The organism is Kosakonia sp. H02, assembly GCA_030704225.1.
Lineage (GTDB): Bacteria > Pseudomonadota > Gammaproteobacteria > Enterobacterales > Enterobacteriaceae > Kosakonia.
In genome coordinates, this window is sequence record CP131915.1 from 4,203,513 (window position 1) to 4,318,855 (window position 115,343).

Consider the following 115,343-nt stretch of genomic DNA (forward strand, 5'->3'; position numbering starts at 1 on the left):
TGGCTTCTGATATCTCCGAACGCGGTATGGTTCTGACCGGTGGCGGTGCGCTGCTGCGTAACCTTGATCGCCTGTTGATGGAAGAGACGGGTATCCCTGTAGTAGTTGCAGAAGATCCACTGACTTGCGTAGCGCGTGGCGGCGGCAAGGCGCTGGAAATGATCGATATGCACGGCGGCGACTTGTTCAGCGAAGAGTAGTCCGCGCCAGATACGGAGCAGAGGTTGCTCCGTATCTGTCTGGCCTGAGAATACGCAAAGCCTATGAAGCCAATTTTTAGCCGTGGCCCGTCACTGCAAATTCGCCTTTTTCTGGCGGTTTTGGTGGCGCTTGGAGTCATTATTGCCGACAGCCGCCTCGGTACGTTCAGCCAAATCCGAACGTATATGGATACTGCCGTCAGCCCTTTCTATTTTATTTCCAATGGACCCCGCGAATTATTAGACAGCGTGTCGCAAACGCTGGCCTCGCGCGATCAGCTTGAGCTTGAAAACCGGGCGCTGCGTCAGGAACTGCTGCTAAAAAACAGCGAACTGTTGATGTTAGGACAGTACAAGCAGGAGAACGCGCGCCTGCGCGAACTGCTGGGTTCGCCGTTGCGTCAGGACGAGCAAAAAATGGTGACCCAGGTTATCTCAACGGTTAACGACCCTTACAGCGATCAGGTGGTTATCGACAAAGGCAGCGTCAACGGCGTCTATGAAGGCCAGCCGGTGATCAGCGATAAAGGCGTTGTCGGTCAGGTGATCGCCGTGGCGAAACTGACCAGCCGGGTGCTGCTGATTTGCGATGCTACCCACGCACTGCCGATTCAGGTGTTGCGTAACGATATCCGCGTGATTGCCGCCGGTAACGGCTGCACCGACGATCTGCAACTGGAACATCTGCCGGCGAATACCGATATTCGCGTGGGTGATGTGCTGGTCACTTCAGGCCTCGGCGGGCGTTTCCCGGAAGGGTATCCGGTGGCGGTGGTCTCTTCCGTGAAACTGGATACACAGCGTGCTTACACCGTGATTCAGGCGCGACCTACTGCCGGTTTGCAGCGTTTGCGTTATTTGCTGCTGCTGTGGGGCTCCGATCGTAATGGCACTAATCCGCGTACGCCGGAAGATGTGCACCGCGTTGCTAATGAACGTCTGTTACAAATGATGCCGCAGGTTTTACCGTCCCCGGATACGATGGGGCCGCCTGCGCCAATGCCTGCTCCGGCCACCGGTATTACACAGCCGCCGCCGCAACTCTCTCCGGGAGGGCAATAGTGGCAAGCTATCGCAGCCAGGGGCGCTGGGTCATCTGGCTCTCGTTTTTTATTGCGCTATTGCTTCAAATCATGCCCTGGCCGGATAGCATTCTTGTCTACCGGCCAAATTGGGTGCTGCTTATTCTTCTCTACTGGATCCTCGCCTTACCGCACCGCGTAAATGTTGGTACGGGTTTCGCGATGGGTGCCATACTGGATCTGATTAGCGGGTCTACACTTGGCGTACGGGCGCTGTCTCTGAGCATCGTTGCCTATCTGGTCGCACTGAAATTTCAGTTATTCCGTAATCTGGCGCTCTGGCAACAGGCGCTGGTGGTGATGTTGTTGTCGCTGGCAACAGAAGTGATCGTCTTTTGGGCCGAATTTCTGGTGATTAACGTCTCCTTTAAACCAGAAATTTTCTGGAGCAGCCTGGTCAATGGGGTGCTCTGGCCGTGGATTTTCCTGTTAATGCGTAAGATTCGTCAGCAGTTTGCGGTGCAATAAGGGTTATATGACAGATATCTGGCTTGCTTCTGGTTCTCCCCGCCGTCAGGAACTGCTGACGCAACTCGGCGTTTCGTTTGAGCGTATCGTCCCGGGAATTGAGGAACAGCGTCATGCCGGGGAAAGTGCCCGGCAGTACGTGTTGCGGCTGGCGCGTGAAAAGGCGCTGGCGGGCGTGAAAATGGCTTCGCGCGATTTGCCGGTGTTGGGCGCGGATACCATCGTCATATTAAATGGCGAAGTGCTTGAAAAACCGAAAGACTCCTCGCATGCTGCCAGTATGTTGCGTCAACTCTCCGGGCAAACTCACCAGGTAATGACCGCCGTGGCACTGGCCGACAGCCAGCAGGTGCTGGATTGTCTGGTGGAAACCGATGTGACCTTCAGAGTGTTATCGGAACAGGATATTGCCGGCTATGTCGCCAGTGGGGAGCCGCTGGATAAAGCCGGCGCGTATGGTATTCAGGGTCTGGGTGGCTGTTTCGTCAGGACAATTAACGGTAGTTATCATGCCGTTGTGGGGTTACCGCTGGTGGAAACCTTTGAATTGCTAAGCAATTTTAACGCACTGCGTGAAGGAAGAGATAATCATGACGGCTGAATTACTGGTCAACGTTACACCATCGGAAACGCGTGTCGCTTATATTGATGGCGGTATCCTGCAAGAGATTCACATTGAGCGCGAAGCACGGCGCGGGATAGTAGGCAATATCTACAAAGGTCGGGTCAGCCGGGTTCTGCCGGGCATGCAGGCGGCTTTTGTAGATATTGGTCTGGAAAAGGCGGCGTTCCTGCACGCTTCCGACATTATGCCGCACACCGAATGCGTCGCCGGGGAAGAGCAAAAAAACTTCACCGTCCGTGATATCTCCGAACTCGTCCGTCAGGGGCAAGATCTGATGGTACAGGTGGTGAAAGATCCACTGGGCACCAAAGGCGCGCGTCTGACCACGGATATCACGCTGCCCTCCCGTTACCTGGTCTTTATGCCGGGCGCTGCGCATGTTGGCGTTTCTCAACGCATTGAAAGCGAAGCCGAACGCGACCGCCTCAAGCAGGTTGTCGCCAGTTATTGCGATGAGCAGGGCGGGTTTATCATTCGTACCGCCGCAGAAGGGGTGTGCGAAGAGGATCTCGCCTCGGACGCCGCTTACCTTAAGCGCGTCTGGACCAAGGTCATGGAGCGCAAAAAACGCCAGCAGACCCGCTATAAACTCTATGGCGAGCTGGCGTTGGCCCAGCGCGTACTGCGCGATTTTGCTGATGCGCATCTGGATCGCATTCGCGTTGACTCACGCCTGACCTTTGAAATGCTGCTGGAGTTCACCGCCGAATACATTCCCGAGATGACCAGCAAACTGGAGCACTACAGCGGACGCCAGCCGATTTTCGATCTCTTTGATGTCGAAAACGAGATTCAGCGCGCGCTGGAGCGCAAAGTGGAGCTGAAATCTGGCGGCTATCTGATTATCGACCAGACTGAAGCGATGACTACCGTCGACATCAACACCGGCGCGTTTGTTGGCCATCGCAATCTCGACGACACCATTTTCAATACCAACATCGAAGCCACGCAGGCGATTGCCCGCCAACTGCGGTTACGTAATCTTGGCGGCATTATCATTATTGATTTCATCGATATGAATAATGAGGATCATCGCCGCCGCGTGCTGCACTCGCTCGAACAGGCCCTGAGCAAAGATCGGGTAAAAACCAGTATCAACGGTTTCTCCCAGCTTGGTCTGGTAGAGATGACCCGCAAGCGCACGCGGGAAAGCGTCGAGCATGTTCTGTGTAATGAATGCCCGACCTGTCATGGCCGCGGCACGGTGAAAACCGTCGAAACGGTGTGCTATGAGATCATGCGTGAGATCGTGCGCGTTCACCATGCTTACGATTCCGACCGCTTCCTGGTCTATGCTTCTCCGGCGGTAGCGGAAGCGTTAAAGAGCGAAGAGTCACACGCGCTGGCAGAAGTGGAAATCTTTGTCGGTAAGCAGGTCAAAGTACAAATCGAGCCGCTCTATAATCAGGAGCAGTTTGACGTAGTGATGATGTAATTCGCAGCCGTGGCTGCGACACGAGCGGGTCTGATTTGGTTGACAAGGAGAGAGGCGTGAGGCGATTGCCGGGGATATTGCTGCTTACAGGAGCGACGCTGATCGTTATCGCGGCGCTGTTGGCAAGCGGGCTGCGCCTGGTGTTGCCCCATCTGGATACCTGGCGTGAGCCGATTCTGGCGAAAATCTCCGCTGAAGCTGGTGTGCCGATTTCTGCCAGCAAGTTCGAGGCGCGCTGGCAAAACTTCGGTCTCGAGCTTGAAGTACGCGACATTAAAGCAAAGCTTAATGACGGCGGCGATCTTTCTGTTAAACGCCTGACGCTGGCGCTGGATGTCTGGCAAAGCCTGCTCCATCTGCGCTGGCAATTTCGCGATCTCACCTTTTATCAACTCGTCGCGCACAGCAATACGCCGCTGCAACGTAACGACGGTGAACCCCTTGGCACGGATCGCATCAGCGATCTCTTCTTACGCCAGTTCGATCACTTCGATCTGCGCGACAGCCGCATCAGTTTCTTAACCCTTTCCGGCCAGCGCGCCGAACTGGCGATCCCGCAATTAACCTGGCTTAACGGCCAGGAGCGCCACCGCGCCGAAGGGCAAGTAAGCCTCTCCAGCCTGACCGGGCAGCACGGTATTATGCAGGTGCGTATGGATCTGCGTGATGATAACGGGCTGTTGAATAATGGCCGCGTCTGGTTGCAGGCGGATGATATTGACGTCAAACCGTGGCTCAACAAATGGATGCAGGATAACGTCGCGCTGGAGTCGGCCCGCTTTAGCCTTGAAGGCTGGATGACGCTCAATAAAGGCGAAATTGAAAGCGGTGATGTGTGGCTGAAAAAGGGCGGCGCAAGCTGGCAGGGCAATAACAACGCCACGCACCGGATGACGGTGGATAACCTGACAACCCACATCTCCCGCCAGAAGCAGGGCTGGCAGTTTGACGTGCCGGTAACGAACATTGCGATTGATGATAAGCCCTGGCCGCAGGGGGCGCTGAGTTTTGCCTGGGTGCCAGCCCAGGAAGTGGGTGGCGCAGACAACCAGCGTAGCGATGAGTTACGCATTCGCGCCAGCAACCTTGAGCTGGGCGGGCTGGAAGGGCTCATGCCGATTGCGCAGAAAATCTCGCCGACCATGTATGACATCTGGAACACCATGCAGCCGGGCGGCAGGCTTGAACAACTGGCGCTGGATATTCCGCTGAAAACCCCGGAAAAAACGCGTTTCCAGGCGCACTGGCAAGATATCAGCTGGCGGCAGTGGAAACTGTTACCCGGCGTGGAACATCTCTCCGGTACGCTGGAAGGCAGTATTGAAGACGGGCGCTTAACCGCCGATATTGCGCAGGCGAAAATGCCCTATGAAACCGTCTTTCGTGCACCGCTCGAGATTGAAAAAGGCGTCGCCACGCTGAACTGGCAGAAGAACACCCACGGTTTTCAGTTAGACGGGCACAACATTGATGTGCAGGCCACCGGGCTGCGCGCGCGCGGGGATTTCCGCTATCTCCAGCCACAGGGCGCGGAACCCTGGCTCGGCATCCTGGCGGGGATTAATGTTTCCGATGCCGGCCAGGCGTGGCGTTACTTCCCGGAAAACTTAATGGGTAAAGCGCTGGTGGATTATCTCAGCGGGGCGATTCAAGGCGGGCAAACTGAAAATGCGACGCTGGTCTATTCCGGCAATCCGCATCTGTTCCCTTACAAACACAACGAAGGGCAGTTTGAAGTGCTGGTGCCGCTGCGTAACGCCACCTTTGCTTTCCAGCCGGACTGGCCCGCGCTGCAAAATCTCGACATCGAACTGGATTTTCTCAACGACGGGCTGTGGATGAAGAGCGATAAGGTCGCCCTCGGTGGTGTCACCGCCAGTAACCTTGCCGCCGCCATCCCCGATTACATTAAAGAGAAGCTGATTATCGATGCGGATATCAACGGCCCAGGCAAAGCCGTTGGCCCGTATTTCAAAGAGACGCCGCTGCATGACACTCTCGGCAGTGCGCTGGATGAGCTGCAAATTGATGGCGATGTGAGTGCTCGCTTACATCTTGATATCCCGCTGGATGGCGAAATGACGCTTGCCAAAGGCGACGTGACGCTGAACAACAACGCGCTGTTTATAAAGCCGCTTAACAGCACACTGAAAAACCTCAGCGGTAAGTTCAGTTTTGAAAACGGCAACCTGAAGAGCGAACCGTTGCAAGCCATCTGGTTTAACCAGCCGCTGAACGTCAATTTCTCCACCACCGAGGGGGAAAAAGAGTACCAGGTGGCGGTGAATCTGGACGGTAACTGGCAACCTTCGCGCACCGGCGTCCTGCCCGCTCAGCTTAACGATGCCCTGCGCGGCAGCGTGGCGTGGAAAGGGGATGTCGGCATTACCTTGCCGCACAACGGTGGTGCGGCCTATAAGGTCAACATTGACGGCGATCTGAATAATATCGCCAGTACGTTGCCGCCGCCGCTGGATAAACCGGCGGGCAAAGCGCTGCCGGTGAAAGTGAACGTGAGCGGCAATTTGCACAGCTTCGATCTGACGGGCAATGCGGGTGGCAATCACCACTTCAACAGCCGCTGGTTGCTGAGTCACAAACTGACACTCGACCGTGGCATCTGGGCTTCGGACAGCAAAACCACGCCGCCTCTGCCGGAACAGAGCGGGCTGGAGCTAAATCTACCGCCGATGAACGGTGCGCAATGGCTGGCGCTGTTCAAGCAAGGCGCGGCGAATGATGTCAGTAACGCCACGACGTTCCCGACGCGCGTCACGCTGCGTACACCAGCACTCACGCTGGCCGGTCAGCAGTGGAATAACCTGAGCATTGTGTCGCAGCCGCAGCTTTCGGGCACCACGATTGAGGCGCAGAGCCGTGAAATCAGCGGTACGCTGACGGTGCGTGATAACGCGCCGTGGCAGGCGGCCATTCGCTATCTCTATTACAACCCATCGAGCACCGCCCCGAACGATAACGACATCTCTTCGCCGACCACGCTGCTGCGCGGCCAGACCCGTATCGATTTTACCGGCTGGCCCGATCTGCAACTTCGCTGCCAGGAGTGCTGGCTGTGGGGGCAGAAATATGGCCGCATCGACGGGGATTTCGCCATCAATGGCGATACGCTGCGGCTTGACAATGGCCTTATCGATAGCGGCTTCGCACGGTTAACCGCCGATGGCGAATGGGTGAACCGCGAAGGCGCTGAACGCACCTCTATCAAAGGCGTGCTGCGCGGCGCAAAACTCGATTCGGCGATGAACTTCTTTGGTGTGCCAACGCCGGTGCGCGACTCGTCGTTCAATATTAATTACGATCTGCACTGGCGCAGCCCGCCGTGGCAGCCGCAGGAGGAGTCGCTAAACGGTATTCTGCGCACGCGCCTTGGCAAAGGGCAGATCACCGATATCAGCACCGGTCATGCCGGGCAGCTACTGCGCCTGTTCAGCGTCGATTCGCTACTGCGCAAACTGCGCTTTGATTTCAGCGATACCTTTAGTAGCGAAGGTTTCTGGTTTGATTCCATTCGCAGTACCGCGTGGATCAAAGATGGCGTGCTGCACAGCGACGATACGCTGGTGGACGGGCTGGAAGCGGATATTGCGATGAAAGGTTCCGTTAACCTGGTGCGCCGTGAGCTGGATGTCGAAGCGGTGGTCGCGCCGGAAATTTCCGCGACCGTCGGCGTGGCGGCAGCGTTTGCTGTCAACCCGATTGTCGGTGCGGCGGTGTTTGCGGCCAGTAAAGTGCTGGGGCCGCTGTGGAATAAAGTCTCCATTTTGCGCTACCGCATTACCGGTCCGGTAGACCAGCCGCAGATCAACGAAGTCCTGCGTCAGCCGCGTACGGACAAAAGGCAATGATTTGACGGCATCGGCGAATTGCCTCAAGCTCCTTGTATCGCACTTTTATATTGCCCAATGTGGCGGCAACGACGAGAAAAAATGATGAGTCTTAATCTGGTGAGTGAACAACTACTGGCAGCGAACGGCCTGAATCATCAGGATCTGTTTGCCATTCTGGGTCAACTGACCGCGCGTCGTCTTGATTACGGCGACCTCTATTTCCAGTCGAGCTATCACGAATCCTGGGTTTTAGAAGACAGCATCATTAAAGATGGTTCTTACAATATTGACCAGGGCGTGGGCGTACGCGCTATCAGCGGCGAGAAAACCGGTTTTGCCTATGCAGACCAAATCAGCCTGCTGGCGCTGGAGCAGAGCGCGCAGGCCGCGCGCACCATTGTGCGTGAAGAGGGTGACGGAAAAGTAAAAACCCTGGGCGCGGTTGAGCATCACAGCCTTTATACCAGCCTCGATCCGCTGCAAAGCATGAGCCGCGAAGAGAAGCTGGATATTCTGCGCCGCGTCGATAAAGCCGCGCGCGCGGCGGACAAACGCGTGCAGGAAGTGACTGCCAGCCTGACCGGTGTCTATGAACTGATTCTGGTGGCGGCCACCGACGGCACCCTGGCGGCGGACGTGCGCCCGCTGGTGCGCTTGTCGGTTAGCGTGCAGGTCGAAGACGACGGCAAACGCGAGCGCGGCTCCAGCGGTGGCGGCGGTCGTTTTGGTTATGACTGGTTCCTGCAAGAGGTCGATGGCGATGTGCGTGCCGATGCCTGGGCGAAAGAAGCGGTGCGCATGGCGCTGGTGAACCTTTCTGCTGTCGCCGCGCCTGCCGGTACGCTGCCGGTGGTACTGGGCGCAGGCTGGCCAGGCGTGCTGCTGCACGAAGCGGTCGGTCACGGCCTGGAAGGGGATTTTAACCGTCGCGGCACTTCGGTGTTCAGCGGTCAGATGGGCAAATTAGTGGCTTCTGAACTCTGTACCGTGGTGGATGACGGCACCATGGCCGATCGTCGCGGCTCCGTGGCGATCGACGATGAAGGCACGCCGGGCCAGTACAATGTGCTGATTGAAAACGGCGTGCTGAAAGGCTATATGCAGGACAAAATGAACGCGCGTCTGATGGGCATGAACCCGACCGGTAATGGGCGTCGTGAGTCTTATGCGCATCTGCCGATGCCGCGCATGACCAACACCTATATGCTGGCGGGCAAATCCACGCCGCAGGAGATTATCGAGTCGGTCGATTACGGCATTTATGCGCCGAACTTCGGCGGCGGCCAGGTCGATATCACCTCCGGAAAGTTTGTCTTCTCCACGTCAGAGGCTTACCTGATTGAAAAAGGCAAAGTCACCAAAGCGGTGAAAGGCGCAACGCTGATTGGTTCTGGTATTGAAGCCATGCAGCAGATCTCGATGGTTGGCAACGATCTGAAACTGGATAACGGCGTTGGCGTCTGCGGCAAAGAGGGGCAAAGTCTGCCGGTTGGCGTGGGCCAGCCTACTCTGAAAGTGGACAACCTGACCGTTGGCGGTACTGCGTAATCCGCGTTTCACCCTCTTCGCACGAAGAGGGTGAAGTCTTTCACACACTGCGCCCCTGCATGCTCTGATACACCTTCGCCACCTCAATAAAGTACTCCGTCAGATAATTAATACAGACCTGCACTTTGAGCGGCAGCTTATCTTTTTGGGTATAGAGCGCGTAAACCGGGCGCGGATCCGACTGGTAGCGCGGCAACAGGATCTCCAACTGGCCGCTGTTGATCTCCTCGATCACCCACATCAGCGGTACAAAAGCGATCCCTGCACCGGTGGTAAGCCAGCGCGTTAAGGTCATCGGATCGTTGGTCACAAAGCGCCCCTGCGGAATCAACCGCGTGGCAATCCCTTCCGGTGCGACCAGCTCAAACTCGTTATCCGGGCGCACGCTATATTCCAGCCAGGAGTGATTCACCATATCGGCGGGCTTTTCCGGCGTGCCGTATTGCGCAAGGTAGGTTTTTGCCGCGCAGACCACCATTGGCATCGTGCCAAGGCGGCGGGAGAAGAGGCTGGAATCCTGCAAGGCGCCGACGCGGATTACTACATCCAGCCCGTCGGCGATCAGATCCGGTGCGGGGATCCCGGTCACCAGATTGACCGACAAACCCGGATGCTCTTTCAGCATCTCGGCGGTCATTTTTGCCAGCACATTTTGCGCCATGGTTGAAGAACTGCCGATGCGCAGGGTGCCGATGGGCGTATTGTTAAAGGCGTAGAGTTGTTCATGGACGTCCTGCACTTCATGGAGCATCCGACGGCAGCCCTGGTAGTAGATCTTTCCCGCTTCCGTTAGCCCCAGGCTACGCGTACTGCGGTTCAGCAGCTTGACCTGTAACTCATTTTCGAGCTTCGCCACCGTCTGGCTGATGGACGAAACGCTCATTTGTAATTGCCGGGCGGCGGCGGTAAAAGAACCCAGTTCCACCACTCTGGCAAACACCGACATGCGCTTTAGTCGTTCCATTATTCACTCTGACTTAAAAGTGATTTAGATCACATAATATAGATAACAGCATAACAGTTACGCTAATATACTATCTATCAATAATATTCACGTCACTCTCGCCTGGCTCTCCTTGCCCTTTCCTGCGGTGACGTAAGAACGTTTGTCACCTGCTCGCTTAATAACCAAGGTCAACATGAGTCTGTTTCCCGTCATCGTGGTGTTCGGATTGTCGTTCCCACCGATTTTTTTCGAGTTGCTTTTGTCACTGGCGATCTTCTGGCTGGTGCGCCGGGTGCTGATCCCAACCGGGATCTATGATTTTGTCTGGCATCCGGCGTTGTTTAATACCGCGCTCTATTGCTGCCTGTTTTATCTGCTGTCGCGTTTATTTGTTTGAGGTAGAAGTGAAAACACTAACAAGAAATATCACCCGTACCGCAGTCACTATGGTGCTGGTTATCCTGGCCTTCATCGCGATTTTCCGGGCCTGGGTTTATTACACCGAATCACCGTGGACGCGCGATGCGCGCTTTAGCGCTGATGTCGTCGCTATCGCGCCCGATGTCACTGGCCTTGTGACTACCGTCAATGTTCATGACAACCAACTGGTGAAACAGGGCCAGGTGCTGTTCACCATCGACCAGCCGCGCTACCAGAAAGCGCTGGAGCAAGACGAAGCGGATGTCGCTTATTACCAGGCGCTGGTCAATGAGAAGCGCCGCGAAGCCGGTCGCCGCAACCAGTTAGGCGTGCAGGCCATGTCGCGGGAAGAAATCGACCAGGCCAACAACACGCTGCAAACCGAGCTGCATCAGTTAGCCAAAGCCCAGGCGACGCGCGACCTTGCCAGACTCGACCTTGAACGCACCATTATTCGCGCCCCGGCGGACGGCTGGGTGACCAACCTGAATGTCTATGCTGGTGAATTTATTACCCGTGGTTCCACCGCCGTGGCGCTGGTGAAGCAGAACAGCTTCTACATTCTGGCCTATATGGAAGAGACCAAGCTGGAGGGCGTTCGCCCCGGTTACCGTGCGGAAGTGACGCCGTTAGGCAGCAACATTGTATTGAAAGGTACGGTAGACAGCATCGCGGCGGGGGTCACCAACTCCAGCAGTAGCAATGACAGCAAAGGGATGGCGACCATCGATTCCAACCTTGAATGGGTGCGTCTGGCCCAGCGCGTTCCGGTGCGTATTCGTCTCGACCAACAGCAGGGCAACCTGTGGCCCGCCGGGACGACGGCTACCGTGGTAGTCACCGGCAAAACCGATCGCGATGCCAGCCAGGACTCATTTTTCCGCAAAATGGCGCATCGCTTGCGTGAACTGGGGTAATTGCTATGGGGCTGTTTTCCATCGCCAGCCAGCATCTGCGCTTTGCCGTCAAGCTGGCCTTCGCTATTGTGCTGGCGCTGTTTGTCGGTTTTCACTTTCAGCTTGAAACCCCGCGCTGGGCGGTGTTGACCGCGGCGATTGTCGCCGCCGGCCCGGCGTTTGCTGCCGGCGGCGAGCCCTATTCCGGGGCGATTCGCTATCGCGGGATGCTGCGTATTGTCGGCACATTCATCGGTTGTATTGCCGGGCTGACCATCATCATTATGCTGATCCGCACGCCGCTGTTGATGTTGCTTGTTTCCTGTATCTGGGCGGGCTTCTGTACCTGGGTTTCTTCGCTGGTGCGCGTTGAAAACTCCTACGCCTGGGGGCTGGCGGGTTACACCGCGTTAATTATCGTCATTACCATCCAGACGGAGCCGCTGCTGGCGCCGCAATTTGCCGTCGAGCGTTGCAGTGAAATTGTGATTGGTATTCTCTGCGCTATTGTCGCCGACCTGCTGTTCTCACCGCGTTCGATAAAACAGGAGATTGACCGCGAGCTGGACAGCTTGCTGGTGGCGCATTATCAACTGATGCAGTTATGCATCAAACATGGTGACGGCGAAGAGGTGGATAAAGCCTGGGCGGCGCTGGTTCGCCGCACCACTGCGCTGGAGGGGATGCGCAGCAACCTGAAGATTGAATCTTCCCGCTGGGGGCGCGCCAACCGCCGCCTGAAAGTGATCAATACCTTATCGCTGACCCTGATTACGCAGGCCTGTGAAACCTATCTGATTCAGAACACGCGCCCGGAGCTTATCACCAGCACATTTCGTGAGCTGTTCGATGAACCGGTCGAGACGGTACAGGAAGTACACAAGCAGTTGAAAAGAATGCGCCGGGCAGTCGCCTGGACCGGTGAGCGGGATACGCCGATCACGATTTATAGCTGGATAGGCGCGGCGACCCGCTACCTGCTGCTCAAACGCGGCGTGATCAGCAATACCAAAATCAGCGCCGTGGAAGAAGAGGTGTTGCAGGGCGAAGCGGTGGTGAAGGTGGAATCCGCTGAACGTCATCACGCGATGATTAATTTCTTGCGCACTACGCTGTCGTGCATGCTTGGCACGCTGTTCTGGTTGTGGACCGGCTGGACTTCCGGCAGCGGGGCGATGGTGATGATCGCGGTGGTGACGTCGCTGGCGATGCGTCTGCCTAACCCGGTCATGGTGGCGAAAGATTTTGTCTACGGCATGCTGTGGGCGCTGCCGATTGGCTCGCTCTACTTTCTGGTGATCCTGCCCTCGACCCAGCAAAGCATGTTGCTGCTGTGTATCAGCCTGGCGGTGCTGGCCTTTTTCATCGGCATCGAGGTACAAAAACGGCGCCTGGGTACGCTGGGCACGCTGGCGGGGACGATTAACGTGCTGGTGCTCGATAACCCCATGAATTTCCAGTTCGATCAGTTTCTTGATAATGCGCTGGGGCAGATAGTCGGTGTGGTACTGGCGATGGTGGTGATTTTGCTGGTGCGGGATAACTCCCAGGCGCGCACCGGGCGCACGCTGCTGAACCAGTTTGTGTCGGCGGCGGTTTCGGCAATGACCACCAACACCGCCCGGCGCAAAGAGAACCATCTGCCCGCGCTCTATCAACAATTGTTTTTATTGTTGAACAAATTCCCCGGCGATGTGGCGAAGTTCCGTCTGGCATTGACGCTGATTATTGCCCACCAGCGCCTGCGCGATGCGCCGGTGCCGATCAACGACGATCTTTCGGCGTTCCATCGTCAGTTGCGCCGTACCGCCTCGCAGGTGATTTCTGCGGGGTCTGACATGAAACGCCGCCGCTACTTCACGCAATTGCTGGGGGAGCTGGAGGTGTACCAGGAAAAATTGCGTTACTGGAACGCGCCGCCGCAGGTGACGGAGCCGGTAGGCAGGTTGACGGGCATGTTACATAAGTACCAACATGCGCTAACCAGCAGTTAATGACAAAGCCGACGCCAGAAGCGTCGGTTTTTTTATGACTATACTTTGGGGAAGAGTCAAAAAAACCGCAGATCAGGAGGACAAATGAGCTCGCAGGCATTGCAGGACAGTGCACTTTTTCAGACCGGCTATCTGGTCGATGGCGTCTGGAAATCGCTGGATACCACATTTGACGTTCTGAACCCGGCCACTGGCGAAATTGTTGCCAACGTCGCTAAAGCAGGGAAAAAAGAGACGGAAGAAGCCATTGCTGCCGCCACCCGGGCTTTTCCCGCCTGGCGGGCAAAAACCGCTAAAGAACGCTCAGCCATTCTGTATCGCTGGTATGAATTAATCATCGAAAACAAAAGTTGGCTGGGGCGCTTGATGACCACCGAGCAGGGCAAACCCTTGAAAGAAGCTGAAGGCGAAGTGGAATACGCCGCCAGCTTTATTCAGTGGTTTGCCGAGCAGGCAAAACGCGCCAACGGCGAAATCATTCCGCCCATCAAACCCGGCTCACGTATTCTGGCTACCCGCGAACCGATTGGCGTTGTCGCGGCCATTACGCCGTGGAACTTCCCGATGGCAATGCTCACCCGCAAACTGGGCCCGGCGCTGGCGGCAGGCTGTACCGGCGTGATTAAACCCGCCAACAATACGCCGCTCAGCGCCTTTGCCTTGCTGACGCTGGCAAAAAAAGCCGGTGTGCCGGATGGCGTGCTCAACGCAGTCGCCGGGAGTACATCCGAGATCAGCGATGCCATTATGGCCAGCCATGATGTGCGAAAAATTTCCTTTACCGGTTCGACCGCCGTCGGGAAAACGCTGGTGCGCAACGCCGCAGAAACGATGAAAAAAGTGTCAATGGAGCTGGGCGGCAACGCGCCTTACATCGTGTTTGAGGATGCCGACATCGATGCTGCGGTGCAGGGAGCCATCGCCAATAAATTCCGCAATGCCGGGCAAGTGTGCGTGAGCGTGAACCGTTTTTATATTCATGAATCGGTTTATGACGCCTTTACGCAGAAACTTACCGACGCGGTGAATGCGCTGAAAGTGGGCAATGGCCTGGAAGAGGGCGTCATCGTCGGCCCGCTGATTGAAAAGGCCGCCGTGGATAAAGTGCGCGAGCATGTGGAAGACGCTGTCGCCAAAGGGGCGAAAGTGCTGGCCGGCGGCAAACCGCACGCGCTTGGCGGTAACTTCTGGCTGCCGACGGTGCTGGGCGATTGTAGCGATGGTATGAAACTCGCTCAGGAAGAGACCTTCGGCCCGGTTGCTGCCTGCTTCCGCTTTACCAGCGAAGAGGAGGTGGTGAAACGGGCGAATGCAACACCGTTTGGCCTGGCAGCCTATTTCTATACGCAGAACTTGCAGCGGGTGTTCCGCGTTTCGCAGGCGATTGAAAGCGGCATGATTGGCATCAACGAGTGCGCAGTCTCTACCGAGCTTGGGCCGTTCGGCGGCGTGAAAGAGTCAGGTTTGGGCCGTGAAGGCTCGGTACTGGGGCTGGAAGAGTACCTCGAAGTGAAAACCCTGCATCTGGGCGGATTATAAATTATTGGGCGGCAGAAGCCGCCCCTTTGGGCAGGTGACGGAAACATGACGACCTACACGTTCGATTTTCAACATATTGCCGATCAAACGGCTTTCTACCGGGAATTTGCTCGCCAGTTCGCGCTTGAGCGCGAGAAAGTTCACGATCTGGATTCGCTGTGGGACAGCGTGATGGATGGTGTCTTGCCCTTGCCGCTGGAGATCGAGTTTATTCATCTGCCGGAAAAACAGCGTCGTCGTTTTGGGGCGCTGATCCTGCTGTTTGATGAGGCCGAGGAGGAACTGGAAGGTGAACTGCGCTTTAATGTGCGCTAAAAATTCTATTTTTCAGAAAATAGAGAAAAGGAGTTGTGCTAGAGTTAATTCTTAACAGGCAATAAAACCTGAGGCTTTTAATATAATTATTTATATTTGGCAATGACGGGCAATGAATAACTTCATCACTAAGCCATAGGATGGTTGGTATGAATAAGATATATTCTTGTGAATTAAAGGTATCGCTCCTCTTCTTTTCTTTATTACTCCCTTATGATTGTTTTGCGCATCAGCGATTAGCACGGTCATTAGTAAGTTATGAAATTCCCTATCAAACTTATCATGAATTCGCGACTAATCGGGGACCCTTTTATCCAGGTGCGAGGGATATTCATATTTATAACAAATATGGCTATCCGGCTGGCATTCTTAATAAAGCACCGATGCCAGATTTTAGTAGCGTTGATGACAGAAGCGGTATCTCTACTATTATTTACCCGCAATACGCAGTCAGCGTTCACCACAACCCCGCAACGCATTTTGCTAATCTCAGCTTTGGTAATGAGAATTATCATATGGTTAACAGGGGTAATATCCCTGGAAATGACTTTAGTATCATTAGGTTGAACAAGGTGGTGACGGAAGTCATTCCTGCTAATATTGCACCTGCTGATATGAAACCAGAAACTTTTGCCGACGTGGATCGATTTACCGCTTTTTATCGTATGGGGTCGGGTACTCAGAAAGTTGCTGATATATGGGGGCGGGGGATTGATATTCAATCGGCCTATCGTTTTTTAACGGGCGGTACAATGGGGCACCCTGAATGGGATCCCATAGGATTATTGGTAATGTCGTCCGGAGATGTGTTTAATCCTAAAAGTGGTCCTTTAAATAGCCATGGAACGCCGGGCGATAGTGGTTCCCCTTTATTCGCCTGGGATGCCCATCTCAATAAATGGATGGTTGCGGGCACATTAAGTCTGATTTATTTAGATAAGCCAGAGAAAAGTGCATATACGATTATACCGAATGATTTTGTTGATGAGACAATTCGGAAGTACAGAAGTGCGCTAATCACAAACACGAATAATAATGTCCTTTTTTTATGGCGATACAGTAATTCAACAGGGGCTGGCCACTTATATGAGGGACGTAATATATATGCGATGCAGGGCCAGCAAAAAGAAGAAGCACATAACGGTCGGGATTTAATCTTTAATGGAGCCGGTGGCGTCATCTTGCTTCAGGATAACGTCAATCAGGGCTCGGGGACGCTGACGTTTAATAACAACTATGTCGTGGCCCCGCTGCTGGCACAGACCTGGAGCGGGGGCGGAGTGGATGTGGGATCTGGCGCGACAGTTACCTGGAAGGTCAATGGCGTAAAGAACGATAACCTGCACAAAATTGGTAAAGGCACGCTGAAAGTGAACGGAACGGGCGTTAATCCGGGGGGATTAAAAGTCGGCGACGGAACGGTTCATTTGTCCCAGGTCCCGGATAACCTTGGCAAAGTACAGGCGTTTAGTTCGGTGAATCTTGCCAGCGGCAGGCCATTGGTTGTGCTGCATGGTAGAGGGCAGGTCGACCCGGATTCCATTTCATGGGGATTTCGCGGCGGCAGGCTGGACGTTAACGGGAACAGCCTGACCTTTCATCGCCTCAATGCGCAAGATTATGGCGCTGCATTAATCAATCGTGCCAAAAAACGCGCGGACATTACCCTGAGTTATCAACGAAAACCGGAGGATGTGGTTATCAATCAATGGTCATACTCCCGGCTTGGACAAATTGGGGAACTGTATGGGTACCAAAATAATGATGCCGGAACGACAGACTACTTCTTTCTTAAAACCTCACCCTACCTGTGGTTCCCAAGAAATCACCGCAGCAATAACGACTGGGAGTTTATCGGGCACGATCGTGGGCACGCTATACGCACCTGGTATGAGCGACACAAAGCCGCAGTATACATTTTTCATGGTCAACTGCGGGGAAACCTGAATTTTCAAAATCATGTCGATGCCGGAACTACAGGCGCGTTAATGCTGGATGGTTCTGTTGATATCTCCGGTAATTTCTCGCAGAAAAATGGTCGCCTGGTTTTTCAGGGCCATCCGGTTCTTCATGCGTACAATCTCCCGGAAACGATAGAGAAGCTCAGAAGGCTGGGCGATAACTCTTTAAGGACTGAACCGGTTTCTTTCTACCAAACGGATTGGCAGAAGCGCGTATTTAAGCTGAACAATTTGATGCTCGATAAAGCCCATTTTGACCTCGCCAGAAATGCCTCTCTCTACGGGAATATCAATGCCAAAAACTCCGTCATTACCTTAGGAAGCCCGACGCTTTACATTGATATCAATGATGGTAATGGGATAGCGACCGAGCCGCGGCAGGGGATCTCGATAGCCAGCCGCCAGGATGATCTGAGTCGCTATCAAGGGCGTGTCACCCTGTCGGGCAGGTCAGAACTGAATATTCGGGAAGTCTTCACCGGTATCATTACCGGGCGGAACAGTAGAGTCAGCGTCTCGTCACGCCACGCCATTTTGAATGGTTACAGCCAGTTCAACAGTACGCCGCTCACCCTTGAGCCAAATGCACAACTTACAGCAAAAGCCGGATGGTTCAGCAGCGCCACGGTGACTGTTGGACCTTCTGCCACGCTTTCTCTTACCGGGACGCCAGTGGGGACAAGCCAGGTGATCCCGACCATGTACGCCATGAAAGACGGGACAACGTATGCACTACAAGAGGGGAGTAGTGTTCGTGTCTTACCGTTTGCCCTTATGCAGGGAGATATATATTCCCAGAATCGTGCAGTGGTTCGTTTCAATATTGATGACGACCGCCATCTGGCAAATAACCTCTCTCCTGAACATAAGAAGATGGCGACGACGCTTGCCGGCTTTGAAAACGCCTGGCGCGGGGCTATTTCTGCTCCCCATACACAGCTCAGTTTGAAGTCCACGCGTTGGGAGATGCGTGAGGATTCTGAAGTGGGAAACCTGAACGCTTCACAATCGCTGGTGGTGGTTTCTGGCAGTAAGTTCCGTACGTTGAAAGCCATGGATTTGCGCACGGATAACACCGGCTTTGTGCTGCGAACGAACCTGAAGGAGAGTGACAAAATTGTCGTGCGTGACAGAGCATCCGGGCAGAGGAACACGCTCTTTCTTAATGTCCTTAAAAATCCGGGATCGCAGAAATTCAATATTCCTTTGATTCTTGCTCCTCGCAACACCAACGCCTCGCTGTTCACTGTTAGCGGGCCAGCGACCGGTTTTAGCCAATTGCAACCGGTGGTGCAGGTCGTGCGGGCCGCTGACAGAACGCAGTGGATCCTTCAGGGGTTCAAATATATGCCCAATCCTGCGGCGATGGCCTCTGCGAAGATGTTCTCCAGTGTGGGGTACAAGAACCTCATCGGTGAAGTTAACAACCTTAACAAACGGATGGAAGATCTGCGGGATACGAAGGGGCAGGACGGCGCATGGGGACACACTTTTAGCGGTAGCGGGGCGGGAATGGGCGGTTACGCCGACCGCTACACCTCTGTCCAGACGGGGTTTGATAAAAAACAGCGCTTGTCGGGAGCGAACCTGTTCACCGGTGTGCTGATGAGCCACACCAACAGCCAGGCCAGTGGAAGAGATTTGCGTGGCAATACACGCTCATTTGGTGGTGGTATTTACGCCTCAGCGCTAATGGATTCTGGCGCGTATATCGACGCAATCGGTAAGTACATTCACGCCTTTGATAACTACCAGGCGGGTCTTATCGGGCTACGGGCACGGGATTATACGACGCGGAGCTGGATAGGCGGCGTGCAAAGCGGCTATCGCTATCATCTGGCAGACGATCTCTACGTCGAGCCGCAGGTTGGCGTCGTTTTCAGTACGCTCTCCGCAACCCGCCTGAAATGGCATGACAAAGGCATCAATGTGTCGATGCGCCATCAAAACACCACCCCACTGATTGGCCGGACCGGTGTAACAACAGGCAAGAGCTTCAGTGGCCGCAATTGGGCCCTCACGGCACGGGCTGGCGTGGGGTATCAGTTCGATCTGCTGACGAATGGTGAAACGGTGCTGCACGATATCTCAGGGGAAAAACGCCTTGCCGGTCAGCGGGATAAAAGGATGCTCTACCACGCAACGGTCGATGGGCAGATGCGCGAGAACCTGCGTTTTGGGCTTGAAATGGAGCGCTCTGTGTTCGGTAACTACAACGTAAACCATGCCATCAACGCAAAGGTTAGCTATATGTTTTGAGGGCTTGAGACATAAAAAAGCCCCTGCAAGGCAGGGGCAAAAGTCGTCGGACAGACGACGAGGGTTTATTTGTACAGTTCCGCTGTCACGTGGGTGTGGTCGCCCGTACGTGCTTCTACGATGCGATAGCTGCTCGCACCCGCCTGGTCGGCTTTCGCAGAGAGTTCCTGACGAATATCCATCGGGACACCGGCAATCTGTGAAACAGAGACGCTGCCTATAGGTTGCAGGTTGCTGGCCTGTTCACTGTTTACCAGCGTGGCGGCACTTGCGCCAAAAGAGATAAGGGATGCAAGGCCAAGGGATGCGATGATCAGGTTACGTTTCATTGTCTTTCTCCTTTACAGAGACTCAACGGCAAGAAGGGTTGAACTGCTATTTTTATGCCTGGTGCCGTTAAGCGATGTTTTCATAGGGTTATCGGTAAAACTTATTTGTACAGTTCTGCGGTCGCGTGCCACTGGTCGCCGCTACGTGCTTCAATGATGCGGTACGCTGAAGCACCTTGTTCTTCCGCTTTTTTGTTCAGTTGCTCGTGCATATCCATCGGAGAAGAGGAAACTGCACCCACAGAAACGGTACCGATTGACTGGCGAGATTGCGCCTGGTCTGCGCTGATGGAATCCGCCGCGAACGCGCCGAATGACAGAGCTGAAAGGATACCCATTGTTGCGATAGTTGATTTGATATTCATGATTTTTACCTCGTCGTATTCTTTTCTTAATTTTCTTCGAGGGCCGCGTTTCGTGACCCTCATCACAAAATCAAGTATACACTAATCACGCGAATAATTAATACCAAGCTAATTATAACTACGGTGAATTCGCATAACGTTTGTATCTTTTTATTCCTTTCAGCGATAAAAGTTTTGCTTATGGCAGCGAATTAACTAACGATAGTTAAGAAAATCATATGGATAGTGGAATTTGATTTTTCGTGCGGTGGTATCGACTGGCGGGGCGGCATGAAACGGAAAATCGCACTAAGTGTTAAATAAAATGGGGTGGAAAGTCGGTCAAAAGAGAGAAAGCGCCGAACATTCCCCCTCAGCCTGAGCCGAGGGGAATGCGCGTTTACAGCTCTTGTTCGAACAGAACGAGGATCGCTTCGTAGAGATCTTTCACGGTAAATCCTCTGGCTGGCGTGGTGAAAATCGTGTCGTCACCAGCGATAGTCCCGAGGATCCCTTCCGCTTTACCCAGCGAGTCGAGCAGACGCGCGATCAACTGAGCGGCACCGGGGCTGGTATGAATAACGACAACTGCATCGTTGTAGTCGATGTCCAGCACCAGGTTCTTCAGCGGGCTGGAGGTGGTGGGAACGCCCAATTCAATTGGCAGGCAGTAAACCATTTCCATTTTTGCGTTACGCGTACGCACTGCGCCGAATTTGGTCAGCATGCGCGAGACTTTGGACTGGTTGATATTGTCAAAGCCTTCTTCTTGCAACGCCTGGACAATTTCGCCCTGAGAACTGAATTTCTCTTCTTTAAGTAGCGCTTTGAACGCTTTGATTAATTCTTCTTGTTTAGCCGAGCTTCGCATAAGTCACCCGTATATTGGCCGAGAAAACAACATTATTATGCATATATATGAATTTTTATGCAAACGATCTACAGAGAGATATTCTGAAAAGTTATCGTGAAAGGCGCGGAGTTTAGCAAATCCTGTGGCTAAGCACAGCCACATGTGGCTTACGTCGCAAATAAGATTAAAAAGTAAATTAAATGTTATAAAGTTGATGTTATTTTGGTGAATATTGCGGCTATATTATAAACTCTCTGTGTTAGATGCTTAGTTTGCCGATCTGACGGTCATATTCACCTTTATATAAAATCTTAACAGTGGGCTGCGCCGCACTATTTTTGCGCACTTATTGTCATAATTACCAGGGTGAATTAAGGTCGCCGCAACGGAGTTACAAATATTTCGCTAACCATAATAAGGAGTTTAGGATGAAAGTCGCAGTCCTCGGCGCGGCCGGCGGTATCGGCCAGGCGCTTGCCCTACTACTGAAAACGCAACTGCCCTCAGGTTCAGAACTCTCTCTCTATGATATTGCACCCGTCACCCCTGGTGTTGCTGTTGACCTCAGCCATATCCCTACCGATGTGAACATTAAAGGTTTCGCGGGCGATGATGCTACGCCTGCGCTGGAAGGCGCTGATGTCGTGCTGATTTCCGCAGGCGTGGCGCGTAAACCGGGTATGGATCGCTCCGATCTGTTTAACGTCAATGCCGGTATTGTGAAAAACCTGGTGGCGCAAGTTGCCAAAACGGCACCGAAAGCCTGTATCGGTATCATCACCAACCCGGTTAACACCACGGTTGCTATTGCCGCTGAAGTGCTGAAAAAAGCCGGTGTTTACGACAAGAACAAGCTGTTTGGCGTGACGACGCTGGACATTATCCGCTCCAATACCTTTGTCGCTGAGCTGAAAGGCAAAAAACCGACGGAAATTGACGTGCCGGTTATCGGCGGACACTCAGGCGTGACGATTCTGCCGCTGCTGTCGCAAATCCCGGGCGTCACGTTTACCGAGCAGGAAGTGGCCGATCTGACCAAACGTATTCAGAACGCGGGCACCGAAGTGGTGGAAGCGAAGGCGGGTGGCGGTTCAGCCACGCTGTCGATGGGCCAGGCCGCAGCGCGCTTTGGTTTATCGCTGGTGCGTGCCCTGCAAGGTGAACAAGGTGTGGTTGAGTGCGCCTATGTTGAAGGTGACGGTGAATATGCACGTTTCTTCTCGCAGCCGCTGTTGCTGGGGAAAAACGGTATTGAGGAGCGTCACGCTATCGGCAATCTCAGCGCGTTTGAACGCCAGTCGCTGGAAGGCATGCTGGATACGCTGAAAAAAGATATCCAGTTGGGTGTTGATTTCGTTAACCGTTAAGCGCGGGCGCAATGTAAAACCGGAGCCTATGCTCCGGTTTTTTTATGGCGTTTAGTTGGTCGCCGGGTATTCCTGGATCGTCACCTGCAAGGTGAGTTTTTTGTCGTCGCGCATCACGTCGACCGGGATTTCGGAACCCGGGCGGATCTCCGCCACCTGATCCATGGTTTCGAGGGCGGAAACGGCTGGTTTACCGTTTACGGAGGTGATCACATCGTTGACCTGAATACCGGCGCGCGCGGCCGGGCCATCCGGTGAAACTTCATTAACCACAATGCCCTGAATCGGATCGATGCCGGTGCCCTGAGCATGCAGAGGCGCAATTTCCCGTCCGCCAATCCCGATATAACCACGGATAACGCGGCCGTCGCGGATAAGCTTATCCATAATTTTGGTGGCAAGCTGGAAAGGGATCGCAAAGCCAATACCTTCCGGCGTTTCCCCGTCGTTGCTTTTATCAAACGACAGAGTATTGATGCCCATTAATTCCCCCAACGAATTGACCAGCGCACCGCCGGAGTTACCGTGGTTGATGGAGGCATCGGTCTGCAAAAAATTTTGCCGCCCGCTGGGGTTCAAACCAATACGCCCGGTGGCGCTGATGATCCCTTGCGTGATGGTTTGCCCGAGGTTGTAAGGGTTACCGATTGCCAGTACCACATCGCCAATGTGCGGCGTGCGTTTCGCGTTAATCGGGATGACCGGCAAACCGCCCGTGGCGTTGACTTTGAGCACCGCTAAATCCGTCAGCGAATCCGAGCCGACCAGCAAGGCTTCAAACACCCGCCCGTCCTGAAGTGCGACGATAATCTGGTCTGCATCGTTGATCACATGCTTGTTGGTAACGATGTAGCCGCGCTGATCCATGATCACGCCGGAACCGAGCGTGCGGATTTCGAGGCGATCGTGTGTGGAGCTATTCAGGCTACGGTTATAAACGTTGACCACCGCAGGTGCGGCGCGGCGCACGGCCTGGTTATAGCTGACAGGCGTTTCATCGGCGCTGTCGAACTGATGCGTCGTCAGCGGATTATTCTGGCGTAACGAAGGCATGGCGGCGATTATCAGACCACCGACCACAACACCGATTGCAACCGAGCGTAAAAGCTTCACATACATGATGGGATAGTCATTAAAAGAAGAGCGCCAAGCATAACATGAGTTATCCGGACATCACACGCGGCGGTGATGCCCGGAAGCGGGAAAACTTAACGCAGCAGTAAATAGATACTGTCGTTACCGCGCACAATGTGCAGTGCCATCACCGACGGTTTGGCTTCCAGCACTTTGCGCATTTCGGCAATCGACTGGACGCGCTCGCGGTTAACGCCAATGATCACATCATCTTTATGCAGACCCGCCTGTGCGGCCGCACTGCCTTTTTCGACTTCACCGACCGTGATGCCTTTGGTGCCATCTTTTAATTGGCCATCGCTCAGCTCAGCGCCCTGCAATGACGGTGAAATCAGTTCGGCGCTGGCAGAAGCAGACGTGCTTTTATCCAGCGTAACTTCAACCTCAAGGGGTTTTCCGTCACGCAGCAGGCCCAGCTTCACTTTCGAACCAGGTTCAGTGGTCGCGATACGCGAGCGCAGCTCAGCAAAGCTATTCAGCGCTTTGCCATTCAGGCTGACAATCACATCACCGGATTTAATGCCCGCTTTTGCCGAGCCGGAGTTCGGCAGCACTTCGCTGACAAAAGCACCGCGCTGCACATTAAGATTGAAGGCCTTGGCGATATCCGCGCTCATCTCCGTGCCTTTAATGCCCAGCAAGCCGCGCTTGATCTCACCAAACTGAATCAACTGCCTTGAGAGGGTTTGCGCCATATTACTCGGAATGGCAAAGCCAATCCCGACGCTGCCGCCGCCAGGGGCGAGGATCGCGGTGTTAATCCCGATAAGCTCGCCATTAAGATTAAGCAGTGCGCCGCCGGAATTGCCGCGGTTGATGGAAGCATCGGTCTGGATAAAGTTTTCCAGCCCTTCCAGATTCAGGCCGCTGCGACCGAGCGCGGAAACAATCCCCGAGGTCGCCGTTTGCCCGAGGCCGAACGGGTTGCCGACCGCGACGACAAAATCGCCGACGCGCAGTTTATCGGAGTCCGCAACGGCAATTTGTGTCAGGTTGGTGGCGTTTTGCAGTTGTAATAGCGCAATGTCGCTCTGGTCATCGCCGCCGATCAGTTTGGCGTCAAACTCGCGGCCATCATTAAGCTGCACGCTGATTTTTTGCGCCTGATTAATCACGTGATTATTGGTCAGGACATAGCCTTTGGCCGCATCAATAATCACCCCGGAGCCCAGGCCTTCAAACGGCTGTGGCTGCTGCGGTTGATCCGGCAACTCTTCACCGAAGTATTTCTTTAACTCATCCGGGATTTTCTGGCCTTGTACCGCCGTGCCTTCAACCTGCACGCTGACCACCGCGGGCAGAACCTTTTCCAGAACCGGCGCAAGACTGGGTAACGCCCCCTGGCCAGGCACCTGCGACGGCATGGCCGCCAACGCCTGGAACGGTGCCGAGAGAGTTAACCCGACACTTAACGCGAATGCACTCAACAGCTGGGTTTGTTTCTTCATCGATGCTGGCTCTCAGTAACCTAAAGTGAAAGGAATGACGCCCAAAACAGAGTGATGTTATTGAAATTTCAACCCGGTAACAATGCGGTGAATGACTAAATAATAGCTGCGATGCGTTCGAAGGGACGGGCGCAAGTGACGCGCCCGTAAAAATAGGGAAGGTTTAATGTATTATTTGCGGTGTTCGCGACCGCGTAACAGACCTGATGCGCCTTCTGAATAATCGCGCGGGATCTGCACCGGAGCCTGATCGTTGCTGGCTTCGGACTCTGCCAGACGGTTGCGGAATGGATTCTCTTCCGCCGACATTTCCGGCAGCAGGCTGGTCGAGCTTTTTGCCATATGCTGATACAACTGACGGTAATCGTCCGCCATGTTATCAAGCAGCTCGGCGCTACGGGCGAAATGGCTTACCAGCTCTTCGCGATACTCTTCCAGTTCTGCTTTGTTTTTTTCCAGTTCGTACTGCAAGGCCTGCTGTTGGCGCAATTTGCGGTTTCCGAAACGCATGCCCACGGCACCAATAATAATGCCGACAACTAACCCAATTAGCGCATATTCCCAGGTCATGAACTTCTCCCGTTGTTTTTTGATTCCGTAGGGTGTGGGCGGCAAGCTCCTGCCTGCGCCTGATAGTGCCACTATAACCGCTAAATGTGCAGAAGTGGAATCCTGACGCAGCATCGCGTAGTGTAGAGCGGCCTTTTTTTCGTCAACCCTGTGGGGGCGGATTGATTTTTAAGGAACAACAATAACACCATGCAAAGCCTTTCCCCGACATCGCGATACCGTAATGCCCTGAATGAGGGTAGCCATCAGCCTGATGATGTGCAAAAAGAAGCCGTCAACCGGCTGGAAACCATTTACCAACACCTGATCGCCGAACGCGAAACCGCCGAACAACAGAGCGGTGGCCTGATGGCGAAATTCAGCAAACTGCTGGGTAAACGTGAACCTGCATCGCACGCGCCAGTGCGCGGCCTCTATATGTGGGGCGGTGTCGGGCGCGGTAAAACCTGGCTGATGGATATGTTCTATCAAAGCCTGCCCGGCGAGCGTAAACAGCGCCTGCATTTTCACCGCTTTATGCTGCGCGTCCATGAGGAATTAACCACGCTGCAAGGGCAGAGCGACCCGCTGGATATTGTGGCCGACCGGTTTAAAGCCGAAACCGATGTGCTCTGCTTTGATGAGTTTTTCGTCTCAGATATTACCGATGCGATGCTGCTCGGCGGCCTGATGAAAGCGCTATTTGCGCGTGGCATTACGCTGGTGGCAACGTCGAATATTCCGCCAGATGAGCTCTATCGTAATGGGCTACAACGGGCGCGTTTTCTACCTGCTATCGAGGCGATTAAACAGTTTTGTGATGTGATGAACGTCGACGCGGGTGTTGATTATCGCTTGCGTACGCTGACGCAGGCGCATTTATGGCTGACGCCGCTCAATGCAGAGACGACGCAGCAGATGGATAAATTGTGGCTGGCGCTGGCGGGCGCTGCACGGCAACTCGCGCCGGAGCTGGAAATTAATCACCGTGCGCTGCCGACGCTGGGCGTTGAAAACCAAACGCTGGCGGTGTCATTTGCCACGTTATGTGTCGATGCGCGCAGCCAGCATGATTACATCGCGCTTTCCCGTCTGTTCCACACGGTAATGCTGTTTGATGTGCCGGTGATGACGCCGCTGATGGAGAGCGAAGCCCGGCGGTTTATTGCGCTGGTGGATGAGTTTTACGAGCGGCACGTGAAGCTGGTAGTGAGCGCGGCGGCACCGCTGCATGAAATCTATCAGGGTGAGCGGCTAAAATTTGAGTTTCAGCGCTGCTTGTCTCGCCTGCAAGAGATGCAGAGCGAGGAGTACCTGAAACGTGCACATATGCCGTGATGCGGGTAACAGGCCGCACAAATCCTTCTGCAAAACACGAAAAGGGGTCGATCTTTGACCCCGACTTCTCTATAATCCTGCGACCCCACGTTACGGGAAAGTTTTTTTCCCAAAACTTTCTATGCGCCGGCATTGGCTATTCGAAGGGGTAGGTTTGCCGGACTTTGTCGTGTGAACCTCAACTGACTAAACGTTTGGGTGTTCACCAACGTGAAACTAATTATTTGGGTAAGCTTTTAATGAAAACTTTTACAGCTAAACCAGAAACCGTAAAACGCGACTGGTATGTTGTTGACGCGACCGGTAAAACTCTGGGCCGTCTGGCTACCGAACTGGCTCGTCGCCTGCGCGGTAAGCACAAAGCGGAATACACTCCGCACGTTGATACCGGTGATTACATTATCGTTCTGAACGCAGAAAAAGTTGCTGTAACCGGCAACAAGCGTTCTGACAAAGTGTACTACCACCACACTGGCCACATCGGTGGTATCAAACAAGCGACCTTTGAAGAGATGATTGCCCGCCGTCCTGAGCGTGTGATTGAAATCGCGGTTAAAGGCATGCTGCCAAAAGGCCCGCTGGGTCGTGCTATGTACCGTAAACTGAAAGTTTACGCGGGTAACGAGCACAACCACGCGGCACAGCAACCGCAAGTTCTTGACATCTAACCGGGATTATAGGCAATGGCTGAAAATCAATACTACGGCACTGGTCGCCGCAAAAGTTCCGCCGCTCGTGTGTTTATCAAACCGGGCAACGGTAAAATCGTAATCAACCAGCGTTCGCTGGAACAGTACTTCGGTCGCGAAACTGCCCGCATGGTAGTTCGTCAGCCGCTGGAACTGGTCGACATGGTTGAGAAATTGGACCTGTACATCACCGTTAAAGGTGGTGGTATCTCCGGTCAGGCTGGTGCGATCCGTCACGGTATCACCCGCGCTCTGATGGAGTACGACGAGTCCCTGCGCGCTGAACTGCGTAAAGCTGGCTTCGTTACTCGTGACGCTCGTCAGGTTGAACGTAAAAAAGTCGGTCTGCGCAAAGCACGTCGTCGTCCGCAGTTCTCCAAACGTTAATTGGTTTCTGCTTCGGCAGAACGATTGGCGAAAAAACCCGGTGCGAGCCGGGTTTTTTTATGGATAAAAATTGTGTTATCCACAGCAATCAATCGTTTATCTTCTCTTTTTCAGCATTTACGGAATCCCCTCACCACAAAGCCCGCAAAATCTGGTAAACTATCATCCAATTTTCTGCCCAAATGGCTGGGATTGTTCATTTTTTGTTTGCTTTTTGAACGAGAGTGACAGTACGCGCGGGTAGTTAACTCAACATCTGACCGGTCGATTAAGTCCGGTAGCAGTAAAATCTGAATACACCTGGAGGTTTTCATGGCTGTCGCTGCCAACAAACGTTCGGTAATGACGCTGTTTTCTGGTCCTGTGGACATCTATAGCCATCAGGTCCGAATCGTGCTGGCCGAGAAAGGTGTCAGCTTCGAAATTGAGCACGTGGAAAAGGATAATCCTCCTCAGGATCTGATTGACCTCAACCCGAATCAAAGCGTACCGACACTTGTAGATCGTGAACTCACCCTGTGGGAATCACGCATCATTATGGAATATCTGGACGAGCGTTTCCCGCACCCGCCGTTAATGCCGGTTTATCCGGTAGCGCGTGGCGAGAGCCGTCTGTACATGCACCGCATTGAGAAAGACTGGTATACGCTGATGGATACCATCCAGAACAACAGCGGTGCGCAGGCTGATGCCGCCCGTAAGCAGCTACGTGAAGAGCTGTTGGCAATTGGCCCATTGTTTACTCAGAAGCCATACTTCCTGAATGATGAGTTCAGCCTCGTTGACTGCTACCTTGCGCCGCTGCTGTGGCGTCTGCCGGTACTGGGCATTGAGCTGAGCGGTGCAGGTGCCAAAGAGCTGAAAGGGTACATGACGCGCGTCTTCGAACGTGATTCCTTCCTTGCCTCTCTGACAGAAGCCGAGCGCGAAATGCGCCTGGGCCGGGGTTAATTGAATGGATTTGTCGCAACTGTCTCCACGCCGCCCGTATTTATTGCGGGCCTTTTACGAATGGCTGCTGGATAACCAGCTCACGCCGCATCTGGTTGTTGATGTGACGTTGCCGGGCGTACGCGTGCCGATGGAGTATGCGCGTGACGGGCAAATCGTGTTAAACATCGCACCGCGTGCGGTTGGCAACCTGGAACTGGCCAATGACGAAGTGCGCTTCAACGCGCGTTTCGGCGGCGTGCCGCGCCAGGTGGCTGTGCCGATGGCTGCCGTTCTGGCGGTTTATGCTCGTGAAAACGGCGCGGGAACCATGTTTGAACCGGAAGCTGCCTACGATGAAGAGATCGTCGGTCTGAACGATGATGGCGATATTCCCGCGCAGGAAAACGAGACGGTTATGTCGGTTATCGATGGCGATAAACCCGACCACGCAGACGATCAGGACAACGATCCCGATGACGATCCGCCGCCGCGCGGTGGGCGTCCGTCGCTGCGGGTCGTGAAGTAGTAATAAGATTAAGCAGGGCCAGCAGGCCCTGCTTTGTCATCTGGACACCCCGACACTAGTCCAATAAAAAAGGAGGCCGGAGCCTAATGCCGATCGTTTAAGGATCGGTTGACCGATCCGGTGGTCCTTGTAAGGGAGGTGCTCTCCCAGCTGAGCTAATCACCCCCGCTGTGTGGAGTCGCATTATAGGGAGAGTTGAAAATGAGTCAACGCATTTTCCAAATAAATTGTTCGTTCGTCGTAAAATTAGACAACCCGCTGTGTAATCGATCGCGAGGGCCTGATTTATAAACAAAATAGCCCGATAAGCCCGTCAATACGGCAACAACATTGAGGAATCAGCCCACAGTGATAGAATATCGCCCACTTTCATTTTAGGTATTGCCGACGGTCGGCATCTTTATCAACGTAAGGCCAATTCATGAAAATCAAAACTCGCTTCGCGCCAAGCCCCACCGGCTATCTGCACGTTGGCGGCGCGCGCACTGCTCTCTACTCCTGGCTGTTTGCCCGTAATCACGGCGGTGAGTTTGTGCTGCGTATCGAAGACACCGATCTCGAACGCTCCACACCAGAAGCAATCGAAGCCATCATGGATGGCATGAACTGGCTGAACCTGGAGTGGGACGAAGGCCCGTACTTCCAGACCAAACGCTTTGATCGCTATAACGCGGTAATCGATGAAATGCTGCAAGCCGGCACCGCTTATAAATGTTACTGCTCCAAAGAGCGTCTCGAACAACTGCGTGAAACGCAGATGGCGAACAATGAAAAACCGCGTTACGACGGCCGCTGCCGCCACGATCATTCTCACCATGCTGATGATGAACCGTGCGTAGTGCGTTTTGCCAACCCGCAGGACGGTTCCGTTATTTTTGACGATCAGATTCGTGGCCCGATCGAATTCAGCAACCTTGAACTTGATGACCTGATCATCCGCCGCACCGATGGTTCCCCGACGTACAACTTCTGCGTTGTTGTGGATGACTGGGACATGGAAATTACTCACGTGATCCGTGGCGAAGACCACATCAACAACACGCCGCGTCAGATCAACATCCTGAAAGCGCTGAATGCCCCGGTTCCGGTGTATGCGCACGTTTCCATGATCAACGGCGACGACGGCAAAAAGCTCTCCAAACGTCATGGCGCGGTGAGCGTGATGCAGTACCGCGACGACGGCTACCTGCCGGAAGCCCTGCTCAACTACCTGGTGCGTCTGGGCTGGTCCAGCGGCGATCAAGAGATCTTCACCCGCGAAGAGATGATCAAGCTCTTCTCCCTGAATGCGGTCAGCAAATCCGCGAGCGCGTTCAACACCGATAAATTGCTGTGGCTGAACCATCACTACATTAATACGCTGCCGCCGGAATATGTCGCGACCCACCTGCAATGGCATATCGAGCAGGAAAAAATCGACACCCACACCGGCCCGCAATTGTTTGAGCTGGTGAAACTGCTGGGTGAACGCTGCAAAACGCTGAAAGAGATGGCGGCAAGCTGCCGTTATTTCTACGAAGATTTTGATGAATTCGACGCCGATGCGGCGAAAAAACACCTGCGTCCGGTCGCGCGTCAGCCACTGGAAGTGGTACGCGACAAACTTGCCGCTATCACAGACTGGACCGCTGAAAACGTCCATCACGCGATTCAGGCGACGGCCGATGAGCTGGAAGTCGGCATGGGCAAAGTCGGTATGCCGCTGCGCGTGGCGGTGACCGGTGCAGGTCAGTCTCCGGCGCTGGATGTTACCGTTCACGCCATTGGCAAGTCCCGCAGCATTGAGCGCATTAACAAAGCGCTGGGCTTTATTGCTGAACGCGAAAGCCAGCAGTAAGGAATAAAAAAGCCGCTTCACTGAAAGCGGCTTTTTTCTGCTTTGTAGGCCAAACAGACGTTAACGCGCAATCACGAAGCGTTTTTCATCTTCCATAAAGGCTTTATCACCTGCCGGTGCGCCAATCGAACCAAAGTTCATATGAGCACGCAACTTCCAGCTTGGCGGAATATTCCACGTGCGCTGCACATCTGCATCCACCAGCGGGTTGTAGTGCTGCAAGTTCGCGCCAATACCTTTCTCAGCCAGCGCCAGCCATACGGCATACTGTGCAATACCGGAACTGTGTTCTGACCACACCGGGAAGTTATCTGCGTAAGCGGCAAACTGCTCCTGCAAGCGGGTAACCACATCCTGATCTTCAAAGAACAGCACGGAACCCGCAGCAGCGGCGAAACCGTCTACTTTCTGCGACGTTGCATGGAAATTCTCTTCCGGCACGATTTTCTTCAGCTGTGCACGGGTCAGTTCCCAGAACTGCTCATGCTCTTTACCCAGCAGGATCAGCGCGCGTGAACTTTGCGAGTTAAACGCCGACGGCGCCTGGCGAATCGCTTCTTTGATGGTCTCAATGACAATATCTTCCGCAACCGGCAGGTTTTTGCCGAGGGCATAAATGGTTCTGCGTTGTTTTGCTAAAGCGAGAAAGTTGTCTGACATGATTCCTCCTGAAGTCGTCTGCACTTCCGCTGTGCTGTTGCCAGCAGGCTGCGGAAAGAGAGCGCGAAATAGTTTCTGCAATGGGTTCATGATGTTCCGCATTATTGATGTTGCCGTCAAAAAGCATAGGCCGGGTCGGGAACAATGAAAAGACCAACAATTTGCCCGTAACATTCAAAAAATTAGAATGAACCTCGAACTCACTCTGCTTTCAGACCGCCAGCCAGCGTTTCCAGATAAAGCGCAGAACAAAAAACTCAAGGGTGCCGAGCAGCAAAAACCACAGGCAGTAGAGCAGGGTATAAAGCTGGTTTAAATCCAGCAGATGGAAGCGGTGGATCAGGTTTTGTGCCAGTTGCAGCCCAAGGCTGGGGGCAGGGAGCAGCAGTACAGAGATAAAAGCCAGCAGCAGGATGCCGGCAAGGGTGACCAGCGATTCGAGGGGATGTTTCATAAGCGTTAATCGATGATGAAAAAAATGCATTGTCGGGGAAAGCTGGCCTGAGCGCAACGTTCCCCGATCATCAATCAGGCCACCACAAACCGGTCAACCAGCGTGCTCATATTTTCGGATTGCCTGTCCAGCATCTGGCTGGCGCTGGCGGCGTTCGCCACCAGCCCGGCGTTTTGCTGGGTGACCTGCTCCAGTTGATTCAGCGCTTCATGCACTTGCGATACGCCAAGCGACTGCTCATTCGCAGCGTGGGCGATATCGCTGACAAAAGCCAGCATCTGCCCGGTGTTCTCGCGTGCCGCTTGCAATGTGCGGTCAGACGCCTGCGCCAGCGCTACACCTTGCTGGATCTGCTCCATGTTTTTACTCACCAGGTCACGAATCTGTTGCGCGTCATTGGCACAGCGCTGCGATAAATTACGCACCTCGGCGGCGACCACCGCAAAGCCTTTGCCCAGCTCACCGGCACGCGCTGCTTCCACGGCGGCATTAAGCGCCAACAGGTTGGTCTGGAACGAAATCTCATCAATAGAGCTGACAATGCTGGAAATCTGTTCGCTGGAGTGACGAATCGCCGTCATGCTGATACTGGTTTCGCCCGCCACGCGGCTGGCTTCCTGCACCTGTATCTCCACCTCCTGCGTAAGTCGTTTCGCTTCGTTGGCATTATCGGCGGTCAGGTTCACCGCCGTGGCGATCTCCTCCATGCTGGCTGCGGTTTCCACCAGCGAGGCCGCCTGTTGATCGGTACGCGACGCTAAATCCTGGTTACCGCTGGCGATCTCAGAACTTGCACCGCGCAGCACGCCCGCGCCCTGTTTAATCTCACTGACAATATGCTGAATGTTTTCAATCGCCTGGTTATAAGCGCGGTTGAGCATCGATAACTCATCGCTGCCGGGCACCTCCAGCCGCTGGGTGAGATCGCCATCCATGCCTTCAATCGTTGCCAGCGAATGGTGCAACTGACGGTGAATACTGCTGGCGACCAGTACGGCGAAGAAGAGTGCGACAACGAGTGCCAGTACACTTATCACCGCGAAAATGGTCACTTCGCGCCAGGCTTCATCTGCAAGCTGTTGCGCCGTGCTCAGCAGGCGGTCGGAAGCGGCATCTTCCACAGCCTTCAGCGTATTAATGCGCGCCGTCTGGGCGTTAAACCAGTCGGCTGGCGCAACGCCAAAACCGCCGGTGGTTGCATGGTCAATGGCCGTCTGGCGCAGGGTCAGCGCCTGAAGCGCCTGCGGGGCTTGCAGTTGCGCGTTCATTTTTTCGTTCACCTGAGCGGTGCTGAACGCGTGGGTTGCCGCCAGCCAGGAGACCTGTTTGCCAATTACTTCGTTAAGCTGGCGGAATTGCGCGTCGGTAAAGCGGTCAGCGGAAAAAACGTTCGATAATAATGCCCGCTCAATACCGCTCTGCTCTTTGGCATTCAGCACGCTGTAATAGGCCGCCAGTTGGTTAACAATCTCGCCGTTATCCGTCAACTGGCTGATACCACCCACCATATTCAGCAAATCATTAATAATGGCGCTATACCACATCAGCGATTGTGTGCCGGTCACGCTTTGCGTACGCACCTGCTGGCGAAAAGCGCTCATACCCTGCTGATGCTGTCGAAACTGTTCCAGCGCATGACGAATATCGTTATTCGCTTCCTGTACCGGAAATTGATTTAAAACGTCGGTTAATTGGGTGATGGTTTTTGTTGAGAGCGGATATTGCGCCGACAATTCATTGCTGAATTGCTGGCCTTTACTGCCTAAATATCCTGCGCTCAATCCGCGTTCTTTTTGTAGCTCATGAATAACGCTGCCCGCATTTTTCGCCAGTGTTGTTAAGGTCATAATGGTGCGCATTTGCTGGCCGGTCTCCACGCGCGAAGCAATGCCGCTTGTGGCTAACCATATGAGCGCAAACAATAAAGGCAGCAATGCCAGTAACAATTTTGATTTCATTGATAAACGGTAAATCCACTTCATAAAAATGCCTCTTGTTCGCGTGTTCTTATATTTGTTATCGGAGACGAAACGCGGAGGCTTTATTTCTAATGCAGGGCTTGTTGATATTTATCAATTCTGGCAGGTTGTTCTACCCCTTAAGGGTTATATTGCTGAGAAATATCTCTATATATCAGAAAATATATCCTGACTTCCCCGGCAGAAATAATGCCGGGGAAGCAATACATCAGCGTAAAAATAAAAGGATTAACCCGCAGCCCAAATTTCAGCGTGTTTTTTCATTAATCCGATTAACGATCCGCCATCGGCGACAAATTCGCGCATTAACTGAGCTTCGCTCTTACCGCGTTTCACACTGTTTGCCAGGTCATCCAGCGCGCTGGTGGCGTTGAGCTTATCAGCCCACGGCGCGATTTTCTCCAGCAGGCGGGAGAGATCCTCAGCAATGGTGCGCTGCTCGCCGGTGTGGACATCCGTTAAGATGCCGTTCAGGCCAAAGCGGCAGGCCTGGAAGCGGTTAAATTTATACAATAAATAATCGCGCTCCTGGTGCTTAAATGGCCGCTCCGCCAGCAGCCAGTGGGACAGCGCCTGAATAAAGCCCGCAACACTCACGGCATGGGAAAGCGTCAGCGGCGTATCCATCACCCGCACTTCAACGGTGCCAAAACTTGGGCTGGGGCGAATATCCCAGTGCAAATCTTTAATGCTTTCAATCATCGAGGTGTAGCTTAAGCGGCGAAATAACCCTTCAAACTCCTGCCAGTTCGCTACCCACGGCATCGGGCCGTTATCCGGGAACGAGGAGAAGATATTCAGGCGCGACGAGGCGAATTGCGTATCGGTGCCCTGGATATAGGGCGAACTGGCGCTAAGCGCGATAAAGTGCGGCACGAAACGCGACAGGCCATGCAATAAATAGATAGCGTCATCGCCGTTGGTGCAACCGACATGCACATGCTGGCCGAACACCGTCGCCTGCTGCATTAAATAGCCGAACATCTCCAGCGTGCGCGCGTAGCGCTCATCCTCGCAGATTTGCTGGCGCTGCCATTTCTGGAACGGGTGCGTCCCGCCGCCGCAAATTTGCACATGGTGCTCATCCGCTGCTTGCAGAATAACGTGCTGCATTGCCGTGAACTGATGCGCCGCCTGGCTGATATCGCGACAAACGCCGGTAGCAATTTCCAGCATGCTCTCGGTGATATCGTGCTTTACCTCCCCGGCGCTGACGCGGTGTTTTACCGCCTCAATCAACCGCGACGAGTCCTGGCTTAAGTCGTAACCCGGCGGATTGACAACCTGCAATTCCAGCTCAATGCCGAGGGTAAATGGGTCAGAAACGTGAAAATCAGGCAGTGGCATATTTATCCCTTACTCAGCTGTTTGTTTGAGTATGGAAGTGAATCGCCGATCCGTCCTGCGAGCCGGCAGCAACTGCGCAAATCTTCAACACAGCGGCGCCAGTTGACCGCGCAGCACTTCAACGCCGGGCGCAATCGCCTGCGGGTCGATGGCGTGAAAACCCATACGAAAGAAATTATCCGGCGGCGCGGCGTCCAGAAAATGGCGCGCGCCTGGCTCAATCAGCACGCCTGCATGGGCGGCACGCCAGGTCAATTGCTGGGTGCTGATATGCTCAGGTGTGCGCAACCAGAACGCATTAGCATGCTCGCTGCCCGCCATGCTCTGGCACTCCGGCAAAAAGATGCGTAACGCATTGTGCAGGCAATCCCAGCGGCGGGCAGAATCGTCGTGGTAGCGGCGTAAATGGGTTTCGTAATGGCCTTGCGCGAGGAAATGCGCCATCTGGTACTGAATGTTAGTCGGCGGATGGCGGTAAACCAGGCGGCGCAGGGCGCGCGCTTCATCAATAATTTCCGGCGCGGCGACCATAAAACCCAGCCGCAGCCCCGGTGACAGCGCTTTCGACAGGCTGCTGACATAAATCACCCGGTCACTGCGATCGCTGGCTTTCAACGCCGGAAGCGGGTTCTGCATAAAGTTGCTTTCCGAGTCGTAATCATCCTCAATCACCACCGCATCGTGGCGGGCGGCGTACTCCAGCAGCCGGGCGCGGCGGGCTTTGCTCATCGTCACCCCAGTCGGCACCTGGTGGCCCGGCGTGACGTAATAGTAGTCGCACGGCGTGTCATTCAGCACTAATCCTTCTTCATCTACCGCGTGCGGCACAATCTGCGTATCGCTTAATAAAAAAGTATTGATGGCTTCGCGAAAACCAGGGTTCTCAACCGCTACACGGGTAGTGCGCGACATCAACAGGCGCGTCAGCAAATAGAGCGCATTTTGCGAACCCAGCGTAATCAATATTTCATCGGGCGCGGCGACAATCCCGCGTTTAGGCAACACGCGGGTGCGGATCTGCTCAATCAACATCGGCACATCCTGATCGATATGATCGATAACCCACGCCGGGTCGCGCACGCCGCCGTGTAACCAGTTCGCCGCCGCACGCCAGCTGGCAAGGGGGAATTGCTGGGCATAAGGCTGGCCGTAAATAAACGGGTAGCGATAGTGCATCCAGCCTGCCGGTTTAAGAATCGACTCCTGCTGGCTGGGTGTGATTTTCAGACGATTGCTCCATAGTGGTGCATTGCGCTCGCATTCCGGTGCAGGCTGCGGTGGGTTTTGTCCGCAGGTGTAGTAATCCGGGTGCAGGTAATAACCGCTGCGCGGGCGGCTCAGCAGGTAACCTTCGTTCACCAGGCTTTCAAATACCAGCGCGGTGGTATTGCGCGAGACGTTGAGCTGGCCAGCGAGTTGGCGACACGAAGGCAGCGGAGTGTCAGCGGGGAAAATGCCGCTCAGAATGGCGTTTACCAGGGTTTCGCGCACTTGCTCCTGCAACCCGCGTTGACCATCAAAATTCACATTCAAGAGATGTCGAATCATGCTGCACTCCATCGGCTGTATCGCTCTTTTTAACGGAGCAAATTCCATACCAGCTTCCGGTTAACTGACACAAAGATTCGCCAGAACTGGCTCTATTCACCAACGCGCAAGCCTCCCTATTGTAAAAACGCAGTCATAAAAACCGAACGACGCACCGGTTCGGCATATAACTTGCAACGCTTCCAGCACACCTGGGACATTCCGGTCTGGCAGATTAAATAAAGGGTGGAGAGATGAAAAAATACTTCGGCAAATATTGTCTTGCAGCCATGATCGCTTTGGCATTTTCCTTACACGCAGTGGCAGCGGATTTACCTGAAATTGAAAAAAGCGGCACGATGAAAGTCGCGACCGAAGATGATTACGCGCCGTTTAACTTTATGAATAACGGCCAGACGGACGGTTTCAATAAGGACATGCTCGAAGAGTTGCGCAAATATGCGAAATTCAACATCAACCAAAGTATTTTGCCGTGGACCGGTTTACTCGCGGCGGTCTCGACCGGCCAATATGATATGGCGCTGACCGGCGCGGTCATTACCGATGAACGTCTCAACGTATTTAATTTCACGCCGCCCTGGGCTTCGGCGCAGCACTATTTTGTCAAACGTGCCGATGAGAAAGGCTTAAATACTATTGCCGATCTCAGCGGTAAAAAAGTGGGTGTCCAGGCGGGTAGTGCGTTATTGGCACGTTTGCCGGAACTGAAAGCGATGCTGGAAAAAGAGGGCGGCAAACTTGGCCCGGTGGTGGAATACCAATCCTACCCGGAAGCCTACGCGGATTTAGCCAACAAACGCGTCGATTACGTGATTAACGTGGTTATTTCGGTGAACGACCTGGTAAAAGCCAAACCGAAAGTGTTCGCCAAAGGGCTGGCGGTCTCCGGGCCGGGTTATATGGCGTGGCCAATTCCAAAAAACTCCCCGGAACTGCTGAAGTTTATGACCGGTTTTATGAACCATCTGACCGAAACCGGCAAGCTGGCGGAGTTGCAGAAAAAATGGTTTGGCGAAACCTATGACCTGCCGAAGGAGCCGATTACCAGCGCCGATCAGTTCCACAAATTAGCCGGTTTTTAAGGCAGGTTTGTCAGTCTATGCGGCGGGCATCCGCCGCCTGTTTTAGCAGGAGGGCACATGGACTTAATCTCATGGCAGTTACTGATTGAAGGCGCATGGACGACCCTCTGGATCTCTGGTATCGCCATCGCCTGCGGGGTGGTTATTGGTCTCGTCATCGCGTTTATCCGCATGATGAAGCTCCCGTTTATCGACCAGTTGCTGGTGGTTTATATCAGCCTTGCGCGAGCCACGCCGCTGGTGACGCTGGTGCTGTTTCTCTTTTTATCCCTGCCGACGCTCGGTATTAACCTGGATAAAACCCTGGCGGCGATTGTTGCCCTGACGCTCAATACCTCGGCGTTTAACGCCGAGATCTGGCGCAACGCCTTTCGCAATTTCCCCCGTGAGCAGCGGGAAGCGGCGGAGTCGGTCGGGATGCGGCGCTGGACCTATTTTCGCCAGATTATGCTGCCGCAAATGTGGATCGAAAGCCTGCCTGCGCTGGTCAACGAAATGTCATTTTTAATTAAAGGCAGCCCGGCCATTGCGGTGATTGGCGTGGTGGATTTAACCCGCGTCACCAACCGCATCTCCTCGGTGACCTATGAGCCGCTATCACCGATCCTCGCGGCGGCGCTGTTGTACGTGATTATTATCGGCCTGCTGTTGAAATTGCAGGGCGTGGCGGAACGTAAAGCGAAGCGCCTGGCGCGATAAACGACGGAGGAGTTATGAACCAGTGGGGCATTATTTGGGCGGCGCGCGAGAGTTTTTTCAATGGTTTTATCGCCACCCTTGAACTGTTTATTATCGCCGCCGTCGTCGGTTTATTAATTGGCGTGGTGTTGTGCTACGTCATGGAGTATCAAAACCGTTTTGTTAACCGGGTCATTATTGCTTTTGTCAGCCTGATGCGCGCGGTGCCGTTTTTGATTCTGGCGTATCTGCTTTATTACGGCTTGCCGCAATTGGGTATTAGCATGGAGGCGTGGACCGCCGGTTTGTTGTCATTGGTTATCTATCACGGCGCCTATTTCTTTGAGATTTTACGCAGCCAGCGGCGCATATTTTCCGCAGGCTATATTGAAGCGGCGGTATCACAAGGCTTCTCACGCTATAAAATCTTCTTGCGCATTATCCTGCCGAATATCGTTTCTTCGGCGCTGCCGCTCATGGGGAACCAGTTAATTATTTGTCTGAAGGACACCGCGTTTCTGTGCATTATTACCGTGCAGGAGATAACTGCCGCGGCCAATAGTGTGCAATCCACCTACTTTATTCCGTTTAATGCCTTTATTGTCGCCATTGCGCTCTACTGGGGCGTCAGCATTCTGCTGGAATTACTGATTAAGCAGTTAAGCCATTACGGAGCGAAAAGAGGAATGACCCATGCCTGAAACAAGCGCGGTAAGCATCAAAAACCTCTCCAAGCAGTTCGATAACATCGAAGTGCTGCGGGATATTAACCTGACGGTAGAAAAGGGCACGGTGGTTAGCATTCTCGGTTCATCCGGTTCCGGTAAGTCAACGCTGCTGCGCTGTATGAACTGGCTGGAGCAGCCGGATCGCGGCGAAGTGCGCATCAGCGGGCAGCGCATCGGCGTGGACGAGAAAACCGGCAAGGCGATGTCGCATAAAGATCTTTCGCACATCCGCGAGCGGGTAGGGATGGTATTCCAGAGTTTCAACCTGTGGCCGCATTTAACGGTGCAGCAAAACGTCACCGAAGCGCTGGTGCATGTAAAAGGACTGAAACGCGACAAGGCGAACGAGGTAGCTCGTCGCCAACTGGAAAAGGTCGGCATGAGCCATAAAGCCGATGTCTACCCGATTACGCTTTCCGGTGGGCAGAAACAGCGCGTGGCGATTGCCCGCTCGCTGGCGATGTCGCCGGAAGTGATCCTCTTTGATGAACCCACCTCAGCGCTCGATCCTGAACTGGTCAACGAAGTGCTCGGCGTGATGAAAGATCTGGCGGCGGAAGGCTACACCATGGTGGTGGTTACCCACGAAATGGAGTTTGCTCGCCAGGTCTCCGACCAGGTGGTGTTTCTCGAAAAAGGGCTGCTGATTGAGCAAGCGTCGCCGGAAAAATTCTTCAGCAACCCCGACTCAGACCGGGTACGTAAGTTTTTACAGACCAGCCGCTGAATGAAAAAGTCCGGCACGGTAACAAAGTTGCGTTCATGCTCGCATAACACAACGGTAATCAGGCTTTCGGATTGTGCTCACGGAAAGAGTTCTACAGATTAGATGTTATTGCTCATGTTAAAAATTGCCTTTTGATGCAATTTTTTTCGGGTGCTAACATTGAGTCATGGAGGAACGACGTGTTTAACGTTATTTTGCACGAGGATGTGCCTGAAGAAATCGCCCGGTTACCGTCCGCTGTCAGAGCCAGGATTATCCGTTTAATAGATAAGCTCACACTCAATGCAACAGCGCTGCGGGAACCTGACAGTAAGCCGCTGGGAGGCGGATTATTTGAAATCAGGACCATGGGAACTGACATAGCGCGAGGGCTTTATGTCTATCAAAAAGGGAAGAACATTCTTCTGCTCAGAGTGTTTATCAAACGAACGCAGAAAGTGCCGCCCGTTGAGATAAAGCTCGCCTTTGCAAGATTAGAGGAGATGCTAAATGAAAAAGATTAAAGGAGTGGCATGGGAAACCGTCCGGGCTGAATTGCTGTCCGACCCTGATGTACAGGCTGAATACGAGGCTCAGGAGCGCAAAGAGCGCTTGCAGGCAATGCTGGCAGAATGGCGTCGTCACGCCGGGTTAACCAGAGCGCAAGTGGCTGAACGTATGGGGGTCACACCGCCGACGGTTTCCCGCATGGAAGCCAATGTGGTTAAAGCCAGCCTGGAAACCCTGGCTCGTTATGCAAGAGCCTGCGGCATAAAACATCCGCAGATTACGCTATAAAATTTATTCAACTGGCTGGTGCCAAAGCAAAAAAAAGCCCGCACTAAACGGCGGGCAAATAATACTGGAAGCAATGTGAGCAATGTCGTACCGAATACCTGAGTTAACTACTCAACTATTCTGTAATGAGAAAGATAATCTTTATCATCTTTGCGGTCAACCCCAACTTTTATGCGACTTCACTGTTTTTATGTCTCCAGCGCGACAAACTCGCCCCAGGAGACTTCATCAATAAAGATGCCTTCCTGACCGTAGCGCAGCCAGTCCACCTGCGCTAACAATGCCTGCTAATAGCTTTCGTCCGCGCGCGGTGGGATTTGGTGGCTTTCCGTTTCTCGCCGGTCAATGCCGTGCCAGGCAGGCTACAAATCAGCGTCAACCCCGCGCCAGGAAACGCTTAAGTGAATTATTCACTAAGCATTGCAGATTAAATCATTTCCTTTTTTTAACCCCGCCAGCCAATCATTTTCGTTTGAAAAATTAAAAAACCGGGGATATGCATGAACAGATTAAACCGAACGCTTGCCGGTGTGCTGGCACTCTTTGCCTTAAATGGCATCACCCATTCAGCCTTTGCCGAAGGAAAAATTAGCATCGCACAGCAGTTTGGCATTGGTTATTTAATTCTCGATGTGGTGCGCGACCAGCAGCTGATTGAGAAAGAAGGGAAGAAAGAGGGGCTGGATATTACCGTCGACTGGCGCACCATTTCCGGGGCGACCGGGATGAATGAAGCGCTGCTCTCCGGCGCGCTGGATGTCGCTTCGGCTGGCGTGCCGCCGCTGCTGACGCTGTGGGATCGCACCAAAGGCCGCCAGAATGTGAAAGCCATCGCCTCGCTGGGGTCAATGCCCAACTATTTACTCAGCAATAACCCGGCGGTGAAAACCATAAAAGATTTGAGCGACAAAGACCGCATTGCGGTTCCGGCGGCGGGTGTCGGTTTTCAGTCGCGCACATTACAAATTGAAACCGCCAAATTATATGGCGATGCGGATTTCAAACGCTTCGATAATATCAGCGTCAGCCTGCCGCACCCGGATGCCAGTGCGGCATTAATTGCCGGTGGTTCAGAAATTACTACCCATTTTTCCAGCCCGCCATTTCAGTACCAGGCGCTGGAACACAGCAACGTGCATAAAATTCTTAGCTCTTATGACGTACTAGGCGGCCAGGCCACCTTTAATGTTCTCTACACCACACAGAAATTCCACGACGAAAACCCGAAAACTTACAAAGCCTTTTATCGCGCCCTGAGTGAAGCGACAAAAATTATTAACGCCAACAAAAATGCGGCGGCAGAAACCTATATTCGCGTCGAAAAATCCCGCCTGCCTTTACCGCTGGTGCAGAAAATCGTCAACGATCCGGAAATCAGCTTCACCGTCTCCCCGGAGCGCACCGGCGTGTATGCCGAAAAACTCCACGAACTGGGCGTACTGAAAAACAAAGCTAGCTCCTGGAAGGATTACTTCTTCAACGAAGCGTGGGAAAACCCAGGCAGCTAAGCCACGACACAGGAGGCAGAGATGGTCACTCACCACAATGACGGCCCGCTGTTGCAGGTCAGCCACGTTGACATTGAATACCGCACCCGCGAACGCCAGGTGCGCGCCACCCATGATGTCAGCTTTGATGTCTGGCCCGGCGATCGCTTTATTCTGCTCGGGCCTTCTGGCTGCGGGAAATCAAGCCTGCTGAAGGCGGCAGGCGGTTTTCTCGCCCCACGCAGCGGGCAGATTGCCTTACAAGGTGAGGTGATTACCGCACCAGGCCCGGAACGGATGATGGTGTTTCAGGAGTTCGATCAACTGCCACCGTGGAAAACAGTGCTGGAAAACGTCATGTTCCCGCTGCTGGCGAGCCGCAAAGCCAGCCGCGCAGAGGCGAAAGAGACAGCGCGGCATTTTCTCAACAAAGTGGGGCTGTCTGATTTCGCCGATGTGATGCCACATATGCTTTCCGGCGGCATGAAACAGCGTGTGGCGATTGCCCGGGCGCTGGCAATGAAGCCGCGCATTCTGTTGATGGATGAACCCTTCGCCGCGCTGGATGCCCTGACCCGGCGCACCATGCAGGAGGAGTTGCTGACGTTGTGGGAAGAAGAACGCTTTACGCTGCTCTTTGTCACGCACTCCATTGAGGAGGCGCTGGTGGTCGGCAGCCGCATTCTGGTGCTGTCACCGCATCCGGGCAGGGTGAGAGCAGAGTTAAATTGCCACCAGTTCACGCTGAATGATTTCGGCAGCGAAAGCTTCCAGCATGCCGCCCGGCATATTCATGAATTGTTGTTCCCGGCGAGCGGGAATGGCGCGTCTTCTGCCGCTGATAAGGAGCCTGCTTATGTCGCAGCCACCGTACATTCGTCCTGAGTTTGAACGCGAACTGCCGCCGCTGCGCGATGTGGCGGTGGAAACGCCGCTGCCGTGGGGCCAGCGTATATGGAACCTGGCCTGGCTGCGCAAATCGCTGATTGTGCTGCTGGTGCTGGCGCTGTGGGAAGTGGCGGCGCGGGTACAGCAAAATGATTTGATGTTACCCGGCGTGATGCAGACCTGGCATGTCTTCAGTGAAGATATGCGTAACGGCGAGTTACCCGAGAAAATCGTCAACTCCCTGAGTATTTTGCTGAAAGGCTATTTGATTGGCAGCGTGCTGGCGCTGGTTGCCAGTGCGCTGGCGGTCACCACGCAGTTTGGCCGCGATCTGCTCAGCACCCTGACGGCGATGCTCAACCCGCTGCCCGCCATTGCGCTGCTGCCGCTGGCGCTGCTGTGGTTTGGCTTAGGCAAGGTCAGCCTGATTTTTGTGCTGGTGCATTCGGTGATGTGGCCGATTGCGCTCAATACCTGGTCGGGGTTTAGCGGCGTACCGGAAACCCTGCGCATGACAGGGCGCAATTACGGCCTCAGCGGGCCGCGCTATGTGGTAACGATCCTGATCCCGGGGTCGTTACCGGCCATTCTTTCCGGGTTAAAAATTGGTTGGGCGTTTGCCTGGCGCACGCTGATTGCGGCGGAGCTGGTGTTCGGTGCGTCCAGCGGGCAGGGCGGGCTGGGGTGGTATATCTTCCAGAACCGCAATGAGCTGTTTACCGACCGGGTATTTGCCGGGCTGGTGACGGTGATCGCCATTGGTTTACTGGTCGAAGGCGTGGTGTTTGCAAGCCTTGAGAAAGTGACCATTAAGCGCTGGGGGATGCAGCGATAATTGATATCGCCGATGGCGGCTGCGCATCGGCGAAACCATCATCATTGATGTACCGGACGGCGGGCAAAACTGGCGGATAAACGGTCGAGCAAAATCGCCATCAGCACCACCACGATACCGCTTTGCAAACCGAGACCGATCTCCAGTTGCTGAATGCTGCTAAGAATATCGTTGCCCAGCCCACCGGCACCGACCATCGACGCAATAATCACCATCGACATCGCCATCATAATGGTCTGATTCACCCCGGCCATAATTGACGGCTGCGCCGCCGGAAGCTGCACTTTCCACAGCAACTGCCACGGCGTACAGCCAAAGGCGATGCCCGCTTCCAGCCGCGATTTATTCACCTGGCGAATCCCGAGGTCCGTCAAACGCACCACCGGCGGCATGGAGAACAAAATGGTGGCGAAAATCCCCGGCGGGCGACCGAGGCCAAACAAAATGGTGGCCGGGATCAGGTAAACAAACGCTGGCATGGTCTGCATAAAATCAAGCAAGGTGCGCACCACGCTGCCTACCGTCGCATGGCGCGCGCTCCAGATCCCAAGCGGAATGCCAAACAGCAGGCTAAAAAAGGTGGACGAAAGCGTCAGCGCCAGGGTGATCGCCGCATGTTCGCTATACCCGCTATAAATGATGTACAGCGTGGCGAGCAGGGCAAACAGCGCAAAACCTTTGCCGATCCGCCAGGCACCCAGCGCCACCGCCAGCACCACTAACCCCCACGGTGAAAGAGCATTGATCGCCAGCTCAAGGCCACCGGCAAACAGGTCAATTCCCTGCGCAATACCGTCAAAAAGGCCGCCCGCATGGGTCAACAGCGAGTGCACGGCATCATCAATCTGCCGACTAAAATCTAATGGATAAGCCATGGTGTTCCTTAACGAGTCGGCCAGATATCGGCGAAGTTTTCCGCCATTTGCCAGCGGGAAATATCCACCCCGGAGAAAAAGTGGCGGACATACGGCGTGGCGGGCGCATTGATGAGCGCTTCCGGTTTGCCCACCTGCACCAGTTTGCCCTTTTCCATAATGGCGATGCGTGAACCGAGGCGCAGCGCCTCTTCCATATCGTGGGTGACGAAAACAATGGTGCGCTGCGAATCGGCCTGCAACATCAGCAGTAACGACTGCATCTCGCGGCGAATAATCGGATCCAGCGCGGAAAAGGCTTCATCCATTAACAGCACGGAGGGGTCAACCACCAGCGCACGCGCCAATCCGACACGCTGCTGCATCCCGCCGGAAAGCTGGTGCGGATACTGCGTTGCCACATTCCCGAGACCGACCTTTTTCAGCATCGCTAACGCTCTGGCTTCCCGCGCTTCCCGCGGAATGCCCGCCACTTCCAGGCCAAAGGCGACGTTATCCAGCACTGTGCGTTCGTCGAACAGGGCAAACGACTGAAACACCATGCTCATATGCTCGCGGCGCAGGCCGATCAACTCTTTTTCAGAGAGTGAGGCAAGCGGACGACCCTGAAAAGTGACATCCCCGGAGCTGGCGGGGATCAGGTGGTTGAGCGTACGCAGCAAGGTGGATTTACCCGAACCGGATAACCCGACAATGACAAAAATCTCACCGGCAAAGATTTGCAAATGAATATCTTGCAGCGCCTGTATTGCGCTGCCGTTTTCCCGGCGGGAAAAAAAGCGTTTCTGGCCGCCGGAATAATAATGTTTATTCACCGCGCGTAATTCAAATAAGGGTTCCGACATAATCATGGCTTTATTTATAAAGGGCCATCACACACTAACGTAAAAGACGCGAGTGGAATAATGATTTTAAGTTGATGAATATGCTTTTTCTGCATTAGCTTATTTATATTCCGGCAATTAACGCCTCCTGTTTATGAAAGCCCCAGGCTTCGTCTAATAACCACGATTTAATTTTCTCCTGCTGGGCAGAAATCGGTTTATGGCTGGCGGAAATAAGGTAATAGCCCCGCTCGGTACGTACCGACGGGCCGCATTGCACCAGTTGCTGGCTGGCAATAAACGGCGCAATCAGCGGCTGCCAACCAATGGCAATGCCCTGGCCTTCCAGCGCCGCCTGAATCACTAAAGAGTAAGCATTAAAGGTGCGCGAGGCGCTGTGGCTCTGGCCGAAAACCTGGTGATGGCGAAACCAGTCCTCCCAGGTTATCCAGCGCTGCGGGCGGGTTTCTGGCAGTTTCAGTAACGGATAACTTAGCAGGGTTTCCGCACGGGCACTGGAGCCGATTTTCGCCTTTATTTCCTGATTACAGACCGGAAAAACAATCTCCGGGAACAGGCGCTGGGTCTGGGTTCCTGGCCAGTTTCCCTGACCAAAATAGATAGCCAGATCGGCGTTGCTGTCGCGAAAATTATAGTCGTTAGGCGAGGTGGTAACCTGCACTTCAACGCCTGGGATCAGCGCCTGTAAGTGCTCCATGCGCGGCAGCAGCCAGTAGCTGGCAAAGCCCATATCGGTGTCGATGCGCAGCACGTTGCGCTTGCGCCGGGTGCGCTCCAGTTGCTCGCTGATATCATTCAGGCTGCTGCGTACAATCAGGTACAGGCTGTGGCCGGATTCGGTCAATTGCACCCCGCGATGACGCCGCTCAAATAACGGGGCATCCAGCCGGCTTTCAAGAGATTGAATACGCTGGCTGACCGCCGGTTGCGAAAGCCCAAGCTCATTTCCGGCGGCGGTAAAATTACCTAAACGCGCCGCTGCTTCAAATACCACTAATGCCTGTAAAGGCGGAAGTTGTAATTTATCAGCCATAATTCCACCTTATTTCACGATAAAGAAATAACCCCTTCACAGGGATAAATAAGCGTGAGATAAACCTAACACGTTTTAATTAACTATTTTATTGTCGGGTGGCGCATGCTTAGAAATAAACCGAATATCGTTATTCTTATGGCCGATCAGTTAACCGCCAGCGCCTTAAAAACCTATGGTAATAAGGTTAGTCTGACACCGAATATCGATAAATTAGCCGATCAAGGTGTGGTATTTGAATCCGCCTATTGCAACAGCCCACTCTGTGCGCCGTCACGGGCCTCGCTGATGACCGGGCAGTTTATTTCCCATAACGCCGTTTATGATAATGCCGCCGAATTTCATGCCGATACGCCTACCTTCTGTCACTACCTGCGCGAGCAGGGTTACCGCACCTGGCTCTCCGGCAAAATGCATTTTTGCGGCCCGGATCAACTGCACGGTTTTGACGAGCGGCTGACCACCGATATCTACCCGGCGGATTTTGGCTGGACGCCGGACTGGGAACAGCCGGAGCGCCGTCTTGACTGGTATCACAATATGAGTTCGGTGCTTGATGCCGGGGAGTGCGTGCGGACCAACCAGCTTGATTTTGACGACGAAGCCCTGTTTCTGGCGCGCCAGCGCTTGTATGACGCCGCGCGTCGCCCGGCGGATCAGCCCTTTATGTTGCTGCTGTCGCTGACCCATCCCCACGATCCGTTTGCCATTCCGCGCCGCTACCTCGCGCGTTTTCGCGAAGAGGATATTGATTTGCCGCATACGCGGCGCGAAGAGGTGGATGATGACGCGCACTCGGCGCGATTGCGGGCGATGTACCAACTGGACGAGGCGAACATTACTGATGAGCACGTGCGCCGCGCCCGACACGCTTATTACGGCGCGCTGGCCTACGTCGATGACTGTTTTGGCGAGGTGGTTAACACCCTGGAAGAGACCGGGCTTGCGGAAAATACGGTGGTGCTGGTGATCGCCGATCACGGTGAAATGCTTGGCGAGCGCGGGCTGTGGTACAAAATGACCTTCTTCGAAAATGCGGTACGCATTCCTTTTATTGTGCATAACCCGGCGCGATTTGCGCCGAAGCGGGTTGCGCAGAGCGTTTCGCTGGTGGATTTGCTGCCAACGCTGGTGGAACTGGCGAGCGGCGAGGATCGCACCGCGCAGGCGATTTCCCCGCTTGATGGCAAAAGCCTGGTGCCGCATCTGCGCGGTGAAAGTGGGCCGGACGGCGCATTCAGCGAATACCTTGCCGAAGGCGCGCTCGGCCCGATGCTGATGATCCGCCGTGGCCCGTGGAAATACATCCACTCCTTTAGCGAAGCGCCGCAGTTGTTCAACCTGATAAGCGATCCCCATGAGCGTAAAAACCTTGCCGCCGATGATGATCATCGCCAGATTGCCGCGCAGTTTGCCGGTGACGTGGCCGCCCATTGGGATGTCTCGACGCTGCGTGAGCAGGTGCTGGCGAGCCAGAAGCGGCGCAGCTTTTTAACGCGCATTGCGGGGCGCGAGGCTATCCCGAAATGGGATTTCCAGCCGCATCAGGACGCGTCGCAGCGCTACATCCGTAACCATCAAACGCTGGATGAACAGGAAGCCTTTGCCCGTTATCCGCAACCTTCAAAACCAACCGCCGGGAAATAATGATGAAAATAACTGTGAGCAAATTATTGCTGCTGGCGTTGACCAGCGGGTTTTCACTGAGCAGCATCGCCGCCGACGATGTCCGCTGCACAACCGTTACGCAGTCCGATCCGGGCTGGACGGATATCGCCTCGACCAATGCGCTTTCCGGCGTGGTGCTGAACGCGCTGGGCTATCAGCAAAAAGTGCAGAACCTTTCCGTAGCGCTCGCCTTTCAGGGGCTGAAAACCGGGCAGGTGGATGTCTTCCTCGGCAACTGGATGCCTGCGCAGGAGCCGGTTATCAGCAAATTCACCGCCGACGGCTCTATTAACGTGATCGGCGCGAACCTGCCCGCCGCGCGCTTTACACTGGCGGTGCCGGATTATGTCGCGGCTGCGGGGGTGAAAGATTTCGCTGATTTGCAGAAATACGCTGCCAAATTCAACCATAAGATTTACGGCATTGCGCCGGGTGCGCCAGCTAACCAGAACCTGAAAAAGATGCTCAATAAACAGGATTTCGGCCTGCAAAACTGGCAGTTAGTGGAATCCAGCGAAAGCGGGATGCTGGCGCAGGTGACGCGCGCCGTCGAGCGCAAAGAGTGGATTGTTTTCCTCGGCTGGGAGCCGCACGCCATGAACACACGCTTTAAGCTGAGTTACCTCAGCGGCGGCGATGCGTACTTTGGCGCGAACTACGGCAGCGCAACGGTGAATACGGTTACACGCAAAGACTTTGCCCGCGATTGCCCGAACCTCAATCGCTTCTTCAGCCAGCTTAAATTTGATGTCCCGTTAGAAAATGCGGTGATTACCCGCGTGCTGGATAAACAGGAAGCGGTGCAGGCTGCGGCAAAAGCGGAGCTGGCTAAGCGCCCGGAGCTGCTAAAAACGTGGCTTGATGGCGTTACCACCCGCGAAGGCCAGCCGGCGCAACCGGCGGTTGAAAAGGCGCTCGGCCTGTAATTTTCCCTCCTTTTAACGCACCGGATACGCGACCGCTATTCGGTGCTGTTCCCGCTTTTTTCATCACGACAGCAGAATGAAGCAATAGTTCTTGCGCGAATAAGAAGAATGAGTATAGTTCTCATTCTCTTTAGTATTTGTGGGCGCGGCACGGAACATTTCCCGCATAAACAGTAGGCGTAAACGCTTACACGGAACACAGAGACATCGTGACGAGCTGCGCCGGGTCAAAACCCACATCACTATTCTTATGCGCTCGTCTGGCTTGATGACACTAACGGTAAAGGATCCTCCCGATGAAGATGAAAACGTCCGTGCTGGCGTTGTTGACGGCAATGACGCTGGCCGGTTGCAGCGCGCACAGCACCACAAAAGCACAGCCGACGGCTGAAATGGCGAAACCTGCCGCAGCACAATTGCCTGCGAATGTACAAAAACGCGAGCTGGCAAGCGGGCTGTATGAAATGGCGCTCAGCCCGCAGGGCAATGCGCTGTATGTCTCCAGCGCAGAAGGCTTCAAAGATGTGCAGGGTGGGGTGGTTTACAAGCTGGATCCGGCGACGCTGAAAACCCTCGGCGCGACGCATACCGATCTGAAAAACTTCGGCATGGCTATCTCCCCGGATGGCAAAACCGTCTATGTCACCAATTCGCTTGATGGCGGCGTCAGCGCTATCGACACCAGCAACGGCAAAGTCCTCTCCCGTACCTTATTCCCGGAGCGCAACGACAAAGACCTGCCATATGGCGCGCGTGAAATCCTGCTGCACAACGGCACGCTCTATATCGGCGCGGTCGCCGATCCGGCGCTGGTGTGGGTAGTGGATGCCAAAACCCTGAAGGTGAAAGCGCGTATCAAAAACGCTGGCAAATGGGTCACTGGCCTGCACTGGTCTGAGCAAACCCAGCGCCTGTACGTAGCAAACGGCGGCGGTGAAATCCTCGTGGTCAACCCGCGCAATAACCGTATCGAACAGCGCTGGAAACCGCTCGGCGACAAACCGGCGTTGCTGCTGAACATTGCAGAAGATGACGCCACCGGCCGCTTGTTCGTGACCGACAATTCCAAAGCCAAAACCACGCTGGTGCTGGATATCCACAGCGGCAAGGTGCTGAAACAGCTTGATGTCGGCGATTCTCTGGCGGTGAAATTCAACCCGAAACGCCACGAAATCTACATCACGCAGCGTGAATCCGGCAAAGTGCTGAGCCTCGACGCCACAAGCTATGCGGTCAAGCAGAGCTGGGATCTCTCGCCGAACCCGAACAGCCTGCTGCTTTCTGCCGACGGTCAGACGCTGTATGTCACGGTGAAACAGGCGTTCAAGAAAGATCACTCCACCAACGGGCCGGACAGCGTTGTCCGTATCGGTCTGAATGAGTGAGTAACCCGGCCCGGCAACGGGCCGTTTTTCCACATACTTCGATAAATTGAGTCGATGATGAATAACAGCAAAATAAACCATGCTCCTTTGCGCAAGACCTTGCTTGCGCTCGCCATTGGCGCTGCCGCTCACTCTGCATACGCAGCGACAACGGATAACAACACCAGTAAAACCAAAGAAGAGACCATCGTTGTTCAGTCGACAGTGGGCAGCGATTTTAAACCCGGCGGCGATGCGCTGGTGCCGGCTTACCTTGACGGCCAGGTGGCATATGGCGGGCGTCTGGGCATGCTGGGCGAACAAAAAGCGATGGATGTGCCGTTTAACGTCATCGGCTACACCTCGAAGCTGGTGCAGGATCAGCAGGCGAAAACCATCGCCGATGTGGTGAGCAATGATGCCGGTGTCCAGGTGGGACAGGGTTACGGCAACATGGCGGAAACCTACCGTATTCGCGGTTTCGAGCTGGATGGCGACGATATGTTAATGGGCGGCCTGGCGGGAATTGTGCCGCGCCAGGTCGTCGATACCCAGATGCTCGACCGCATTGAAATCTTCAAAGGCGCGAACGCCCTGATGAATGGCGCGGCGTCATCCGGCGTCGGCGGGATGATTAACCTCGAGCCGAAACACGCTGAAGACACGCCGCTGACCCGCGTTGGCGTGGATTACTCCTCGCGTTCACAAGTGGGCGGTTCGCTGGACGTGGGTCGTCGCTATGGTGATAACAACCAGTTCGGCGTACGCGTGAACCTGCTGCATCGCGAAGGTGAAGCGACGGTGGAAGACGATAAGCGTCGTACGTCGGCGGCCTCGATTGGTCTTGATTATCGCGGCGATCGCTTACGTAGCTCGCTGGATCTCGGCTATCAGAAAAAGACCTTCCATGGCGGCTCGATGGGCTTGAATATCAGCGGCGTTGATTTTGTCCCGGATGTGCCGAGCAACAGCAAAAATTACAGCCAGAAATGGGCTTACAGCAATATCGAAAACGAATTTGGCCTGGCGCGTGCCGAGTATGATTTGACCGATATCTGGACTGCTTATGCAGCCTTCGGCGGCCAGCACTCTCATGAAGAAGGGGTTTATGGCGCGCCGAAACTGATCAACGAAGCCGGTGATGCGACCATTGGCCGCCTCGATACCAATCGTCTCAGTGACTCCTGGAGCGGCATGGCCGGGCTGCGCGGCAACTTTGATACCGGTTTTGTCTCGCACAAAGTGAACGTTGGTTACTCTGCCAGTATCAAGCAGGACAAAATCGCCTGGCGTATGTCCTCGAATAACCCTACGGTCAATATCTACAATAACTCTGCGGTACCGATACCGGATTACACCTACGTTGGTGGCAATTACACCGATCCGCTCACCACCGGGCGCAACCGTGCGCAGGGCTGGCTGCTGAGCGATACGCTGGGCGTGCTGGACGATACGCTGCTGTTTACGGCGGGTGCGCGTTACCAGAAAGTGTGGGTTCACAGTTACAGCAACGCCACCGGCGAGGAAGACAGGACCGCGCGCTTTATCGAAGATCGCTGGATGCCGACCTACGGCGTGGTCTACAAACCGTGGGAAGTGGTGTCGTTTTACGCCAACCATACCGAAGCGTTGCAACCGGGCAGCACTGCACCGGAAGGGGCGGCTAACCAGTATCAAACCACCGGTATCGCGCACTCGAAACAAAACGAAGTGGGCGTGAAAACGGACTTTGGCCGCATCGGCGGCACACTGTCGCTGTTTGAAATTAAAAAACCGTCGGCCATTCAGAACAGCAGTACCAACATTTACGAACTGAGCGGCGAGCAGCGTAACCGCGGTGTCGAGCTGAGCGTGTTCGGCGAACCGATGCTGGGCCTGCGCCTGAACGGCAGCGCGACCTGGATCGATGCGGAAATGACCAAAACCCAGGACGGCGTCAACCAGGGCAAAAAACCGATTGGTGTGGCGAGCTTCTACTCGGTGCTCGGCGCGGAGTATGACATCAAGCCGATTGAGGGTCTGACCGCCACGGCGAGGGTTAATCACACCGGTTCGCAGTACGCCAATGCCGCCAATACCAAAAAACTCGACAGCTACACGACGCTTGATTTGGGCGTGCGTTACCGCACCCACCTGAATGCCGATCAAAACGAGATGGTATGGCGCGTCGGTGTGGATAACGTCACCAACGAGAAATATTGGGCCAGCGTCGAAGACAACGGCACGTATATTTACCAGGGTGACGGGCGCGAGCTGAAAGTGTCGATGAGTTACGATTTTTAAGGTTTGTGTTGTTTGATTGCCAGATGGCATTCGCTGCCATCTGGCAATCAATTATTAACAACAATTGCACAGCAGATCGGTTACACTCCCGGTACACAAAATCCACATAACAGGAGGTTTATATGCTGGAAAAACTGCGTACCCGCGAGGGGAAAAAGTTTATCTGCGCGGTGGTTATCGTGTTTCTGATTGCCGTAAGCGTGGTCTCGAAAGTGACCTTCGAGGGCGTTGAGGATCAATACAACCTGCCGATGGAATCCTGGACTACATCCATGTTCATTATGCAGGGTGCCTGGGTCGCCATTTACAGCCTGATGTTTACCATCATTGGCTCGCTGCCCTTCGGTTTTTACTTCCTCGGCCCGAAAGACGACCGCGGTTAATTCCCTGTCAGCCCCGCTTGCCAGCCCCCGGCGGAGATGTTAAAAGGTGCCCCTTTACGAAATCGACAAAGGGGAAGGACGTGAAAAACGCGTCACAGGCCGCGGGTAGCACCACCGGGGTCGCATCGGAAGCAGGGCCGACATTACAACGGGGATTAAAAAACCGTCATATTCAGCTTATCGCCCTTGGCGGGGCGATTGGCACCGGGCTTTTTCTTGGCATTGGGCCTGCGATTCAAATGGCCGGACCGGCAGTCTTGCTGGGCTACGGCATCGCCGGAATTATCGCTTTTCTGATCATGCGCCAGCTTGGCGAAATGGTGGTCGAAGAGCCGGTTTCCGGTTCATTTTCCCATTTTGCGTATAAATACTGGGGCCCGTTCGCCGGTTTCCTCTCCGGCTGGAACTACTGGGCGATGTTCGTGCTGGTTGGCATGGCGGAACTGACCGCCGCCGGGATCTATATGCAGTACTGGTTCCCGGATGTCCCGACCTGGATTTGGGCCGCCGCGTTCTTCATCATTATTAACGCCGTCAACCTGGTCAACGTGCGCCTGTACGGCGAAACCGAGTTCTGGTTTGCGCTGATTAAAGTGCTGGCGATTATCGGCATGATTGGCTTCGGCCTGTGGATGCTGTTCACCGATCACGGCGGCGAACGCGCCAGCTTCGATAACCTCTGGCGCTACAACGGCTTTTTCGCCACCGGCTGGCACGGGCTGATCCTTTCGCTGGCGGTAATTATGTTCTCTTTCGGCGGCCTTGAACTGATTGGTATCACCGCCGCAGAAGCCAGTGAGCCGCATACCACCATCCCAAAAGCGGTAAACCAGGTCGTGTATCGCATTTTGCTGTTTTACATCGGTTCGCTGGTGGTGCTGTTAGCGCTCTATCCGTGGATTGATGTAAAAGCCAACAGCAGCCCGTTTGTTATGATTTTCCACGAACTGGACAGCAACCTGGTGGCTTCGGCGCTGAACTTCGTCATTCTGGTGGCCTCGCTGTCGGTCTATAACAGCGGCGTCTACTCTAACAGCCGCATGCTGTTTGGCCTGTCGGTGCAGGGCAATGCGCCCGCGTTTTTGACGCGCGTCAGCCGCCGCGGAGTGCCGGTCAACTCGTTAATTCTCTCGGGCGCAATCACCTCGCTGGTGGTGCTGGTGAATTATCTTCTGCCGCAGAAAGCCTTTGGTATGCTGATGGCGTTAGTGGTTGCGACCTTGCTGCTTAACTGGATCATGATTTCGCTCGCGCACCTGAAATTCCGCGCAGCGATGCGCCGTAAAGGGCGCGATCCGCAGTTTAAGGCGCTGATTTTCCCGGCGGGCAACTACCTGTGCATCGGCTTTATGATGTTCATTCTGGTATTGATGTACTCAATGGACGATATGCGTCTGTCGGCGCTGCTGTTACCGGTGTGGATTGTGTTCCTGTTTGTCGCCTTTAAGCTGCTGCGCCGCGCGCCGAAACGCGCGTAAAAGCACCATTATGCCAGCCCCTCGGGGCTGGCTCTGTTATCAGGCGTTCTGTGAGCAGCAGGGCGCTAACTGCTGGCGGGCGCAAATGGCCGCGGCGGCAAGCGCCAGCATCATCACCACTTCTGTTACCAGAAACCCACTGAGCGCCACGCTGTAGTTGCCTTGCGATCGCGCCACCAGATGCATAAAAAACCCGCCAAGCACTGCCGGGCCAAGGCCGAGCGTCGCCTGTTGCAATGTGCTGAGCAGCGCACTGCCAGCGCCTGCATCCTGGGGCGTGATATCGCGCATGCCGATGCGGTAGAAACTGTTGACGATCAGCGCCTGGCCGTAGCCAATTAACGCCGTTGATGGTGCCAGTGCCAGTGCGCCGATGCTGCGCCCGGAGAGTTGCAGCGTCACAATCAAAGCCAGCAAACCCGCCACCTGAATTGCCAGCCCGGCCAGCAAAATGGTGCGCATGTTGTAGCGGGCAATCAGTTTTGGCGCATACCACGCCGAGACAAAATAGGCGACGCCAAGGGCAATAAAACTGTTGCCGGACTGGTACGGCGTCATGCCCATTCCCGCCTGTAACGTGAGCGCCATGCAGAACATAAAGCCGGACCAGGCGCTGAAAAAGAGCAGGGCAATCAGCAAACCAAAGCGGATACTGTGCAGCCTGAGCAGGCGCGGCGGCAGCAATGGCATCAACCCGTTGCGCTGTTGCTTAAGGGCGCTGGAGCGCATCCATAATGCCAGCGGGAACAGCGCCAGCAACGCCGCTTTTGTTTCCCACGGCCAGTGCAAATCCGGGCCAAGCGCCAGCGGGAACAGCAGGCAGCAGAGGATCAGCGCCAGCGCCGTGGTGCCCTGCCAGTCAATACGCGTGCGCTTTTCGCTGCGGGTTTCCGGCACATAGCGGCGGCTCAGTACCAGCACCAGCAGACAAATGGGGACATTGATAAAAAAGGCGTTCCGCCAGCCTAAACCTGCGATATCTGCCGACACCAGCCAGCCTCCGCCCATCTGACCGATAATAAACGCCACGCCGCCAACGCCGCCGTACAGGCTGATGGCGCGCGCATGCGCCGTGCCTTTTAACGTGACATGTAAGGTGGCTAAGATTTGCGGCACAATCAGCGCCGCGCCCATGCCCTGCAAGGTTCGCGCGGCAAGCAGGGCGGAAATGGAGTTGGCCAGGCCGCAGAGCAGCGAGGCAAACCCAAACAGCACCACACCCCATAAGAACACGCGCCTGCGCCCGAAGTTATCGCCCAGCTTGCTGCCCATCGCCAGACAGACGGCAAACGCGACACCGTAGAGCGCGACAATCAACGCTAACTGGGTGGCAGAGGTGTGGAGCGACAGGGTGATGGAATCGAGTGCGACATTGGTGATTGAGGTGTCAATAAGCGGCAGCATCTGCCCGGTAAGCAGCAAAATCAGGCCCGCCCGGCCCGGAGAAACAGCAGACGTATTCATGGTAACTCCATTGCGTCATTCATCGGATGGACGTAGCATCGCCTAAGGGAAAAACGGGTACCAGTTCTTACGTATACTGGTACTGGCACTACCATGCTGGGGGTTTTATGACGTTGATGGTCGAAAAGCAGGCAGAACTGGTGATCCTGGATGAGAACCGCAAACAGCTTGGCGCCTTTTTGCGCGCGAGGCGGGAAAGCCTTGATCCACAGCGCTTAGGGTTGCCGCGCAGCGGGCGTCGGCGCACGCCGGGTTTGCGCCGCGAAGAAGTAGCGCTGCTGGCGGATGTTGGCGTGACCTGGTACACCTGGCTGGAGCAGGGAAGGGATGTGAACCCCTCTGCTAACGTGTTACAGGCGATTGCCAGCGCCTTGCAGTGCTCGCCGACCGAAACGCGTCACCTGTTTTTACTTGCCGGTTTGACACCCGCCGAGGCGTTAAATCTTCCGCAGTGTGAAGGGATCAGCGAAGGAACGCGCCGCCTGCTGGACAGCCTGCTGCCGCACCCGGCCAGTATCCAGAAGCCCAATTTCGATATTGTGGCGTGGAACGTAGCATTTGAACGCCTGATGGGTGTGAAATTTGGCGAAATCCCCGAAGAAGAGCGCAACTGCATCTATCTGTATCTGACGCATCCGCAATGGCGCAGCCGTCTTGGTTACGATGATTGCGTGCTGCATACGTTTGTGGCCTATTTCCGCGCGGCCATGGCCGAGCACCGGGGCGATGCGAAGTGGGAAGCGAAGCTGGCGCGGTTTTGTGCTGCATCAGCCGAATTTGAAGCCCTGTGGCATAAACACTATGACGTGCGCGGCGTGGAAAATAAGGTGAAATGCTTTACCCATCCGCAACTTGGTGAGTTTTCATTACAGCAGATGTACTGGTTTTCCGCGCCGCGCAACGGCTCGCGGCTGCTGGTCTATATGCCGGTGGATGCGCAGGGCGAGCAGGCGCTGAAGTGGCTTGCGGATAACGCTTAAGGGCGCAGGCGTTTTTGATCTTTGCGTGCCAGGCCGTCCACCACGCGATCCCAGGAGTGCTGGATAAGCGATACAAGCAGCGATTCATCAATCTCGTCGCCGGCAAAAACCGAAATCCAGTGCTTTTTATTCATGTGATACCCCGGCTCAATGCTGGGGTAAATTTGCTGGTCAAGCAGAGATTTTTGCGGCTCGGCTTTTAGCGTCACCATTGGCCTGCCGTGCGCGGTGGTCGTCATCATGAAAATCTTGCCGCACACTTTGAAAACGTCGTGCTCCGGGCCAAACGGCCAGCAATGTTCGGTAAAGGGTAGCGTCAGCGCAATGCGATGGGCGCTTTCTTGCAAGGTTTTACTGTCCATTATTTTCTTTACCAGCCAGCGCACGCCACATTGCTTCAAAACCCAGGCGCTTGATCTCTTTGGTGCGCGCGGGATCGCGACCGGCAAAGGTAATGGTGGTATCGGCCATCGACAGGAAGATAGCATCGCCAAAGGGCGAGAATTCATCGGAAAGAAAAATCGGCAGCACCGAGCGGTGGCACAGCTCATGCAGCTCGGGAAAAATATCGGTTACTCGCTGTTTGGTTTCTGCGGTCAGTTTTTCGCTGACGGCAATCTGGCGCACCGCGTGGTGGCCGTTGGGGTGGCGGATCCCCCAGTCAATGTAGCTGTCCCAAATAGAGTGAGTATGCTCTTTCGGATCGGTAGTCGAACGATCGAGATTCTCCAGCATGGTGCCGCAGAGATCGGTTTTCAAATGCAGATACAGGGCGTTCAGCAGATCGTCTTTGGTGGCGAAGTAACGAAACAGCGTCCCTTCCGCAACCCCCGCATTGCGGGCGATGACCGCGGTTGAGGCGGCGATCCCCGCCTGGGCGATGGCTTTGGTTGCCGCTTCCAGTAACGCCAGTTTTTTATCTTCACTCTTTGGACGAGCCACTACGTTGTTCCCCCTTTTACAAAAACCACGATTGAACCATGCCCTCTGAGGCGCTGCAACGTCGAATGTCAAAGATTGAAAATTCGTCTTGACGGTTTGACGCTGGTTTCTATAATGTGTGCTTACTCACTCATAATCAAGATCAATGAGTATCATCTCAACGGAAGGGATCGATTTAATCGGGTCAGGATATGAAACCTCTTATTATCAGCGTGGTTCTTGTTATGCTCGTTGTGTCTGCTGCAAGTTTACCCTTTGTTCTGAATGCTGGTTTCGGCCAGGCCCCGCAGGGCGAACAGCTCAGCGAAGTCGAAAAATCACCCAACTACCGTGACGGCAAGTTTCATAACGCATTACCCACGCCGGGCTTTACCGGCAAGAAAAATATGCTGGCGGCATGGTGGGAATTCCTGGTCACGAAACGTGAAAATGCCCGCCCGCAACAGCCGCTGCCGCAGATAGCAACCGACCTTGCCAGTTTGCCGCTCGGCGAGGATGCGCTGGTGTGGATGGGACACTCATCCTGGTATCTGCAACTGGCGGGCAAACGTATTCTTATCGATCCGGTGCTGAGTAACTACGCCGCGCCGTTCTCCTTTCTCAATAAAGCCTTTGCCGGAAATGATGTCTGGACGGCAGAAAGCATGCCGGAGATCGATCTGCTGATTATCTCCCACGATCATTACGACCACCTGGACTACGCCACCATCAGGGCGCTGATGCCGAAGGTAAAACAAGTGATTACGCCGCTTGGCGTGGGTTCACATTTGCGCTACTGGGGGATGGATCCGGCGATTGTTCACGAAGCGGACTGGCAGCAAAAAGTGCCGGTTAGCGAAAGCCTGGCGGTGCATGTGCTGCCCGCACGCCACTTTTCCGGGCGCGGTTTGAAACGTAACCAGACGCTGTGGGCGAGTTTTATGTTTGTCACCGGCCAGCGCAAGGTTTACTACAGCGGGGACAGCGGCTATGGCCCGCATTTCAGGGCTATCGGCGAGCAATTTGGCCCGGTCGATCTCGCCATTATGGAAAACGGACAGTACGACGAGGACTGGAAATACATTCATATGATGCCAGAGCAGACCGCGCTGGCGGCGCAGGAACTTAACGCACGCGCGGTGCTGCCGGGCCACGCGGGGCGTTTTGTGTTGGCAAAACACACCTGGGACGATCCGTACAAACGGCTGGCGGCAGCAAGCCGGGATAAAGATTTTCGCTTACTGACACCGAAACTGGGCGAACCGGTTTTTGCGGCTGACATTGCGCAAGAATTCAGCGCCTGGTGGGAATAAACCCGTTTAACAATCGAAGAGCAGAGGGAGATCGCAGTATGAATATTTCCGCTCAGGTTATCGACACCATCGTCGAGTGGATCGACGACAATCTCCATCAACCATTACGTATTGATGATATTGCAGCGCATGCGGGCTATTCCAAATGGCACCTGCAACGGCTTTTCTTGCAATACAAAGGTGAAAGCCTTGGCCGCTATATTCGCACGCGGAAGTTGTCGCTCGCCGCGCAGGATTTACGCACCACGAATCAGAAGGTTTACGATATCTGCCTGAAGTATGGCTTTGATTCGCAACAAACTTTCACTCGCATCTTTACCCGCACATTTAATCAGCCGCCGGGAGCCTATCGGCGAGAAAATTATCAACACACACATTGATAGATACAATGTGAGAAACCGGCGCAACGCCGGTTTTTTATGCTTTGGGCGTTTGCTGCGCAGTGATAAACGTAAAAAGCCCGTTAAGACCGACACGTAGCAGAAAAAGATCAAACTCTTTTAACTGTTCCGCCGTCATTAAATCCAGCGTCCGGTTGATTCTCTGCCTTGCGCCACTGTCGCTCAGATAGGGCGCAGCGGGATCTGCAAGCGACGTTAATGTGGCACGCTGACGCATGGCGGGCATTTTCATCACCACGCCTGTGACCTCTTTCGTCATCAGAATATTTCTGGCGCGACCGCCTTTAACGCCGGGCATACTCTCGGTTTTCCACTTCAATTTTTTGACCCAGCGGTTAATGGTCTGCCGGGTCACGCCGAGAAGCTCTGCTAACTCACCGGTGGTCATTTTTTCTGGTAATTTCATCATGTTATTTTTGGCCACGGATCCCCAGACGTTGCAACAGGCCGGATATGCCGTCGCGTAATAATAACGAGGAAAGCTCTCTTTGCTCAGCCTCTGTCATCTCTTTTGCCAACCTGACGAGCAGCGCCTCAAGCGAGGTGTCATTACTGGAAAAGGTGGGGGTAGAGATATCCTCTGTGCGCTGGGCGCTGCGGATAAAAGCACGAACCTGCTCATTCACATGAACCAGGCGGGCTTTTCCACCCTGTACGCCAGGCTTTGGTGACGTCACCCAACCCTCTTTGCGCACCCATTTATTGATAGTTTGCCGACTATATCCCGTAAGAGTGGCTAACTCTTCTGGCGTCATTCGTTCCTTGAGCATGTAATTTCCCGAATTGTTGTAAGGGTAATTAGTGGCGTATGTTATAGCACCAATTTACAGGAAAATGTGACACGTTTAACTCATGGCTGCGAGGATGTTCGCAAGCTGATTCAATTGCCTGCTTTTTCAGCGGTTGGCTAATGCCGGGCGATTTTGCCGTTGACACCTGGCAAGGGGTTTCATATTATGCCGCCCGTCAACACGACACGCTTTACGCAATGGGGCTATAGCTCAGCTGGGAGAGCGCTTGCATGGCATGCAAGAGGTCAGCGGTTCGATCCCGCTTAGCTCCACCAAATTCCGAACCCAACGGAGTTGGTGCGTAAAGTAAAATTGTGGGGCTATAGCTCAGCTGGGAGAGCGCTTGCATGGCATGCAAGAGGTCAGCGGTTCGATCCCGCTTAGCTCCACCAAATTCCGAACCCAACGGAGTTGGTGCGTAAAGTAAAATTGTGGGGCTATAGCTCAGCTGGGAGAGCGCTTGCATGGCATGCAAGAGGTCAGCGGTTCGATCCCGCTTAGCTCCACCAAATTCCGAACCCAACGGAGTTGGTGCGTAAAGTAAAATTGTGGGGCTATAGCTCAGCTGGGAGAGCGCTTGCATGGCATGCAAGAGGTCAGCGGTTCGATCCCGCTTAGCTCCACCAAATTCCAGACCCTCGCGTTTTACGCGGGGTTTTTTTGTTTATACGTCCTTTATTTTTTTCTGTCAGAACGTTTGAATTTTTCATTATGAAGCCGTTGCGAAGTAAGGGCTCAGTAATGACGGATGTTCTCCGTTCTGATAACTTGATTCACCTCGTGAATAAACCTATTATTCATAGTACTTATTATTGACCTTCCCTGATCCTGTAACTATTTGATGAAACACAATTACGTGAGGAAGTTTCTGCTTGCGTTAATACTGTGCGTGGTGGCTATTCCGGTTTCACGTTTTATTTCACCGCGAACTATTGTTGACGCCAGCAGTGTTTACCTCGCCTGGTTACCTTTAAGTGTAACGCTGGCAATTATTTTATTATTTGGCCGACATGGGATCCTGCCGGTTATCATTGGTTTTGCCCTGATAAACGAGAGTTTTTTACACCTTCCTTATGGCGAAGCGGCAGTGCTTCTATTCTGTCAGTTGTTCTCAGTGTTGCTGGTATGCGCCATTGTACGCTGGCAGCTTGGCACCCGCTGGCGGCACGGTATTCCTAATAAAAATATGGGGGTACGCATTTTTTGGATGGGGTTTATGGCGCCGATTGGCATAAAAACCTCTATGTACATCGCCGGTGCCTGGCTTAACTATCCCATGCATATATCGAATTTTTTTGGCGCCGGTTCGGTTATTTATTCCATCATTGATATTCAGAGTCTGATTTGTGCGGCGTTGATTTTTACCATGATTGTTTATTATCCCATGCGGATGATCCTCAACCCGCGTTTTGCCCGTGCATTCTGGCTTCGCAGTGTTATGCCCTGTTTAAGCAAGAAAAAGCGTTTATTTTCCCTGTGCTGGCTGGCGACATTAATTGCGACGGTTATTATTTTGTGCGCGCCGTATAAATCCGACTATATAGCCGGTTATCTGGTGCCGATAATTTTTATTATATTCACGTTTGGTATTAGCAGGTTAACCCCCTCATTTATTAACTTATGCTGGGGCGCGTCTGCCTTTATGTTATTGGCCTATAACAATAATTTCTTTCATGGTGTTCGCTCGGATTATTCGCTGGCGTTTGTTATGTCGGTGCTGATCTGTTTTACCATTTCCCTGCTGTATATGACGCGAGTCTTTAGCCGGAGTCTGTGGCTGAAAAGGCGCTGGCAGGCACAGGCAATGAGCGACCCGTTAACCGGCTTACCTAATCTACGGGCGCTGGAAAAACAGATCGGGCGGCAGTCCAACGGCATCGTGTGCTGTTTGCACATGAAAAATCTGGAATTCCTCAGCCGCCATTTCGGCATGATGATGCGCGTGCATGTCAAACGCAGCGTCACGCAGACGCTTCAGCCGCTATTGCACGATGGCGAGCGTTTTTTCCAGCTCCCCGGCAGCGAGCTCCTGTTGATACTCAACGGCCCGGAAACGCTGGCGCGCTTGCATCATATGCTGGATTACCTCAACAGCCGCCGCATTTACTGGAACAATACTGGCCTTGAAATTGAGTTTGGTGCTTCCTGGGGAGAACTGCATGGCAGTGGAGAAACGTTGCACCAAACGCTGGGGCAATTAAGCTGGCTTTCCGAGCAGGCAAGCGCTGAAAACCAGGTGCTGGCGCTGACTAACAGTTTGCAGGTGGTTAATGACCAGACCACGGAGCGCGTGTTACAGCTTAATAAAGTTAAACGGGCGCTGGATGAAGGCGGCATCATGCTGTATGCGCAGCCGATTGTCGATGCCAACGGGCAGGGCTATCACGAAGTATTGACGCGGCTGCTGAGCGAAGGGCAAATCATGACGCCGGATCTGTTTATCCCGGTGATCGCGCAGTTTAATCTGGGGGCGCGTTTCGATATGCAAGTGGTGGAAAGCTTGCTGCAATGGATGCAGGCGCATCCGCAACCTACTCTCTGTGCGCGCTTCTCGGTCAATTTAATGCCGCTGACCTTAATGCAAAAGTCGTTTGCCAACGAATTTCTGGCGCTTTTCGAGCGTTATTCAGTCGCTCCACAGGAAGTCATTATCGAGATAACGGAAGAGCAGGCCTTTTCGAATTCGGAAGTGAGCATTCTCAATATCACGCAATTGCGCCAGGCGGGCTTCAAAATTGCCATTGACGATTTCGGTACTGGCTATGCCAACTTTGAGCGTCTTAAACGCGTGCAGGCGGATATCATTAAAATTGATGGCTGCTTCGTGCGCGATATTCTGCATGATAAGCAGGACGCAATGATCGTGAAGGCGATTTGTGAACTGGCGAAGGCGAAGTCGCTCAGCGTGGTCGCCGAGTTTGTAGAAAACGAGGCGCAGCGCGAAATATTACTGAATGCGGGTGTGGATTATCTGCAAGGGTATTTATTGGGTAAGCCGCAGCCGTTAGGGGCATAAAAAAACCGGGGAAATCCCCGGTTTTAGATGTCAGCAGGGCGAATTAAATCACCAGTGCCGCAATGGCCGCAGACAGCACGCTCACCAGCGTGGAGCCGTAAACCAGTTTCAGACCAAAGCGGGAAACCACGTTGCCTTGCTCTTCGTTCAGGCCTTTGATCGCGCCCGCGATAATGCCGATAGAGGAGAAGTTGGCAAAGGAGACGAGGAAGACCGACAGGATGCCTTCCGAACGCGGTGAGAGGTTAGCCGCAACTTTTTGCAGATCCATCATCGCCACGAATTCGTTCGACACCAGTTTGGTTGCCATGATACTGGCGACTTGCAGCGCTTCGTGAGCCGGTACGCCCAGCACCCATGCAATCGGGTAGAAGAGGTAACCGAGAATGCCCTGGAAGGAGATGCCCAGTACGGCAGCGAACAGCGCGTTAAGGCCGGAAATCAGCGCGATAAAACCAATCAGCATCGCCGCAACGATAATCGCTACTTTGAAACCCGCCAGAATGTATTCACCCAGCATTTCAAAGAAACTCTGACCTTCGTGCAGTTTCGCCATTTGCAGGTTTTCTTCGCTTTCGTCCACGCGGTACGGGTTGAGCAGCGAGAGCACGATAAAGGTACTGAACATGTTCAGCACCAGCGCCGCGACCACATATTTCGGTTGCAGCATGGTCATATACGCGCCGACGATGGACATCGAAACCGTAGACATCGCCGTTGCGGCCATGGTGTACATGCGGTTCTGCGACATTTTGCCGAGGATATCTTTATAGGCAATAAAGTTTTCAGATTGGCCGAGGATCAGTGAACTGACGGCGTTAAAGGATTCCAGTTTGCCCATGCCGTTGACTTTTGACAGCACCGTACCGATAGCGCGGATAATAATCGGCAGTACGCGGATGTGTTGCAAAATACCAATCAGCGCGGAAATAAAGACAATCGGGCAGAGCACTTTCAGGAAGAAGAACGCCAGACCTTCGTCATTCATTTTACCGAATACGAAATTTGTCCCTTCGTTGGCAAAGCCGAGCAGCTTTTCAAACATCTCTGAGAAGCCTTTAACGAAACCCAGGCCAATATCAGAGTTAAGGAAGAACCAGGCCAGTAAAACTTCAATAACCAGCAATTGAATAACAAAGCGAATGCGGATCTTTTTGCGATCGCTGCTCACAAGCAAGGCAAGCAGCGCTACAACAGCAAGCGCCAGAACAAAGTGCAGAACGCGGGACATATTTGCTCCAAATATGAGACGGGTAGGAATTTCGTGCACATTCTATGCAACAAGACAAAAGAAAACGAGATCAAAAACACACTATATTAATGACCTGTGACCAGACGCAAAATTAGTGATCAAACATACATTTCCGCTATGTTAATAAAGTCCGTGAAAAGTTGCGTTACGCTGCTAGACTCTTAACATAACGCTGCGGCTAATGTTGTTGCCGCCGTCACCATCCTTGACTTTCAACCTTTCTATCGTTCCCGGCTATCAGAGAAATCAAGCAAACCCATTTAAGCGATCTTGATAATCATTCTCATTTTGGTAGCATGAAACATAGCAAAGGCTATATTTAGGGGCAAAAAATGAACAGTAGTCGCGTTGAGAGTAGTAACGGGCGAGCAGCGCGCAAATTACGGTTTGCATTAATGGGACCTGCGTTCATTGCGGCGATCGGCTATATCGATCCGGGTAACTTTGCCACCAATATTCAGGCGGGGGCCACTTTCGGCTACCAGCTATTGTGGGTTGTTGTCTGGGCTAACCTGATGGCGATGCTTATCCAACTGATGTCCGCCAAACTGGGCATTGCCACCGGGAAAAACCTTGCTGAGCAGATCCGCGATCACTATCCGCGCCCGCTGGTGTGGTTTTATTGGGTGCAGGCAGAAATTATTGCCATGGCGACGGATCTCGCGGAATTTATCGGCGCGGCCATTGGTTTCAAGCTGATCCTCGGCGTGTCGCTGCTGCAAGGTGCGGTGCTGACCGGGATCGCCACGTTCCTGATTTTAATGCTGCAACGGCGCGGGCAAAAACCGCTGGAAAAAGTGATCGGCGGCCTGCTGCTGTTTGTTGCGGCGGCGTATATCGTTGAGTTGATCTTTTCACAGCCGAAACTCGCTGCGCTGGCGAAAGGCGTGGTTATCCCGTCATTGCCGGGAACGGAGGCTGTTTTCCTTGCCGCTGGTGTGCTGGGTGCGACCATCATGCCGCACGTTATTTATCTTCACTCTTCCCTGACGCAGCATTTGCATCAGGGAACGCAGCGCGAGCGCTATTCGGCAACCAAATGGGATGTCGGGCTGGCAATGACCATTGCCGGGTTTGTTAACCTGGCGATGATGGCAACGGCGGCGGCGGCATTCCATTTTAATGGGCATACTGGCGTGGCCGATCTCGATCAGGCTTATTTAACGCTGGAACCGCTGTTAAGCCATGCAGCTGCGACCATTTTTGGCCTCAGCCTGGTGGCGGCGGGCCTCTCTTCAACCGTTGTCGGTACGCTTGCCGGACAAGTGGTGATGCAGGGTTTCGTGCGTTTTCATATCCCGCTGTGGGTGCGCCGCACCATCACCATGATGCCGTCGTTTATTGTTATCTGGCTGGGGCTGGATCCGACGCGCATTCTGGTGATGAGCCAGGTGCTGCTGAGCTTTGGTATTGCGCTGGCGCTGGTGCCGCTGCTGATTTTTACCAGTAAGCAAGATTTAATGGGCGAGTTGGTAAACAGTACTCTGGTAAGACGCACAGGGTGGGTGATTGTCGCGCTGGTGGTTGGGTTAAATAGCTGGCTGCTGGTAGGGACAATAGCGGAGTTGTAATTTCAGTGCCGTAAATAAAATGCCCGGTGGCGCTATATGCTTACCGGGCCTGCAACCTCTTCACGAAACCTGTTCCGGGCAAAAAAACTTAATGGTGATGCCCGTGACCGCGTCCTGGGCCGCGATGATCGTCGCGGTCGCGCCAGCCTTCACGGTAGCCGCGCGCATACGCATCACGTTTATCCCAGCCGCGATGCAGGCCGCGATCATGTCTGTGCCAGCGGTTGCCGCGCCATTCATAGTTACGGCCCCAGTAATCGCGGTCGCGCCAGTGTCCACCATCCCAGTAGTTACCATAGTTATCGCGATCGCCAATTTGTAATTTTACAGACGGCAACAGGGTGATTTCGCCAGCATTAGCGACCAGCGGCGCTGAAGCCATTAATACTGCTGCCAGAATCAGTGACCTGAACATACTCTTCTCCTTCACGATCGGGCCGGGACGGCCTGTGGCAGCAATACTACGGGGCGGTTAAGCCCCATATTAGTGGCGTAACTCCTAAAACACCGCTGGCAGCATTTTTTGCTAAAATAGTGTTATTTCGCGCCGCTCAGAAGAGCGTCTATCTCATCGCACTCCTGTGCGCTGAATTGCCGGTTAGCCAGCATTCCCACCGCATCGTCCAGTTGGCTGGTTTTACTTGCGCCAATCAGCACCGACGTCACTTTGTTATCGCGCAGCACCCAGGCCAGCGCCATTTGCGATAACTTCTGACCACGCCGCTGTGCCAGCGCATTCAGCGCCCGCACGGTGGCGAGCTTCTCTTCGGTAAGCTGATCCGGGTTGAGAAAGCGGCTGCCGCTCGCCGCGCGGGAATCTGCCGGAATGCCATGCAGATAGCGGTCGGTTAATTGCCCGCCTGCCAGCGGCGAAAACGCAATGCTGCCGACGCCTTTTTCCTGCAAAACGTCCAGCAACTCCGTTTCCACCCAACGTTCAAACAGGGAGTATTTGGGCTGATGGATAAGGCACGGCGTCCCAAGATCATTGAGGATGTCGATAGCTTCGCGCGCCTGCGCCGCCGGGTAGTTGGACAGCCCGACATACAGCGCTTTACCCTGGCGCACAATCTGATCCAGCGCGCGCATCGTCTCTTTCAGCGGTGTTTCGGGATCCGGGCGGTGATGATAGAAGATATCAACATACTCAATACCCATCCGGCGCAGGCTTTGATCGAGGCTGGCAATCAGATATTTACGCGATCCCCAGTCGCCATACGGCCCGTCCCACATGGTGTAACCGGCTTTACTGGAGATAATCAATTCATCCCGGTAAGGCCGAAAATCTTCCTGCAAAATGCGGCCAAAGTTGCTCTCAGCAGAGCCGGGCGGTGGCCCATAGTTATTGGCCAAATCAAAATGGGTGATGCCGAGATCGAAGGCGTGGCGCAGCAGTTGTCGGCTATTTTCCAGAAGCGTTGCATCGCCAAAGTTATGCCACAAACCGAGCGACACTGCCGGGAGCTTCAACCCGCTGTCACCACAGCGTTGATAAACCATTTTTTGATAGCGTGCAGGATCCGCCATATAAACCATGCAAAAACTCCTTTCTGAAGGGGGAACGCTAAAATGTTTAGACAAATTACCTGTCGTCTTAGGGCGTAATCTGTGACGAAGATCGATAATAGCGGGGCACTCATGTTATGGTCGTTGTCGTTACAGCGCCTTGAATTTACAGTGTGCCAAAGATTTATTCTGACTTTAGCGGAGCCGTAAAAGAATGACAAAATATGCTTTAGTGGGAGACGTGGGCGGCACAAACGCGCGCTTAGCGTTGTGTGATGTCGACAGCGGTGAGATCTCCCGCGCCAAAACGTACTCCGGCCTTGACTACCCCAGCCTTGAAGCGGTTGTACGTGTTTACCTCGAAGAACACAAAGTCGATGTGGAAGACGGATGCATCGCCATTGCTTGTCCCATCACCGGCGACTGGGTAGCAATGACCAACCATACCTGGGCCTTCTCCATTGCCGAAATGAAGGAAAATCTCGGCTTTGCGCATCTGGAAATTATTAACGATTTCACTGCCGTATCGATGGCGATCCCCATGCTCAAAGCTGAGCATCTGATCCAGTTTGGCGGCGGTACGCCCGTCGATGGTAAGCCGATTGCGGTCTATGGTGCAGGAACCGGCCTTGGGGTCGCGCATCTGGTGCACGTTGATAAGCGCTGGATAAGCCTGCCGGGCGAAGGTGGGCATGTGGATTTCGCGCCGAACAGCGAAGAAGAGGGGATTATTCTCGAAGAGCTACGTGCAGAAATCGGCCACGTTTCTGCTGAGCGCGTGCTCTCCGGGCCGGGGCTTATCAATCTGTACCGCGCAATTGTTAAATCAGACGGTCGCCTGCCGGAAAACCTGCAACCGAAAGACATCACCGAACGCGCCCTGGCGGATAGCTGCACCGATTGCCGCCGCGCGCTGTCGCTGTTCTGCGTCATTATGGGCCGTTTTGGCGGCAACCTGGCGCTGAATCTCGGCACTTTCGGCGGCGTCTATATTGCGGGTGGCATCGTGCCGCGCTTCCTCGATTTCTTCACCGCTTCCGGTTTTCGCAGCGCTTTTGAAGATAAAGGGCGTTTTAAAACCTACGTGCAGGATATTCCGGTTTATTTGATTGTGCACGATAACCCAGGCCTTCTCGGCTCCGGCGCGCATTTGCGCCAGACGCTGGGTTACTTCCTTTAAAGATTCATTAGCTGTCTGAATTCTTTAACTTTGCTGCGGCTGACGGGCACCTGAAAATCCAGGTCCCGCAGCCGCAAAATATAGGTGTTGTTAAACCACGGTTCGATCTCGCGGATCTTATCCAGATTGACGCAGTACGAGCGATGGCAGCGAAAGAAGTGCGCGGTTGGCAGCTTGCTACAAAACTCCGTGATGTTCATCGGCATCACATAGGATTCCCGCTTCGTGTAGACAAACGTCATCTTCTCATGTGCCTCTGCATAATAAATATCGTGAATACTGGTGACGATAATGCGCTCATCTTTGACCAGATTGATGGTCGCATTCTCCCGTGACTGTGGGTTATTGGCCGTGCCGGTTTGCTGCTGCCAGGCGGTTTCAAGCTTTTGCAGCATATTGATGATGCGCGACTCCTGATACGGTTTCAGGATGTAGTCAAACGCTTCCAGTTCGAAGGCTTCAACCGCGTGCTCTTTCCAGGCGGTAATAAACACGATAAAGGGTTTGTGCGCAAACTGGCTGATGTTTTGCGCCAGCAGGACGCCATCCAGCGACGGAATGTTAATGTCGAGAAAAATGACGTCCACTTTGTTGTGCTGTAAGTACTTCAGCACGTCGAGGCCGTCATCAAACGTGCCGACAATCTCCATCTGGCTGTGTTCTTTGATGAGCCAGCTCAACTCCTGTTGCGCCAGGATCTCATCTTCAACAATGATCGCTTTCATCGGTCTCTCCTGTTAAGGCAACAATGTCGCATGCGACGGCTGGCGGGGAACGTAAAACGCGATCTCTGTTCCTGGCGTAAGGCGGCGAATATGCAGCCCTTCGCCGTAGAGCAATTTCACCCGTTGGTGAACATTCAGCAGGCCAATCTTATTGCCCGGCATTTCGTCTGCTTCGACACGGGCGATCATTTCAGGCGCTATGCCGTTACCGGTGTCGCGCACGGCGATGCGCACGCGGTTGCCGCACTCCTCAACGCTGATGGTGACCACGCCTTTGCCTTTGCACGGCTGAATACCATGCACAATGGCATTTTCGACCAGCGGCTGGATAAGGAGGCTTGGGATCACGCAACTGACTTCTTCATCAATGTCATAAATCACCGTCAACCTATCGCCAAACCGCGCCTGCTCAATGGCGATATAGTCCTTGATTTGGTACAGCTCTTTTTTAATGTCGATCTGCTCATCGTCTTTTAATTCAATGTTGTAACGCAGGTAGCGCGACAAATTGAAAATCAGTTGCCGCGCGGTATCCGGGTTCAGGCGAATAGATGATGAGATAGCATTCAGGGCATTGAACAGGAAATGGGGATTGATTTTGCTTTGCAGCGCGCGCAGTTCGGCTTTATTGGCCATTTCCCGCAACTGCTCAGCGCGGGAAACTTCCAGTTGCGTCGAAATAATCTGCGATAAGCCAACCGCCATCTCCTGTAACGAAGAGGTGATTTTATGCGCGTGGCAGTAGTAGATTTTTAGCGTGCCGGTCACAATGCTCTGCTCGCGCAGCGGGATCACCAGCATCGAGTGGATTTCCGGCGTGCGGTGCGCTTCATCATTGTTTTTAATAATGATCTCGCCAGTGTTGATCGCCTGGCGCGTGGTGGGGCTAATAATATCATCGCTGTCGAGATAGTTATTTTCGCCGACGCCCACGTACGCCAGCACATGGTCGACATTGGTAATTGCCACCGCATCGGCATCAATATCCCGGCGAATGATGTCGCATACCTGGCGCAGGGACTCGCTGTTTACGTTACGAAAAAGCGGCAGGGTTTTATTGGCAATATTCAGCGCCAGTTTGGCCTGGCGACCCGCAATGGCCTCTTTTTCCCCTTCCACGCTTTGCACCAGCAGCACGATAAAACCGATACACACGGTGCCGAGGATCATCGGTGCGCCGATTTTCGACACAATATCCAGCCCCAGCGCGGTAGTTGGTGCCCATACCACTACCAGCAGCATGGTCAGACTTTCGCAAATCATCCCGCCGATAATGCCCGCGCGCCAGTGCTGCGCTTTAGGAACTTTTCGATTAATCACGCCGGACATTACCCCGGCAATAATGCTGGTGATAAAACAGGGAATCGCCGTCACACCGCCAATATCGATCAAATAACGGTGCGTGCCGGCAATAATCCCCGTGATAATGCCGACCCATGGGCCGAACAAGATACCGCCGGACATCACCGCAATAATCCGCACATTGACCAGCGAGCCTTCAACCGGCACGCCGGACCAGGTGCTGAACAGCGCAAACAGGGAAAAGATGGCCGTTACGCCCAGTAACTCTTTGGTTGAATGGGCCGTTTTATGCAGCAGCTCGCGAAACAGGCGGATGCGAATCAAAAAAAACAGACAAATCAGCATCAACGCCGCGCGGTCGAAAACCGCCAGCAGCATATCGAATATTTCGTGCACGAAGGACTCATGTGATAGACATCAAAAAGCTATGATAAAAAACCCGGACGCATATGACCAGACATCGTATTGATTAGATGAATGAGGAAAAACCACTTTTCCAAAAGGGGATTGAAAAGCGCCGAAAGAACTGCTGCACGCTCCGGCAATTCACGCTTTTGTAACGTAATTTTATTTTTATCATATTGTTAAATTAAAGGGTGAATTTAGCCGTTAAGGTAAACTTCATTGTTCCCTTTTTAAAATTACACTTCCTCTTTTAGGCCAGTGCATTATTTTTCCTTTTCCCTCTCGACAGCAGGAAATTTTTCGGGCTATGTTCTAAACACGCTGCACAAGCAGCGACGTCGCTCGGACGGTCCGGGCGCTAACGTTACTCCGAGGAATCTATGGCTGACTTCAGTCCTGAACGTCGTTTTACGCGTATCGATCGTCTTCCCCCTTACGTTTTTAATATCACCGCCGAACTGAAAATGGCTGCGCGACGTCGCGGCGAAGACATTATCGATTTCAGTATGGGCAACCCCGATGGCGCGACTCCGCCGCATATTGTCGAAAAACTCTGCACCGTGGCGCAACGCCCCGATACGCACGGCTATTCGACTTCGCGTGGCATTCCGCGTCTGCGCCGGGCTATTTCCCGTTGGTATCAGGACCGCTATCAGGTGGATATCGACCCGGAAACCGAAGCCATTGTCACCATTGGCTCGAAAGAGGGGCTGGCGCATCTGATGCTGGCGACGCTGGATCATGGCGATACCGTACTGGTGCCGAACCCGAGCTACCCGATCCATATTTATGGCGCAGTGATCGCCGGAGCGCAGGTGCGATCCGTGCCGCTGGTGGAAGGCGTGGATTTCTTCAATGAGCTGGAGCGCGCGATCCGCGAAAGTTATCCGAAGCCAAAAATGATGATTCTCGGCTTCCCGTCGAACCCGACTGCACAATGCGTGGAACTGGAGTTCTTCGAGAAAGTGGTGGCGCTGGCGAAGCGCTACGATGTGCTGGTGGTGCACGATCTGGCTTACGCCGACATCGTTTACGACGGCTGGAAAGCACCGTCGATTATGCAGGTGCCGGGCGCGCGCGATGTTGCCGTCGAGTTCTTTACTCTGTCAAAAAGTTACAACATGGCGGGCTGGCGTATTGGTTTTATGGTCGGCAACCGGACGCTGGTCAATGCGCTGGCGCGTATCAAAAGCTACCACGATTACGGCACGTTCACCCCGTTGCAGGTGGCGGCCATTGCCGCGCTGGAAGGGGATCAGCAGTGCGTGCGCGATATCGCCGCGCAGTACAAACGCCGCCGCGATGTGCTGGTAAAAGGGCTGCACGAAGCGGGCTGGATGGTCGAAATGCCGAAAGCGTCGATGTACGTATGGGCAAAAATCCCGGAGCCTTACGCCGCAATGGGGTCGCTGGAGTTTGCCAAAAAGTTACTGAAGGAAGCTAAAGTCTGTGTTTCGCCCGGTATCGGTTTTGGTGATTATGGCGATACGCATGTGCGTTTTGCGCTGATTGAAAACCGCGATCGCATTCGCCAGGCGGTACGGGGCATTAAGAGTATGTTCCGTGCCGACGGTTTATTACCTGTCGTGCAGAAGAGCGCTGCGGAAAATATCGAATAATAAAAAAGGAGCCGAAAGGCTAATGCCGGTCACTTAAGGTGACCGGCATTGTTTTTTAAGGCTTTCCTCTTTCAGAGTCAACCCTGAATTTCAGGATTTTTTCTCTTCAACCGACCCGGCTGCTTGTGTGAAGTGATTCACATCTGCCGTGTCGATGGAGGCGCATTATAGGGAGTTCTCCGCACCCCGCAATAGAAAAATGACATAAAAATGACTGACTGCTGCATTCCACAGCAAAACACGCCCTTATACCTGATTACGCACAGACTTATCCACAATCCGCCAAAAGTACAAAAATTCGCGAGCACCGCGCAAACGTTTTCGTTACAATGCCCGCGCAAAAATAACCAGTCCCGTCTGGGGTATTAGCTGAGTTTTTGCATTATAAAAGGTGCCAAAGCTCAGCTAACACTCTCTGTTCAAGTCAAATCCAGGGGATTTACCATGCAACAACGTCGTCCAGTCCGCCGCGCACTGCTCAGTGTTTCTGACAAGGCCGGTATTGTCGAATTCGCACAGGCGCTCTCTCAGCGTGGCGTAGAACTGCTCTCTACCGGCGGAACCGCGCGTCTGCTGGCAGATAAAGGTCTGCCGGTGACCGAAGTCTCCGACTACACCGGTTTCCCGGAAATGATGGATGGACGTGTTAAAACCCTGCACCCGAAAGTGCACGGCGGCATTCTTGGCCGCCGCGGTCAGGATGACGCAATCATGGCGCAGCACGCTATCGCGCCGATTGATATGGTGGTTGTTAACCTTTATCCGTTCGCCCAAACCGTCGCTCGAGAAGGCTGCTCGCTGGAAGATGCGGTTGAAAACATCGATATCGGCGGCCCGACCATGGTGCGCTCCGCCGCGAAGAATCACAAAGATGTCGCTATCGTTGTAAAGAGCAGCGACTACAGCGCCATTATTAATGAGATGGATGCTAACGAAGGTTCGCTAACGCTGGAGACCCGTTTCGATCTGGCTATTAAAGCCTTCGAACACACCGCGGCTTACGACAGCATGATCGCCAACTACTTCGGCAGCCTGGTTCCGGCCTATCACGGCGAGAGCAAAGAGCCTGCTGGCCGCTTCCCGCGCACTCTGAACCTGAACTTCATCAAGAAGCAGGATATGCGCTACGGCGAAAACAGCCACCAGCAAGCTGCCTTCTATATAGAAGAAGAGGTAAAAGAAGCCTCCGTTGCCACCGCGCAGCAGCTGCAAGGCAAGGCACTCTCTTATAACAACATTGCTGATACCGATGCAGCACTGGAGTGCGTGAAAACGTTCAACGAACCGGCTTGCGTGATTGTGAAGCACGCCAACCCGTGCGGCGTTGCGGTCAGTGGTTCGATTCTGGATGCTTACGATCGCGCTTACAAAACCGACCCGACTTCCGCATTCGGCGGCATTATTGCTTTCAACCGTGAACTGGATGCCGCCACTGCGCAGGCGATTATCTCCCGTCAGTTTGTTGAAGTGATCATTGCCCCGTCTGCCACCGAAGACGCGCTGAAAATCACCGCAGCCAAGCAGAATGTCCGCGTACTGGTGTGTGGCGAATGGGCGCAGCGTGTTCCGGGTCTGGATTTCAAACGCGTGAATGGCGGCCTGCTGGTTCAGGATCGTGACCTGGGCATGGTGACGGCAAATGAACTGCGCGTGGTCAGCAAGCGCCAGCCCACTGAGCAAGAGCTGCGTGATGCGCTGTTCTGCTGGAAAGTCGCGAAATTCGTGAAATCCAACGCCATTGTGTATGCGAAAGAGAACATGACTATCGGTATTGGCGCAGGCCAGATGAGCCGCGTTTATTCCGCAAAAATTGCCGGGATCAAAGCCAGTGACGAAGGCCTGGAAGTGAAAGGTTCGGCAATGGCCTCTGACGCCTTCTTCCCGTTCCGCGACGGTATTGACGCAGCCGCAGCCGTTGGCGTGACCTGCGTTATCCAGCCTGGCGGTTCCATCCGCGATGACGAAGTGATTGCGGCTGCCGACGAGCACGGCATTGCAATGATCTTCACCGACATGCGTCACTTCCGCCATTAATCCACGGAGCAGACAATGAAAGTATTAGTAATTGGTAACGGCGGGCGCGAACATGCGCTGGCCTGGAAAGCCGCCCAGTCACCGTTGGTAGAAACCGTTTTTGTTGCGCCGGGTAATGCGGGCACGGCGCTGGAGCCGACGCTGCAAAACGTGGCGATTGGCGTCACCGATATTCCGGCCCTGCTCAGCTTTGCGCAGAACGAGAAAATCGATCTGACCATTGTTGGCCCGGAAGCACCGTTGGTGATTGGCGTGGTTGATGCGTTTCGCGCTGCGGGTCTGAAGATTTTTGGCCCAACGCAGGGTGCTGCGCAACTGGAAGGGTCGAAAGCGTTCACCAAAGATTTTCTCGCCCGCCATAATATTCCTACGGCGGAATACCAGAACTTTACTGACGTTGCGCCCGCACTGGCTTACCTGCGTGAGAAAGGCGCGCCGATCGTGATCAAAGCCGACGGCCTGGCGGCAGGGAAAGGTGTAATTGTCGCCATGACGCTGGAGGAAGCCGAAGCGGCTGTCCACGATATGCTGGCGGGTAACGCCTTTGGCGATGCGGGCCACCGTATTGTGATCGAAGAGTTCCTTGATGGCGAAGAAGCAAGCTTTATCGTGATGGTCGACGGTGAACACGTGTTGCCGATGGCCACTAGCCAGGATCACAAACGTGTTGGCGACGGCGACACCGGCCCGAATACCGGTGGAATGGGCGCTTACTCACCTGCTCCGGTCGTCACTGATGAAGTGCATCAGCGCGCGATGGATCGTGTGATATGGCCAACGGTGCGCGGGATGGCGGCTGAAGGAAATACCTATACCGGGTTCCTGTATGCCGGTCTGATGATCGACAAACAGGGCAATCCGAAGGTTATCGAGTTCAACTGCCGCTTTGGCGATCCAGAAACCCAGCCAATCATGCTGCGTATGCAATCCGATCTGGTAGAGCTGTGCCTGGCAGCCTGTGAAGGCAAGCTGGACGAGAAAGTCTCTAAATGGGATGAGCGCGCGTCGCTGGGCGTGGTGATGGCCGCCGGGGGTTATCCGGGCAACTATCACAACGGGGATGTGATCCACGGTTTACCGCTGGAAGAAGTGGCGGACGGGAAAGTATTCCATGCGGGCACCAAACTCGCCGACGACGATCAGGTGCTGACCAACGGCGGGCGCGTGCTGTGCGTTACCGCGCTGGGTAACAGCGTTGCCGAAGCGCAGCAGCGTGCTTATGCGTTAATGGCGGATATTCACTGGGATGGCAGCTTTAGCCGCCGGGATATCGGTTACCGCGCGATTGCTCGCGAGCAGAACAAGTAACATCATCACATCTGTTGCCGGGTGGCGCTACGCTTACCCGGCCTACATTAATTTTCAGAAACTCTTCTCTGTCGGCTGCCAGTGGCAGAAATCTTCATTGGCCACCAACAAAAGCTGCGCACCATCCGGCGCTTCCAGCCACGCCACGCTGACCGCCAGCGACGAGTGGCGCTGCCGCTGTGCAATATGGTCTAACGCCCACGTATCCAGTTCTGGCGTCACCGTCTGCCCTTCACAGGTTTGCACTGTATTATTCGCCTGCCAGCGTCCCTGACGCAGCACCACGCGCCCCTGACGTAGCGCATCACTGGTCTGGCGGATCTGCTCAGCACGATAGCGATACAGCGCAATCTGGTCACTGGAGAGTTGCTGTTTGTGGCCGTTGACTTCACGCTGCATAAAACTCAGTTCGCCGCGATCGTCGAAACGCACACGAATATGCTCGGGCGATTTGCCGTAGATATTCAGTTCGATGAGGGTTAACGCATCGCCTTGCCAGCGATACTCACCTAAAGAAGTGTCCCCGTGATGCCACGGGCTAAAAGCGGAAAGCAGATGGATCTCACCGCCGGAATCTTTACGCCAGATCCGCACCGCGCCTTGATCGCCGGCAAAACCGCTGGCGGTAAACGGAGGCAACGAGGGATCGTGGCTGCATGCAGTTAACAACAATACGCCCGCCAGCGCCAGCGAACGACGCCAGAATGACAAAAGGGGCGAAACCGCCCCTTCGATAAAACTGTTCACTGCCACGCCGTCTTACTTAACAGAGTCTTTCAGTGCTTTACCAGAAACAAATGCCGGCACGTTAGCTGCGGCGATTTTGATTTCTTTACCGGTCTGCGGGTTGCGGCCAGTACGCTCAGCGCGGTGGTTCACTTTGAAGGTACCGAAACCAACCAGTTGTACCGCATCACCTTCTTTCAGAGACTCAGTAATAGCAGCCAGGGTGGATTCCAGTGCAGCTTTTGCCTGCGCTTTAGACAGATCAGCCTTGTCTGCAATTACATCAATCAGTTGAGTCTTATTCATAAGTTATCCTTTCAATGTGTTTATCGCTTGCTAAGCATCGAGTGCGACGGAAATGCCTCAAAAGCACTCTCCTGCATACACGCACCGATAGCCACTTTTTTTCGCCCCCCAAATGTAGACCAGACGGGGGTCAGAAGGGAAGCCTTCAGGCGCGACAAAACAGGCCTTAAATCACGTTTTATTGTCTCATTGCTGCAAATTTATACCGATATTGCTGTCGCCGGCCTCACGCAGGTCTGCGCGCAAGCCTTTAATCAGCTCAATATCGCGTTCTTCACAGGCAGCCAAAAGGCGGAAAATCTCCCACTGAATATCCCATTCCTGCTCAACAGCGGGGTTCAATCGCAGCTCTTCCTCGGTCATTTCGCGCTCCGCCTGGGTCATCTCCAGCATCGCAACGGTCGTGATCGAGGTCTTGCTGACTTCGATAGCATGCTCCAGCGTTTCACCGCTCAGACGAGAATGAATCAACTCACTCAGCGCCACGCAGGCATCAATCGCCGGGTACACACCGTACAGATCATAATCATCGGCAGAAGGAATCGCTTCTTCCAGCTTCTCCAGCTGGCTGTCGAAATTCACTTTCGCATCTTTGACGATTTGCGTTTCCCACACCAGGTCAAGGATACGACGGTAAACCTGGGCATCGCCAAACCCGGTCTGCTGACAAAACATGGCGTAATTGGGGTACATCCGCTCGCACAGGCAGGCCATAAACACAACGTGCTGCCAACTTTCCTGCTTTTCCAGCCGCAGATGAATCGGGTTTTGTAACATGATCGCGTCTCAAAATCGGTAATGCGCGGCAGTTTACCTGATATCGCGCTGAATTGCCTGCCAACGCGCAAATGCCGGGCGACCGGATGCCACCGCGTCTGCCCAGCGTGTCGGTTCCGGCAAGCGATAGCCTTTCATGCAGCGCTGCACCCACGCCAGCGCGCTATCCTGGCTGACACGGTGGCCGGTAGTGACAAACAGCGGATTACAACGGGCTTTGCTGCGCCAAACCCACGCCAGCTTCTCGCCTTTATCGATCAGCGGCGACAACGCACCTGGCTCATCGTCAAGCGGCTCAAACTTGCCACACAGTCGTTTTTTCGCCACGCCGATAGTCGGCACATCCACCAGCAGACCAAAATGGCTGGCAACGCCCAGACGGCGCGGATGGGAAATGCCGTGGCCGTCGACAAATAGAAGATCCGGTTTTTGCGACAGCATATCCCACGCTTCCAGCAGCGCAGGATATTCGCGAAAAGAGAGGAAACCGGGAATATAGGGCATGGTGGTGGCGATGCGCGCGACTTGATATTCCACCAATTCAAGAGAAGGCCAGGCGAGCAGCACCATCGCCGCACGCGTCACTTCACCACCCTGCTCGAAACCGACATCCGCCCCGCCGATCAACGTCGGCGGATCTTTATCAAGACGATCCTCGCGGATCACAGAAGAAGCCAGTTCACGTTGTTGAGCGCGTAGTGACGCGAGATCCATATTCTCTCCTTACTGATGCCAGGAGGCCGACAGACGGTGAACCGCCTCGACAAATACTCCTGCATGTTCCGGTGGAACATCCTGATGGATGCCGTGACCGAGGTTAAACACATGGCCTTCGCCTTTGCCAAAGCCAGACAGAATTGTAGACACTTCTTCTTCAATACGCGCAGGCGGAGCATAAAGCATGGACGGATCCATATTGCCCTGCAACGCCACTTTGTCACCCACACGACGGCGCGCATCGGCGATATCCGTCGTCCAGTCAAGGCCCAGCGCATCACAGCCAGTGGCAGCCATTGCTTCCAGCCACTGCCCGCCGCCTTTGGTAAACAGCGTGACCGGTACGCGGCGGCCTTCGTTTTCGCGCAGCAGGCCATCAACGATTTTATGCATGTAATAAAGCGAGAATTGCTGATAGTCGCGCCCGGTCAGCACACCGCCCCAGGTATCGAAAATCATCACCGATTGCGCACCCGCGCGGATCTGCGCGTTGAGGTATAAGGTGACGCTTTGCGCCAGTTTATCCAGCAGCGCGTGCAGCGTGAGCGGCTCGGCGTACATCATCTTTTTAATGACGGTAAAGGCTTTGCTGCTACCGCCTTCAACCATATAGGTCGCCAGCGTCCAGGGGCTGCCGGAAAAACCGATCAGCGGCACGTCGCCTTTCAATTCACGGCGGATGGTGCGCACGGCGTTCATCACGTAACCCAGTTCGTTTTCCGGGTCCGGCACGGGCAGCTTATCGACATCCGCCTTACAGGTAATGGGCGAAGTAAAACGCGGCCCTTCACCGGCTTCAAAATAGAGACCCAGCCCCATCGCGTCTGGCACGGTGAGGATATCTGAGAAAAGGATCGCCGCATCAAGCTCATAGCGGCGCAGCGGTTGGAGCGTCACTTCGCAGGCCAGATCCGCATTCCGGCACAGCGACATAAAATCACCCGCTTGCGCGCGGGTTGCTTTGTATTCCGGTAAATAGCGGCCTGCCTGGCGCATCATCCATACCGGCGTTATATCTACTGGCTGGCGCTGGAGCGCGCGCAAGTAACGATCGTTTTTCAGTTCGGTCATTGTCAGTTCCTTAAGCGTCAGGCCGCCAGTATATACACCTTATTCTTCGTCGTCTGCCCGACACATCGCCACGGTATCCTCGATCAGACGGCGCGCGACGGTGCCCGGCGGCGGTAACAACGGCAGGTTGTCATAACGATACCAACCGGCATCCAGCAGCTCTTTCGGGTCGATGTGGATGTCGCCGCTGTCATATTCCGCCATAAACGCCGTCATCAGCGATTGCGGGAAAGGCCACGGCTGAGAAGTGACATAACGCAAATTTTTGATTTTGATACTGCTCTCTTCCATCACTTCGCGCGCAACGGCCTGCTCGAGGGTTTCGCCGACTTCAACAAACCCGGCAAGCACCGTGTAGACACCGTTACGGTGGCGCGTGTGTTGTGCCAGCAGGATGCTGTCGCCCCGACGGATCGCGACGATGATGCAAGGCGCAATTTGCGGATAGTAGCGCTCGCGGCAATGGTCACAGAGCAGGGCCCATTCGGTTTTGCTGGGATGCATGGTGTGTCCGCAGTAACCGCAAAACTGGTGCGAGCGGTAAAATTCTGCCAGTTGAACGCCGCGCCCGGCCAACTGGAACAAGCCCACGTCCTGGTCGATAAGCAGGCGCACCGATCCCATGTCCTGGCGGCGATTCTGGCGGACCATCCACACCGTTTCACCCTGCCATTCGCCGATATTTAACGCGTTTTGCCCCACAAGATCGAAATTTCCTGCCTCTCCATGTGGTAATTCTCCCGCGGGCAACCATAATTTTTGTTCATGGCTGACGATCCACCAGCCACGATCGCGTGCTTCAAGAATACGTAACATTGCACTACCTTAGCTTCACTGGCATGTTGTTAATATTATTATTACATCGTTTTTACACTTACATTTTGCGGAGTCATTTATGCTGAACCAGTTAGAAAGCCTGACAGAGCGCGTTGGCGGAAGTAACAAACTCGTCGATTACTGGCTACATGCGCGTAAGCAGCTTCTTATCTCATATTACGATCTGGTGGGAATTAAGCCTGGCAAGGGGTCGTATATGCAGCTTAACGAAAAAGCGCTGGACGACTTTTGTCATCACCTGGTTGAATATCTCTCCGCCGGTCATTTCAATATTTATGAACGCATCATCAGCGAAATGGAAGGCACCAGCCCATTTTTAGCGGCAACTCAGCTTTACCCTCAGCTCGAGGCCAACACCAGTGAAATCATGAATTATTATGATTCGAGCCTGGAAAACGCCATCGATGACGATAACTGTCTGGAGTTCCAGCAGGCGCTTTCAGACATCGGTGAGGCGCTGGCCGCGCGCTTTACGCTGGAAGATAAACTGATCGTGCTGGCGTTTGATAACCATCTTAGCGAGAGTGCCAATGACGAAACCGGGATGGCGCGCCCGGCTTGAGTTCTTGAGCATTAGCGCGTAGTTTAAAAAGCTGTCCCCCGTCTCCGGGCGGGGTTTTTCTTGTCGGAGTGCCACTGTTTTACACAAAAGCTTTCGTTCTGTGTCAAGGCGGCAAATCTGTGAATCCCCTGGAGCTTACATCAAGTAAGTGACCGGGGTGAGCAGATGCAGCCACGAAAGATGAAGTGTAAAAAGGCTGAGACCGTTAATTCGGGATCCGCGGAACCTGATCGGGTTAAGACCTGCGAAGGGAACAAGAGTAATCCATTCACACAGCCACCCTCACGGGCGGTTTGCTGTCATTACTCCATCCGTCGTCTGACAAGCCATCTCCTTCAACACTGGAATGAGCTATGTCTACAACTAAACTTTCACGCCGTGAACAACGCGCTCAGGCGCAACATTTCATCGACACCCTGGAAGGCACCGCTTTCCCCAACTCCCACCGGATTTACATCACTGGTTCACAGCCCGATATCCGCGTACCGATGCGCGAAATCCAGCTTAGCCCAACGCTCACTGGCGGGACGAAAACGCAACCGCAGTATGAAGAAAACGAAGCTGTGCCGGTGTACGACACCTCCGGCCCGTATGGCGATCCGGCGATTACAATTGATGTGCAGCAAGGTCTGGCGAAGCTGCGCGCACCGTGGATTGCCGCTCGCGATGATAGCGAAACGCTGGAACAGCGCAGTTCAGCTTATACCAACGAACGTTTAGCGGATGACGGCCTCGACGAGCTACGTTTTCGTGGCTTACTGACACCGCGCCGCGCCAAAGCGGGCCAGTGCGTTACCCAGTTGCACTATGCCCGCAAAGGGATCGTGACCCCGGAAATGGAGTTTATTGCTCTGCGCGAAAATATGGGTCGCGAGCGCATTCGCAGCGAAGTGCTGCGCAGACAACACCCCGGCGAAGGCTTTGGCGCACGCCTGCCGGAAAATATCACGCCAGAGTTTGTCCGCGATGAAGTCGCCGCCGGGCGGGCGATTATTCCGGCCAACATTAACCACCCGGAATCGGAACCGATGATTATCGGCCGCAACTTCCTGGTGAAAGTGAACGCCAATATCGGCAACTCGGCGGTGACGTCTTCCATCGAAGAAGAGGTGGAAAAGCTGGTGTGGTCAACGCGCTGGGGCGCAGACACGGTGATGGATTTATCCACCGGGCGTTATATTCATGAAACCCGCGAATGGATCCTGCGCAACAGCCCGGTCCCGATCGGCACCGTGCCGATCTACCAGGCGCTGGAGAAGGTCAACGGGATCGCTGAAGATCTTACCTGGCAGGCATTTCGCGACACGCTGCTCGAGCAAGCCGAGCAAGGGGTGGACTATTTCACCATCCATGCGGGCGTACTGCTGCGTTACGTACCAATGACCGCCCAGCGCCTGACCGGCATTGTCTCGCGCGGTGGCTCCATTATGGCGAAGTGGTGCCTCTCCCATCATCAGGAAAACTTCCTTTACACCCACTTCCGTGAAATCTGCGAAATCTGCGCCGCCTACGATGTTTCGCTCTCATTAGGCGACGGCCTGCGCCCAGGATCTATCCAGGATGCCAATGACGAAGCGCAATTTGCCGAGCTACACACCCTGGGCGAACTGACCAAAATCGCCTGGGAATATGACGTTCAGGTGATGATCGAAGGCCCCGGCCATGTGCCGATGCAGATGATCCGCCGCAACATGACCGAAGAGCTGGAAAGTTGCCACGAAGCGCCGTTTTACACCCTTGGACCGCTCACCACCGATATCGCGCCGGGTTACGACCATTTCACCTCGGGGATTGGCGCGGCGATGATCGGCTGGTTTGGCTGCGCGATGCTCTGTTATGTCACGCCGAAAGAGCACCTCGGCCTGCCAAACAAAAAGGACGTGAAGCAGGGGTTGATCACCTACAAAATTGCCGCTCACGCTGCTGACCTGGCGAAAGGCCACCCTGGTGCGCAGATCCGCGATAACGCCATGTCGAAAGCACGTTTCGAGTTCCGCTGGGAAGATCAGTTCAACCTCGCGCTCGACCCGTTCACCGCTCGCGCCTATCACGATGAAACCCTGCCGCAGGAGTCCGGCAAAGTAGCGCACTTCTGCTCAATGTGCGGGCCCAAATTCTGCTCAATGAAAATCTCCCAGGAAGTGCGTGATTACGCGGCGGCGCAGGCTATCGAAGTCGGTATGGCGGATAAATCCAGCGACTTTCGCGCACGCGGCGGCGAAATCTACCTCAAAAAGGAGGAAGCCTGATGTACCAGCCTGATTTCCCAGCGGTGCCCTTTCGCCTGGGGCTTTATCCGGTCGTTGATAGCGTAGAGTGGATTGCCCGCCTGCTGGATGCGGGCGTGCGCACGCTGCAACTACGCATCAAAGACAAACGCGATGACGAAGTTGAAGACGACGTAATTGCGGCGATTGCGCTGGGACAGCGCTACAACGCGCGGCTGTTTATCAACGATTACTGGCAACTGGCAATCAAGCACCAGGCTTACGGCGTTCATCTGGGTCAGGAAGATCTGGAAACCACTGACTTAAGCGCGATCCGCAAGGCCGGGCTACGCCTTGGTGTTTCAACCCATGATGATATGGAAATCGACGTCGCGCTGGCGGCACGCCCCTCTTATATCGCCCTCGGCCACGTTTTCCCGACGCAAACCAAACAGATGCCTTCCGCCCCACAGGGGCTGACGCAACTGGCTCGCCATATTGCGCGCCTGGAGGATTACCCGACGGTCGCTATCGGCGGCATTAGCCTGGCGCGTGCGCCGGAGGTGCTGGCAACCGGCGTCGGCAGCATAGCGGTGGTCAGCGCCATTACCCAGGCGGGTGACTGGCGACAGGCCACGCATCAGTTGCTGGAACTGGCGGGGGTGGGCGATGAATGACAATGATTTTATGCGCTACAGCCGCCAGATCTTACTGGAGGATATCGCCATCGCCGGGCAGCAAAAGCTGCTCACCAGCCGGGTGCTAATTGTCGGTCTCGGCGGCCTTGGCGCACCGGCTGCGGTCTATCTGGCCGGTGCGGGCGTTGGCACACTGGTGCTGGCGGATGATGACGCCGTGCACCTGAGCAATTTGCAGCGGCAGATTCTGTACACCACCGACGATATCAATCAGCCCAAAACCGACGTCACGGCACGGCGATTGCACGCGCTAAACCCCGACATCGAACTGATTTCCCTGCAACAGCGGCTCAGCGGAGAGATCCTGCTCGAGCAGGTTGCCTGCGCGGATGTGGTGCTCGATTGCAGCGACAATATGCAAACGCGTCAGGCGATTAATGCCGCCTGTGTCGCCCTCGATATCCCATTGATTACCGCCAGCGCAGTTGGTTTTGGCGGCCAGTTGATGGTGCTCACCCCGCCGTGGCAGCACGGTTGCTACCGCTGTTTGTGGCCGGATGAACATGAACCGCAACGCAACTGCCGTACGGCCGGCATCGTTGGCCCGGTGGTCGGCATTATGGGCGCCATGCAGGCGCTGGAGGCCATCAAATTATTGAACGGCATGCAGTCTACTCTCGGTGAGTTGCGGCTGTTTGACGCCCGCACCAATCTCTGGCGAACACTGGCCCTGCATCGCGCCAGCGATTGCCCGGTTTGTGGGGGGCGGCATGCAGATACGCTTCAATGATGAACCGATGAACTGCGCGGCAGCGCTGTCCGTTGCCACGCTATTGCGTCAGCTTAATCAGTTAAAACCAGGCGTCGCGCTGGCGCTGAATGAACAGATCCTGCCGCGCGAGCGCTGGGAAGAACAACTGGTGCAGGACGGCGATCGCATCCTGCTGTTTCAGGTTATCGCAGGGGGATGAGATGTTACGTATTGCAGATAAAACGTTTTCTTCACGGCTATTTACTGGCACCGGCAAGTTCGCCACACCGCAAATGATGGTGGACGCGATTCACGCTTCTGGCGGTGAACTGGTGACGCTGGCGATGAAACGGGTCGACTTACGCCAGCATAACGATGGTATTTTGCAGCCGCTGCTCGACGCGGGTGTGACATTGCTGCCCAACACCTCCGGGGCGAAAAACGCGGAAGAGGCTATTTTTGCCGCCCAACTGGCGCGCGAAGCGCTGGGCACGCACTGGCTGAAACTGGAAATCCACCCCGATCCGCGCTGGCTGCTGCCGGATCCGATTGAAACCCTGCACGCGGCAGAAAAACTGGTGCAGATGGGCTTTGTCGTTCTGCCCTATTGCGGAGCCGATCCGGTATTGTGCAAACGCCTCGAAGAAGCCGGTTGCGCGGCAGTGATGCCACTCGGCGCGCCAATTGGCTCCAATCAGGGGCTGGAAACCCGCGCCATGCTGGAAATTATCATTGAACAGGCCAATGTTCCGGTAGTGGTAGATGCGGGGATTGGCGCACCAAGCCATGCGGCACAGGCGCTGGAGATGGGCGCGGATGCCGTGCTGGTGAATACCGCTATCGCCGTGGCGGACGATCCGGTGAATATGGCGCGCGCGTTTCGCCTGGCGGTAGAAGCCGGTGCACTGGCGCGTCAGGCCGGGCCGGGTGCACGTCAGCGTTTTGCCACCGCCACCAGCCCGTTGACCGGTTTTCTGGAGGCCATGCAATGAACACCTTTAGCGACCGCTGGCAGCAACTGGACTGGGACGACATTCGCCTGCGCATCCACAGCAAAACCGCCGCCGATGTCGAACGCGCACTCAACGCCCGGCAAATAACCCGTGACGATATGATGGCGCTGCTTTCGCCAGCGGCCAGCGAGTTCCTTGAACCGCTGGCACAAAAGGCGCAGCGGCTTACCCGCCAGCGCTTTGGCAACACGGTAAGTTTTTACGTCCCGCTCTATCTGTCGAATCTCTGCGCCAACGACTGCACCTATTGTGGTTTCTCCATGAGTAACCATCTGAAGCGCAAAACGCTGGATGAACAGGAAATCGCCCGCGAATGTGCAGCGCTACGCGAGCTGGGATTTGAGCATCTTTTGCTGGTTACCGGCGAACATCAGGGCAAAGTGGGAATGGATTATTTTCGCCGCCATTTGCCCGCCATTCGCCGCCAGTTCGCTTCACTTCAGATGGAAGTCCAGCCGCTTTCTCAGCAGGATTATGCCGAGCTAAAAACACTCGGTCTGGATGGCGTGATGGTCTATCAGGAGACCTACCACGAAGCCCAGTATGCCCGGCATCACTTGCGCGGCAAAAAGCAGGATTTTTTCTGGCGGCTGGAAACCCCGGATCGGCTGGGCCGTGCGGGGATCGACAAGATCGGGCTTGGCGCGCTAATGGGTCTGTCTGATAGCTGGCGCGTGGACTGCTATATGGTGGCGGAGCACCTGCTGTGGCTGCAACAGCACTACTGGCAGAGCCGTTTTTCGGTCTCATTTCCCCGCCTGCGTCCGTGTGCCGGGGGGATTGCGCCTGCATCACTGATGGATGAGCGCCAACTGGTGCAAACCATCTGCGCGTTTCGCCTGCTGGCGCCTGATGCAGAACTGTCGCTGTCGACGCGTGAATCGCCGCATTTTCGCGATCACGTCATCCCGCTGGCTATCAATAATGTCAGCGCTTTTTCCAAAACGCAGCCGGGTGGCTATGCCGATAATCACCCGGAACTGGAGCAGTTTTCGCCCCACGACGGTCGTCGACCGCAGGAAGTTGCCGATGCACTGATGGCTCGCGGGCTGCAACCCGTATGGAAAGACTGGGATAGCTGGCTGGGACGCTCGCCGCAAAAAAACAGCAACCCGCTGATAACGGGTTAATTTTTTTCGGCCCGCTACGTAAAACGAAAACCGGGCGATGGTATTGCTTCGCCCGGTATCGCACTCTTGCACCGTCAGATTATGCGACTGACCGGAGCGGATGTTTTTTCCCTCTTCCGCTCCGCCCCACCGCCTGACAGATACGCTATCCCCTGGTAGCCCCTATACTGTTATCTGCCTCACTTTTGCATGTTCAAGGACCAGAAAATGCACAGCAGAAAACTGTCGTTTACCACGCCGATGTTGGTCAGTCTCGCCGGGATTTTCCTCAGCTTTATAGTCATTGCCGTGCTGGTTACCGCCGGTCAGCGCAAAGAGATGCTGGAGGAATACCATGCCATAAACCATAACTTTGCCCATAACATGGCGGTGAATTACACGCAGTCGCTCCTGCGGGAAAATGACTATATCCTCAATCGCGCCGCCGCGTTCTTTGCGCACAATGATCAACTTAATGCCACCGTGAATATCGACCGGGAGCATGGGCTGAAAGAGTTGATGCAGTTACTGGCGCTCATGCCTTCGGTATCGTCTATCTCCCTTGCCGATTCGCAAGGGCACTATCTGCGCGTGCCGCAGGTCATCGCCACCAGCGAAAGCCAGCTTTTCGACGCCAGAACCCGGCCCTGGTTTATGCATCAGGCTGAAGCCAGCATGTTTAATCACTACACGCATACCTACACGGATTTTTTTACCCGCCGACCCACAGTGACGATTTACAAACCGGTGATAGATGCGAATGGCAAATTGAAGGGCACGCTGGCTTTTCATCTCGACCTTCCGTCATTGGGTTATACCCTGCGTATTATGCAAGCGCCGATGCCGGGCGAATATTTCGTTGTCGATCGCGAAGGCAAAGTGATGCTGCATCCCGATACCGGTGCGCTGTTTAAAACCGCTATCAGCCCGATGCTGCTGGCAGATATGACCAGCGGAGAAGGCACGTTTTACGATAAGAACAGCGACCATTGGTATTACTACTACGCCTTTACCAACCCGGCGTGGCTTGTGGTTTACAAAGTAGAGGCCAGCACGCTGGACAAGCGCATTCGCCACCAAAGTTTGCTCATTAGCTGGGGATTTGGCACTGCGGCTGTGATGATTATTCTGTTCGGTCTCTATCTGCGCCATGCTGCGCGCACGGTGCTGATGAACATCCTGAATGCGATAAAAACCGGCGATGTGAAGCGTGCACCAAAACTGGAAGCCATGCTGAGCACAGCCATTGAAAGTAACAAAGAGCGCGAGCAGTCATGGGTGCGGCAAGCCACGATGGATGCACTGACCAACTGCAAAAACCGCCGCGCCTTCGATAGCGATATTGCCGCGCTGATGAACGATCACCAGCCATTCGCCCTGGCGCTGGTGGATATCGATAACTTCAAATCTATTAACGATACCTGGGGTCATCAGAACGGCGATATTGTGCTGCGCAACGTCGCCCGCGAAGGGATTCAGGTATTACAACCGCACGGTATTTCCCTCTACCGCTACGGCGGGGAGGAATTCGCGGTGATCTTCCCGCAGCAGCATCTCAATGATGCGCTGACATTGCTTGAGCAGTGGCGGCAAAATGTTGCCAATCGTCGATGGCGCGAAGACGGTCTGGCAGTGACATTTAGCGCAGGCCTGGGCGAGTGGCATATGGAGACGCTTGATCATCTGGTCACCAGGGTAGACGAAGCCCTGTACAAAGCGAAACGAAAAGGCAAAAACCGCGTCTTGCAGGCAGTAAATGATTGAGCGATGAAGAAGTGTCAGGTTGTAACCGGTTTCACTCTGCGCAGGCTTTCTTTGTGATGCCATACACACAATCGCGGCAAAGCGGTTGTTGAAGCCAGCGGCAGAAGATAATTATCAGTAATCCCATCAACACCGAGGCTGACTATGAAAAACATCGTTTTATGCTGTGCAGCAGGTATGTCCACCAGCATGTTGGTGCAACGCATGAAAGACGCGGCGCAAAAAAAAGGCGTCGACGTCATCATCAAAGCGGTTCCTGTTGCGGAATTTAAAGATGAAATTGCAACGGCGGATATCGTGTTGCTGGGGCCGCAAGTCAAATACGAGCAGGCAAAATTGCAGGCTCAGGCTGAACCGCTGGGCAAGAAGGTGGCGGTAATCGACATGATGGATTACGGCATGATGAAAGGTGATGTCGTACTGGAAAAAGCCCTTAAGCTACTGGAGTGAGCGCGTGGAAGATTTAGAAACCATCATTATGGAATTGCTGGTTAATGCCGGGGCAGCACGCAGCCAGGCATTGACCGCTTTGCAGATGGCACGAAAAGGCGATTTTGACGAAGCGGAAAAAGCGATGGAGGAATCACGCGAATTCGTTAAAGCCGCGCATAAAATTCAGACGCAATTAATCGGGCTGGATGAAGGCACCGGCAAGCTGCCGGTCAACCTGATCACCGTTCATTCGCAGGATCACCTGATGAACGCGATGGTAATCCAGGATCTGGCGGGCGATATGATTGAACTTTATCGCCGGTTGCCACCGCGCGATTAACGTTTTCTTTCCTGTGTCTGACACTGTGCCCGCTTTGCCGGGCATTTTTATTGCCCCCGGGAGTTGGAAGGCAAAAAAAAACCCGCCGAAGCGGGTTTTTTATGACGAGAAACGATTACTCGTTGTCTGAACCACCCAGACCTGCGTTCAGCAGTTCTGCCAGGCTCGCGGACGCATCTTCCGCAGTCACCTGCGGTGCTGCCGGCAGTTCGCCAGCGGCGCGACGGCGCATACGATCCTGGTGGTACGCGTAACCGGTACCGGCCGGGATCAGACGACCCACGATCACGTTCTCTTTCAGACCGCGCAGTTCGTCGCGTTTGCCCGCAACGGCTGCTTCGGTAAGCACACGCGTCGTCTCCTGGAACGATGCCGCGGAGATGAAGGACTCGGTAGCCAGAGACGCTTTGGTGATACCCAGCAGATCGCGAGCATACGTTGCCGCAATTTTGCCGTTCGCTTCCAGTTCGCGGTTAGCGATCTTGACGCGAGAGTATTCAACCTGCTCACCTTCCAGGAAGTCGGAACTTCCTGCGTTAGCGATGGTGGCTTTACGCAGCATCTGACGAACGATAACTTCGATGTGCTTATCGTTGATCTTAACGCCTTGCAGACGGTAAACGTCCTGTACTTCGTTGGTGATATAACGCGTTACCGCGTGTACGCCACGAAGACGCAGAATGTCGTGCGGTGCTTCCGGACCGTCAGAAACCACGTCACCACGTTCTACACGTTCACCTTCGAACACGTTGAGCTGACGCCATTTCGGAATCATCTCTTCGTACGGATCGCTACCGTCAACCGGCGTGATCACCAGGCGGCGTTTCCCTTTGGTCTCTTTACCGAAGGAAATGATACCGCTGATTTCAGCCAGGATTGCCGGCTCTTTCGGACGACGTGCTTCGAACAGATCCGCAACGCGCGGCAGACCACCGGTAATATCCTTGGTACCGCCGGATTCCTGCGGAATACGCGCCAGGGTATCACCAGAGCTGATCTGTACGCCATCTTCCAGCTGAACAATCGCTTTACCCGGCAGGAAGTACTGTGCAGGCATATCGGTGCCTGGGATCAGTACGTCGTTGCCATTGGCATCAACGATTTTCAGTGCCGGACGCAGGTCTTTACCACCAGAGGTACGCTCTGCGGAGTCCAGAACCACCAGCGAAGAGAGACCGGTCAGTTCGTCGGTCTGACGGGTAATCGTCTGACCATCGATCATGTCAGTGAAGCGGATGAAACCCGCCACTTCAGTGATAACCGGCATGGTGTGCGGATCCCAGTTTGCAACGGTTTCGCCGCCAGCAACCTGCTCGCCATCACCCTTCGCCATGACCGCACCGTAAGGCACTTTATAGCTTTCTTTGGTACGACCGAATTCGTCGATCAGTTTCAGCTCAGTGTTACGGGAGGTGACAACCAGTTTTCCGCTGGAGTTAACAACCGACTTCGCGTTGCTCAGACGGATGCTACCTTTGTTTTTCACCTGGATGCTGGATTCAGCAGCCGCACGAGATGCCGCACCACCGATGTGGAACGTACGCATCGTCAGCTGTGTACCCGGCTCACCGATGGACTGTGCCGCGATAACGCCGATAGCTTCACCCTTGTTGATGATGTGGCCACGCGCCAGGTCACGACCATAGCAGTGGGCGCACACACCAAAGTCGGTGTCACAAGATACAACGGAACGCACTTTGACGGAGTCAACAGAGTTCGCTTCCAGCAGGTCACACCACTGTTCGTGCAGCAGCGTGTTGCGCGGAACCAGAATATCTGCGGTGCCCGGCTTCAGAATGTCTTCAGCAGTTACACGACCCAGAACGCGATCGCGCAGCGGCTCTTTAACATCACCACCTTCGATAACCGGCGTCATGGTGATCCCTTCGAGGGTGCCACAATCGTCTTCGGTTACTACCAGGTCCTGCGCTACGTCTACCAGACGACGCGTCAGGTAACCGGAGTTCGCGGTTTTCAGTGCGGTATCCGCCAGACCTTTACGCGCACCGTGCGTGGAGATGAAGTACTGGAGTACGTTCAGACCTTCACGGAAGTTCGCGGTGATCGGCGTTTCGATGATGGAGCCATCCGGCTTCGCCATCAGACCACGCATACCAGCAAGCTGACGAATCTGGGCGGCGGAACCACGCGCACCGGAGTCGGCCATCATGTAGATGCTGTTAAAGGAAACCTGCTGCTCTTCAACGCCGTCACGGTTAATAACGGTTTCAGTTTGCAGGTTATCCATCATCGCTTTGGATACGCGATCGTTCGCCGCAGCCCAAATATCGATAACTTTGTTATAGCGTTCGCCAGCGGTTACCAGACCAGACTGGAACTGCTCCTGAATCTCGGCAACTTCCGCTTCCGCTTCAGAGATGATCTCGTGTTTCTTCTCCGGGATGACCATGTCATCGATACCAACAGATGCACCTGAACGCGCTGCATAAGCAAAGCCGGTGTACATCGTCTGGTCCGCGAAGATAACGGTCGGTTTCAGGCCCAGAATGCGGTAACAGGTGTTCAGCATTTTGGAGATAGCCTTCTTGCCCAGCGCCTGGTTGACGATGGAGAAAGGCAGACCTTTCGGTACGATCATCCACAGAATGGCACGGCCAACGGTCGTGTCTTTCAGGCTGGTTTTCGCAACGAATTCGCCGTTAGCATCTTTTTCATACTCGGTGATACGCACTTTAACGCGCGCATGCAGAGAGGCCAGGCCAGCGCGGTAAATACGCTCAGCTTCTTTCGGGCCAGTCAGCACCATGCCTTCGCCTTTGGCGTTAACACAGTCACGGGTCATGTAGTACAGACCCAGTACAACGTCCTGAGACGGAACGATGATAGGTTCGCCGTTCGCCGGAGACAGGATGTTGTTGGTAGACATCATCAGCGCACGCGCTTCCAGCTGGGCTTCCAGCGTCAGCGGTACGTGAACTGCCATCTGGTCACCATCGAAGTCGGCGTTATATGCCGCACAAACCAGCGGGTGCAGCTGGATTGCTTTACCTTCGATCAGAACCGGTTCAAACGCCTGGATACCCAAACGGTGCAGGGTTGGTGCACGGTTCAGCAGTACCGGGTGTTCGCGGATAACTTCGTCCAGGATATCCCAAACGACAGCTTCTTCGCGCTCAACCATTTTCTTCGCAGCTTTGATGGTGGTGGCGAGGCCACGCAGTTCCAGCTTGCCGTAGATGAACGGTTTGAACAGCTCCAGCGCCATTTTCTTCGGCAGACCGCACTGATGCAGACGCAGATATGGACCTACGGTGATAACAGAACGACCGGAGTAGTCAACACGCTTACCGAGCAGGTTCTGACGGAAACGACCCTGTTTACCTTTGATCATATCGGCCAAAGATTTCAGCGGACGTTTGTTGGAACCGGTGATCGCACGACCGCGACGACCGTTATCCAGCAGGGCGTCAACCGCTTCCTGCAACATACGTTTTTCGTTGCGTACGATAATGTCCGGTGCCGCCAGATCCAGCAGGCGTTTCAGACGGTTGTTACGGTTGATCACGCGACGGTACAGATCGTTCAGATCCGACGTTGCGAAACGACCACCGTCCAGCGGAACCAGCGGACGCAGGTCCGGCGGCAGCACTGGCAGAACGGTCAGGATCATCCACTCCGGTTTGTTACCAGACTGTACGAACGCTTCCAGCAGCTTGATACGCTTGGTCAGCTTCTTACGTTTGGTTTCGGAGTTGGTTTCATTCAGTTCTTCACGCAGCTGTTCGCATTCCTGCTCCAGATCCATGCTTTTCAGCAGGGCCTGAATCGCTTCTGCGCCCATCTTCGCGTCGAATTCGTCACCGAACTCTTCCAGCGCGTCCAGGTACTGTTCTTCGGTCAGGATCTGGTTACGCTCCAGATTGGTCATACCGCCTTCGATAACCACATAGGATTCGAAGTACAGAACACGTTCGATATCACGCAGCGGCATATCCAGCAGCAGGCCGATACGGGACGGCAGAGATTTCAGGAACCAAATGTGCGCGGTCGGGGAAGCCAGCTCGATGTGGCCCATGCGTTCACGACGCACTTTAGTCTGGGTCACTTCAACGCCGCACTTCTCACAAATCACACCGCGGTGTTTCAGGCGCTTGTACTTACCGCACAGGCACTCATAGTCTTTTACTGGCCCGAAAATACGCGCACAGAAAAGGCCGTCACGCTCAGGTTTGAACGTACGGTAGTTGATGGTTTCCGGCTTTTTAACTTCACCAAAAGACCATGAACGGATCATGTCTGGCGAAGCCAGAGCAATTTTGATCGCATCAAACTCTTCGGTTTTAGTTTGCGCTTTCAGAAACTTTAATAAGTCTTTCACGGATTTGCTCCCGTCGGAGTTAGCACAATCTGGTGTCGGGTTTTGCCCCGACACCAGTGACCTGTTTGAGCGAGAGTTACTCGTCTTCCAGCTCGATGTTGATACCCAGCGAACGAATCTCTTTCAACAGTACGTTGAAGGACTCTGGCATACCCGGTTCCATCTGATGGTTGCCGTCCACGATGTTTTTATACATCTTGGTACGACCGTTCACGTCATCAGACTTAACGGTAAGCATTTCTTGCAGGGTGTATGCCGCGCCATAAGCTTCCAGCGCCCACACTTCCATCTCCCCGAAGCGCTGACCACCGAACTGCGCCTTACCACCCAGCGGCTGCTGAGTAACCAGGCTGTAAGAACCGGTGGAACGCGCATGCATTTTGTCATCAACCAGGTGGTTCAGTTTCAGCATGTACATGTAGCCAACGGTAACCTGGCGCTCGAACTGCTCACCGGTACGACCGTCGAACAGTGTGATCTGACCGGAAGTCGGCAGGCCACCCAGCTGTAACAGTTCCTTGATTTCAGACTCTTTCGCACCGTCGAAGACCGGCGTTGCGATCGGCATGCCTTTGCGCAGGTTTTCTGCCAGACGCAGAACTTCCTCATCGCTGAAGGTGCTCAGGTCGACTTTCTGACGAACGTCAGCGCCCAGATCGTATGCACGCTGGATGAACTCGCGCAGTTTCGCGACTTCTTGCTGCTGTTTCAGCATGGCGTTGATCTTATCGCCAATACCTTTCGCAGCCATACCCAGGTGGGTTTCAAGGATCTGACCGATGTTCATACGAGACGGTACGCCCAGCGGGTTCAGTACGATGTCTACCGGCGTGCCGTTTTCATCGTATGGCATATCTTCGATCGGGTTGATCTTGGAGATAACACCCTTGTTACCGTGACGACCTGCCATTTTATCACCCGGCTGGATCTGACGTTTCACGGCCAGATAAACCTTAACAATCTTCAGCACGCCCGGTGCCAGATCGTCGCCCTGAGTGATTTTGCGGCGTTTCGCTTCGAGTTTTTTCTCGAACTCGTGTTTCAGTTCGTCATACTGCTCAGCCAGCTGTTCCAGCTGATTTTGTTTCGCTTCGTCGGTCAGGCCGAGTTCCAGCCAGCGGTCGCGCGGCAGTTTGTCGAGCTTGTCAGCTTCAACGCCACCGGAAACCAGCACGGTATGGATACGGCTAAACAGGCCAGCTTCGAGGATCTGCAATTCTTCAGACAGGTCTTTCTTCGCCTGCTTCAGCTGCATCTCTTCGATTTCCAGCGCACGTTTGTCTTTTTCCACGCCATCGCGGGTGAAGACCTGAACATCGATAACAGTACCGGAAACACCGTTTGGTACGCGCAGAGAAGAGTCTTTAACGTCAGACGCTTTCTCACCGAAGATGGCGCGCAGCAGTTTCTCTTCTGGCGTCAGCTGGGTTTCACCTTTCGGCGTTACCTTACCAACCAGAATGTCGCCGCCGGTCACTTCTGCACCGATGTAAACGATACCGGATTCATCCAGTTTGGAGAGCGCAGCTTCACCCACGTTCGGGATATCAGCAGTGATCTCTTCCGGCCCCAGTTTGGTGTCACGGGACACACAAGCCAGTTCCTGGATGTGAATAGTGGTGAAACGATCTTCCTGAACCACACGCTCGGAGACAAGAATGGAGTCTTCGAAGTTGTAACCGTTCCACGGCATGAACGCTACGCGCATGTTCTGACCGAGCGCCAGTTCACCGAGGTCGGTGGACGGACCGTCTGCCAGCACGTCGCCGCGCTCAATTGGCTCACCCAGATAGACACACGGCATCTGATTGATGCAGGTGTTCTGGTTAGAACGGGTGTATTTGGTCAGGTTATAAATGTCGATACCTGCTTCGCCCGGGTACATCTCGTCTTCGTTAACTTTGATAACGATACGGGAAGCATCCACGTACTGAACGGTACCGCCACGTTTAGCGACTGCGGTTACACCGGAGTCAACGGCAACAGCACGTTCCATACCGGTACCAACCAGCGGCTTATCAGCGCGCAGAGTCGGAACCGCCTGACGTTGCATGTTCGCACCCATCAATGCACGGTTGGCGTCATCGTGTTCCAGGAACGGGATCAGGGACGCACCGACGGAAACCACCTGCTGGGTGGATACGTCCATGTAGTCAACCTGGTCTGCACTGAAAAGGCTGGATTCGCCTTTGCTGCGGCAGGTCACCAGATCTTCTGCAAAACGACCTTCATCCGTCAGGTTGGTGTTCGCCTGAGCGATGACGTAGTTACCTTCTTCAATTGCAGAAAGGTAATGGATCTCGTCAGTCACCACGCCGTCAGTCACTTTACGGTACGGCGTTTCGAGGAAGCCGTATTCGTTAGTCTGTGCGTACACGGACAGGGAGTTAATCAGACCAATGTTCGGACCTTCAGGCGTTTCGATCGGACATACGCGACCGTAGTGGGTCGGGTGAACGTCTCGAACTTCGAAGCCTGCACGCTCACGGGTCAGACCGCCTGGGCCGAGTGCAGAGATACGACGTTTGTGCGTAATCTCAGACAGCGGGTTGTTCTGGTCCATAAACTGAGACAGCTGGCTGGAACCGAAGAACTCTTTCACTGCGGCAGAGATAGGCTTGGCGTTGATCATGTCCTGCGGCATCAGGGTATCCAGATCGCCCAGAGACAGACGCTCTTTCACCGCACGTTCTACACGCACCAGGCCAACGCGGAATTGGTTTTCCGCCATTTCGCCAACGGAACGGATACGACGGTTGCCGAGGTGGTCGATATCATCCACTTCACCGATGCCGTTACGGATACCGATGAGCTTTTTCATCACTTCGATGATGTCTTCTTTGCTCAGGATACCGGAACCTTCGATGCTGTCGCGCAGCAGAGAACGGTTGAACTTCATACGACCAACCGCAGAAAGATCGTAGCGGTCTTCGGAGAAGAACAGGTTCTCGAACAGGCTTTCAGCAGCTTCGCGAGTCGGCGGCTCACCAGGGCGCATCATGCGGTAGATTTCTACCAGCGCGCTCAGACGATCGTTGGTCGGGTCGACACGCACAGTCTCAGACATGTACGGACCGTGATCCAGATCGTTGGTGAACAGGGTTTCGATACGTTTGTGACCAGCCTGGCTCAGCTTCGCCAGCAGATCGAGCGACAGCTCCATGTTCGCCGGGCAGATCAGCTCGCCAGTGGATTCATCAACGTAGTCTTTAGCAGCCACTTTGCCCGCGATGTACTCAACCGGTACTTCGATATGTTGAATCTCGTCTTTTTCCAACTGACGGATATGGCGCGCAGTGATACGGCGGCCTTTCTCAACATACATTTTGCCGTTCGCTTCGATATCGAAGGACGCGGTTTCGCCACGCAGACGTTCCGGCACCAGTTCCATCTGCAATTTGTTGTCGCGAATTTCAAAGGTTACTTTTTCAAAGAACAGGTCAAGGATCTGCTCAGTGGTGTAATTCAGCGCGCGCAGAATGATGGTTGCCGGCAGCTTACGACGACGGTCGATACGAACAAACAGGTTGTCTTTCGGATCGAATTCGAAGTCCAGCCATGACCCGCGGTAAGGAATGATACGTGCGTTATAAAGCACCTTACCAGATGAGTGGGTCTTACCCTTATCGCTGTCAAAGAAGACGCCAGGGCTACGGTGCAGCTGAGAAACGATAACACGTTCAGTACCGTTGATAACAAAGGTACCGTTGTCGGTCATGAGCGGAATTTCGCCCATGTAGACTTCTTGTTCTTTAATGTCTTTAACGGTGCCTTCCGGCGCTTCGCGCTCGTAGATCACCAGACGCAGTTTTACACGCAGCGGAGCGGAGTACGTTACGCCACGGATCTGACATTCTTTAACGTCAAAAACGGGTTCGCCAAGACGGTAGCTGACGTATTGCAGTTCCGAATTACCGCTGTAGCTCTTAATCGGGAACACGGAGCGGAACGCCGCTTCCAGACCGTATTGGCCTTCAGGATCTTGCTCGATGAACTTCTGGAACGAGTCAAGCTGGATAGAAAGGAGATATGGGACATCCAGTACTTGTGGACGTTTACCAAAATCCTTACGAATACGTTTTTTCTCGGTATAGGAGTAAACCATAGGGTTCCTCAGCTCGCTGACAAGTCGACCCACTCTGCCCAGGGAAAGGACAGTTTATGCAACACTATTTTTTTGACCGGAAAGTGGAGCACTTTCCGCAATGCTTGTTGCTATCACGCTTAAACCATTTCATTGCGATTTACACAGAAAAACGCTTCTGTCGCAGTATATTAAGTCGTCGATAGAAACAAGCATTGTAAAGGCTACTGGCAGTCAAACAGTGTGAAACGCTACCGGCACCTTTTACAGCGCAAAAAGGCTGGTGACCAAAAAGTCACCAGCCATCAGCCTGATTTCTCAGGCTGCAACCGGAAGGGTTGGCTTATTTAACTTCAACTTCAGCGCCAGCTTCTTCCAGAGATTTTTTCAGAGCTTCAGCGTCATCTTTGCTCACGCCTTCTTTCAGAGCGGCCGGAGCAGATTCTACCAGGTCTTTAGCTTCTTTCAGACCCAGGCCAGTTGCGCCACGTACTGCTTTGATAACAGCAACTTTGTTAGCGCCAGCGGCTTTCAGAATTACGTCGAACTCAGTTTTTTCTTCAGCAGCTTCAGCAGCCGGGCCAGCAGCAACAGCTACAGCGGCAGCAGCGGAAACACCGAATTTTTCTTCCATTGCAGAGATCAGTTCTACAACGTCCATTACGGACATAGCGGCAACTGCTTCAATGATTTGATCTTTAGTGATAGACATTTAAATTGTTCCTGAATATCAGAATAAGTTTATACGTAAGCGAATGCGTTAAAGAGAAAACTGCGATTAAGCAGCTTCTTTCGCATCGCGTACAGCAGCCAGAGTGCGGACCAGTTTGCCAGCAGAGGCTTCTTTCATGGTCGCCATCAGGCGTGCAATTGCTTCTTCGTAGGTCGGCAGGGTTGCCAGGCGATCGATCTGCGACGCCGGGATCAACTCACCTTCAAAGGCAGCGGCTTTGACCTCAAATTTTGCATTCGCTTTCGCGAAATCTTTGAACAGACGAGCAGCAGCGCCCGGGTGTTCCATAGAATATGCAATCAGGGTCGGACCAACGAACGCGTCTTTCAGGCACTCAAACTGAGTACCTTCAACAACACGGCGCAGCAGGGTGTTGCGAACAACACGCATGTAAACGCCGGCTTCGCGACCTGCTTTACGCAGTTCGGTCATTTTATCTACGGTAACGCCACGGGAATCCGCAACAACCGCAGACAGCGCGCCTTTGGCTACTTCGCTGACTTCAGCAACAATCGCTTGTTTGTCTTGAAGATTTAAAGCCATTAGCTTTGCTCCTGGATGTTTGCCAGGGCTCATGCCCTGGAACTCACTTCACTCTTCTCAAAGAAAAGAGCGTCTTAATACGGTGAGCAGAAACAAGCCAAAGAGTACTTAAAAAATATTCTTCAGGTTCTGTCACCGTCTACGCAGGGAATTAAGTCTCTTGCGAAACACCTGCGGTCTTCGACGGAGGCCTGGATAGGCCAGGCTCCAACGAACAAATCTGTTTGTTTGCTAACTTACGCTAGCAAAACGTGGGGGGAAGATTGTAGACAAATCCACCACCCACGTAAAGGCGAATATTAGTTCGCCGCTGCGTTCAGACCAGCCTGGTCTACCGCAACACCAGCACCCATGGTGGTGGAGATGCTAACTTTCTTGATGTACACGCCTTTCGCCTGAGACGGTTTTGCTTTTTTCAGCGCAACCAGCAGAGATTCCAGGTTTTCTTTCAGTTTATCAGCGTCAAAGTCCACTTTACCGATGGTGGTGTGGATGATGCCGTTTTTGTCGTTACGGTAACGAACCTGACCTGCTTTAGCGTTTTTAACTGCTTCAGCAACGTTCGGCGTTACAGTACCCACTTTCGGGTTCGGCATCAGGCCACGCGGACCCAGAACCTGGCCCAGTTGACCAACAACGCGCATTGCATCCGGGGAAGCAATAACAACGTCAAAGTTCATTTCGCCTTTTTTGATCTGTTCAGCCAGATCTTCCATACCTACCAGCTCTGCGCCAGCTGCTTTAGCAGCTTCAGCGTTCGGGCCCTGGGCAAATACGGCTACGCGAACAGAACGGCCAGTACCGTGCGGCAGTACAGTTGCACCACGTACGTTCTGGTCAGATTTACGCGCGTCGATGCCGAGGTTAACAGCAACGTCTACGCTTTCGACGAATTTAGCAGTGGCCAGCTCTTTCAACAGAGCAATGGCTTCGTTGATGTCGTACTGTTTGGTCGCATCAACTTTGTCACGGATCACGCGCATGCGCTTGGTCAGTTTAGCCATTTCTTAATCCTCCACTACCAGGCCCATGGAACGTGCAGTACCTTCGATTGAGCGAGTCATCGCTTCAATGTCAGCACCGGTCATGTCCGCGGCTTTAGTCTGAGCGATTTCCTGCAACTGAGCGCGGGAGATTTTGCCCACTTTGTCTTTGTTCGGCTTGCCGGAACCAGACTTGATACCAGCCGCTTTCTTCAGCAGAACTGCTGCCGGAGGCGTTTTGGTAATGAAAGTGAAGGAACGGTCAGCGTAAACGGTAATAACAACCGGAATCGGCAGACCTTTTTCGATGGAATCAGTTTTGGCGTTAAACGCTTTACAGAATTCCATGATGTTAACACCCTGCTGACCCAGAGCCGGACCAACCGGTGGGCTCGGGTTTGCCATGCCAGCTGCAACTTGCAGCTTGACGTAGGCCTGGACTTTCTTAGCCATTGAAATTTCCTCGTTTGGGTATAGCGCCCCGAAAGGCTCCCCGTGTTTAAATGCGTTTTACGGGTTCAGAACCCATAAAAACAAAAGGCGCGAAATTGTATGTCAATTTCGCGCCCTGTGCAACGTTTGATCGCCGAATATTTAGGCTTTTTCGACCTGGCTGAAATCCAGCTCTACCGGGGTCGCACGACCGAAGATAGAAACGGAAACTTTCAGGCGAGACTTTTCATAGTCCACTTCTTCAACCACACCATTAAAGTCGGCAAACGGACCATCACTAACGCGGACCATTTCACCCGGCTCGAACAGCGTTTTCGGACGCGGTTTATCACCAACCTGCTGGAGGCGGTTCATGATCGCATCCACTTCTTTATCGCTAATTGGTGCAGGACGATCGGAAGTACCACCGATGAAGCCCATTACGCGCGGAACGCTGCGTACCAGGTGCCAGCTGGCGTCGTTCATTACCATCTGGACAAGCACGTAGCCCGGGAAGAATTTGCGTTCGCTTTTACGACGCTGGCCGCCACGGATTTCGACCACTTCTTCGGTCGGCACCATGACTTCACCAAACAACTCTTCCATATTGTGTAATTTGATATGCTCGCGCAGCGATGTAGCTACGCGGCCTTCAAAACCGGAAAACGCCTGAACGACGTACCAGCGCTTTTTAGGAGCTTCAGACATCTCAGAACCTCAGGCCAGTGATAAAGGAAACCAGGCGGACCAGAATACCATCCAGTCCCCACAGGATCAGTGACATGACTGCGGTTACCGCAGCCACGATCAATGTGGTGTGCAATGTTTCCTGACGAGTGGGCCAAATCACTTTACGTACTTCGGTTCTCGCTTCACGGGCAAAAGCGACTGTCGCTTTGCCCTTCGTCGTCAACAGCGCGACACCACCTGCTGCAGCAATCAGAATTACAACTGCCAGCGCGCGGAGCGGCAGCATCATGTCACGATAAAGATAGTTGCCAACGATAGCCACGAGCAGCAGAACTGCAACAACAACCCACTTCATCGCTTCCAGGCCGCGCCCGCTCCCTTGAGCTTCGGTATTCGCACTCATAAACCAACCTGTCACAAGAATTCAGACAAACATTTTTGCCCCGCATAAGCGAGGCAACCGAACCGAAATGCTCTGGCGAGTTTCGGACCAACGCCCTCTTCAGAGCCTGTCTCAGCAATGATTATGGTCAAAAAAATCACTGATGAGCCAGGTTCTGCGTCGAAAGCGTACAAAAAGGGCATCAAATGATGCCCTTTTCTTGCGCATTGCGTCAAATGTTATCAGCGATTAGCTGAGAACTTTTGCTACAACGCCCGCGCCAACGGTACGGCCGCCTTCACGGATTGCGAAACGCAGACCATCGTCCATTGCGATCGGGTGGATCAGGGTAACAACCATTTTGATGTTGTCGCCCGGCATTACCATCTCCACGCCTTCCGGCAGTTCGATGGTGCCAGTCACGTCAGTTGTACGGAAGTAGAACTGCGGACGGTAGCCTTTGAAGAACGGAGTGTGACGGCCGCCTTCATCTTTGGACAGGATGTACACTTCAGATTCGAATTTGGTGTGCGGCTTGATGGTGCCCGGCTTAGCCAGTACCTGACCACGTTCGATTTCTTCACGACGCTTTCCTCTTTCAGAGTCAACCCTGAATTTCAGGATTTCTCTGTTTCGTTGAAGCGACTATCTGGTGAAGTGATTCACGTTGTCGTGTCAACGGAGGCGCATTATAGGGATCCCAATTTTTAGCACAAGTCTTTTTGCGATCTTTTTTTCTGACTGCTGTTTTTTCATTCTTTTTGCTGCGATCCCGTACGATCTGCGCAAATAATGATTCGCAAAAGGGTTGCAGAAGACGGATCGAGCAATCACAGTCACTCTCTCAGCCTGTTTTAAATGAGGTAATTATGTCTACCGTATTACGTCCTTATAAGGATCTGCTTCCTGAAATGGGTCAGCGAGTAATGGTTGATGCCACGAGCGTGGTTATTGGCGATGTCAGAATTGCTGATGATGTGGGTATTTGGCCGCTGGTGGTGATTCGTGGCGATGTAAATTATGTCGAGATCGGCGCACGCAGCAATATACAGGACGGCTGCGTCCTGCATGTCACGCATAAGTCCTCTTATAACCCCGACGGCAATCCGCTGATCATTGGTGAAGATGTGACAGTCGGGCATAAAGTGATGCTACACGGCTGCACGATTGGCAATCGCGTACTGGTTGGTATGGGTTCCATCTTACTTGACGGTGCCATAATCGAAGATGATGTCATGATCGGTGCGGGTAGCCTGGTTCCCCAAAACAAACGTCTCGAGAGCGGATACCTCTATTTAGGTAGCCCGATAAAACAGATCCGCCCCTTGCAGGTGGCGGAAATTGAAGGATTGAAGTATTCGGCAAACAACTACGTGAAATGGAAAGATGAATATCTGGATCAAGAAATCCAGACAATGCCCTGATCATCTTCTTCTTGCTGGCGGATCAGTTGCTCCGCCTCGTCTTCCAAATCCCAGCGATGTTCACGGAAAAGCGCCAGCAACTGCTCCGGCGCTTCACCGCCAAAACGCTGAGCCAGTACTTCTCCTTTAATCGCGCAAATGACCTGCATGCCATTAACCAGTGCGGGAAAACACACTGACTGCAATGAAGCATTCCACTCTTCACGATCTGGAAACTGTATCGCCTGGTTCATTTCTCCAGTTCCTGCTTTAGCAACGCAATGACGGGTTCAATATCCGGCAGTACACCATGCCACAGTAGTACAGCGTGTGCCGCTTGCCCCACCAGCATACCCAGACCATCCGCACGCTGCTTCGCACCTAACGTTTCGCACCAGGTCAGGAACGGCGTTGTCCCTTTTTGATAAAACATGTCGTAGCAGCGTATCTCAGGATGAATAATCGTCTCAGGTAACGCCGGAATATCGCCACCGATACCGCTGGAGGTAGCGTTAATAACCAGATCGAATTTATGGCTGCGCAGCGCATCCATAGCGACAGCATCAACACTTCCCGTATGGGCAAAAAGTTCAGCCAGCTCTTGTGCCCGGGAATGGGTGCGGTTCGTTAGGGTCACCGCACAATCCAGTGAAAGTAAAGGAAGGATAACGCCGCGCGCAGCGCCGCCTGCCCCCACCAGCAGGATACGCATGCCTGGGTGGATAAAAGCCAACCTTTGCAGATCGCTCAATAAACCGATGCCATCGGTGTTGTCCCCCAGCAAACGCCCATCTTCAAGACGTTTAAGGGTGTTTACCGCACCGGCTAACGCAGCGCGTTCTGTCAGCTCATCGGCTCGGGCAAACGCCTCTTCTTTAAAAGGAACGGTAATATTCGCGCCTTTCCCCCCCGCTGCAAAAAAAGCATTTAGCGTATTTACGAAATCATCAATGGGAGCAAGAACACGACCGTACGGGTGCTCAATATGCAGCTGGCTGGCAAACTGCTGATGTATAAACGGCGATTTGCTGTGACTGATGGGATTACCAAAGACGGCGTAAGTTTCCATACGATTACCCCTGACGGAAAAGTTCGCCGGTAAGGGCGTCGCGGATTTCTGAAGGGTTCTGCCGCCCGCCAGTCGGGACATCAACTACCGGGAAGTCAGGGCCAAATTGCGTGAGAACTTCTTGTGCCGTTCGGCATGGCGGCAAACCTGATAAGTTGGCACTCGTTGAAACCAGAGGTTTACCGTAGGCTTCGCACAGCTCAATGACCAACGGATGGTCGGTGACGCGCACGGCTAATGAGTCGAAACGACCGGTTAACCAGCGTGGTGTGCCCGGTCTGGCAGGAAAGACAAATGTCACCGGGCCCGGCCAACATGCAAAAATCGCCTGGCGCTGAGCATCATTCAGCATGCTGTCATCAATATAAGGTTTTAACTGCTCAAAGCTGGCAGCAATAAGGATCAATCCTTTTTCCACTGGCCGTTGCTTCAATTTCAGCAGTCGGTGTACCGCTGTTTCACTGTCCGGATCGCAGCCGACCCCAAAAACAGCTTCCGTTGGATATGCGATGACGTGTTCTTTATTCAGGATCTCCACCATTGAGGCGATGGGATCTTTTGGCAGGTTATTCTTCACGAGTTTGTTCCGCCGTTACCGGCTTTCCACATTGTTTACTGGCGCAAAAGCGTTTGACGCCCTGCGCGGTTTTCTTTTCGATAAGCAGCGGGTAATGGCATATGGCGCATTCGCCCACGACGGGTTTGAAATTGATGACGAACTGGCAATCGGGATAGCGATCGCAGGAATAGAATGTTTTGCCGTATCGGGAACGCCGTTGTACCAGATGCCCACTGTTACATTGCGGGCAGGTAATGGCTGTTTCATCTGGTTTATCAATTAGTTCGGTGTGCTCACATTCCGGATAATGGCTGCATCCGATAAACATACCAAAACGCCCCTGGCGCAACACCATCGCGGCACCGCAGAGAGGACATAGCTGACCTTCCAGAACTTTGACGATATGCCCATCAGCCTGGCTTTTCAGAGGACGTACATAATCGCATTCCGGATAGCGGGAACATCCGAGAAACGGTCCATGCTTCCCGGAACGGATAACAAGTTCAGCCCCGCAATGTGGGCAGGGCTCGTTGTTACGCACCGCAAACAGTGCTGATTTGGCCATAACGACTCTTGAAGCTGCAAAAATGATTAGTGCAGCATACCTTCATTCACTTCAAAGAGTAATTCTTCCATTTGCTGGTAGGCGTTTTCGCACCCTGGGATATTGAAGAGAACCATCAGGATGACCCATTTAAGGTCTTCCAGTTCAAACTCTGCGTTATCCAGTGCCAGCGCACGTTCAATCACCATTTCTCGCGTTTCGAGGTTTAGCACCTGAATCTGCTCCAGGAATAATAAAAATCCCCGGCAACTGGCATCCAGCCTTTCACTCTCTTCAGCCGTATAGATACGTAGTGAGAGTGGATCAGAAGCAAGCTGCATCGGTTCGGCAAGGCCTTCCTGATAATCAGCCAGCTTTTCCAGCCACAAAAGTGCGTTGTAGATATCCTCACGATCAAATCCGGCGTCGGTAAGATCCCGTTCCAGTTTGTCCTGATCCACACGCATTTCTGCTTCGTTATGGATGTAAGTCTCAAACAAGTACATTAGTACGTCGAACATGGCTTGCCCTCCTCAATCGGACATAGCCGCCGGGTACAGCTGCGATCCATCCTGCTAACTCCAGTTCGAGCAATTGAGCTGCGGTCACTGGCACAGGTTGGCCGGCACGTTCAGCGACGACGTCAACAGGTGTTACCTCATCTCCTACGTTAGCCAGGAGCTCAGGAAATGGCAATGCCACCTTTTCTGGTTCTGGGCAATAATTTGCATTTTCACGTGTTTCTGGCAGCCAATTCAGCCCATATTGCAAATATTCGAGGATCTCTTCAGCACAGGTAACGGGTGTTGCCCCTTGTTTTAATAACCAGTGCGGCCCTTCACTTCCCGGGCTACCGATCGCACCGGGCAAGGCAAACACGTCGCGACCTTGTTCAAGGGCAAGCCTGGCAGTTACCAGCGAACCACTGCGTAATGCAGCTTCCACAACAAACACGCCCCGGCTAAGACCACTAATAATGCGATTACGGCGAGGGAAATGGCCCGGCTTTGGGGTAGCAGCCAAGGGGAATTCAGATACCAGCGCGCCGCCGCACTCCAGTAATTGGGAGGCAAGTGCCGTATGTCTACGCGGATAAAGGCTATAGAGCCCATTGCCTAGTACACCAATACTTTTCCCGCGCACATTTATTGCAGCACGATGGGCTACGCTGTCGATACCCAATGCCATCCCACTGGTTATAGTTAACCCCGCGTGAGCCAGCGTCTCACAAAAGATGCGTCCCCAGCGCTCTCCATACCAGGAATGCGCGCGGCTACCAACAACAGCCAACTGCTGCGTCTTTAACACTGAAAGATCGCCCTTCACAAACAGCGCACCTGGGTAATCCGCAATAGATCGTAATGCGGTAGGGTAAGCTTCATCATCCGCCACGATAATGTGATGATGGGGCTCGGCCAGCCAGCCCTGACACTTCTCTAATTCCCGCGCAGATAGAGAGAAGAAGCGTCTGATTTGTGCAACTGTCAACCCAAGACGCTGAAGTTCAACCGCCGTTGCACTGCCGTTTTGCTTCAGCCATTGTGCTGCGCTAAGCCACTTATCTCCGCACAGGTCACCAACCTGTATCAGCCGTAGCCAAATTTCCATGGATGTCATCCCTTTTCTCCTGCCACAAGCCGCTCTGGCAATCCTTGCGATTGGTCACTGATGCTGTCAATCGCAGGGGGATTTGTCTAGAATAGAGGTAATATTCTTTACAACTCCTGAACACGACTCTGGATATTTATGGCAGTTTTGCATGTGTTACATATTCCGGACGAGCGCCTTCGCAAAGTCGCCGAGCCGGTAAAAGAAGTGAATGCGGACGTTCAGCGTATCGTCGATGATATGTTTGAAACCATGTACGCAGAAGAAGGTATTGGTCTTGCAGCAACGCAAGTGGATATTCACCAGCGCATTATCGTGATTGATGTTTCCGAGAACCGAGATGAGCAGTTGGTGTTGATTAACCCTGAGCTGCTGGAAAAAAGTGGGGAAACAGGAATCGAAGAAGGTTGCCTGTCTATCCCTGAGCAGCGCGCTTTAGTACCGCGTGCTGAGAAAGTAAAAATTCGTGCGCTGGACCGTGACGGAAAAACGTTTGAACTCGAAACCGATGGCCTGCTGGCAATTTGTATTCAGCATGAGATGGATCATCTGGTCGGGAAACTGTTTATCGATTACTTGTCACCCATGAAACGTCAGCGTATTCGTCAAAAAGTTGAAAAACTGGATCGTATGAACGCCCGCGCTTAATGCGGGTAGAAAGGGATAAACGTGTCAGACTCTCTACGTATTATTTTCGCCGGCACACCTGACTTTGCAGCGCGTCATCTTGACGCGCTGTTGTCTTCTGAACATCAGGTCGTTGGGGTTTTTACCCAGCCCGATCGCCCTGCCGGTCGCGGTAAAAAGCTGATGCCCAGCCCGGTGAAAGTACTGGCGGAAGAAAAAGGCCTGCCGGTATTTCAGCCAGCTTCATTGCGCGCGCCCGAAAATCAACAGCTGGTCGCCGATCTCAATGCTGATGTTATGGTCGTTGTTGCCTACGGGCTGATTCTACCCAAAGCCGTGCTGGATATGCCGCGTCTGGGTTGCATCAATGTCCATGGTTCATTGCTTCCGCGCTGGCGTGGTGCTGCCCCGATCCAACGCTCTTTGTGGGCAGGTGATGCGGAAACCGGCGTCACTATCATGCAAATGGATGTGGGTCTGGATACGGGCGATATGCTGTATAAACTTGCCTGTTCGATCACGGCTGAAGATACAAGCGCCACGCTGTACGACAAACTGGCTGAGCTCGGCCCGCAGGGGCTTATTGAAACCCTACGGCAACTTGGCCAGGGGACAGCGCAACCGCAAGTGCAGGACGAAGCGTTAGTAACCTATGCTGAGAAACTCAGCAAAGAAGAAGCCCGCCTGGACTGGTCGCTAAGCGCTGAGCAGTTAGAGCGTTGTATTCGTGCCTTCAATCCATGGCCAATGAGCTGGTTTATGGTTGATGAGCAGCCGGTAAAAGTCTGGCGAGCTTCCGTCATTCCTTCGGCTACGACGACTCAACCCGGTACGATCGTTGAGGTATCTAAAGCGGGGATCCAGATAGCCACCGCTGAGGGAATATTAAATCTTGAATCGCTACAGCCTGCGGGTAAGAAAGCGATGAGTGCCCAGGATCTATTAAATTCACGGCGCGAATGGTTTGTCCCCGGCAACATCCTCCTGGCCTGATACTCATTTTTAGCCCGGTTTTGCCGGGCATTTTTATTTTTGTGGTTATGAAAAAACAGATGAATTTACGCAGTATGGCTGCGCAAGCTATTGAACAGGTCCTTGAACAAGGGCAATCGCTCAGTAACGTCCTGCCGCCGCTACAACAAAAAGTTTCCGATAAAGACAGGGCATTGCTCCAGGAGCTTTGCTTTGGTGTTTTGCGTGTACTGCCCCAGCTTGACTGGCTAATCAATAAGTTGATGTCTCGCCCGATGACGGGCAAGCAGCGCACGGTGCACTACCTGATTATGGTTGGCTTGTATCAACTTCTGCATACCCGAATTCCTGCGCATGCGGCGCTGGCAGAAACAGTGGAAGGCGCGGTTGTTATTAAACGCCCACAACTTAAGGGACTGATAAATGGAGTACTGCGGCAGTTCCAGCGCCAACAGGAAACATTATTAGCTGAGTTTGCCCATAGCGAAAATCAGTATCTCTTTCCGACATGGTTATTGAAGCGTTTACAGAAAGCGTATCCGCAACAATGGCAGCAAATTATTGATGCCAGCAATCAAAGGCCGCCCATGTGGCTGCGCGTTAATCGCCAGCACCACTCGCGGGAAAGCTGGCTGGCGCTGCTGGAAGAGACCGGTCAACAGGGGTTTGCTCATGCGAATTACCCTGATGCGGTACGCCTTGCAAATGCCGCGCCAGTGACTGCTCTGCCAGGATTCAACGAAGGTTGGGTCACCGTCCAGGATGCCTCGGCGCAGGGTTGTATTACCTTCCTCGCACCGCAGAATGGTGAGCGCATTCTGGATCTTTGCGCAGCACCAGGCGGTAAAACAACACATATTCTCGAAGCCGCTCCGCAAGCCAGCGTATTGGCGGTAGATATTGATGAGCAGCGCTTATCGCGGGTTTATGACAACCTGAAACGTTTGGGAATGAAAGCCGAAGTAAAACAGGGAGATGGCCGGTTTCCGGCGCAGTGGTGCGGTGATGAGAAATTCGATCGTATTCTGCTTGATGCCCCTTGCTCCGCAACGGGCGTTATTCGCCGTCACCCCGACATTAAATGGCTGCGCCGCGAGCGCGATATTCCCGAGCTGGCACAGTTACAATCAGAAATCCTTGACGCTATCTGGCCACATTTGAAAAGCGGCGGTACGCTGGTATACGCAACCTGTTCGATCCTGCCTGAAGAGAATAGCCAGCAGGTTGCCGCTTTCCTCAGACGCACCCCCGACGCGCAACTGACCATCGGTACGCCGGAACAACCAGGCATACAGAATCTGCCGGGCGCAGAGGAAGGTGATGGTTTCTTTTACGCTAAGATAAGCAAACAGTGATAAAGACAACGGGTCACAGCAGATGAAGATAATTATTCTGGGTGCAGGGCAGGTCGGTGGGACGCTGGCGGAAAACCTGGTAGGAGAGAATAACGATATTACCGTTGTCGATACCAATGGTGACCGCCTGCGTACCTTGCAGGACAAGTTCGATCTGCGTGTTGTGCAGGGCCACGGCTCTCATCCGCGCGTGTTGCGTGAAGCGGGAGCTGATGACGCCGATATGCTTGTCGCGGTGACCAGTTCAGACGAAACCAATATGGTTGCCTGCCAGGTTGCTTATTCGCTGTTTAATACGCCAAATCGCATTGCGCGCATCCGTTCACCGGATTATGTACGAGATGCAGATAAATTGTTCCATTCTGAAGCCGTGCCGATTGATCATTTGATTGCGCCCGAACAGTTGGTCATCGACAGTATTTATCGCCTGATTGAGTACCCTGGTGCACTGCAAGTTGTTAATTTTGCTGAAGGTAAAGTGAGCCTGGCGGTGGTAAAAGCCTATTATGGTGGCCCACTCGTTGGTAACGCGCTTTCAACCATGCGCGAGCATATGCCACACATCGATACGCGCGTTGCGGCGATTTTTCGTCACGATCGCCCTATTCGTCCGCAGGGTTCGACTATTGTTGAAGCCGGTGATGAAGTGTTCTTTATCGCGGCATCGCAACATATTCGTGCAGTGATGAGTGAGTTACAAAGGCTAGAAAAACCGTATAAACGCATCATGCTGGTTGGCGGCGGGAATATTGGTGCCGGCCTGGCGCAACAGCTGGAAAAAGATTACAGCGTAAAACTGATCGAGCGCGATCAACAACGCGCTGCCGAACTGGCCGAGAAACTGCAAAACACTATCGTCTTTTTTGGCGATGCATCGGATCAAGAGTTGCTTGCCGAAGAGCATATTGATCAAGTGGATCTGTTTATCGCCGTCACAAACGATGATGAAGCCAATATCATGTCGGCGATGTTGGCCAAGCGCATGGGCGCGAAAAAAGTTATGGTGCTTATCCAGCGCCGCGCTTATGTCGATCTGGTGCAAGGCAGTGTGATAGATATCGCGATCTCACCGCAGCAAGCGACTATATCCGCATTACTTAGCCATGTGCGTAAAGCAGATATCGTCGGCGTTTCTTCATTACGACGCGGGGTAGCAGAAGCGATCGAAGCGGTGGCGCATGGTGACGAAACAACATCCCGCGTAGTAGGTCGCGTCATTGATGACATCAAACTACCGCCTGGTACGATTATTGGTGCAGTTGTGCGTGGTAATGATGTGATGATTGCCAATGACAATTTGCGCATAGAGCAGGGCGACCATGTGATTATGTTTCTGACTGACAAAAAATACATTACTGACGTTGAGCGCCTGTTCCAGCCCAGCCCCTTCTTTCTTTAATCCCCAGGGACGCTGCATTGAGCGTCCCTTTTTATTCCCTCCTTTTTGTAAGGGACTAAGAAATCTCGTTAATTTATCTCTTCAAATGGAAAATGTTTTGTATGTTGTTAGACTTATTGTGACCGACAGCACATGGAGAAGATGAAGATCATGAGTATGTTAAAAGAATTTCGCGAGTTTGCGATGCGCGGGAATGTGGTGGATTTGGCAGTAGGTGTAATTATCGGTGCGGCGTTCGGCAAAATTGTGTCGTCACTGGTAGCCGATATCATTATGCCGCCGTTGGGTTTGTTAATTGGCGGGATTGATTTCAAACAGTTTGCAATAACCTTACGTGATGCGCAGGGCGACGTACCGGCTGTCGTCATGCATTACGGCGTATTCATTCAAAATGTGTTTGATTTTATTATTGTCGCCTTCGCGATTTTCCTGGCGATCAAAGTGATTAATAAACTGAAACGCAAACAGGCGGAAGAACCGAAAGCGCCGCCTGCGCCGAGTAAAGAAGAAGTACTGCTGAGCGAAATTCGCGACTTGCTCAAAGAGCAAAACAGCCGTAGCTAAGCAAATGCAAGAAGGCCAGTGGTAAATAAGCGATTCGCTTGCTTGCCACTGGCCTCCTGAAAGCCTCGTTTTGCATGTTTAGTTTTACGCAGATAACTCCCTTTTCCTTTCTTATTTTTTTCTACACGTTGCCGAAAAAGTGGGTCATGTAGAAATGCCTCAATAGCGTTATCGTTTATCTGCCCTTTGGTGTGCTGATAGCGACTCATATTTTCTCCAGATTGTGTATTAAAACGGCCGAAGTGTAGTCTTTGCAGTAAATAAGATCAACTGCGTGCGTGGCCGGTTTCACCACTCGCTCCCTGCTCAAGCGCTTCCAGGATGGAACAATAGACGCTGCTATGGGCTGTGCCACAACATGCATCATTAAGCTTTTGCAATGATCTACGCATGGCTTGTAACTCTTCGATTCGCGCTTCAACTTCACTAAGACGCTCCTGCACGATTCCCTTCGATTCCTGGCAGGTATGATGTTCCGGATCGATGCGGATCGAGAGTAATTCGCGGATTGATTCGAGGGTAAATCCCAATTGCCGGGCGTGACGGATGAACTTCAGGCGCTGTAAATCTTTATCTGTGTAGAGACGGAAACCACCTTCTGTGCGCACTTCATGATCCATCATTTGTTGTTTTTCGTAATAACGGATTGTATCCGGTGTGACTTCCGCCATTTTTGCAATTTCACCAATCCGATACATGATTATTCCTCATTAATTTTTTGCAGCAACTTCGCTGCATAATCGCCGCGAAGGAATTCCGTACTCAGGCCAGCCTGACGCAGTTTCAATTCCAGCAATGACAGTCGACGGTGCAGCTCATTGTATTGCGGATGGTCGCGTTGAACGCTACTGAGCAGATCGACAAGCTCAACGGCTTCTTTCCGGTATTCGAGCTCCGGCGGGAGGCATCCGGCGTTTTTCAGTAAACGGTACCCGGCGCGTAGTTCCTGCGGAATGTGTGAATCATCATCCAGGACGAGTGGTTCACCACAGCCCGCGAGATTATCAAAATCGCCTTTTTGCTGGGCATCAAGGATATGTCGCTCTGCCCACTGATCGAGTAACCACATTACGGCCTCCAGAGGGTGAACAAAAAAGATACGTGTATTGTAGGAATGTGGGGATGTGATGGATATAAAAAAACCCGCCGGAGCGGGTTTTTTTACGTTACTACAGATTACTCTGCAGCAGCTTCTGCTTTCGGCTCGGCGCGATCAACCAGCTCGATGTAAGCCATCGGAGCATTGTCACCAGCACGGAAGCCACACTTCAGAATGCGAGTGTAACCACCGGCACGGCTCGCGAAACGCGGGCCCAGCTCGTTAAACAGTTTTGCCACGATCTCGTTATCACGAGTACGGGCGAATGCCAGACGACGATTAGCAACGCTATCCGTCTTGGCAAGAGTAATCAGCGGCTCAACTACGCGACGCAGCTCTTTCGCTTTCGGCAGTGTCGTCTTGATGATTTCATGACGAACCAGTGAACCTGCCATGTTACGGAACATGGCCTGGCGATGGCTGCTGTTGCGGTTCAGTTGACGACCACTCTTACGATGGCGCATGACCTTATCCTTCTCAGTAAAACCTTAACCTGTGATCCGGTTACTCGTCAGCAATGCTTGCCGGCGGCCAGTTTTCCAGGCGCATGCCCAGAGACAGACCACGTGAGGCCAGCACGTCTTTAATCTCGGTAAGAGATTTTTTACCCAGGTTCGGCGTTTTCAGCAACTCAACCTCGGTACGCTGTACCAGATCACCGATATAGTGGATAGCTTCTGCCTTGAGGCAGTTAGCAGAGCGGACAGTCAATTCCAGATCGTCAACAGGGCGCAGCAGGATCGGATCGAATTCTGGTTTCTCTTCTTTAACTTCCGGCTGACGTACATCACGTAAGTCAACGAAAGCTTCAAGTTGTTCTGCCAGGATGGTTGCCGCACGACGAATCGCCTCTTCAGGATCGATTGTGCCATTGGTTTCCATTTCGATGACCAGCTTGTCCAGGTCGGTACGCTGTTCAACACGTGCTGCTTCAACATTGTAGGCAATTCGCTCTACAGGGCTGTAGCACGCATCAACCAGCAGACGGCCGATCGGGCGCTCATCTTCTTCCGAATGAATTCGGGCAGACGCCGGCACATAACCACGACCGCGCTGAACTTTGATACGCATATTGATAGATGCGTTTTCATCGGTCAGGTGGCAGATCACATGCTGCGGCTTGACGATTTCGACATCACCGTCGTGGGTAATGTCGGCTGCGGTCACAGGGCCAATGCCAGATTTACTCAGAGTAAGAATAACTTCATCTTTACCCTGAACTCTCACCGCCAGCCCTTTCAGGTTGAGCAGGATTTCAAGGATATCTTCCTGAACGCCTTCTTTGGTGCTGTACTCATGAAGTACACCATCAATCTCAACCTCAGTCACCGCGCAACCCGGCATCGATGAGAGCAGAATACGGCGCAGTGCGTTACCCAGAGTATGGCCAAAGCCACGCTCTAAAGGCTCAAGGGTCACCTTGGCGTGCGTCGAACTCACTTGCTCGATATCTACCAGGCGCGGTTTTAGAAACTCTGTCACAGAACCCTGCATTGTGTCCTCTCTTTGGTACTAAGCTTTACTTGGAGTAAAGCTCGACGATCAGGTGTTCGTTAATGTCCGCAGACAGATCAGAACGCTCCGGCTTACGCTTGAACGTGCCTT

The 115,343-nt window shown here is 53.8% G+C and carries 111 protein-coding genes, 4 tRNA genes, 1 pseudogene and 1 riboswitch (2 of these 117 cut by a window edge); of the genes and pseudogenes, 64 read left to right on the forward strand and 52 right to left on the reverse strand.

All coding sequences use genetic code 11. The features are described from left to right. From mreB to tldD, 7 genes are all read left to right on the forward strand, one after another. A protein-coding gene (mreB, locus tag Q5705_19725) for a rod shape-determining protein MreB (GenBank protein ID WLI76767.1) crosses the window boundary here: on the forward strand, window positions 1-200 show its end. The gene continues 844 nt to the left of window position 1, outside the view; the window shows 200 of its 1,044 coding nt (coding positions 845-1,044); its start codon lies off the left edge, out of view; the stop codon is at window positions 198-200. Between the two features lie 63 nt (window positions 201-263). Next, window positions 264-1,262, forward strand: coding sequence for a rod shape-determining protein MreC (mreC, locus tag Q5705_19730; protein ID WLI76768.1), 999 nt, complete (start codon window positions 264-266; stop codon window positions 1,260-1,262). Further along, the gene (mreD, locus tag Q5705_19735; protein ID WLI76769.1) at window positions 1,262-1,750 is read left to right on the forward strand and encodes a rod shape-determining protein MreD; all 489 of its coding nucleotides are present in this window, start codon (window positions 1,262-1,264) and stop codon (window positions 1,748-1,750) included. Before mreC ends, mreD begins: the two co-directional genes overlap by 1 nt. 7 nt (window positions 1,751-1,757) lie before the next feature. Continuing rightward, on the forward strand, window positions 1,758-2,351 hold the full coding sequence (locus Q5705_19740; GenBank protein ID WLI76770.1) for a nucleoside triphosphate pyrophosphatase: 594 nt from the start codon (window positions 1,758-1,760) through the stop codon (window positions 2,349-2,351). Then, window positions 2,341-3,810, forward strand: a complete 1,470-nt coding sequence (gene rng, locus Q5705_19745; protein WLI76771.1) for a ribonuclease G — start codon at window positions 2,341-2,343, stop codon at window positions 3,808-3,810. Before Q5705_19740 ends, rng begins: the two co-directional genes overlap by 11 nt. 56 nt (window positions 3,811-3,866) lie before the next feature. Continuing rightward, the gene (yhdP, locus tag Q5705_19750) at window positions 3,867-7,676 is read left to right on the forward strand and encodes an AsmA2 domain-containing protein YhdP (GenBank protein WLI76772.1); all 3,810 of its coding nucleotides are present in this window, start codon (window positions 3,867-3,869) and stop codon (window positions 7,674-7,676) included. 84 nt (window positions 7,677-7,760) lie between these two features. Further along, window positions 7,761-9,206, forward strand: coding sequence for a metalloprotease TldD (gene tldD / locus Q5705_19755; protein WLI79070.1), 1,446 nt, complete (start codon window positions 7,761-7,763; stop codon window positions 9,204-9,206). Window positions 9,207-9,246: 40 nt separating this feature from the next. On the opposite strand, the gene aaeR is transcribed toward tldD, so the two are convergent. After that, entirely contained in the window at window positions 9,247-10,170 is a 924-nt protein-coding gene (gene aaeR, locus Q5705_19760) for an HTH-type transcriptional activator AaeR (GenBank protein ID WLI76773.1), read from the reverse strand. A gap of 175 nt (window positions 10,171-10,345) precedes the next feature. Between aaeR and aaeX the strand changes: the two genes are divergently transcribed. The 6 genes from aaeX to Q5705_19790 all read left to right on the forward strand — a co-directional run bounded on the left by aaeX (window position 10,346) and on the right by Q5705_19790 (window position 19,536). Further along, a complete protein-coding gene (gene aaeX, locus Q5705_19765; GenBank protein ID WLI76774.1) occupies window positions 10,346-10,549 on the forward strand; it encodes a p-hydroxybenzoic acid efflux pump operon protein AaeX in 204 nt (67 codons plus the stop codon). A 7-nt stretch (window positions 10,550-10,556) separates the two neighbouring features. Then, the gene (gene aaeA, locus Q5705_19770) at window positions 10,557-11,489 is read left to right on the forward strand and encodes a p-hydroxybenzoic acid efflux pump subunit AaeA (protein WLI76775.1); all 933 of its coding nucleotides are present in this window, start codon (window positions 10,557-10,559) and stop codon (window positions 11,487-11,489) included. A 5-nt stretch (window positions 11,490-11,494) separates the two neighbouring features. Further along, window positions 11,495-13,462 (forward strand): p-hydroxybenzoic acid efflux pump subunit AaeB, encoded by a 1,968-nt coding sequence (aaeB, locus tag Q5705_19775; GenBank protein ID WLI76776.1) that lies wholly within the window; start codon window positions 11,495-11,497, stop codon window positions 13,460-13,462. A gap of 84 nt (window positions 13,463-13,546) precedes the next feature. Beyond that, window positions 13,547-15,001, forward strand: coding sequence for an NAD-dependent succinate-semialdehyde dehydrogenase (locus Q5705_19780; GenBank protein ID WLI76777.1), 1,455 nt, complete (start codon window positions 13,547-13,549; stop codon window positions 14,999-15,001). Window positions 15,002-15,046: 45 nt separating this feature from the next. Next, window positions 15,047-15,316: a barstar family protein gene (locus Q5705_19785; GenBank protein WLI76778.1), complete on the forward strand. Its 270-nt coding sequence runs from the start codon at window positions 15,047-15,049 to the stop codon at window positions 15,314-15,316. Between the two features lie 149 nt (window positions 15,317-15,465). Next, window positions 15,466-19,536 (forward strand): S6 family peptidase, encoded by a 4,071-nt coding sequence (locus Q5705_19790; GenBank protein ID WLI76779.1) that lies wholly within the window; start codon window positions 15,466-15,468, stop codon window positions 19,534-19,536. 65 nt (window positions 19,537-19,601) lie between these two features. On the opposite strand, the gene yhcN (Q5705_19795) is transcribed toward Q5705_19790, so the two are convergent. The 3 genes from yhcN (Q5705_19795) to argR form a co-directional block, all read right to left on the reverse strand. Continuing rightward, window positions 19,602-19,865, reverse strand: coding sequence for a peroxide/acid stress response protein YhcN (gene yhcN / locus Q5705_19795; GenBank protein ID WLI76780.1), 264 nt, complete (start codon window positions 19,863-19,865; stop codon window positions 19,602-19,604). Between the two features lie 101 nt (window positions 19,866-19,966). After that, entirely contained in the window at window positions 19,967-20,230 is a 264-nt protein-coding gene (yhcN, locus tag Q5705_19800; protein ID WLI76781.1) for a peroxide/acid stress response protein YhcN, read from the reverse strand. Window positions 20,231-20,609: 379 nt separating this feature from the next. After that, window positions 20,610-21,080, reverse strand: coding sequence for a transcriptional regulator ArgR (gene argR, locus Q5705_19805; GenBank protein WLI76782.1), 471 nt, complete (start codon window positions 21,078-21,080; stop codon window positions 20,610-20,612). Between the two features lie 410 nt (window positions 21,081-21,490). Here argR and mdh point away from each other — a divergent pair, with 410 nt between their 5' ends. After that, window positions 21,491-22,429: a malate dehydrogenase gene (mdh, locus tag Q5705_19810; GenBank protein WLI76783.1), complete on the forward strand. Its 939-nt coding sequence runs from the start codon at window positions 21,491-21,493 to the stop codon at window positions 22,427-22,429. A gap of 51 nt (window positions 22,430-22,480) precedes the next feature. Here the strand turns inward: mdh and degS are convergent, their stop codons facing one another. The 3 genes from degS to zapG form a co-directional block, all read right to left on the reverse strand. After that, on the reverse strand, window positions 22,481-23,548 hold the full coding sequence (gene degS, locus Q5705_19815; protein WLI76784.1) for an outer membrane-stress sensor serine endopeptidase DegS: 1,068 nt from the start codon (window positions 23,546-23,548) through the stop codon (window positions 22,481-22,483). 89 nt (window positions 23,549-23,637) lie between these two features. After that, window positions 23,638-25,011 (reverse strand): serine endoprotease DegQ, encoded by a 1,374-nt coding sequence (gene degQ / locus Q5705_19820; GenBank protein WLI76785.1) that lies wholly within the window; start codon window positions 25,009-25,011, stop codon window positions 23,638-23,640. Window positions 25,012-25,182: 171 nt separating this feature from the next. Continuing rightward, the gene (gene zapG / locus Q5705_19825) at window positions 25,183-25,581 is read right to left on the reverse strand and encodes a Z-ring associated protein ZapG (GenBank protein ID WLI76786.1); all 399 of its coding nucleotides are present in this window, start codon (window positions 25,579-25,581) and stop codon (window positions 25,183-25,185) included. Between the two features lie 189 nt (window positions 25,582-25,770). Here zapG and zapE point away from each other — a divergent pair, with 189 nt between their 5' ends. The 6 genes from zapE (at window position 25,771) to gltX (ending at window position 31,270) form a co-directional block, all read left to right on the forward strand. Then, window positions 25,771-26,898, forward strand: coding sequence for a cell division protein ZapE (gene zapE, locus Q5705_19830; protein WLI76787.1), 1,128 nt, complete (start codon window positions 25,771-25,773; stop codon window positions 26,896-26,898). A 239-nt stretch (window positions 26,899-27,137) separates the two neighbouring features. After that, window positions 27,138-27,566, forward strand: a complete 429-nt coding sequence (gene rplM, locus Q5705_19835) for a 50S ribosomal protein L13 (GenBank protein WLI76788.1) — start codon at window positions 27,138-27,140, stop codon at window positions 27,564-27,566. Window positions 27,567-27,581: 15 nt separating this feature from the next. Beyond that, entirely contained in the window at window positions 27,582-27,974 is a 393-nt protein-coding gene (rpsI, locus tag Q5705_19840) for a 30S ribosomal protein S9 (GenBank protein ID WLI76789.1), read from the forward strand. A gap of 312 nt (window positions 27,975-28,286) precedes the next feature. Next, window positions 28,287-28,925: a stringent starvation protein SspA gene (gene sspA, locus Q5705_19845; protein ID WLI76790.1), complete on the forward strand. Its 639-nt coding sequence runs from the start codon at window positions 28,287-28,289 to the stop codon at window positions 28,923-28,925. Between the two features lie 4 nt (window positions 28,926-28,929). Further along, the gene (gene sspB / locus Q5705_19850; GenBank protein WLI76791.1) at window positions 28,930-29,433 is read left to right on the forward strand and encodes a ClpXP protease specificity-enhancing factor; all 504 of its coding nucleotides are present in this window, start codon (window positions 28,930-28,932) and stop codon (window positions 29,431-29,433) included. A gap of 421 nt (window positions 29,434-29,854) precedes the next feature. Further along, window positions 29,855-31,270 carry a glutamate--tRNA ligase gene (gltX, locus tag Q5705_19855; protein WLI76792.1) on the forward strand — a complete coding sequence of 472 codons (1,416 nt, stop codon included), beginning with the start codon at window positions 29,855-29,857 and terminating at the stop codon, window positions 31,268-31,270. 60 nt (window positions 31,271-31,330) lie between these two features. On the opposite strand, the gene Q5705_19860 is transcribed toward gltX, so the two are convergent. The 5 genes from Q5705_19860 to Q5705_19880 all read right to left on the reverse strand — a co-directional run bounded on the left by Q5705_19860 (window position 31,331) and on the right by Q5705_19880 (window position 37,258). Continuing rightward, window positions 31,331-31,930, reverse strand: coding sequence for a nitroreductase family protein (locus Q5705_19860; GenBank protein ID WLI76793.1), 600 nt, complete (start codon window positions 31,928-31,930; stop codon window positions 31,331-31,333). Between the two features lie 211 nt (window positions 31,931-32,141). Beyond that, entirely contained in the window at window positions 32,142-32,384 is a 243-nt protein-coding gene (locus Q5705_19865) for a DUF1158 family protein (GenBank protein WLI76794.1), read from the reverse strand. 74 nt (window positions 32,385-32,458) lie between these two features. Continuing rightward, window positions 32,459-34,366, reverse strand: a complete 1,908-nt coding sequence (locus Q5705_19870; protein ID WLI76795.1) for a nitrate- and nitrite sensing domain-containing protein — start codon at window positions 34,364-34,366, stop codon at window positions 32,459-32,461. Between the two features lie 225 nt (window positions 34,367-34,591). Next, window positions 34,592-35,710: a YbdK family carboxylate-amine ligase gene (locus Q5705_19875; protein ID WLI76796.1), complete on the reverse strand. Its 1,119-nt coding sequence runs from the start codon at window positions 35,708-35,710 to the stop codon at window positions 34,592-34,594. A gap of 84 nt (window positions 35,711-35,794) precedes the next feature. After that, window positions 35,795-37,258, reverse strand: a complete 1,464-nt coding sequence (locus Q5705_19880) for a PLP-dependent aminotransferase family protein (protein ID WLI76797.1) — start codon at window positions 37,256-37,258, stop codon at window positions 35,795-35,797. A 233-nt stretch (window positions 37,259-37,491) separates the two neighbouring features. Here Q5705_19880 and Q5705_19885 point away from each other — a divergent pair, with 233 nt between their 5' ends. From Q5705_19885 to Q5705_19925, 9 genes are all read left to right on the forward strand, one after another. Next, window positions 37,492-38,340: a transporter substrate-binding domain-containing protein gene (locus tag Q5705_19885; protein ID WLI76798.1), complete on the forward strand. Its 849-nt coding sequence runs from the start codon at window positions 37,492-37,494 to the stop codon at window positions 38,338-38,340. Window positions 38,341-38,397: 57 nt separating this feature from the next. Next, window positions 38,398-39,039, forward strand: coding sequence for an amino acid ABC transporter permease (locus Q5705_19890; GenBank protein ID WLI76799.1), 642 nt, complete (start codon window positions 38,398-38,400; stop codon window positions 39,037-39,039). Window positions 39,040-39,053: 14 nt separating this feature from the next. Next, complete coding sequence (locus Q5705_19895; protein ID WLI76800.1) at window positions 39,054-39,719, forward strand: ABC transporter permease subunit; 666 nt, start codon at window positions 39,054-39,056, stop codon at window positions 39,717-39,719. Beyond that, on the forward strand, window positions 39,712-40,473 hold the full coding sequence (locus tag Q5705_19900) for an amino acid ABC transporter ATP-binding protein (protein WLI76801.1): 762 nt from the start codon (window positions 39,712-39,714) through the stop codon (window positions 40,471-40,473). The genes Q5705_19895 and Q5705_19900 overlap by 8 nt, the downstream gene beginning before the upstream one ends. 179 nt (window positions 40,474-40,652) lie before the next feature. After that, window positions 40,653-40,976 carry a type II toxin-antitoxin system RelE/ParE family toxin gene (locus Q5705_19905; GenBank protein ID WLI76802.1) on the forward strand — a complete coding sequence of 108 codons (324 nt, stop codon included), beginning with the start codon at window positions 40,653-40,655 and terminating at the stop codon, window positions 40,974-40,976. Continuing rightward, the gene (locus Q5705_19910) at window positions 40,963-41,250 is read left to right on the forward strand and encodes a helix-turn-helix transcriptional regulator (protein WLI76803.1); all 288 of its coding nucleotides are present in this window, start codon (window positions 40,963-40,965) and stop codon (window positions 41,248-41,250) included. Before Q5705_19905 ends, Q5705_19910 begins: the two co-directional genes overlap by 14 nt. 500 nt (window positions 41,251-41,750) lie before the next feature. Further along, complete coding sequence (locus Q5705_19915; GenBank protein ID WLI76804.1) at window positions 41,751-42,758, forward strand: ABC transporter substrate-binding protein; 1,008 nt, start codon at window positions 41,751-41,753, stop codon at window positions 42,756-42,758. 21 nt (window positions 42,759-42,779) lie between these two features. After that, a complete protein-coding gene (locus tag Q5705_19920) occupies window positions 42,780-43,622 on the forward strand; it encodes an ABC transporter ATP-binding protein (GenBank protein WLI76805.1) in 843 nt (280 codons plus the stop codon). Then, window positions 43,594-44,460 carry an ABC transporter permease gene (locus Q5705_19925; GenBank protein ID WLI76806.1) on the forward strand — a complete coding sequence of 289 codons (867 nt, stop codon included), beginning with the start codon at window positions 43,594-43,596 and terminating at the stop codon, window positions 44,458-44,460. Before Q5705_19920 ends, Q5705_19925 begins: the two co-directional genes overlap by 29 nt. Before the next feature lie 41 nt (window positions 44,461-44,501). Here the strand turns inward: Q5705_19925 and Q5705_19930 are convergent, their stop codons facing one another. The 3 genes from Q5705_19930 to Q5705_19940 all read right to left on the reverse strand — a co-directional run bounded on the left by Q5705_19930 (window position 44,502) and on the right by Q5705_19940 (window position 47,213). Continuing rightward, entirely contained in the window at window positions 44,502-45,335 is an 834-nt protein-coding gene (locus Q5705_19930; GenBank protein WLI76807.1) for an ABC transporter permease subunit, read from the reverse strand. Between the two features lie 8 nt (window positions 45,336-45,343). After that, window positions 45,344-46,180 carry an ATP-binding cassette domain-containing protein gene (locus tag Q5705_19935; protein WLI76808.1) on the reverse strand — a complete coding sequence of 279 codons (837 nt, stop codon included), beginning with the start codon at window positions 46,178-46,180 and terminating at the stop codon, window positions 45,344-45,346. 103 nt (window positions 46,181-46,283) lie between these two features. Next, complete coding sequence (locus tag Q5705_19940; protein ID WLI76809.1) at window positions 46,284-47,213, reverse strand: LysR substrate-binding domain-containing protein; 930 nt, start codon at window positions 47,211-47,213, stop codon at window positions 46,284-46,286. Between the two features lie 105 nt (window positions 47,214-47,318). Here Q5705_19940 and betC point away from each other — a divergent pair, with 105 nt between their 5' ends. The 6 genes from betC (at window position 47,319) to pheP (ending at window position 55,315) form a co-directional block, all read left to right on the forward strand. Then, on the forward strand, window positions 47,319-48,860 hold the full coding sequence (betC, locus tag Q5705_19945) for a choline-sulfatase (GenBank protein ID WLI76810.1): 1,542 nt from the start codon (window positions 47,319-47,321) through the stop codon (window positions 48,858-48,860). Next, window positions 48,860-49,807 (forward strand): choline ABC transporter substrate-binding protein, encoded by a 948-nt coding sequence (choX, locus tag Q5705_19950; GenBank protein ID WLI76811.1) that lies wholly within the window; start codon window positions 48,860-48,862, stop codon window positions 49,805-49,807. The genes betC and choX overlap by 1 nt, the downstream gene beginning before the upstream one ends. 296 nt (window positions 49,808-50,103) lie before the next feature. Further along, complete coding sequence (locus tag Q5705_19955; protein ID WLI76812.1) at window positions 50,104-51,192, forward strand: YncE family protein; 1,089 nt, start codon at window positions 50,104-50,106, stop codon at window positions 51,190-51,192. Window positions 51,193-51,249: 57 nt separating this feature from the next. Beyond that, a complete protein-coding gene (locus tag Q5705_19960) occupies window positions 51,250-53,454 on the forward strand; it encodes a TonB-dependent siderophore receptor (GenBank protein ID WLI76813.1) in 2,205 nt (734 codons plus the stop codon). A gap of 122 nt (window positions 53,455-53,576) precedes the next feature. After that, window positions 53,577-53,837 carry a DUF2534 family protein gene (locus Q5705_19965; protein ID WLI76814.1) on the forward strand — a complete coding sequence of 87 codons (261 nt, stop codon included), beginning with the start codon at window positions 53,577-53,579 and terminating at the stop codon, window positions 53,835-53,837. 80 nt (window positions 53,838-53,917) lie between these two features. Further along, on the forward strand, window positions 53,918-55,315 hold the full coding sequence (pheP, locus tag Q5705_19970; GenBank protein WLI76815.1) for a phenylalanine transporter: 1,398 nt from the start codon (window positions 53,918-53,920) through the stop codon (window positions 55,313-55,315). A gap of 39 nt (window positions 55,316-55,354) precedes the next feature. On the opposite strand, the gene Q5705_19975 is transcribed toward pheP, so the two are convergent. Then, entirely contained in the window at window positions 55,355-56,779 is a 1,425-nt protein-coding gene (locus tag Q5705_19975) for an MFS transporter (GenBank protein WLI76816.1), read from the reverse strand. Window positions 56,780-56,886: 107 nt separating this feature from the next. Here Q5705_19975 and Q5705_19980 point away from each other — a divergent pair, with 107 nt between their 5' ends. Continuing rightward, on the forward strand, window positions 56,887-57,759 hold the full coding sequence (locus tag Q5705_19980) for a helix-turn-helix transcriptional regulator (GenBank protein WLI76817.1): 873 nt from the start codon (window positions 56,887-56,889) through the stop codon (window positions 57,757-57,759). Here Q5705_19980 and Q5705_19985 read toward each other — a convergent pair. Both Q5705_19985 and Q5705_19990 read right to left on the reverse strand, forming a co-directional pair. Next, a complete protein-coding gene (locus Q5705_19985) occupies window positions 57,756-58,121 on the reverse strand; it encodes an MmcQ/YjbR family DNA-binding protein (protein WLI76818.1) in 366 nt (121 codons plus the stop codon). The two genes, Q5705_19980 and Q5705_19985, sit on opposite strands and share 4 nt — an antisense overlap. Beyond that, window positions 58,111-58,701, reverse strand: a complete 591-nt coding sequence (locus Q5705_19990) for a TetR/AcrR family transcriptional regulator (protein WLI76819.1) — start codon at window positions 58,699-58,701, stop codon at window positions 58,111-58,113. The genes Q5705_19985 and Q5705_19990 overlap by 11 nt, the downstream gene beginning before the upstream one ends. 191 nt (window positions 58,702-58,892) lie before the next feature. Here Q5705_19990 and Q5705_19995 point away from each other — a divergent pair, with 191 nt between their 5' ends. Together Q5705_19995 and Q5705_20000 are read left to right on the forward strand one after the other, a co-directional pair. Further along, window positions 58,893-59,993 (forward strand): MBL fold metallo-hydrolase, encoded by a 1,101-nt coding sequence (locus Q5705_19995; GenBank protein WLI76820.1) that lies wholly within the window; start codon window positions 58,893-58,895, stop codon window positions 59,991-59,993. A gap of 38 nt (window positions 59,994-60,031) precedes the next feature. Further along, window positions 60,032-60,373, forward strand: coding sequence for a RamA family antibiotic efflux transcriptional regulator (locus Q5705_20000; GenBank protein WLI76821.1), 342 nt, complete (start codon window positions 60,032-60,034; stop codon window positions 60,371-60,373). A gap of 37 nt (window positions 60,374-60,410) precedes the next feature. Here Q5705_20000 and Q5705_20005 read toward each other — a convergent pair whose 3' ends face one another. Together Q5705_20005 and Q5705_20010 are read right to left on the reverse strand one after the other, a co-directional pair. After that, entirely contained in the window at window positions 60,411-60,803 is a 393-nt protein-coding gene (locus Q5705_20005) for a putative DNA-binding transcriptional regulator (GenBank protein ID WLI76822.1), read from the reverse strand. Window position 60,804: 1 nt separating this feature from the next. Then, window positions 60,805-61,164 (reverse strand): putative DNA-binding transcriptional regulator, encoded by a 360-nt coding sequence (locus Q5705_20010; GenBank protein WLI76823.1) that lies wholly within the window; start codon window positions 61,162-61,164, stop codon window positions 60,805-60,807. A 220-nt stretch (window positions 61,165-61,384) separates the two neighbouring features. On the opposite strand from Q5705_20010, the gene Q5705_20015 reads away from it, so the two are divergent. From Q5705_20015 to Q5705_20035, 5 genes are all read left to right on the forward strand, one after another. Then, window positions 61,385-61,460 (forward strand) — tRNA-Ala (locus tag Q5705_20015). Between the two features lie 41 nt (window positions 61,461-61,501). Beyond that, window positions 61,502-61,577, forward strand: a tRNA-Ala gene (locus tag Q5705_20020). Between the two features lie 41 nt (window positions 61,578-61,618). Next, a tRNA-Ala gene (locus Q5705_20025) sits at window positions 61,619-61,694 on the forward strand. Window positions 61,695-61,735: 41 nt separating this feature from the next. Continuing rightward, window positions 61,736-61,811, forward strand: a tRNA-Ala gene (locus Q5705_20030). 215 nt (window positions 61,812-62,026) lie between these two features. Beyond that, a complete protein-coding gene (locus Q5705_20035; GenBank protein WLI76824.1) occupies window positions 62,027-64,201 on the forward strand; it encodes an EAL domain-containing protein in 2,175 nt (724 codons plus the stop codon). A 43-nt stretch (window positions 64,202-64,244) separates the two neighbouring features. Here the strand turns inward: Q5705_20035 and Q5705_20040 are convergent, their stop codons facing one another. Next, entirely contained in the window at window positions 64,245-65,432 is a 1,188-nt protein-coding gene (locus tag Q5705_20040; GenBank protein WLI76825.1) for a NupC/NupG family nucleoside CNT transporter, read from the reverse strand. Between the two features lie 353 nt (window positions 65,433-65,785). Between Q5705_20040 and Q5705_20045 the strand changes: the two genes are divergently transcribed. Then, window positions 65,786-67,024: an Nramp family divalent metal transporter gene (locus tag Q5705_20045; GenBank protein WLI76826.1), complete on the forward strand. Its 1,239-nt coding sequence runs from the start codon at window positions 65,786-65,788 to the stop codon at window positions 67,022-67,024. An 88-nt stretch (window positions 67,025-67,112) separates the two neighbouring features. Here the strand turns inward: Q5705_20045 and ypeC are convergent, their stop codons facing one another. Both ypeC and mgrA read right to left on the reverse strand, forming a co-directional pair. Further along, window positions 67,113-67,439 carry a DUF2502 domain-containing protein YpeC gene (ypeC, locus tag Q5705_20050; GenBank protein ID WLI76827.1) on the reverse strand — a complete coding sequence of 109 codons (327 nt, stop codon included), beginning with the start codon at window positions 67,437-67,439 and terminating at the stop codon, window positions 67,113-67,115. 122 nt (window positions 67,440-67,561) lie between these two features. Beyond that, window positions 67,562-68,560 carry an L-glyceraldehyde 3-phosphate reductase gene (gene mgrA / locus Q5705_20055; protein ID WLI76828.1) on the reverse strand — a complete coding sequence of 333 codons (999 nt, stop codon included), beginning with the start codon at window positions 68,558-68,560 and terminating at the stop codon, window positions 67,562-67,564. Window positions 68,561-68,744: 184 nt separating this feature from the next. Between mgrA and glk the strand changes: the two genes are divergently transcribed. Continuing rightward, complete coding sequence (glk, locus tag Q5705_20060) at window positions 68,745-69,710, forward strand: glucokinase (protein ID WLI76829.1); 966 nt, start codon at window positions 68,745-68,747, stop codon at window positions 69,708-69,710. On the opposite strand, the gene Q5705_20065 is transcribed toward glk, so the two are convergent. Then, on the reverse strand, window positions 69,707-70,435 hold the full coding sequence (locus tag Q5705_20065) for a LytTR family DNA-binding domain-containing protein (GenBank protein WLI76830.1): 729 nt from the start codon (window positions 70,433-70,435) through the stop codon (window positions 69,707-69,709). The genes glk and Q5705_20065 overlap by 4 nt on opposite strands. A 12-nt stretch (window positions 70,436-70,447) precedes the next feature. After that, window positions 70,448-72,133, reverse strand: a complete 1,686-nt coding sequence (locus tag Q5705_20070) for a sensor histidine kinase (protein WLI76831.1) — start codon at window positions 72,131-72,133, stop codon at window positions 70,448-70,450. A 389-nt stretch (window positions 72,134-72,522) separates the two neighbouring features. Here Q5705_20070 and alaC point away from each other — a divergent pair, with 389 nt between their 5' ends. The 3 genes from alaC (at window position 72,523) to purD (ending at window position 77,103) form a co-directional block, all read left to right on the forward strand. Further along, window positions 72,523-73,761: an alanine transaminase gene (alaC, locus tag Q5705_20075; protein ID WLI76832.1), complete on the forward strand. Its 1,239-nt coding sequence runs from the start codon at window positions 72,523-72,525 to the stop codon at window positions 73,759-73,761. 444 nt (window positions 73,762-74,205) lie between these two features. After that, the gene (purH, locus tag Q5705_20080) at window positions 74,206-75,795 is read left to right on the forward strand and encodes a bifunctional phosphoribosylaminoimidazolecarboxamide formyltransferase/IMP cyclohydrolase (GenBank protein ID WLI76833.1); all 1,590 of its coding nucleotides are present in this window, start codon (window positions 74,206-74,208) and stop codon (window positions 75,793-75,795) included. A 15-nt stretch (window positions 75,796-75,810) separates the two neighbouring features. Further along, window positions 75,811-77,103, forward strand: a complete 1,293-nt coding sequence (gene purD, locus Q5705_20085) for a phosphoribosylamine--glycine ligase (protein WLI76834.1) — start codon at window positions 75,811-75,813, stop codon at window positions 77,101-77,103. 54 nt (window positions 77,104-77,157) lie between these two features. Here purD and Q5705_20090 read toward each other — a convergent pair whose 3' ends face one another. The 6 genes from Q5705_20090 to nudC form a co-directional block, all read right to left on the reverse strand. After that, the gene (locus Q5705_20090) at window positions 77,158-77,850 is read right to left on the reverse strand and encodes a DUF1481 domain-containing protein (protein ID WLI76835.1); all 693 of its coding nucleotides are present in this window, start codon (window positions 77,848-77,850) and stop codon (window positions 77,158-77,160) included. 12 nt (window positions 77,851-77,862) lie between these two features. After that, window positions 77,863-78,135, reverse strand: coding sequence for a nucleoid-associated protein HU-alpha (gene hupA / locus Q5705_20095; GenBank protein WLI76836.1), 273 nt, complete (start codon window positions 78,133-78,135; stop codon window positions 77,863-77,865). Window positions 78,136-78,321: 186 nt separating this feature from the next. Continuing rightward, window positions 78,322-78,912: a YjaG family protein gene (locus Q5705_20100; protein ID WLI76837.1), complete on the reverse strand. Its 591-nt coding sequence runs from the start codon at window positions 78,910-78,912 to the stop codon at window positions 78,322-78,324. A 33-nt stretch (window positions 78,913-78,945) separates the two neighbouring features. After that, complete coding sequence (gene nfi / locus Q5705_20105) at window positions 78,946-79,626, reverse strand: deoxyribonuclease V (protein WLI76838.1); 681 nt, start codon at window positions 79,624-79,626, stop codon at window positions 78,946-78,948. A gap of 9 nt (window positions 79,627-79,635) precedes the next feature. Continuing rightward, the gene (gene hemE / locus Q5705_20110; protein ID WLI76839.1) at window positions 79,636-80,700 is read right to left on the reverse strand and encodes a uroporphyrinogen decarboxylase; all 1,065 of its coding nucleotides are present in this window, start codon (window positions 80,698-80,700) and stop codon (window positions 79,636-79,638) included. Window positions 80,701-80,739: 39 nt separating this feature from the next. Beyond that, a complete protein-coding gene (gene nudC, locus Q5705_20115; GenBank protein WLI76840.1) occupies window positions 80,740-81,516 on the reverse strand; it encodes an NAD(+) diphosphatase in 777 nt (258 codons plus the stop codon). 79 nt (window positions 81,517-81,595) lie between these two features. Between nudC and rsd the strand changes: the two genes are divergently transcribed. The 10 genes from rsd to Q5705_20165 all read left to right on the forward strand — a co-directional run bounded on the left by rsd (window position 81,596) and on the right by Q5705_20165 (window position 90,353). Continuing rightward, entirely contained in the window at window positions 81,596-82,099 is a 504-nt protein-coding gene (gene rsd, locus Q5705_20120; GenBank protein WLI76841.1) for a sigma D regulator, read from the forward strand. A gap of 143 nt (window positions 82,100-82,242) precedes the next feature. Then, window positions 82,243-82,369, forward strand: a riboswitch (TPP riboswitch). Window positions 82,370-82,452: 83 nt separating this feature from the next. After that, window positions 82,453-84,348, forward strand: coding sequence for a phosphomethylpyrimidine synthase ThiC (gene thiC / locus Q5705_20125; protein ID WLI76842.1), 1,896 nt, complete (start codon window positions 82,453-82,455; stop codon window positions 84,346-84,348). After that, entirely contained in the window at window positions 84,348-84,983 is a 636-nt protein-coding gene (thiE, locus tag Q5705_20130; GenBank protein ID WLI76843.1) for a thiamine phosphate synthase, read from the forward strand. The genes thiC and thiE overlap by 1 nt, the downstream gene beginning before the upstream one ends. After that, complete coding sequence (locus Q5705_20135) at window positions 84,976-85,734, forward strand: HesA/MoeB/ThiF family protein (GenBank protein WLI76844.1); 759 nt, start codon at window positions 84,976-84,978, stop codon at window positions 85,732-85,734. Before thiE ends, Q5705_20135 begins: the two co-directional genes overlap by 8 nt. Next, window positions 85,715-85,915: a sulfur carrier protein ThiS gene (thiS, locus tag Q5705_20140; protein WLI76845.1), complete on the forward strand. Its 201-nt coding sequence runs from the start codon at window positions 85,715-85,717 to the stop codon at window positions 85,913-85,915. Before Q5705_20135 ends, thiS begins: the two co-directional genes overlap by 20 nt. 1 nt (window position 85,916) lies before the next feature. Beyond that, window positions 85,917-86,687 (forward strand): thiazole synthase, encoded by a 771-nt coding sequence (gene thiG, locus Q5705_20145; protein ID WLI76846.1) that lies wholly within the window; start codon window positions 85,917-85,919, stop codon window positions 86,685-86,687. Further along, entirely contained in the window at window positions 86,684-87,838 is a 1,155-nt protein-coding gene (gene thiH, locus Q5705_20150) for a 2-iminoacetate synthase ThiH (protein WLI76847.1), read from the forward strand. The genes thiG and thiH overlap by 4 nt, the downstream gene beginning before the upstream one ends. A 207-nt stretch (window positions 87,839-88,045) precedes the next feature. Further along, complete coding sequence (locus Q5705_20155) at window positions 88,046-89,581, forward strand: diguanylate cyclase (protein WLI76848.1); 1,536 nt, start codon at window positions 88,046-88,048, stop codon at window positions 89,579-89,581. A 144-nt stretch (window positions 89,582-89,725) separates the two neighbouring features. After that, window positions 89,726-90,031, forward strand: a complete 306-nt coding sequence (locus Q5705_20160) for a PTS sugar transporter subunit IIB (protein WLI76849.1) — start codon at window positions 89,726-89,728, stop codon at window positions 90,029-90,031. 4 nt (window positions 90,032-90,035) lie between these two features. Further along, window positions 90,036-90,353 (forward strand): PTS lactose/cellobiose transporter subunit IIA, encoded by a 318-nt coding sequence (locus Q5705_20165; GenBank protein ID WLI76850.1) that lies wholly within the window; start codon window positions 90,036-90,038, stop codon window positions 90,351-90,353. 115 nt (window positions 90,354-90,468) lie between these two features. Here Q5705_20165 and rpoC read toward each other — a convergent pair whose 3' ends face one another. The 9 genes and pseudogenes from rpoC to tuf form a co-directional block, all read right to left on the reverse strand. After that, a complete protein-coding gene (gene rpoC / locus Q5705_20170; protein WLI76851.1) occupies window positions 90,469-94,692 on the reverse strand; it encodes a DNA-directed RNA polymerase subunit beta' in 4,224 nt (1,407 codons plus the stop codon). Between the two features lie 76 nt (window positions 94,693-94,768). Then, the gene (gene rpoB / locus Q5705_20175) at window positions 94,769-98,797 is read right to left on the reverse strand and encodes a DNA-directed RNA polymerase subunit beta (GenBank protein WLI76852.1); all 4,029 of its coding nucleotides are present in this window, start codon (window positions 98,795-98,797) and stop codon (window positions 94,769-94,771) included. Between the two features lie 322 nt (window positions 98,798-99,119). Beyond that, window positions 99,120-99,488, reverse strand: coding sequence for a 50S ribosomal protein L7/L12 (gene rplL, locus Q5705_20180; GenBank protein ID WLI76853.1), 369 nt, complete (start codon window positions 99,486-99,488; stop codon window positions 99,120-99,122). Window positions 99,489-99,554: 66 nt separating this feature from the next. Then, window positions 99,555-100,052 (reverse strand): 50S ribosomal protein L10, encoded by a 498-nt coding sequence (gene rplJ / locus Q5705_20185; protein WLI76854.1) that lies wholly within the window; start codon window positions 100,050-100,052, stop codon window positions 99,555-99,557. Window positions 100,053-100,351: 299 nt separating this feature from the next. Continuing rightward, entirely contained in the window at window positions 100,352-101,056 is a 705-nt protein-coding gene (gene rplA, locus Q5705_20190; protein ID WLI76855.1) for a 50S ribosomal protein L1, read from the reverse strand. Between the two features lie 3 nt (window positions 101,057-101,059). Continuing rightward, the gene (gene rplK, locus Q5705_20195; protein ID WLI76856.1) at window positions 101,060-101,488 is read right to left on the reverse strand and encodes a 50S ribosomal protein L11; all 429 of its coding nucleotides are present in this window, start codon (window positions 101,486-101,488) and stop codon (window positions 101,060-101,062) included. Between the two features lie 141 nt (window positions 101,489-101,629). Further along, window positions 101,630-102,175 carry a transcription termination/antitermination protein NusG gene (gene nusG / locus Q5705_20200; protein WLI76857.1) on the reverse strand — a complete coding sequence of 182 codons (546 nt, stop codon included), beginning with the start codon at window positions 102,173-102,175 and terminating at the stop codon, window positions 101,630-101,632. Between the two features lies 1 nt (window position 102,176). Beyond that, window positions 102,177-102,560, reverse strand: a complete 384-nt coding sequence (gene secE, locus Q5705_20205; GenBank protein ID WLI76858.1) for a preprotein translocase subunit SecE — start codon at window positions 102,558-102,560, stop codon at window positions 102,177-102,179. 228 nt (window positions 102,561-102,788) lie between these two features. Next, a pseudogene (gene tuf / locus Q5705_20210) lies at window positions 102,789-103,136 on the reverse strand (elongation factor Tu). 272 nt (window positions 103,137-103,408) lie between these two features. Here tuf and Q5705_20215 point away from each other — a divergent pair. Beyond that, window positions 103,409-103,963 (forward strand): gamma carbonic anhydrase family protein, encoded by a 555-nt coding sequence (locus Q5705_20215; protein ID WLI76859.1) that lies wholly within the window; start codon window positions 103,409-103,411, stop codon window positions 103,961-103,963. Here the strand turns inward: Q5705_20215 and Q5705_20220 are convergent. From Q5705_20220 to dprA, 6 genes are read right to left on the reverse strand one after another with little or no spacing between them, the layout of a single operon-like run. Beyond that, window positions 103,939-104,196, reverse strand: a complete 258-nt coding sequence (locus Q5705_20220; protein ID WLI76860.1) for a DUF1488 domain-containing protein — start codon at window positions 104,194-104,196, stop codon at window positions 103,939-103,941. The genes Q5705_20215 and Q5705_20220 overlap by 25 nt on opposite strands. Next, window positions 104,193-105,011 (reverse strand): shikimate dehydrogenase, encoded by an 819-nt coding sequence (aroE, locus tag Q5705_20225; GenBank protein ID WLI76861.1) that lies wholly within the window; start codon window positions 105,009-105,011, stop codon window positions 104,193-104,195. The genes Q5705_20220 and aroE overlap by 4 nt, the downstream gene beginning before the upstream one ends. Before the next feature lie 4 nt (window positions 105,012-105,015). Then, window positions 105,016-105,588, reverse strand: coding sequence for an L-threonylcarbamoyladenylate synthase type 1 TsaC (tsaC, locus tag Q5705_20230; GenBank protein WLI76862.1), 573 nt, complete (start codon window positions 105,586-105,588; stop codon window positions 105,016-105,018). Continuing rightward, window positions 105,578-106,135 carry a topoisomerase DNA-binding C4 zinc finger domain-containing protein gene (locus tag Q5705_20235; GenBank protein ID WLI76863.1) on the reverse strand — a complete coding sequence of 186 codons (558 nt, stop codon included), beginning with the start codon at window positions 106,133-106,135 and terminating at the stop codon, window positions 105,578-105,580. The genes tsaC and Q5705_20235 overlap by 11 nt, the downstream gene beginning before the upstream one ends. A gap of 26 nt (window positions 106,136-106,161) precedes the next feature. After that, on the reverse strand, window positions 106,162-106,635 hold the full coding sequence (smg, locus tag Q5705_20240) for a DUF494 family protein Smg (protein WLI76864.1): 474 nt from the start codon (window positions 106,633-106,635) through the stop codon (window positions 106,162-106,164). Continuing rightward, the gene (gene dprA / locus Q5705_20245; GenBank protein ID WLI76865.1) at window positions 106,607-107,731 is read right to left on the reverse strand and encodes a DNA-protecting protein DprA; all 1,125 of its coding nucleotides are present in this window, start codon (window positions 107,729-107,731) and stop codon (window positions 106,607-106,609) included. The genes smg and dprA overlap by 29 nt, the downstream gene beginning before the upstream one ends. Window positions 107,732-107,860: 129 nt before the next feature. Between dprA and def the strand changes: the two genes are divergently transcribed. From def to mscL, 5 genes are all read left to right on the forward strand, one after another. Next, the gene (def, locus tag Q5705_20250; protein ID WLI76866.1) at window positions 107,861-108,370 is read left to right on the forward strand and encodes a peptide deformylase; all 510 of its coding nucleotides are present in this window, start codon (window positions 107,861-107,863) and stop codon (window positions 108,368-108,370) included. A gap of 21 nt (window positions 108,371-108,391) precedes the next feature. Then, on the forward strand, window positions 108,392-109,342 hold the full coding sequence (gene fmt, locus Q5705_20255) for a methionyl-tRNA formyltransferase (GenBank protein WLI76867.1): 951 nt from the start codon (window positions 108,392-108,394) through the stop codon (window positions 109,340-109,342). Between the two features lie 47 nt (window positions 109,343-109,389). Further along, on the forward strand, window positions 109,390-110,676 hold the full coding sequence (gene rsmB, locus Q5705_20260; GenBank protein WLI76868.1) for a 16S rRNA (cytosine(967)-C(5))-methyltransferase RsmB: 1,287 nt from the start codon (window positions 109,390-109,392) through the stop codon (window positions 110,674-110,676). A 22-nt stretch (window positions 110,677-110,698) separates the two neighbouring features. Then, entirely contained in the window at window positions 110,699-112,075 is a 1,377-nt protein-coding gene (trkA, locus tag Q5705_20265) for a Trk system potassium transporter TrkA (protein ID WLI76869.1), read from the forward strand. A 150-nt stretch (window positions 112,076-112,225) separates the two neighbouring features. Further along, window positions 112,226-112,639 (forward strand): large-conductance mechanosensitive channel protein MscL, encoded by a 414-nt coding sequence (mscL, locus tag Q5705_20270; protein ID WLI76870.1) that lies wholly within the window; start codon window positions 112,226-112,228, stop codon window positions 112,637-112,639. On the opposite strand, the gene Q5705_20275 is transcribed toward mscL, so the two are convergent. The 6 genes from Q5705_20275 to rpsD all read right to left on the reverse strand — a co-directional run. Then, a complete protein-coding gene (locus Q5705_20275; GenBank protein ID WLI76871.1) occupies window positions 112,636-112,848 on the reverse strand; it encodes an alternative ribosome-rescue factor A in 213 nt (70 codons plus the stop codon). The two genes, mscL and Q5705_20275, sit on opposite strands and share 4 nt — an antisense overlap. A gap of 57 nt (window positions 112,849-112,905) precedes the next feature. Then, window positions 112,906-113,337, reverse strand: coding sequence for a Zn(2+)-responsive transcriptional regulator (gene zntR / locus Q5705_20280; protein ID WLI76872.1), 432 nt, complete (start codon window positions 113,335-113,337; stop codon window positions 112,906-112,908). Window positions 113,338-113,339: 2 nt separating this feature from the next. After that, window positions 113,340-113,708 carry a DUF1992 domain-containing protein gene (locus tag Q5705_20285; protein WLI76873.1) on the reverse strand — a complete coding sequence of 123 codons (369 nt, stop codon included), beginning with the start codon at window positions 113,706-113,708 and terminating at the stop codon, window positions 113,340-113,342. Between the two features lie 107 nt (window positions 113,709-113,815). Then, entirely contained in the window at window positions 113,816-114,202 is a 387-nt protein-coding gene (gene rplQ, locus Q5705_20290) for a 50S ribosomal protein L17 (protein WLI76874.1), read from the reverse strand. A 40-nt stretch (window positions 114,203-114,242) separates the two neighbouring features. After that, entirely contained in the window at window positions 114,243-115,232 is a 990-nt protein-coding gene (rpoA, locus tag Q5705_20295; protein ID WLI76875.1) for a DNA-directed RNA polymerase subunit alpha, read from the reverse strand. A gap of 25 nt (window positions 115,233-115,257) precedes the next feature. Beyond that, window positions 115,258-115,343, reverse strand: the 3' portion of a protein-coding gene (gene rpsD, locus Q5705_20300) for a 30S ribosomal protein S4 (GenBank protein ID WLI76876.1). It continues 535 nt past the right edge of the window; 86 of the gene's 621 nt are visible here — the last part of the coding sequence; its start codon lies off the right edge, out of view; it ends in the stop codon at window positions 115,258-115,260.

Excerpts from the sequence above, each read along its gene's own strand:
- mreC (WLI76768.1), top strand. The coding sequence starts at position 264 with ATGAAGCCAATTTTTAGCCGTGGCCCGTCACTGCAAATTCGCCTTTTT.
- Q5705_19740 (WLI76770.1), top strand. The coding sequence starts at position 1,758 with ATGACAGATATCTGGCTTGCTTCTGGTTCTCCCCGCCGTCAGGAACTG.
- rng (WLI76771.1), top strand. The coding sequence starts at position 2,341 with ATGACGGCTGAATTACTGGTCAACGTTACACCATCGGAAACGCGTGTC.
- tldD (WLI79070.1), top strand. The coding sequence starts at position 7,761 with ATGAGTCTTAATCTGGTGAGTGAACAACTACTGGCAGCGAACGGCCTG.
- aaeR (WLI76773.1), bottom strand. The coding sequence starts at position 10,170 with ATGGAACGACTAAAGCGCATGTCGGTGTTTGCCAGAGTGGTGGAACTG.
- aaeX (WLI76774.1), top strand. The coding sequence starts at position 10,346 with ATGAGTCTGTTTCCCGTCATCGTGGTGTTCGGATTGTCGTTCCCACCG.
- aaeB (WLI76776.1), top strand. The coding sequence starts at position 11,495 with ATGGGGCTGTTTTCCATCGCCAGCCAGCATCTGCGCTTTGCCGTCAAG.
- Q5705_19780 (WLI76777.1), top strand. The coding sequence starts at position 13,547 with ATGAGCTCGCAGGCATTGCAGGACAGTGCACTTTTTCAGACCGGCTAT.
- Q5705_19785 (WLI76778.1), top strand. The coding sequence starts at position 15,047 with ATGACGACCTACACGTTCGATTTTCAACATATTGCCGATCAAACGGCT.
- Q5705_19790 (WLI76779.1), top strand. The coding sequence starts at position 15,466 with ATGAATAAGATATATTCTTGTGAATTAAAGGTATCGCTCCTCTTCTTT.
- yhcN (WLI76780.1), bottom strand. The coding sequence starts at position 19,865 with ATGAAACGTAACCTGATCATCGCATCCCTTGGCCTTGCATCCCTTATC.
- yhcN (WLI76781.1), bottom strand. The coding sequence starts at position 20,230 with ATGAATATCAAATCAACTATCGCAACAATGGGTATCCTTTCAGCTCTG.
- argR (WLI76782.1), bottom strand. The coding sequence starts at position 21,080 with ATGCGAAGCTCGGCTAAACAAGAAGAATTAATCAAAGCGTTCAAAGCG.
- mdh (WLI76783.1), top strand. The coding sequence starts at position 21,491 with ATGAAAGTCGCAGTCCTCGGCGCGGCCGGCGGTATCGGCCAGGCGCTT.
- degS (WLI76784.1), bottom strand. The coding sequence starts at position 23,548 with ATGTATGTGAAGCTTTTACGCTCGGTTGCAATCGGTGTTGTGGTCGGT.
- degQ (WLI76785.1), bottom strand. The coding sequence starts at position 25,011 with ATGAAGAAACAAACCCAGCTGTTGAGTGCATTCGCGTTAAGTGTCGGG.
- zapG (WLI76786.1), bottom strand. The coding sequence starts at position 25,581 with ATGACCTGGGAATATGCGCTAATTGGGTTAGTTGTCGGCATTATTATT.
- zapE (WLI76787.1), top strand. The coding sequence starts at position 25,771 with ATGCAAAGCCTTTCCCCGACATCGCGATACCGTAATGCCCTGAATGAG.
- rplM (WLI76788.1), top strand. The coding sequence starts at position 27,138 with ATGAAAACTTTTACAGCTAAACCAGAAACCGTAAAACGCGACTGGTAT.
- rpsI (WLI76789.1), top strand. The coding sequence starts at position 27,582 with ATGGCTGAAAATCAATACTACGGCACTGGTCGCCGCAAAAGTTCCGCC.
- sspA (WLI76790.1), top strand. The coding sequence starts at position 28,287 with ATGGCTGTCGCTGCCAACAAACGTTCGGTAATGACGCTGTTTTCTGGT.
- sspB (WLI76791.1), top strand. The coding sequence starts at position 28,930 with ATGGATTTGTCGCAACTGTCTCCACGCCGCCCGTATTTATTGCGGGCC.
- gltX (WLI76792.1), top strand. The coding sequence starts at position 29,855 with ATGAAAATCAAAACTCGCTTCGCGCCAAGCCCCACCGGCTATCTGCAC.
- Q5705_19860 (WLI76793.1), bottom strand. The coding sequence starts at position 31,930 with ATGTCAGACAACTTTCTCGCTTTAGCAAAACAACGCAGAACCATTTAT.
- Q5705_19865 (WLI76794.1), bottom strand. The coding sequence starts at position 32,384 with ATGAAACATCCCCTCGAATCGCTGGTCACCCTTGCCGGCATCCTGCTG.
- Q5705_19870 (WLI76795.1), bottom strand. The coding sequence starts at position 34,366 with ATGAAGTGGATTTACCGTTTATCAATGAAATCAAAATTGTTACTGGCA.
- Q5705_19875 (WLI76796.1), bottom strand. The coding sequence starts at position 35,710 with ATGCCACTGCCTGATTTTCACGTTTCTGACCCATTTACCCTCGGCATT.
- Q5705_19880 (WLI76797.1), bottom strand. The coding sequence starts at position 37,258 with ATGATTCGACATCTCTTGAATGTGAATTTTGATGGTCAACGCGGGTTG.
- Q5705_19885 (WLI76798.1), top strand. The coding sequence starts at position 37,492 with ATGAAAAAATACTTCGGCAAATATTGTCTTGCAGCCATGATCGCTTTG.
- Q5705_19890 (WLI76799.1), top strand. The coding sequence starts at position 38,398 with ATGGACTTAATCTCATGGCAGTTACTGATTGAAGGCGCATGGACGACC.
- Q5705_19895 (WLI76800.1), top strand. The coding sequence starts at position 39,054 with ATGAACCAGTGGGGCATTATTTGGGCGGCGCGCGAGAGTTTTTTCAAT.
- Q5705_19900 (WLI76801.1), top strand. The coding sequence starts at position 39,712 with ATGCCTGAAACAAGCGCGGTAAGCATCAAAAACCTCTCCAAGCAGTTC.
- Q5705_19910 (WLI76803.1), top strand. The coding sequence starts at position 40,963 with ATGAAAAAGATTAAAGGAGTGGCATGGGAAACCGTCCGGGCTGAATTG.
- Q5705_19915 (WLI76804.1), top strand. The coding sequence starts at position 41,751 with ATGAACAGATTAAACCGAACGCTTGCCGGTGTGCTGGCACTCTTTGCC.
- Q5705_19920 (WLI76805.1), top strand. The coding sequence starts at position 42,780 with ATGGTCACTCACCACAATGACGGCCCGCTGTTGCAGGTCAGCCACGTT.
- Q5705_19925 (WLI76806.1), top strand. The coding sequence starts at position 43,594 with ATGTCGCAGCCACCGTACATTCGTCCTGAGTTTGAACGCGAACTGCCG.
- Q5705_19930 (WLI76807.1), bottom strand. The coding sequence starts at position 45,335 with ATGGCTTATCCATTAGATTTTAGTCGGCAGATTGATGATGCCGTGCAC.
- Q5705_19935 (WLI76808.1), bottom strand. The coding sequence starts at position 46,180 with ATGTCGGAACCCTTATTTGAATTACGCGCGGTGAATAAACATTATTAT.
- Q5705_19940 (WLI76809.1), bottom strand. The coding sequence starts at position 47,213 with ATGGCTGATAAATTACAACTTCCGCCTTTACAGGCATTAGTGGTATTT.
- betC (WLI76810.1), top strand. The coding sequence starts at position 47,319 with ATGCTTAGAAATAAACCGAATATCGTTATTCTTATGGCCGATCAGTTA.
- choX (WLI76811.1), top strand. The coding sequence starts at position 48,860 with ATGATGAAAATAACTGTGAGCAAATTATTGCTGCTGGCGTTGACCAGC.
- Q5705_19955 (WLI76812.1), top strand. The coding sequence starts at position 50,104 with ATGAAGATGAAAACGTCCGTGCTGGCGTTGTTGACGGCAATGACGCTG.
- Q5705_19960 (WLI76813.1), top strand. The coding sequence starts at position 51,250 with ATGAATAACAGCAAAATAAACCATGCTCCTTTGCGCAAGACCTTGCTT.
- Q5705_19965 (WLI76814.1), top strand. The coding sequence starts at position 53,577 with ATGCTGGAAAAACTGCGTACCCGCGAGGGGAAAAAGTTTATCTGCGCG.
- Q5705_19975 (WLI76816.1), bottom strand. The coding sequence starts at position 56,779 with ATGAATACGTCTGCTGTTTCTCCGGGCCGGGCGGGCCTGATTTTGCTG.
- Q5705_19980 (WLI76817.1), top strand. The coding sequence starts at position 56,887 with ATGACGTTGATGGTCGAAAAGCAGGCAGAACTGGTGATCCTGGATGAG.
- Q5705_19985 (WLI76818.1), bottom strand. The coding sequence starts at position 58,121 with ATGGACAGTAAAACCTTGCAAGAAAGCGCCCATCGCATTGCGCTGACG.
- Q5705_19995 (WLI76820.1), top strand. The coding sequence starts at position 58,893 with ATGAAACCTCTTATTATCAGCGTGGTTCTTGTTATGCTCGTTGTGTCT.
- Q5705_20000 (WLI76821.1), top strand. The coding sequence starts at position 60,032 with ATGAATATTTCCGCTCAGGTTATCGACACCATCGTCGAGTGGATCGAC.
- Q5705_20005 (WLI76822.1), bottom strand. The coding sequence starts at position 60,803 with ATGATGAAATTACCAGAAAAAATGACCACCGGTGAGTTAGCAGAGCTT.
- Q5705_20010 (WLI76823.1), bottom strand. The coding sequence starts at position 61,164 with ATGCTCAAGGAACGAATGACGCCAGAAGAGTTAGCCACTCTTACGGGA.
- Q5705_20035 (WLI76824.1), top strand. The coding sequence starts at position 62,027 with ATGAAACACAATTACGTGAGGAAGTTTCTGCTTGCGTTAATACTGTGC.
- Q5705_20040 (WLI76825.1), bottom strand. The coding sequence starts at position 65,432 with ATGTCCCGCGTTCTGCACTTTGTTCTGGCGCTTGCTGTTGTAGCGCTG.
- Q5705_20045 (WLI76826.1), top strand. The coding sequence starts at position 65,786 with ATGAACAGTAGTCGCGTTGAGAGTAGTAACGGGCGAGCAGCGCGCAAA.
- ypeC (WLI76827.1), bottom strand. The coding sequence starts at position 67,439 with ATGTTCAGGTCACTGATTCTGGCAGCAGTATTAATGGCTTCAGCGCCG.
- mgrA (WLI76828.1), bottom strand. The coding sequence starts at position 68,560 with ATGGTTTATATGGCGGATCCTGCACGCTATCAAAAAATGGTTTATCAA.
- glk (WLI76829.1), top strand. The coding sequence starts at position 68,745 with ATGACAAAATATGCTTTAGTGGGAGACGTGGGCGGCACAAACGCGCGC.
- Q5705_20065 (WLI76830.1), bottom strand. The coding sequence starts at position 70,435 with ATGAAAGCGATCATTGTTGAAGATGAGATCCTGGCGCAACAGGAGTTG.
- alaC (WLI76832.1), top strand. The coding sequence starts at position 72,523 with ATGGCTGACTTCAGTCCTGAACGTCGTTTTACGCGTATCGATCGTCTT.
- purH (WLI76833.1), top strand. The coding sequence starts at position 74,206 with ATGCAACAACGTCGTCCAGTCCGCCGCGCACTGCTCAGTGTTTCTGAC.
- purD (WLI76834.1), top strand. The coding sequence starts at position 75,811 with ATGAAAGTATTAGTAATTGGTAACGGCGGGCGCGAACATGCGCTGGCC.
- hupA (WLI76836.1), bottom strand. The coding sequence starts at position 78,135 with ATGAATAAGACTCAACTGATTGATGTAATTGCAGACAAGGCTGATCTG.
- Q5705_20100 (WLI76837.1), bottom strand. The coding sequence starts at position 78,912 with ATGTTACAAAACCCGATTCATCTGCGGCTGGAAAAGCAGGAAAGTTGG.
- nfi (WLI76838.1), bottom strand. The coding sequence starts at position 79,626 with ATGGATCTCGCGTCACTACGCGCTCAACAACGTGAACTGGCTTCTTCT.
- hemE (WLI76839.1), bottom strand. The coding sequence starts at position 80,700 with ATGACCGAACTGAAAAACGATCGTTACTTGCGCGCGCTCCAGCGCCAG.
- nudC (WLI76840.1), bottom strand. The coding sequence starts at position 81,516 with ATGTTACGTATTCTTGAAGCACGCGATCGTGGCTGGTGGATCGTCAGC.
- rsd (WLI76841.1), top strand. The coding sequence starts at position 81,596 with ATGCTGAACCAGTTAGAAAGCCTGACAGAGCGCGTTGGCGGAAGTAAC.
- thiC (WLI76842.1), top strand. The coding sequence starts at position 82,453 with ATGTCTACAACTAAACTTTCACGCCGTGAACAACGCGCTCAGGCGCAA.
- thiE (WLI76843.1), top strand. The coding sequence starts at position 84,348 with ATGTACCAGCCTGATTTCCCAGCGGTGCCCTTTCGCCTGGGGCTTTAT.
- Q5705_20135 (WLI76844.1), top strand. The coding sequence starts at position 84,976 with ATGAATGACAATGATTTTATGCGCTACAGCCGCCAGATCTTACTGGAG.
- thiS (WLI76845.1), top strand. The coding sequence starts at position 85,715 with ATGCAGATACGCTTCAATGATGAACCGATGAACTGCGCGGCAGCGCTG.
- thiG (WLI76846.1), top strand. The coding sequence starts at position 85,917 with ATGTTACGTATTGCAGATAAAACGTTTTCTTCACGGCTATTTACTGGC.
- thiH (WLI76847.1), top strand. The coding sequence starts at position 86,684 with ATGAACACCTTTAGCGACCGCTGGCAGCAACTGGACTGGGACGACATT.
- Q5705_20155 (WLI76848.1), top strand. The coding sequence starts at position 88,046 with ATGCACAGCAGAAAACTGTCGTTTACCACGCCGATGTTGGTCAGTCTC.
- Q5705_20160 (WLI76849.1), top strand. The coding sequence starts at position 89,726 with ATGAAAAACATCGTTTTATGCTGTGCAGCAGGTATGTCCACCAGCATG.
- rpoB (WLI76852.1), bottom strand. The coding sequence starts at position 98,797 with ATGGTTTACTCCTATACCGAGAAAAAACGTATTCGTAAGGATTTTGGT.
- rplL (WLI76853.1), bottom strand. The coding sequence starts at position 99,488 with ATGTCTATCACTAAAGATCAAATCATTGAAGCAGTTGCCGCTATGTCC.
- rplJ (WLI76854.1), bottom strand. The coding sequence starts at position 100,052 with ATGGCTTTAAATCTTCAAGACAAACAAGCGATTGTTGCTGAAGTCAGC.
- rplA (WLI76855.1), bottom strand. The coding sequence starts at position 101,056 with ATGGCTAAACTGACCAAGCGCATGCGCGTGATCCGTGACAAAGTTGAT.
- rplK (WLI76856.1), bottom strand. The coding sequence starts at position 101,488 with ATGGCTAAGAAAGTCCAGGCCTACGTCAAGCTGCAAGTTGCAGCTGGC.
- nusG (WLI76857.1), bottom strand. The coding sequence starts at position 102,175 with ATGTCTGAAGCTCCTAAAAAGCGCTGGTACGTCGTTCAGGCGTTTTCC.
- secE (WLI76858.1), bottom strand. The coding sequence starts at position 102,560 with ATGAGTGCGAATACCGAAGCTCAAGGGAGCGGGCGCGGCCTGGAAGCG.
- Q5705_20215 (WLI76859.1), top strand. The coding sequence starts at position 103,409 with ATGTCTACCGTATTACGTCCTTATAAGGATCTGCTTCCTGAAATGGGT.
- Q5705_20220 (WLI76860.1), bottom strand. The coding sequence starts at position 104,196 with ATGAACCAGGCGATACAGTTTCCAGATCGTGAAGAGTGGAATGCTTCA.
- aroE (WLI76861.1), bottom strand. The coding sequence starts at position 105,011 with ATGGAAACTTACGCCGTCTTTGGTAATCCCATCAGTCACAGCAAATCG.
- Q5705_20235 (WLI76863.1), bottom strand. The coding sequence starts at position 106,135 with ATGGCCAAATCAGCACTGTTTGCGGTGCGTAACAACGAGCCCTGCCCA.
- smg (WLI76864.1), bottom strand. The coding sequence starts at position 106,635 with ATGTTCGACGTACTAATGTACTTGTTTGAGACTTACATCCATAACGAA.
- dprA (WLI76865.1), bottom strand. The coding sequence starts at position 107,731 with ATGACATCCATGGAAATTTGGCTACGGCTGATACAGGTTGGTGACCTG.
- def (WLI76866.1), top strand. The coding sequence starts at position 107,861 with ATGGCAGTTTTGCATGTGTTACATATTCCGGACGAGCGCCTTCGCAAA.
- rsmB (WLI76868.1), top strand. The coding sequence starts at position 109,390 with ATGAAAAAACAGATGAATTTACGCAGTATGGCTGCGCAAGCTATTGAA.
- trkA (WLI76869.1), top strand. The coding sequence starts at position 110,699 with ATGAAGATAATTATTCTGGGTGCAGGGCAGGTCGGTGGGACGCTGGCG.
- mscL (WLI76870.1), top strand. The coding sequence starts at position 112,226 with ATGAGTATGTTAAAAGAATTTCGCGAGTTTGCGATGCGCGGGAATGTG.
- Q5705_20275 (WLI76871.1), bottom strand. The coding sequence starts at position 112,848 with ATGAGTCGCTATCAGCACACCAAAGGGCAGATAAACGATAACGCTATT.
- zntR (WLI76872.1), bottom strand. The coding sequence starts at position 113,337 with ATGTATCGGATTGGTGAAATTGCAAAAATGGCGGAAGTCACACCGGAT.
- Q5705_20285 (WLI76873.1), bottom strand. The coding sequence starts at position 113,708 with ATGTGGTTACTCGATCAGTGGGCAGAGCGACATATCCTTGATGCCCAG.
- rplQ (WLI76874.1), bottom strand. The coding sequence starts at position 114,202 with ATGCGCCATCGTAAGAGTGGTCGTCAACTGAACCGCAACAGCAGCCAT.
- rpoA (WLI76875.1), bottom strand. The coding sequence starts at position 115,232 with ATGCAGGGTTCTGTGACAGAGTTTCTAAAACCGCGCCTGGTAGATATC.